This window comes from Pseudomonas sp. Irchel s3b5, assembly GCF_900187435.1.
Lineage (GTDB): Bacteria > Pseudomonadota > Gammaproteobacteria > Pseudomonadales > Pseudomonadaceae > Aquipseudomonas.
Genome location: NZ_FYDY01000005.1, coordinates 1 through 115,343, shown reverse-complemented (window position 1 = coordinate 115,343; position 115,343 = coordinate 1). Strand labels below are relative to the sequence as shown.

Genomic DNA, 115,343 nt, shown 5'->3' with positions numbered 1-115,343 from the left:
GGTTTCAAGCAACCGGTGCGCATGTACAGCGTCGATCCGAAAACCCGGATGGCCCGCGAGGTGCATTTCCGTCCTTCGCTGTTCAACTATGAAAACACCACGGTCGATACCGCGCAGCTCAAGGGTGACTTGGGTTTCTCGGGTTTCAAACTGTTCAAGGCCCCGGAGCTGGACAAGCACGATGTGGTGTCCTTCCTCGGCGCCAGCTATTTCCGTGCGGTGGACGCCACTGGCCAATATGGCCTGTCGGCTCGTGGCCTGGCCATCGACACTTACGCCAAGAAGCGTGAAGAATTCCCCGATTTCACCAAGTTCTGGTTCGAGACGCCGGACAAGAACAGCACCCGCTTCGTGGTCTACGCCCTGCTCGACTCGCCGAGTGCCACCGGCGCTTATCGCTTTGATATCGATTGCCAGGCCGAACGCGTGGTGATGGAGGTCGACGCCCACGTCAATGCGCGTACTGCCATCGATCAACTGGGCATCGCGCCGATGACCAGCATGTTCAGCTGCGGCACCCACGAGCGCCGGATGTGCGACACCATTCACCCGCAAATCCATGACTCGGATCGACTGGCCATGTGGCGCGGCAACGGCGAGTGGATCTGCCGCCCGCTGAACAACCCGGCCACGTTGCAGTTCAACGCTTTCGCCGACAAAGACCCGAAAGGCTTCGGCCTGGTGCAGACCGATCACGAATTCGCCAGCTATCAGGACACGGTCGACTGGTACAGCCGCCGTCCGAGCCTGTGGGTCGAGCCCACCACCGCGTGGGGCGAAGGCTCGATCGACCTGCTGGAAATCCCTACCACCGGCGAAACCATGGACAACATCGTCGCCTTCTGGACACCGAAAAAACCGGTGGCCGCCGGCGATTCGCTGAACTACGGCTACAAGCTCTACTGGAGCGCATTGCCGCCGGTCAGCACGCCACTGGCGCGGGTGCAGGCGACCCGTTCGGGGATGGGCGGTTTCACCGAGGGCTGGGCGCCGGGCGAACACTATCCACCGGTCTGGGCGCGACGCTTTGCCGTGGACTTCAACGGCGGCGGCCTGGACCGCCTGCCGGAAGGGACGGGCATCGAGCCGGTCGTGACCTGCTCGAACGGCGAGGTCAAGGATTTCAGCATTCTGAAACTCGACGACATCAAGGGCTACCGCATCCTGTTTGACTGGTACCCGACCAACGACAGCGTCGAGCCCGTCGAGCTGCGTCTGTTCATCCGTACCAATGACCGCACGTTAAGTGAAACCTGGTTGTACCAGTACTTCCCGCCAGCGCCGGACAAACGCAAATATCCGTGACTGTCACCCCGTAGGAACCGGCTTGCTGCGAGCGGCGTTCCGACGATGGCGACCTCGAGAGCGCTATCGCCAGCAAGCCGGCTCCTACGAAAAGCAATGCATGACACGTCATCATTCGGTTTTCCGAACGCGACCTGCCGGTCGGTTCGGTTAACCGGATCTTTCAATCGGAATATCAGCGCCATAAAAATTTAATTTCCTTATTAATCAATGCTTTGACCATTTCAGACTGGTCTGGCACGAGTCATGCTCTACACTTCTTCGATGAATGACCTTTGCGCACACACTCAATAGCGCTCAGGTAGCTGCAGCACAAAAGGGCCGGTGAACTGGCTCCATAAAAAAAACAATGTCGAGGAAAATTTGATGCGCATCGTTCCCCATATCCTGGGCGCAGCCATTGCTGCCGCTCTGATCAGCACGCCAGTTTTCGCCGCCGAACTCACCGGCACCCTGAAGAAGATCAAAGAGTCCGGCACCATCACCCTGGGCCATCGCGACGCTTCCATTCCGTTTTCCTACATTGCAGACGCTTCCGGCAAACCGGTCGGCTACTCCCACGACATCCAGCTGAAAGTCGTCGAAGCCATCAAAAAAGACCTGGACATGCCCAACCTCCAGGTCAAATACAACCTGGTGACTTCGCAAACCCGTATCCCGCTGGTGCAGAACGGCACCGTGGACCTCGAGTGCGGTTCCACCACCAACAACGTCGAGCGTCAGCAGCAAGTTGACTTCTCCGTCGGCATCTTCGAAATCGGTACCCGTCTGCTGTCCAAGGCAGACTCCAAGTACAAGGATTTCGACGACCTGAAAGGCAAGAACGTCGTGACCACCGCTGGCACCACGTCCGAGCGCATCCTCAAGGCGATGAACGCCGACAAGCAGATGGGCATGAACGTCATCTCCGCCAAAGACCATGGCGAGTCCTTCCAGATGCTGGAAACCGGCCGTGCCGTGGCCTTCATGATGGACGACGCCCTGCTGGCCGGTGAAGCGGCCAAGGCCAAGAAAGCCAGTGACTGGGCCGTGACCGGCACGCCACAGTCGTACGAAATCTACGGCTGCATGGTGCGCAAAGGCGACGAGCCGTTCAAAAAGGCTGTGGATGACGCCATCAAGGCCACCTACGCATCGGGCGAGATCAACAAGATCTACGAAAAATGGTTCATGCAGCCAATCCCGCCAAAAGGCCTGAACCTGAACTTCCCGATGAGCGACGAGCTCAAGGCCCTTATCGCCAATCCGACTGATAAAGCGGCTGACGACAAGAAGTCCTGATTTCTGACTAACCTTATCTCCTGAGAGGGCCTGCGTCCTTTCAGGAGGTTGTCACTCCCTGCTGGCATTTCTGGAAACACTCGGACCGGTGGCTGTCGAGCCGATCGTGTGTGCCTGATCTTCAAGGTTCAGGCGGGAACGGAGCTTCCCCCAAGCGGGCATTTGTATATCGATCGATCTGAGGGGAGACCCTAATGAATTACAACTGGGACTGGGGCGTGTTCTTCAAGTCCACCGGCGTGGGCAGCGAGACCTATCTCGACTGGTACGTGACCGGTCTGGCGTGGACCATCGGCATCGCCATCGCGGCCTGGATCATCGCCCTGACACTGGGTTCGATCCTGGGCGTCATGCGTACCGTGCCGAACCGCATCGTATCGGGCATCGCCACCTGCTACGTCGAACTCTTCCGTAACGTGCCGCTGCTGGTTCAGCTGTTCATCTGGTACTTCCTGGTACCTGACCTGCTGCCGGCCGACTTGCAAGAGTGGTACAAGCAGGATCTGAACCCGACCACCTCGGCCTTCCTCAGCGTCGTCGTGTGCCTGGGCCTGTTCACTACCGCCCGCGTTTGCGAACAGGTGCGCACCGGTATCCAGGCGCTGCCAAAAGGCCAGGAATCCGCGGCCCGCGCCATGGGTTTCAAGCTGCCACAGATCTACTGGAACGTGCTGCTGCCCCAGGCCTACCGGATCATCATTCCGCCACTTACCTCGGAATTCCTGAACGTCTTCAAGAACACCTCCGTGGCCTCGCTGATCGGTTTGATGGAATTGCTCGCGCAAACCAAACAGACCGCCGAGTTCTCCGCCAACCTGTTCGAAGCCTTCACCCTGGCCACGCTGATCTACTTCACCCTGAACATGAGCCTGATGTTGCTGATGCGTCTGGTCGAGAAGAAAGTCGCCGTACCGGGCCTGATTTCCGTAGGGGGTAAATGATGGAATTCGACTTCTCGGGCATCATCCCGTCCCTGCCGGGTCTGTGGAACGGCATGGTCATGACCCTCAAGCTGATGGTCATGGGCGTGATCGGCGGGATCATCCTCGGCACTATCCTGGCGCTGTGCCGTCTGTCGCACAACAAACTGCTGTCGAACCTGGCCGGCGCCTACGTTAACTACTTCCGCTCGATCCCGTTGCTGCTGGTGATCACCTGGTTCTACCTGGCGGTACCCTTCGTGCTGCGCTGGATCACTGGCGAAGACACGCCGATCGGCGCGTTCGCCTCCTGCATCGTGGCGTTCATGATGTTCGAAGCGGCGTACTTCTGCGAAATCGTCCGTGCCGGTGTGCAGTCGATCCCCAAGGGCCAGATGGGCGCTGCCCAGGCGCTGGGCATGACGTACGGCCAGATGATGCGCCTGATCATCCTGCCGCAAGCGTTCCGCAAGATGACACCGCTGTTGCTGCAACAGAGCATCATCCTGTTTCAGGACACCTCGCTGGTCTACGCCGTCGGCCTGGTGGACTTCCTCAATGCTTCGCGCGCCAGTGGCGACATCATTGGCCGCTCCAATGAGTTCCTGATTTTCGCGGGTCTCGTGTACTTCATCATCAGCTTTTCCGCCTCGCTGCTGGTCAAGCGTCTGCAAAAAAGGTTCGCCGTATGATCTCTATCAAAAGCATCAACAAGTGGTATGGGGACTTCCAGGTACTGACTGATTGCAGCACCGAGGTCAAAAAAGGTGAAGTGATCGTGGTATGCGGGCCATCCGGTTCCGGCAAATCGACCCTGATCAAGTGCGTCAACGCGCTGGAACCGTTCCAGAAAGGCGACATCGTGGTCGACGGCACGTCCATCGCCGACCCGAAGACCAACCTGCCGAAACTGCGTTCGCGCGTGGGCATGGTGTTCCAGCATTTCGAGCTGTTCCCGCACCTGACCATCACCGAGAACCTGACCATCGCGCAGATCAAGGTGTTGGGCCGTAGCAAGGAAGAAGCCACCAAGAAAGGCCTGCAACTGCTCGAGCGCGTCGGTCTGTCGGCCCACGCCCACAAGCACCCGGGCCAACTGTCCGGTGGTCAACAACAGCGTGTGGCGATTGCCCGTGCGCTGGCGATGGACCCGATCGTCATGCTGTTCGACGAACCGACCTCGGCGCTCGACCCGGAAATGGTCAACGAAGTGCTGGACGTGATGGTGCAACTGGCCCACGAAGGCATGACCATGATGTGCGTGACCCACGAAATGGGCTTCGCCCGTAAAGTGGCCGACCGCGTGATCTTCATGGACGCCGGCAAGATCATCGAAGACTGCAAGAAAGAGGAGTTCTTCGGCGACATCAGCCACCGCGCCGAGCGTACACAGCACTTCCTCAACAAAATTCTGCAGCACTAAGAAACACACCGCTCCCTGTAGGAGCCAGCTTGCTGGCGATGGCGGTGGTCCAGACGACATCAATGTCCGGGACATCGTCATCGCCAGCAAGCCGGCTCCTACAAGGGTCGGCGGTGGCTTGCAGATTTGTGTGGTGGTTGACCCAAGGCATCTGTGATGAAATGCGACCCCAATCTTTATCGCGCAGCGCCGCCATCACTCGCCGTGAAACCCCGTCTTGTTCGACAGCTGTTCCTGCCGCCGCTGATCATCGCGCTGATGATCGGATTGGGTTACATCGGCTTCTGGGTCAGTGAGCGCTACGGCATCCGCAGCCTCAGCGAAAACGGCCAGCGTCAGCTTGAGCTGCACGCCCGCGCCGTCGAAAGCGAAATCAGCAAATACACCTACCTGCCCAGCCTGCTCGAACTCGAAACCAGTGTTTCGCAGTTGCTGGCCGACCCGACCCCGGAACACCGGCAAACGGTCAACGATTACCTCGAGGGCCTGAACCGGCGCAGCCGCAGTCGGGCCATCTACGTCATGGACACCACCGGTCGCGTCATGGCCACCAGCAACTGGCGCGACTTCGACAGTTATCTGGGTGAAGACCTGTCCTTCCGTGCCTATTTCCAGAGCGCCATACGCGGTCAGCCAGGACGCTTTTACGGCATTGGCAGCACCAACGGCGAGCCCGGTTACTACCTGGCCCATGGCCTGGAAGAACACGGCAAGATCATCGGCGTCGCCGTGGTCAAGGTTCGCCTCGAAGCCATGGAAGAACGCTGGCAGCGAGCGCGCCTGGAAGCCTTCGTCAGTGACGAGAACGGCATCATCATTCTCTCCAGCGATCCGGCCCGCCGCTTGAAGTCCGTGGTGCCGCTGAGCGATGAAACCAAAGAGAAACTGGCCCGTAGCCTGCAGTACTACTGGTTCCCGCTCAACGAACTGCAACCGCTGGCCCGGGAAACCCTGTCCGAGGGCGTGGAGAAACTGACTTTCCCGGCCAACAGCGAACTGGTGTCCGACGATGAGAACATCAGCTATCTGTCGCAAACCCGGCCGTTGAGCGACACGCCGTGGAATTTCACCCTGCTGACGCCGCTGCAGGATTTGCGCCGCGAAGCGATCAACCAAGGGATTCTGGTGGCGGTGGCGTTTGCCCTCCTCGCCTTTCTGTTGATCGCCTGGAATGAGCGGCGCAAGGTGATCGCCACCCGCTTAGCGGCCCGTGAAGCCTTGCAGGAAGCCAACAATCAACTGGAGCGTCGGATTACCGAACGCACCGTCGACCTGCGCGCCAGCAACGAACGGCTCAAGGGTCAGATCCGCGAACGGCGCCACGCCGAAGAGACTTTGCGCCACGCCCAGGATGAACTGGTGCAGGCCGGAAAACTCGCGGCCATCGGCCAGATGTCCACCAGCATCGCCCATGAACTGAACCAGCCGCTGGCGGCGCTGCGTACGCTGTCCGGCAACACCGTGCGCTTCCTCGAGCGCGGGCAACTGGACGTGGCCAGCACCAACCTCAAGACCATCAATGAACTGATCGACCGCATGGGCCGCATCACCGCGAGCCTGCGCTCCTTTGCGCGACGCGGTGACGACAAGGGCCAGGCTTGCCTGGGCAAAGGTGTTGACGCGGCACTGCAATTGCTCGATGGGCGGATGAAACACACCCATCTGCACCGTCATTTCGAAGCGGTGCAGGTCCGGATCGATCAAACTCGTCTTGAGCAGATTCTGGTCAACCTGATCGGCAACGCCCTCGATGCCATGCTGGCCCAGCCACAACCTGAGCTGTGGCTCGAAGGTGAAGAATTCGATGGCAAATACCGCCTGCGTGTTCGCGACAACGGCCACGGCATCGACGCCGAAACGCGCAAGCATCTGTTCGAACCGTTTTTCACCACCAAACCCGGCGAACAAGGCCTGGGCCTTGGCCTGACCCTTTCGGCGAGCCTGGCCGCCGCCACCGGTGGACACCTGGGTGTCGAGCACCCGGCCAGTGGCGGTACCGCATTCGTCCTCAGTTTACCGTTGGTAAGCCCCACTCCCGCGAAGCCAATATGAACAACGACCTTAGTGTATTGATCGTCGAAGACGATCCCCATGTGCTGCTCGGCTGCCAACAGGCGCTGACCCTGGAAGACATTCCCTGCATTGGCGTGGGCAGTGCCGAAGAAGCCCTTGAGCGCGTCGGCGACAACTTTGCCGGCATCGTCATCAGCGACATTCGCTTGCCGGGCATCGATGGCCTGGAACTGCTCGGCCGGCTCAAGGAGCGTGATCGCAGCCTGCCGGTGGTGCTGATTACCGGCCACGGCGACATTTCCATGGCCGTCGGCGCGATGCAGAAAGGCGCCTACGATTTCATGGAGAAACCGTTTTCTCCGGAACGTCTGGTGGACGTGGCCCGTCGTGCCCTGGAACAACGCAGCCTGGCGCGGGAAGTCTCGTCCCTGCGGCGGCAATTGGCCGAGCGCGACTCGCTCGAAGGCCGGATCATCGGCCGTTCACCGGCCATGCAGAAACTGCGCGAGTTGATCGCCAACGTCGCCGACACCTCGGCCAACGTCTTGATCGAAGGCGAAACCGGCACCGGCAAAGAACTGGTCGCCCGCTGCCTGCACGATTTCAGTCGCCGCCACAGCAAACAGTTCGTCGCGTTGAACTGCGGCGGCCTGCCGGAAAACCTGTTCGAAAGCGAAATTTTCGGCCACGAAGCCAACGCCTTCACCGGCGCCGGCAAACGGCGGATCGGCAAGATCGAACACGCCGACGGCGGCACGCTGTTCCTCGACGAAGTGGAAAGCATGCCCCTGCCCTTGCAGATCAAATTGCTGCGGGTGTTGCAGGAGCGCACCCTCGAACGCCTCGGCTCGAACCAGAGCGTAGCGGTGGATTGCCGAGTGATTGCCGCGACCAAGTCAGACCTCGACGAATCGAGCAAGGCCGGCGAGTTCCGCAGCGATCTGTATTACCGCCTCAACGTGGTGACCCTGGAACTGCCGCCGCTGCGCGAGCGTCGCGAAGACATCCTGCAACTGTTCGAGTATTTCTTGCAGCAGTCGTCCCTGCGCTTCGACCGGATCGCACCGGAGCTGGACAACCAGACCGTGTCGAACCTGATGAGCCACGACTGGCCGGGCAACGTGCGCGAACTGCGCAACGTCGCCGAGCGTTTTGCCCTGGGCCTGCCGGCGTTCAAAAAGCCCGGTGCTGGCGGCAGCACTCATGGCCTGGCCTTCGCCGAAGCGGTGGAAGCGTTCGAACGCAATTTGCTCGGCGATGCCTTGCAACGCAGCGGCGGCAACCTCACGCAAGCGAGCCAGGAACTGGGCATGGCCAAGACCACTCTGTTCGACAAGGTAAAGAAGTACGGGTTGAGTCACTGAACGAGCGGATTCTCAACGCACCGTATTCACGCCACAGTGGCCGTCATGAATTGATCCACACCCCATAACTATGTACCGCCAGCACTGAAAGCGTCGCTCTTCTAATGACAGCAACGCCGGGGTTTCCCGGCCTTCCTGTCATTTGGAGCCTCCACATCATGCTTGACTCCGTTCACCCAGCGCCGGTCGACTTCGACCTCCTGCCCTCCCTCGAATCGCCTCCCACCGACCACTGCCTGTTCCTCATCGCCTGCGAACGCCTGGAGGACAGTCGCCGACGCATGCTCGAACTCGTGGCGCAACGCCATACGGACATCGAGCCCCCGCGCATCGACGCGTACTGGCGTGAGCGCGCCCCCGGCACAGCGGTGTCGCGAAAGGATCTGGCTAGCGAATTGTACCGCCAGCATTTCGAAGCAGCCTGTCAGCTGGCTTTTGCCGAGGGACGTCTGAATGTCGAGCAGATGAACGTGCTGCTGGCCATCATCGATCCACCAACCGAAGGCCTGAGGCTTGGCGACCGTACAATCTATGCCGAACAGTTGGCCCTGCAACGGGCTGACAATTCTCGCGCAATATCCGGTGCACTCGTCATCACGGTCGATATGGATCAACCCGTCACCCAGTTTTTGTATTTGCCTGCCCAGCAACCGGCATTAACGGTTTTTGAACAGCGCAGCCAGATGGAAACCTGGCTGCTGCAATATCAGCACCTTGCCGTCGTCTCAACGCAACACGAACAGGTGTTGGTTCACTACACCGCGCTGACTGATTCGCCATTGACGGCGGGGGTCGAACAACTGATTGCGAGCCCGGCGGTGACACTTCTGTCTGGCGCGCCTCCTGCACCACTCGCAGACAGTAAAGAGGTGGAGCCACTCGACGAGACGATCTCACTCTTTGGACTGCTGAACCCGGATATCCCCTTGAGCACCCGCAGACTCAGCCTGGCCCGGCAACGAACGGCGATAGAAGCCCTTTTTCGAGACAGCCTGTGGAATGTCACAGATGACCCCCGCCAGCTGAAATTCAAACAGTCGCTCGATGCGCTGGCAGCAGCCGAACAGGCCAGCCAATCGGCTGCTTCCAGGCTGCTGAATGCCAGGGATGGTCTGCGCATGCTCGAATTGCGGCAAAAACCCAATGAACATTACAGCGCCCTATATCAGGCGCGGTTGGCGGGCCTGCGCGCCGAATCGGACATCCAGTTGTTGTTGAGTCAGATCAGCACCGAGGAGCACGGGATGCTTCAGGCGATTCTCGATCATTCGGATAAAACGCAACGTAGTGCGCCGGTGGTGGTTTTCAGCCTGACCCTCACCTGCCTGAACCACGAGGGAGAAAACACACAACTGCAATCGCGGGAGCTGGAAGGTGTATTGCTCATCGCCCATCCCTCCCTCCTGATTCCCTCCTCTGCACCGCAAAGCCTGCTGCTCTACTGGCCGGGTGAGCTCGGTGGTTTGCAGCGTTTTGCTTCACTGTCGGCGCTGGAGCGCGAGCTGTTCAAGATCACGCCCAATGACAGCGAGCGGGCGCTGCAGCTTTCGGAACAAACGTCAGACCCGTTCGAGCAAAGCCTGCAAAGTCAGCTCTACGCGTGCGAACAATTGGCGGCCAAGGTGATTGCCGACAACCCGGTACCCGCCCGCGCGCAGCACCGTCTGGCGCAAATGGAAAAGTTACGAGAACAAACTCTCACCGACCTGTGCGTTGCGACGCATGCGGCCCGAGACCAGGCCTACAGCCAGATTGTCGAGCAACATCACAGCGGTGTACTGGCGCAAAAACGCCCGCAATGGCTATCCACCCTGACAGACGCGCAGCGCGTTCGACTCAAGGCCATGACCCAGGCTTTCATCGCCGCGATGAAACGGTCTCAGGCGTTACTGGAACGCGAGTTGCCACATCGCAAGGACTTCATCGAAAAGCGCACGGCGGCTCGCCTGCGCCAGGACTTCTCGCTCGAACGTGACTTCGAGATAAAACTGGATCTGCCGGATTCGACCAGTTGGCGCAAAGTAGTCACCGACGGCGCGGCACCAGGCACTCCTCAGGAGCATATTCTGATTCCCAGCAAGAACCGCAGCACCGTATCCATCGCCGAGTTTGTGCTGAACAACATCGACCAATCGACATGGGACAGGTTGGGTTTCATGAAGGTTCTGGTTCAAGCGGACGACCCGATCGAGCGGCACATTCTGCAGACCGGCATCAAACAGCATTACTTGCGCGAAATCGTGCCTGATCTGAACCTGGCGCAAAAGTATGAGGACCTGATCTTCAGTACGTTCATGGGCGCTTCAACGGCCCCGGCGTTCGACAATGCCTATCGCCGCGAATGCCTGATCGAACCCTGGCGCCTGATGCTCAAACTGCAAGGCGAATGCGCCCTCGCACAACGACAGATCAATGCGAAGGGCCGCCAGATACTCGACATCGCCATTGACGCCGACAGTCGCCAAGCCTATGCCATCAATGGCATGAACATTTCACTGCTGCCAGTGAGCCTGACCGTCGGTGGTGCGGATACCCATCAGGAAGGCCCTGCCGGCTTGGCCGGTATCACTTTCATTCATGAACTGAATTCAGGTCTCACCCTGCTTTATCTGCCCGACAGTCCCGACGGCCAACTCCTCAGGCAATACACCAGCCTGGAACATGCCCGGCGCAGCCTGTTCAATCTGTGCCAGCAGACGTCCATGGTCGAATACCTGGCGGGACGCACCTTGCATGGCGACTTTGCGCGTCATGTCAGCCGTATCAACCAGTCAGTGCTGCGGCATTTCGATGCGTTGATCGGGGTCGGCCTGGCTTGGCCAGTGACAACATCGTTGGCAGCCCATCTGCTCAATACGCACATGGGTCGTTTGATCGAGGCCCATCGCTCGACTTCGCGGTCCAACAGGAAGCTGGCGCTGGAACACCATGCGCTGGCGTCCGGTGTGATGCTCAACTATCTGAAAATGGCGCTGGGGATGGTGCCCTTCGTCGGCAGCGCCATCGCTCTTTATGACGCCTGGGACAGCGCCAACCTGAGCGTTGCCGCGTTTTTGCGGGGTGATGTCGGCAACGGACTGGCGCAACTCGAATCGGTGTTGCTGTCACTGATCGACGCCGCAATGGACATACTGCCGGGTGGGAATGCCGCCCCCTCCGCCGCTCGCTCGCTCACCCGGCAGCGGCAACTGTCAGGGCTGGCGAGGAAGGCCGGTACGTTATCCCCCACTACGAAACGAAAGGCCCTGCGCACCGCAGAACGTTTCCAGGGTTACGAATATGAGCACGACCTTTCACTGAGCAATATTCGCCCTGGCAGCAGCGGCCTGTATCGCAACGTGTATCGCCATGAACTCGGCGATTTCATCGTCAGTCAGGGTCGGATCTATCGTGTTGAGCAGAGCGGCAATCCGTCATTTTGGCGCTTGAGCGGCAGCCGCAGCAGAAGCTACAAACAACCCATCGCTCTTGATGAAAACGGTAACTGGAATACGCATTTCGCCGTTTATGGCACGCTGATCGAAGGTGGCGGGCTCGGCGGTGGCGGGGTTCTCGGCCATCATCTGGCCGAGGGCCTCGACCCGCTCTGGCCCGCCGCGATCCGGCGATGGCTGCCGCGTTGGTGGACGGACGCGACATTTCGGCATCGACTGAGGCTGGTCAATTCCGTGGATGCGGACATGCGCCGACTGCAAACGCAAAGAACTGAAATCGAAGCCGAAATCATCGTTTACGAAACAAAAAAACCTGAAGCGCGCCGCGCTCTTCAGCCGGCACTGGAACGCAAATACGTCGACCAGATCGAGCTGGCGGAATCGAACTTCCAGGAATTGAACGAACTATTGCCCCTGACCAGTGGTGAAAATCACACCAAAGTCCAAAAGCTCCGAAGCTTCTGCGCGCAAACCATCTTTGATCGCACGTTAGACCGATTGCAGTTTGCCTTCGCGCGAATTGATTGGCGACTGGAGGAGATTAGTGACCTCCTCAAACTCACGGACGCCACCCCCGCCCACGAAACCCGCCAACATCTGGCCCTGCTGCAAAAACGAAAAGACATCCGCAAGCTCATCATGTTCGAGTTCGAGCAACGAGACCTGTATATCGAACGCCTTAGTGTCTGGAAGGAAAAAATACCCGGCAAGGCGTTGAAAACGGACACGACCAAAGTTGTGCAAGACTTGACCAGCGCTGATCGTGCCGCAACCGTCAGCTACCTTAAAACGGCACATGCCGTGAGAATCATCAACCGGTACGATGTTGTCAGTGATGAGTCCTGGTTCTTTTTTTATGTTCACCACTTGAAGGCACGCGACCACGTCGAACGCGCCCTGCGTACTCAATCCGATCTGCGCAGCGTAGTGAGCAATGTAAACCAGCACAACGCAATCCTTGAAGATTGCCTTGAGGCGTATGCGAAGTTTCGTCGACATCTGATGGCGGCGAATACGGGTTATTCCGAGTATATGGACGCCGGACAGGTCGCGATATTTCTCGGCTATCTTGCAGAGATGGAAGAGTATGCCCGCCGAGCCATCAAAAAACGTCCGGCAATCTCCAACACAAAATCTGCCCGCAAACTGTTCAAGACCGAGGACGACCAGTGGCTGATGGGGAAAGAAGTGGAGGCGTCTGAAACCGCCCCCAAGCATTTCGAGGTTGAAGGTATCGAAGGGCCCGTAGAAAGATGGCTGCCGCATCCCGACGGCAAATACCGTCTCTACCAACCCACCGTTTCTTCACCCGAGACGCCAACCGTGATCAACGTGAAACCCTGGCTGGCAGAAGCCGAAAATCGTCTCGATTCACAGGATGCCTATCGCAGCAAGGTCGAGGAGTATGCCCGACAGAACATGCTGCCGATCAATCTTGAGCACCTGATGACCAGCGAGGCCGAACAGTTGCGTGCACGTGCCGAGCGAATCAAAGCTGTGAAGCCACAAGACCCTGTCATCACGCGATTGACCGACAAGGCCAGAGAGCTGAATGACGCGGGTCGTGCCCTGCGCATCAAACAAACCATGAACAGCCAGACCCCCACGCAACAGTATCTGGACTATCTGGTTGAAATGGGGCTCAAGGACCAGAAGCTCATCGAGATTCGCAAGGTCGGCGACCTGAAAGATTTGGGGCGTGGTACGAATCGTCTTCGCGACTATCTGCAGGAATACGAAGTGCTCGATCTGACGCAGCCTTCGCCCACCCCATTGTGGTACGCCCATTTTCACTACAACTCGGCAAAGTCGACATTCGATGACTTCGTCAAAGCCCATTTGAAGCTGCCGCAGCAACGTAATCTGGGATTGAAGTGGCAACAGGCACAGACTGACAGCGGCGCACAGGTTGAATCCATCTGGCGCGGCGACATTGGCAAGTTACTGGCCAACAAACACTTTGCCGATCTATAAACCGGTACCAGCGGGGCGCGCCCCGCTGACTTGACCGCAAACCATCAGTTGACCGTCCCACCGTTCGCTTCAGCCATGATCTGCCGGATCGCCCTGACGAAACTCTCGACAGGTTGCCCGCCCGTCACCGCGTACTGCCCATTGAACACAACGGTGGGCACCGAACTCACCCCGCGAGACAGCCATAGCTGTTCTTCCTCGCGGGTTTCGTGGGCGAATTCGTCGCACGCCAGTATCGCTTCGGCGCGCTGGTGGTTCAGTCCCACACTGGCGGCAATATTCGCCAATTGCTCAGGATCGGACGGATTGCCGCCATCAGTGAAATACGCTTTGAACAACGCTTCCTTGAGTTGCAATTGCATACCTTCGAGCCCCGCCCAGTACAGCAGGCGATGAGCGTCGAACGTGTTGTAGATTCGGCTGTTGCCGTCGGTGCGAAACGCGAATCCCAATTCAGCGCCACGCTCGCGGATCATTTCGCGGTTCTTTTTCGATTGCTCGGGTGATGAGCCGTACTTTTCGCTGATGTGCTCGGTGATGTTCTGCCCTTCAGGCCCCATCTTCGGGTTCAGTTCGAACGGCTGAAAACGGATCTCGGCGCGGACTTCGTCACGCAAGATGTGCAAGGCTTTGGTCAGCCCATACAAACCCACGACGCACCAGGGGCAGGACACGTCGCTGACGAAATCGATTTTCAATGCAGTACTCATCACCCACCTCGCACGCTGGAAATGCACCGGAAAACCTGCACGATACACCCCGGATTACGAGTACGCAGCAGTTCCCCTGTAGGAGCGAGCTTGCTCGCGATGGCGACACATCAGTCAACATCATCATCGACTGACATACCGCTATCGCGAGCAAGCTAGCTCCTACAGTTGATCTTTGGTGTTAGAGGAGGTTGTGATCGGCCACTGGATCGATCTGTGCCCAGTGTGACGTGTCTTCGCGGTGAGCCCGTAAATACGGCAACACGGCTGCGAGCAATGGCGCCTTGAATGCCTCTTGAAACCTGTGGGCCAACCCCGGAATCAACTTCAGCTCACTGCCACGCAGATGCGCCGCCAGGTGCACGCCATGCATCACCGGCAACAACGGGTCCGCCGTGCCGTGCACCACCAGCGCCGGTACCCGCAACTGGTTGAGCAACGCCACCCGGCTCGGTTCGGCCAGGATCGCCATGATCTGCCGCTTCACGCCTTCGGGATTGAATGCCCGGTCATAGGATTGCGCGGCCTGTTCGAGCAGGGCCTGGCGATCATCGCTGATCGTCGGGCTGCCCAGCGCCGCCAGCAGATCGGCCTGTTGCTCCAGGGCCACTTGCCGGTTCGGCGCACCACGTCGTGCCAGCAATTGCAGCAGCGCCGCACTCGGTGCGGGCAAGCCTTCGGCGCCAGAACTGCTCATGATCAGGGTCAGGCTCTCGACCCGTTGTGGCGCCATGGCAGCCATGTGCTGAGCGATCATGCCGCCCATGCTTGCGCCCAGCACGTGGAATTGCTCGATGTGCAAGGCGTCCATCAGGCCCAGGCCATCGTCGGCCATGTCGGTCAATGAATACGGGGCCGAAACCGGCAATCCGAGTTTGTAGCGCAGGACTTCGAAAGTCAGGTTGGCCTCAGCCGGTGCGTGCCGCCAGGTCGACAGGCCGACATCGCGGTTGTCGTAGCGAATCACCCGAAAACCTTGCTGACACAACGCAACGACCACTTCGTCGGGCCAGTGAATCAACTGCCCGCCGAGGCCCATTACCAGCAGCAGTGCCGGGTCCGATTCACGGCCGATGCTCTGGTACGCCAGGCTCACCTGAGGCAGATCGACCCGCTCGGTCGCCACATTGACGTCACAACGAGCGGCCGCAAAAGTCGGAAGGTTAAACAACAACGCGGCCAGAAAGGCCGCTGTCGATAAAAATCGTGCACACATGACAAAACACCGAAACGCAGAACCCCAGTAGAGCGCGAGTCTGATGATGTTTGTTCAAGCGCGCTGCCACAGTTCCATGACAGTTTGATGAAGAGTGCCGGGCGGTCATTTTTTAAGACCGCGTTATCGCTCATCGCGAGCAGGCTCGCTCCCACAGGGTCTGGCATACGCCGTTAAATTGTAGGAGCAAGCTTGCTCGCGATGGCGTCCTCAAGCCAGTTGACTACGCAACTGCCGCGCCGCCGCCACCATGTTCACCAGCGCCGCTTCCGTTTCCGGCCAGGCGCGGGTTTTCAGGCCGCAGTCGGGGTTGACCCACAAGCGTTCGGCGGGGATACGCTGCACAGCTTTGCTCATCAACTTGACCATCTCGGCCGTGTCCGGCACCCGCGGCGAGTGGATGTCGTAGACGCCGGGGCCGATGTCATTCGGGTAATCGAACGCTTTAAAGGCCTCCAGCAGTTCCATGTCCGAACGCGAGGTTTCGATGGTGATCACGTCGGCGTCCATGTCGGCGATGGCCTTGATCACATCGTTGAATTCGCTGTAGCACATGTGGGTGTGGATCTGGGTTTCGTCACGCACACCGCTGGCGCTCAGGCGGAACGCTTCCACCGCCCAATCCAGATATGCCTGCCATTGCGCCCGGCGTAGCGGAAGGCCTTCGCGAAATGCTGCCTCATCGATTTGCACAACCTTGATCCCCGCGGCTTCCAGATCCACCACTTCGTCACGCAAGGCCAAAGCCAATTGTTGCGCCTGGATTTTGCGCGACACATCTTCACGGGGGAACGACCACATCAGCATGGTCACGGGACCGGTGAGCATGCCTTTCATGACCTTGCCGGTCTGCTGCTGGGCGTAGGTGATCCAGTCGACGGTCATGGCCTTCGGACGGCTCAGATCACCGTAGATGATCGCCGGTTTGACGCAGCGCGAACCGTAGCTCTGCACCCAGCCGAAACGGGTAAACAGATAGCCGTCCAGTTGCTCGGCGAAGTACTCGACCATGTCGTTGCGTTCGGCTTCACCGTGTACCAGCACGTCCAGGCCCAGGCGCTCCTGGATCTGCACGGCGTGGCGAATTTCGTGGCGCATGGCGTCGTTGTAGTCGTTGGCCGACAACCTGCCTTGCTTGAACGCCTGACGGGCGAGACGGATCGAGCCCGTCTGTGGAAACGAGCCAATGGTGGTCGTCGGGAACGCAGGTAATTTCAAGCGCGCACGCTGCTGTTCGATGCGCAGGGCGAAGGGCGATTGACGCTGGCTGTCCCTGGCGCTGATCGCCTTGATCCGCGCCTGCACCTGGGCTTTGTGGATACGCGGCGACTGCGCGCGGCTGGCCTGGATGGCGCGGCTTTCAGACAACGCTTTCTGAACATGGGCGGCTTGCGGATCGTTCAGCGCATCGCGCAACACGGCAATTTCGCCACACTTCTGCACCGCAAACGCCAACCAGCTTTTCAGTTCCGGATCGAGGTGATCTTCACGGCGCAGATCCACCGGGCTGTGCAGCAGCGAACAGGAACTGCTGACCCACAGGTTGTCGCCAAACCGCTCCTGCGCCGGTTGCAGTTGCGCCAGCGCTTGCTCCAGTTCACAACGCCAGACGTTGCGGCCGTTGACCAAACCCACCGAAAGAATCTTGTAGGTCGGCAAACGATCCAGCACCTGGCCGAGTTGATCCGGCGCACGCACCGCGTCGATGTGCAGGCCTTGCACCGGCAGGCTCACGGCCAGGCCGAGGTTGTCTTCCAGGCCACTGAAGTAGGTCGCCACGAGTTTTTTCAGCGGCGAATACTGAAGGATGTGATAAGCGCGTTCGAACGCACTTTTCCACGCTTGCGGCAGGTCGAGGGTCAGGATCGGCTCGTCGATCTGCACCCATTCCACGCCTTGTGCAGCGAGGCGATTGAGGATTTCGTTGTACACCGGCAGCAGGTGTTCGAGCAGGTCGAGTTTGTCGAAATCGTTGCCCTTGGCCTTGCCCAGCCACAGATAGGTCAATGGACCGATGATCACCGGCTTGACGTTATGGCCCAAGGCTTTGGCTTCGTCGACTTCGTCGAACAGTTGTTCCCAGCTCAGTTTGAATTGCTGGTCAGCGCTGAACTCCGGGACCAGGTAGTGGTAGTTGGTGTCGAACCATTTGGTCAGTTCTTGTGCATATTGCGCTGTGCCGTGTTCGCCACCGCAGCAAGTCGATGTGGCGCCACGGGCCATGGCGAACAGGGTGGCGAGGGTCGGACGGCCATCGGCATCTTTAGTGTTGTCGAAACGCTCGGGGATCACGCCGAACGTCAGGGAATGGGTCAGCACTTGGTCGTACCAGGCAAAGTCCCCCACCGGCAGCAGGTCGATGTCGGCACCCTTCTGCAATTGCCAGTGCATGGCGCGCAATTGGCGGCCGACGCGATTCAGGCTGTCCTGATCAATGTCGCCCTTCCAGTAAGCTTCGAGGGCTTTTTTCAGTTCACGGTCGGCGCCGATGCGCGGGAAACCAAGGGTGTGGGCCAAAGCCATGGTGAGATGCTCCCTGTAAAAGATGGCGCTATTGTCGACAGCCAACCCAACATGAGACAAACTCAACCTTTTCGTGTTGATCACAAGTTTTCCTCATGGAGCTTCCCGGTGCTTGAAATCCGTCACCTCAAGACCCTGCACGCCTTGCGCGAAGCCGACAGCCTGGTGGACGCCGCCGACCGCCTGCACCTGACGCAGTCGGCCCTGTCCCACCAGTTCAAGGAACTGGAAGAGCGCATGGGCATGCAGCTGTTTGTGCGCAAGACCAAACCGGTGCGTTTCACCAGCGCCGGTTTGCGTCTGCTGCAACTGGCCGATGCCACCCTGCCGCTGCTGCGAGCGGCCGAGCGCGACATCAGCCGATTGGCTGGCGGCACTGCCGGGCGCCTGCACATGGCCATCGAATGCCACAGTTGCTTCCAATGGCTGATGCCGACCATCGACCAGTTCCGCGATGCCTGGCCGGAAGTCGAACTGGACCTGGCGTCGGGCTTCTCTTTCGCGCCGCTGCCGGCCCTGGCCCGGGGTGATCTGGACCTGGTGGTGACGTCCGACCCGGTGGATCTGGTTGGCATTACCTATGTGCCACTGTTCACCTATGAAGCGATGCTCGCGGTGGCCAACCAACACAAATTAGCGAGCAAGGCCTACATCGTTCCCGAAGATTTGCTCACCGAGACCTTGATCACTTACCCGGTAGAACGGGATCGCCTGGATATCTTCACCCGCTTCCTGGAGCCGGCCGACATCGAACCGGCCCAGGTCCGCACTTCGGAACTGACGGTGATGATGATGCAGTTGGTGGCCAGCGGTCGCGGCGTGTGCGGCATGCCCCATTGGGCGCTGCATGAATACAGTTCACGGGGTTATGTGAAGGCCAAGCGGCTGGGCGAGAAAGGCTTGTTTGCGACGCTGTATGCGGGGATCCGCGCCGACATGCTGGATGCGCCGTACATGCGCGATTTCCTGCTGACGGCCAAGGACACGTCATTCTCGACACTGGATGGTGTCAGCGCCGTTCGTTAAAGCAATACATCCCCCTGTAGGAGCGAGCTTGCTCGCGATAGCGGTCTGACATTCAACCTCTTCACTGACTGACACACCGCCATCGCGAGCAAGCTCGCTCCTACAGGGGATTGTGTCGGGTCAGGCCATGCGTTTTTGCTCAAGCATCAGGCGTACCGCCAGCGCCGACAGCACAAAACCCATGAGGTAACGCTGCATCGCCAGCCAGGTCGGGTTGTTGACGAACCACGAAGCAATGCCCGCGGCAAACACCGCGATCAGCAGATTAACGCTGAAACTGACGCTGATCTGGGTCAGGCCCAGGATGATGCTCTGGCTGAACACCGAACCGTGTTCAGGCGAGATGAACTGTGGAAATATCGAAAGATAGAACACCGCGATTTTCGGGTTCAACGCGCTGGTCAGAAACCCCATGGTGATCAGTTTGCGCGAGGAGTCCGGCGGTAACTGTTGCGCCTCGAACGGCGAACGCGCACCGGGTTTGACGGCCTGCCAGGCCAGCCACAACAGGTACAGCGCGCCAGTCCACTTCAACACTTCATACGCCATCGGCACCGCCAGGAACACCGCCGTCAAACCGGCCGCGGCAGCGAACAGATGTACGAAGAATCCCGCCACCACACCCAGCAACGAAATCACCCCGGCCTTGCGTCCCTGGCAGATCGAACGGGAGATCAGGTAGATCATGTTCGGCCCCGGCGTGAGCACCATCAGCAGTGCGGCAGCAGCGAAGATCAGCAAGTCCTGGAGCGGAATCATGGCGGTTCCTTGGCGTGGATGGTCAGGCGATCGCGGTCAGCGAAGCTCGATAAAACGGCAGAATCAGGTCCCGTGTCAATGGCGCCAGCGTGACACCACCGTCGCTGGCCGGGTCGATCCAGATCACCTCTTCGATTTCCGCCGCCGGGGTGACGCCTGCATCGATGGTCAGTTGAAAGATCTCTGCCTGAACGACAAATCCTGGCTCATTGGCGGCGGGGGCCGAGAACTGTCCGAGGAAAGTAGCCTGCGCCGGATCAATCTCCAGACCCAGCTCTTCTTCCAGCTCCCGGGCCAGTGCGTGAACCGGCAACTCATGGGCTTCGATCTTGCCACCCGGCTGCATGAACGCCTGCGTACCGCGCTTGCGCACCAACAGGGTTCGGCCATCGGGACCGATCAACAGGGCGGCGGCAATGCGGATAAGTCCAGTGGACTGCTCAGGAAACGTCGACATGGAAAAAGGCCTTAGACTCAAAACGGCAAGGATCACATGTCCGCCGCCCGCGAGCAAAGCGAACGGCCTCATCACAGACCTTCACATTGTTTAGGTTTCCTCGGGGCACTAAATCCTGACATAACATTGAAGTGCTTTCCTGCAGGAGCAAGCTTGCTCGCGAAAGCGGTGGTTCAGTAACAATGACGTCGACTGACACTCCCTCACCGCAAGAAAGCTCGCTCCCACAGGTCACTGATAAGTCCGAACCCAAGGAAACCGTATGAGCCTGTCACTCCTGAGCCGCTACGCCTTCTTTGCCGCGTGCGTCATTTTCACCCTCGCCAGCCTGCCCTTTCTTGAACATGACTGGCTCTGGCCGATCACTGCCGTCACCGCTGTTCTCAGCCTCGTCGGCCTGTTCGACCTGCTGCAAAGCCCCCACGCGGTGCGCCGCAACTATCCGATCCTGGGCAATATCCGCTATCTGGTCGAAGGCATCCGCCCGGAGATTCGCCAGTACCTGCTCGAATCCGACAGTGATGCTCTGCCCTTCTCCCGGGCGCAGCGCTCGCTGGTCTATTCCCGAGCCAAAAACGAAACCGCCGACAAACCCTTCGGCACGCTGATTGATGTGTATCAGTCGGGCTTCGAGTTCATCGGCCACTCCATGCGCCCGGCACCGTTGAGCGACCCAAGCAGTTTCCGGGTCACCGTCGGTGGCCCGCAATGCACACAGCCGTACTCGGCGTCGGTGTTCAACATCTCGGCCATGAGTTTCGGCTCGCTCAGCGCCAACGCCATTCGCGCGTTGAACCAGGGCGCCAAGCTCGGCAACTTCGCCCATGACACCGGCGAGGGCAGCATCAGCCCTTATCACCGCGAGCACGGTGGCGACCTGACCTGGGAACTGGGCAGCGGCTACTTCGGCTGTCGCACTGCCGACGGCCGTTTCGATCCGGAACGCTTCGCCGCACAGGCGCAAACGCCTCAGGTGCGGATGATTGAAATCAAGATCAGCCAGGGTGCCAAACCTGGCCACGGCGGCATCCTGCCCAAGCACAAGGTCACCCGGGAAATCGCCGACACCCGCGGCATTCTCATGGGCGAAGACTGCGTGTCACCGTCGCGGCACAGCGCGTTTTCCACGCCTGTCGAAATGATGCATTTCATTCAGCAACTGCGCGAACTGTCCGGCGGCAAACCGGTGGGCTTCAAGTTCTGCCTCGGCCATCCGTGGGAGTTCATGGGCATTGCCAAGGCGATGCTGGAGACGGGCATCCTTCCGGATTTCATCGTCGTCGACGGCAAGGAAGGCGGCACCGGCGCCGCCCCCGTGGAGTTCACCGATCACATCGGCGTGCCGATGCGCGAAGGCCTGCTGTTCGTGCACAACACGCTGGTGGGCCTGAACCTGCGGGACAAGATCAAGCTCGGTGCCAGCGGCAAGATCGTCAGCGCTTTCGACATTGCCAGTGTGCTGGCCATCGGTGCCGACTGGGCCAACTCGGCACGCGGCTTCATGTTCGCCATCGGCTGCATCCAGTCGCAAAGCTGCCACACCAACAAATGCCCGACCGGCGTCGCCACCCAGGACAATCTGCGCCAGCGTGCGCTGGTGGTGCCGGACAAGGCTCAGCGGGTGTTCAGTTTTCACCGCAACACCCTCAAGGCCCTGGCAGAAATGCTCGCCGCCGCCGGCCTCGATCACCCTTCGCAACTGTCGGCCAAGCACTTGGTGCGACGCATGTCGGCGACCGAGATCAAGTTGTTCTCGCAGCTGCACGTGTTCCTCAAACCCGGTGAATTGCTGACCGGGGAAGTGAGCGGCGAGTTCTATTCGCGGATGTGGCAAATGGCGCGGGCGGACAGCTTCGAGCCCAATGACGTGGAAGCGGCATAAGCTGAACGGCCCCGGGTTTCACCAGCGCAATGATTTGATCGGGGCCGGCTCTTTCATCACGATGAAACCGTAATCGCCAATCAGGAAAATCCGGTAGTACTGGTTCTCCACCAACGCCGGATAACCCTGATAGCCAACGCGTGTCGCGTTGCGCCGCTCCTTCTCTGCCACCACGTTGGTGATGCCGACTTTCGGCAGGTTTTCGGCCAGCATGTAAAAGTCGATGTTGAGCAGATAGTGCAACACCGGCAGTTGCTTGTACGAGCCGGCCGCGCCCGTCAGCCAGTGATCGGAATACGTCACCGACAAGTAAATGCGCTTGGCGTCGCGCAATGGCGGGTGGTTGGCGATGTCGCGTTCAAGGTTGAACAAGGCACTGGTCGCGAAGGTTTTCTGCACGGTCAACACACGCCCATAGGCGAACGACAGCGACAGCATCGCCAATAGCGGCACAACCAGCAGCAGCGGCAATCGCTCATGCACGGGCGCCAGCGCCAGATAACTCAGATAGAACAGCAGCACCAGCAACACCGCAAAACCCATCAGGGTCCGGGCGCCTTCGTTGAAGTCGCGAAAGAACAGCGCCACACCCGACACCAACAGCACCACGACCGGCACGGTCAGCAAACACAACAGACCGATCAAAAGCTTGTTCCCGATGCGCTCTTCGCGCTGCGCCACGGTCATGCCGAGGCGGACCGCACCGGCAGTGGCGCACAACACCAGCCCGGCAAATACCCAGGCGAATCCGCCGTCAAACAGCAGCACAACCTTTTCCAGCACCCGGGCGATATTGGTGTGGATTTGCAGCCAGGGATGCACTGCCCAATTCAGTAACAACGTGCGGTTGGAGCCCATGAACAGGTAGGCGCTGACGCAGTAGATCAACCAGCCCAAGGTGATCTGTGCCAGTTTCCAGCCAATCAGACCGGGCCATTGCGACCAGGCCATTTTGTCGTTGGCAGCGCGCAATACATCCAGGCAACACAGACCCAGAAACACATTCAGGCTGACTTGATAAAGCCCAAGCGCCAGCGCGATCAGGAAGGACGGCACCAGCCATTGCACGCTGCGTCTGGGGTGACGAAAAGTAATCGCATAAATCACCGCCACAACACTCAACGCCATGGGTGCGCCGTCGTATTGATAAGACAGGTTTTGCAGGAAGAACGGGTTGTACCAGAGGGGCAACAGCACCAGGCAACAGGCGATGGTCGGCTGGCGAAAGTAATGAAAGGTCAGGCTGGTGAGCGCCGCCGTCATGGCCAGTGAGGCGATCAACAGGGGCAGCGGAAAGATGTTCGGTGCCGCATCGGTGAACGTCAGCACGTTGTAGAACAGCTGGGCGAACAATCGTCCTTGCGCCGCCCAGGCCATGCCCGCAGACAGCGAGCGCCAGTTGTCATCGATGTAGGGATAGTCCGCAAGGATCAACGGCAACACATACACCAGGGTCGCCAACAGAAAAAACAACCCGACCTGGCGCCGCCCCAGTTCACGAACAAAAAAGTCGCTGAACCGGCCCATGTCAGGGCCCGACCCGGTTTTGACCACGGATGATGTCTTTGACCACGTAGCGCGGCCGGTGCTTGGCTTCAATGTAGATGCGGCCGATGTATTCGCCGAGGATGCCGATACCGATCAATTGCACGCCGCCGAGGAACAGGATCGCCGTCATCAGCGACGGGTAACCGGGCACGCTGTTGCCGAAAAAAATCTTGTCCAGCACCATGTACACCGCGTACAGCACGGCGAAAATCGAAACGGCGCCACCGACATACGTCCATAAGCGCAAGGGCACGGTGCTGAACGAGGTCACGCCTTCCAGCGCCAGGTTCCACAGTTTCCAGCCATTGAACTTGCTGCTGCCGGCCACCCGCCCAGCCCGCTCGTATTCCACCACTGCCGTGTTGAACCCGGCCCACGACAACACGCCCTTCATGAACAGTTGATGCTCGGGCAGCGAGCGGATCACGTCCACGACCTTGCGGTCCATGAGTCGGAAATCCCCGACGTTTTCTTCAATGCGTGTGTACGCGATGCGGTTGAGCACGTGGTAGAAAATCGACGCACTGTGGCGCCTGAGGTAACCGTCGGCGGATCGACTGCGGCGCTTGGCGAGCACCACGTCAGCACCGTTCTGCCATTGTTCGATCAACTGCGGGATGACGCTGATCGGATCCTGCAGGTCGACGTCCATCGGGATCACCGCATCGCCGCTGGCGTATTCCAGACCGGCGAACAGCGCAGGCTCCTTGCCAAAGTTGCGCGAGAAGTTGATCAGCATCACCAGATCATCGACCTTCGCCAGCGCCGCAGCTTGCTCGGCGGTTCGGTCGGTGCTGCCGTCGTTGATGAAGACAATTTCGACCTCGATGTCGCCGAGCTGCAACCCGCGCCGAACCGCCTGATAAAACAGGTTGATCGCCTGTTCTTCGTTGAACACCGGGACGATCAGCGAAACCTTCATGCATCACGCTCGCGAAACACCACGTATTTGGAAAACAGGAAGCCGACCACCAGGCTCAGCGCGGAAAACAGCGTCACGGTCAGCAGGCCATGAAAACGCCAGACGTCGCCGGCATGGCCGACGCCCAGGCTCAACGCCCCCATGCCCGTGATAAACAGCACGTAGCCGATCACCGTAGCCTTGGCGTCGAAGGTGTAAAGCGCGTTCATGTAGAAAGAAAACGAGGCGGCCACGCAGAAGGCGGCGAGATTGCTGACAGCCTGACTGAGGCCGGCGGCAACGCTCAGCAGGAAGAAGATCTGCCAGTGGATCAGGGTGTTGGCGACTCCGATCACCGTGTAGCTGGAAAATCCTTTCCACAACCGTCTCATGAAGTGCTCCCGTTTCAGAACGATGCAAACATAAGTATTGGAGACGGTCTACTGTCAGAAATCGCAGGTCGTACAACCTTTCAGACCAGCGGTTGAGCGTTGGGGCGACGGTTGAGACATTCGGTAATATCCCGACTTTGCAATCGCCCGCAAATCAGTCCACCCTGCGCGCCGCCGACGGGCACGCCACCTGTGCACCCGCGGCCAATCCCTTTCATCAGCCGTTCACGAGCCTGCCGACATGACGTCAACGCGCGATCACCGGATCGACTTCTTTCGTGGTCTGGCACTGATCTTCATTTTCTGGGATCACGTGCCCCACAACCCTTTGGGCCAAATCACCCTGCGTAACTTCGGCTTCAGCGATGCCGCCGAAGTCTTCGTGTTCCTGGCCGGTTACGCCGCGGTGCTGGCCTACGGCAAAGTCCTGGCGCGGGAAGGCTTCCTGATCGCCTGCGTGAAAATCCTGCGCCGTGCCTGGGTGCTTTACGTGGTGCACATCTTTTTGCTGGCGATGCTGATGGGTATCGTGTTCTTCGCCAACAGCCACGTGGAAACCCGCGATCTGGTCGAAGAAATGGGCATGCACCATTTCATCAGCAACCCGCAGCAAGCCTTGATCGATGAGCTTTTGTTGCGCTTCAAGCCGAACCTGATGGACCCGCTGCCGCTGTACATTGTGCTGCTGGCGGGTTTGCCGCTGGTGTTGCCGTTGCTGGTACGCAAGGCCTGGGTGGTGGTGGCGATGTCGCTGGCGCTGTACCTGATGGTGCCGTTGGCGGGCTGGAACCTGGCGGCGATCAAGGACGGCGTGTGGTACTTCAACCCCGTGGCCTGGCAACTCTTGTTCGTGCTCGGTGGCGCCGCGGCAATTCATGGGCAACGTCCACGATTGCCCGAGACACGTCCGCTGTTGCGCCAACCGTTGTTTGTGACCGCGGCTGTTTATACCGCATTGGCTGCTGTGCTGACCGTCCTTTGGCGCTGGCCGGAAACTCACGATGCGGTGGTGCCGGACAGCCTGAGAAGTCTGCTGTATCCCATCAGCAAGACCGACCTGTCCCCCGCGCGCCTTTTGCACTTCCTTGCCTTGGCCTACGTCACGGCGAAACTGCTGCCCGACAACGGCTGGACGCAAAACTGGCTGGCGCAGCAAAGCTGCCGCATGGGGCGTTTTTCGTTGGAGATTTTCTGCCTGGGCGTGTTGTTGGCGCCCTTGGCGGACATGATCAACGCCCTGACCGACGATGCCTTTTCCATGCAGATTTTCACCGCACTGGTGGGCGCCGGGTTGATGGCGTTGCTGGGGGCGTGGCTGGAGTTCAACAAGCGTTTGAACCAGCCATTCAAAAGATCGCAGCCTTCGGTAGCGCCTACAGAATCTGATCGTATTCCCCTGTAGGCGCTGCCGCTGGCTGCGATCTTTTGATCTTTAACGCTACCACTTACGAAGCCGAGCGCACCGCACCTTGCGACACATTGGTCGGTTGCAGGACGCCTCGATTGGTTCAGACACACCGCGAACATCTCTTTTACGGCTGCTGCGCAGCCGAACGGGAGCAAGCTCCCTCGCTACAGAAGCACTTCGGCGCTATTGGATTGGTCATCGGGTCGGGAAATTTCACTCAGCAATTGCGGATTCACGTAGGAAAACGAGGCGCTAACGTGTTCAAACAACACTTCAAGGACGCAACGGAATGCCTCCACATCCAAACTCACACCTGCTGCGACGCGGGCGCTACTCGGAATCGGGACGGGGTTATCTGATTACGGCGGTCGTGCATGATCGCCGCCGAATTTTCGGCGACTGGCGGATTGGGCGTCTGTTGGTTGATGAGTTTCGACGGGATCAAGAACAAAAAAAGTCAGCTCAATGGCCTGGGTCATCATGCCGGACCACTTTCACTGGCTGGTACAGCTTGAACAGCGATCGCTGGCGCAACTCATGCAGTCAATCAAATCCCGTAGCACACTCACCATCAACCGCGCCCTGAACCAAAGAGGAGCCTTCTGGCAAACCGGCTACCACGACCGAGCCATCCGCGATGGCGAGGATCTGCTTCCTTTCGCCCGCTACATTGTTGCCAATCCCCTGAGGGCAGGACTGGTTAAAAAAATCGGCGACTACCCGCTCTGGGATGCCTGCTGGCTATGAATCCGATTTGTAGACTTACCCCCTTGTGGCGAGGGAGCTTGCTCCCGCTCGCCTGCGCAGCAGGCGCAAAACCGGCGGGTCCGACCTATCAGACCAATCGCAAAAATCATTGGGGCTGCTTCGCAACCCAGCGGGAGCAAGCTCCCTCGCCACAAAAAACGGCAAAAACCCGTCATTTTCCACCACACAATTTTTTCCCCATCGCCAACCACCGTCTAAGCTTCAGACAAGTCCGATCAATCTGCGTGAATGGATCAGTCGACTATGGGCGCTTTGTGGCAAACCGATTCGAGTAAAACTGTGGTCCCGACTGAACGAGTGGATGAAGCGCCAACACCTGAAAAACCCCGTCGCAGTCGGCACGGATGGGGAGCGTTCTGGCTTTTGCTGTTGATTATCGCGGTTGTCGTGGGGCTGGCTGCCGCGAGGGAGATGCGCACCTCGAAGTTTCAGGCCCGGGAAGTCAGCAAATATGCCGCGTCCCTGAGCTATGAACTCAAGCCTGGCCCCAGCGATGCCATCCGCTATCCGGGTGATGGCCCGTTCGACCGGCGTCTGGGTTACAGCTCGCTGGACGAGTTCCTGCCACGTTTGATCAAGCGCGATTTCATCGTTGAAGCGCAAACCCGTTTCTCCCCCGCCTTGATGGATTACAGCGGCAAAGGCCTGTTCGTACCGTATTCAGAAAAAATCCAGGCCGGCCTGTCGATCACCGATTGCCGGGCGGCGCCGTTGTACCAGTACAACTACCCGCAACAGCTTTATTCGAGCTTTGCTTCGATCCCACCCGTGGTGGTCAGCAGTTTGCTGTTCATCGAGAACCGCTTTCTGCTCGATCCGAAGCAGCCCCTGGCCAACCCGGCAGTGGATTGGCCGCGATTCGGCATGGCGGCATGGTCCCAGGTCGCCAAGATGCTGCACATCCCCGGCCAATCCGCGGGCGGCAGCACCCTGGCCACGCAACTGGAAAAATACCGGCATTCGCCCGATGGCCTGACCGTCAGTGGCGCGGAAAAAATCCGCCAGATGATTTCCGCCAGCGTGCGTGCCTATCAGGCCGGGCCGCAAACCCTCGAAGCCCGGCAGAACGTGGTTCGCGATTACCTCAACAGCGTACCCCTGTCGGCCGTACCGGGGCACGGTGAAGTGCACGGCATGGCTGAAGGGCTGCGTGTCTGGTACGGCGCCGACTTCAATAAAGCCAACGAACGCCTGACCAGCACCGCGACGGATCCAGCCAGCCTGGCGGAAAAAGGCCTGGCCCTGCGCGAGATGCTGTCGCTGATGATCGCCCAGCGTCGCCCCTCCCACTACCTGACCAAGGGTCACGATGAACTGGCCGAACTCACCGACAGCCACATCCGCCTGCTGGCACAAAATGGTGTGATCGACGCTCAATTCGCCGATGCCGCCCTGACCAGCAAAGTGACCTACCGCGACTGGGCGACCCAGCCGACCATTCAACCGATCGAAACCAACAAAGGCATCAGCGTGGCGCGTAGCCGTCTGGCCGGCATGCTCAACCGTCCGCTGTACGACCTCGACCGTCTCGACCTGTCGGCCACCAGCACCCTGCAAGGCGAACTGCAAACCCAGGCCACCGCGTACCTCAAGAAACTCGCGGACCCGGCTTTTGCGACAGAAATCGGCCTGATGGGTGAACGCCTGTTGACCCCCACCAGCACCGCCCAGGTCCGCTACAGTTTTACCTTGTTCGAACTGACCCCGGACGGCTCGCGGGTGCGGGTGCAGACCGACAGCACCGACCAGCCGTTCGACATCAACGAAGGCAGCAAACTGGAACTGGGCTCCACCGCCAAGATGCGGGTGATGACGACCTATCTGCAGATCATTGCCGAGCTGCACGACAAATATGCCGCCATGAGTGTTCCGGATCTGAAGAAAGCCGAAGTACCGGATCAGGACCGCCTGAGCCGCTGGGTCGTCGATTACATGATCGAGAACAAAGACCGCAGCCTGCCGACCCTGCTGGGCGCCGCGCTGGACCGCAAATACTCGGCCAGCCCCGGCGAAGCGTTTTTCACCGGTGGCGGACTTCACGTGTTCCATAACTTCCGCAAGGAAGACAACGGTCGCATACCGACTCTGCGCGATGCCCTGCGCGAGTCGATCAACCTGCCATTCATTCGCCTGATGCGTGATCTGGTGCGTTACACGACCTACTCCGGCCCCAACAACAGCGCCGAACTGCTCAAGGACGATCGCGACCCTCGACGCCAGGAATACCTGGCCTCGTTCGCCGACCGCGAGGGCACTTCATTCCTGCTCAAGTTCTGGAAGAAGTACAAAAACAAGGACACTCAGGACCGGCTCGAAACCTTCCTCGACAGCATGCGCCCGACGCCGATCCGCCTGGCCGCGGTGCATCGTTACCTGCTGCCACAGGCCAAACAGGAAACCTTCAATACCTTTGTGCGCTCGCACCTCAAAGGCTCCAAGCTGACGGAAAAACTCACCGACGAGCGTCTGGCACGCCTTTACCAAGCCTACAGTCCCGGCGCCTACGATTTGCCGGACCAGGGCTTCATCGCCAAGGTCCACCCGCTGGACCTGTGGATGATGAGCTACTTGCTCAACCATCCGGACGCCACGTTCCCGGACATCGTCAAGGCCAGCCACTTTGAACGCCAGGAGGTTTACAGCTGGCTGTTCAAGAGCCGACACAAAGGCGCTCGCGACAGTCGCATCCGCACCATGCTGGAGATCGAAGCGTTCCTCGACATTCATCAGCGTTGGCAGCAAGTCGGCTATCCGTTCGATCATCTGGTGCCGTCGCTGGCGACCGCCATCGGCAGCTCCGGCGACCGCCCCGCTGCGCTGGCCGAACTGATCGGTACGATTCTCAACGACGGTATGCGCATGCCGACCCTGCGCATCGACAGCCTGCATTTCGCCGCCGACACGCCTTACGAAACGACCCTGATCAACGACCCGGATGTCGGCAAACGGGTCATGCCGTCCGAGGTAGCGGCAGCCATGCGCGAAGCACTTTCGCAAGTGGTCGACGCCGGTACCGCCAAGCGCGTGGCCGGCAGTTTCAAACTGCCTGACGGTACGCCGCTGGCCATGGGCGGCAAGACCGGTACCGGTGACAACCGCATCGAGGCCGTCGGTTCGGGCGGACGTATCCTCAGTTCCAAATCGCTCAACCGCACGGCCACGTTCGTGTTCTACATCGGGGATAACCACTTCGGCACATTGACCGCTTTCGTGCCGGGGCGCTCGGCAGAAAACTTCACCTTCACCTCGGCCTTGCCCGTGCAAGTGCTCAAGGGCATGGCACCGATTCTGACGCCGTACCTGCAACCGGGTACGCACACGATGTGCAATCCGGTCACCACAATGGCGAAGCGCTGAACCCAGACCGAAAAACCGCCTGGCATGGCGGTAACTATGTATTTTTCACTCCTGAATTTTGAAAGGTTCGGACCGGTTCAGGCCGTGTTCCGAACCTGTATTTGCGCTTTTTTTGCGCTGGCGGGTTACCTAGGCTGAGCGTTCCAAAGTTGATCAACGGACGATCATGCAATGCCCACTTCTCCCCTGACGATTGTGCAGCCGGATCAGGTTTCACTGGCTGATAAAAGTATTCACTTCGAACACGTCAAAAACGCTCTTCCGAGCTGGTTGGCCAAAGCGACTCCACGGCGAATCGACGAACTGAAGACAGCGCGTCTGAACACGCTCGCCTGGCAAAAAGAAGTACCGGATGCACAGCACCAGCTTTTGAAGAAACTGACGGAACACCACTGGACCGCGCAAAACGCGGTAGACCGGATGCTGAGCGGTTTGCAGGATGTCCAGAGCTTTGCCGAGCCGCTGCTGCGAAAGGCACTGGTTGAGCGCTATGGCATCGACGTCGATGTGAAAGAAACCTGGCTGCTGCTGTACGCACCCGCCAAAACATCCTGGTGGGCTCACGATTTCAAGAGAGGCGTCAAAAGCCTCAAGAAGTCCCTGCTCGATGCAGCGCTGCACAATTTTTCCAGCAGCGAAACCTGGACCGCGGACTCGGACTTCATCAGCCGGCCCGATGCCCGCGGGCATTTCCGGGTTGAATCGCTCAGACAAAAAATCAGCGTCGCACAGTTCATGGCGTTGTGCCGGGAACTGAACATCGGCGCTCAATACCAGAAGCATTTAAATGATTGTTTACTGCCCGCCGATGGGTTGGCTCGCGCCGTCCTGCAACTCAAAGTCATCCGCAGCCAGAAGAGTGCTCTGACGGTTGCAGCCCAAATGGCCTTGGCCAAAAAAGACATCAGCACGCAAGCCTATGACGTCATTCTGGTCATGCTGCATGACCGCGAACACCTGCAATGGAACGGAAAAACCGTCGGCTATCACACGCTCGCGATGATGGATGCGGTACTGACCGGCATCGTCGTGATAGCCGCCGATCCGCAGACCAGCGACAAACCCCAACCCGTCATCGTGTACGTGCCCAATGACCCGGAACATCCGCTCAAGGAATACCCGTCATCGCTTGAGTTCATGGCCGAACTGACCCGGCAGTTGCGTGACACCTCAATCAAGGCGTCTGAAAGCTACCAGCAGTTTTTCAGCCAGTTCGTCGCCCACCAACAACGCGGTCATTTTTTCGCCGGGCTGAATGACCGCTTGAGCACAGTAAAGTGGCAGCCCGCCCCACCGGGTTCGGGTTTGCCGAGCTGGCGCGAAACACCAGTGGATAACCCAAACCTGCAATTTCGCCTGTCGAAGATTGAAGACGATCGCCAGACCCGCTTCACCGGCAATCTCTGGGAATACCTGTACCAGCAAAAACTCAACAAGACTCTCAACGATGCCCGGGAGATCGCCATTTCCACCGAGTACGCCGACCGCATGGCCCGCTGGGCGTGGTGGGACAACCTGGAAAAAATTCTCTCCGACATTATCAACACTGCGTTGCTGGTGGCCATGCCTTTGGTACCCGGCCTGGGCGAATTGATGATGGCGTACATCGCGTATCAATTGACCAGTGAAGTCGTAGAAGGGGTTGTCGACTTGGCCGAGGGCCATTTGGTAGAAGCTGCCGAGCAAGCCATCAGCGTGCTGGAAAGCGTCGCTCAACTGGCTGCATTTGCCGCAGGCGCCACCATTGCCAAGGTTGTACAGGCAAAACTTTCGCCGTTTTTCGAAAGCTTGAAACCGGTGCAAGTAGCCGGTGGTCAGACGCGTTTGTGGAACCCTGACCTGACGCCTTACCAACGCCAGGAGACCGCCCTGCCGAATGGAGCCAAACCCGATGCGTCGGGTATTTACCAGCATCAGGGTCAACGTATCGTACGTCTGGACGATCAGCACTTCCTTCTCGATAACGACCCTGTCACCGGGCAGCATCGCATCAAACATCCACAACGGCCCGACACCTATGCGCCGAAGCTCACGCACAACGGTCATGGTGCCTGGATCAGCGAAACCGACAATCCGCGCCAGTGGGAAGGCCCGACCTTGATGCGGCGCCTGGGGCACACCACCGACGCCTTCGATGACGTGCAACTGGAACAGGTTCGAAAAATCAGCGGCACCGAAGAGGCCGAACTGCGCCGGGTCCACGTGGACAATGCTCCTCCTCCCCCCCTGCTGATCGACACCCTGCAACGTCTCGGAGCAACTGCCGCACAGGCACCGGTCGAAGCCGACCCGCAAACGGCTTTGCTGTTCGCGGAGTGTCCCGAATTGCCGAGCAACATTGTGGAAAAAATAATGGCCGGGGCCACTCGATCAGAGCGCCAGCAAATCGCAGAGCAAAAGCACCTGCCATTGCGCCTGAAAACCCAGGCCCGGGAACTTCAATTCGAGGTGCAATCGGTCCGTGCTGCGCAGGGCCTGTACAACGACGCTTTGGCCAACATCGATACTGAACGCCTGGTCTTGGGCACAGTGCGAACCCACACCAACACGTTTGGCGACCTGCGCATCGAGATCCGTCAGGGCGCGTTCGATGGCGAGTTGCGTTGCAGTGCGGGATCAGAAGACTCACGTGTGCTCAGGATTCTGGTTCGGGACGAAGTCGACAAATACACCGTGCGCGATGCCTCCGGCCAGCGCCTGCATGAAGCCGACGGGCTCCTGGAATCGCTACTCAATACCTTGGGAACCGAGCAGCGCCGTGCACTGGGTTACAAACCCGGCGATGGCGAAATGTTCAAGCAGTGGCTTATCGAAAAAACCGCGCCACCGAGTGAGCGCCGAACACTTCTCTCCCGCCCGCCCGTTCGCCCTATTGCCGAACATGAAACGACGTTGCTGGTACGCGGTGGCTTGCTCAGCAGAGGGGGTAAAACCCTGCACGAGCGCGTTCAAGACCTGCATCCGAATTTCAGTGAAAACGAGGTCAACGCATTTGCCGAGGTATTGATCGAAAAAGGTGAGGCGCTCAACGCCATCGAGCAACTGGAGAATGACCTTGATGAACTGCGAGTGATGTTGAACCGCTGGGAATATCTGCAACCGGACAGCTGGGGACCCGGCAGCCGGTCATTTCAGGACGCCGGGGGCCTTCATATCAGCGAACGCTTGATTGACTGTTTCAGGCGTAAAAACAGAGCACTTGGCAACCGTACCGACCCGGCAATCTATTCACTTGATCTGTCCACGGAACTGCTGCCGATTGATCTGGATCTTTGGTGGTTGAAACACCCTGAGATGACAAAGTTTCTCGAAAAAGTCACGGTATTGAAGCTCGACAACACACTCTTTTCGGCAAGGCCGAACGGCTTGTTGAAAGACTTCCCCCATCTTCGTGAGCTCAGCGCCCACGGCTGTGAACTGACCCAGGTGCCGGAAAGCATCGGCAATTTCCACAGACTCGAACGCTTGCGGTTGAGCAATAACAAGATCGTACTGGACGCACCTGCAGTCGAACGGCTGAGAAACCTGACCTACCTGGAAATACTCAGGCTCGATGACAATCCGTTGGGCAGGCTTGTCGACATCGGCCGCATGCCCCGGTTGAAGGTTCTGGGGCTGAAAGAAACCGGCACTACAACCTGGCCACTTGGCACTTTCAGCAAGACCAGGCCACGGGGTTTTCTGCTGGACCTGCGGTCCAACCCGATTGACCAGATTGCCCAAGTGGTTCCCGGCTCTGCGGATGCCTGGGTTGTGGCACGCACGCGTCTGGATGTCGACAAACTGTCGGACATCAATCAGGTGATTTACCGGCAGGTTCAGCGCTCGACAGGGCTGCGCGAGGAACCCGCCGTCACAGACGCCATGCGTGAGCAGGAAGCGCAGATTGGTTCGGGATACCTTCTCGAAAGGTGGAACGAAGTACCGGGCTGGGGCGTTGAGCGGGGCAATCTGTTGTCAGAGCTGATCGATGAACCTGATGCCCAGTCGTTCATGAAGGCACTCCTGAAAGTTCAGGAATCGGCCGACTTCAAATCCAGGGGTGAGCTGCGCACGCAGCTGCTGCAGCGAATATGGCGCATGCTCGACGCCGTGCGTATTGACACCGATCTGCGCAAAAAACTGTTCACCATGGCGATAGCGCCGGTGAATTGCGCCGATGCCGGCGCGCAATTGTTCAACAACATGGGCATCGAAGTGCTGGCCTCGGAGGCGATTTCTTTTTCCACCGACTCCGAACAGTTGGCAAAGAAACTGGTGACGCTGGCCAAAGGTGCTGCGCGTCTGGAACAGGTCAATGATGTGGCTCGCGCCGATATCGAAGAGCGAATCATCGTGCACCGTCGAAGGTTTGCCGCAGCCCGCGAAGCGCGAAACACCGAAATATCTGAAGAGGACAGCACTGACGATGCTGAAAACGAAATCGCCCAAGAGGACAACCCACAGAACATTCAGGGCAACACCCAACGTAACAACAATGCCAATGCTGAAGATCCCAGTTTCGACGAAGTTGAAATCTACCTGGCTTACCAGACCGGTTTGTCGCAACGCCTGGGCCTGCCCTGGCAATCGGAACGCATGCTGTATCGACCGATTGCCGGTGTCAGTGAGGAGATGATCGATAAAGCGTATGGCACCGTGTTGACGCTGGGCGAAGGCGATGGTCTGGTGAACCGGATGCTCGAACAGGATTTCTGGGAAAAATACCTGAATGAAAAATTTCCGGTCCGGATCGAAGTCAACAAGCGGCGGTTTATGCAACGGTACGAACAGCTTGAAACCTTGCGAACCACCCAACTCGAATGGGTCGAGTCATCGCAGTTCCCCCCGGCGCAACGCACCGCGCTGAGGGATCGACTCGAAGCACTCATGGTGGGTTTCGATGTGTCTGACGCGGCGGTTTTTTCCGAGCAACCGATGAGCGAGGCGCTTTATGAGCAATTGCTCGTGGAAATGGGGTACGAGGAAAAAGCGCTGTATCGACAATTGACCCGCGAGGCTCTAAGGAAGGCCGGGTTGTCGGCATAACGGACTGCTGCAAACGCTGACACCCTGATAGCCCTGGCTTTCAGGGTGTCTGCTTGAATGACCTTTTGTCATGTATCAGGCACCCGGCGCTTTGGCGTTGAACAGCAACACCACATTGCCGGTGTACTCTCCGGCTTTGAAACCGTTCGCCGGTTTCAGCGTTTCGATTTGCAGCAACACACGTTTGCCCGCCGCCGCTTCGGTGGCCGAGACCACTTCGCGGGGGATGACATCCGTGCTGATCGGCACGCCGTTGAACGTTACGCGCAACTGGATGTTTTGAGTCGGCCAGCCGTTCGACAGGTACGGCGTGGTTTCGAGCCGCGCTTCAATGGCGCTGGTGTCATGTCGCACGTCGAAGTATTTCGCCAGCGTGTTGAAATTCCCGGCGAAGTGATTCCACCTCATCTCCTGTGGCAGATGAATCCAGCCTGGCTCGGTCGGCGTGATGTAAAAGGCACGGCTCGGGATGGTCACCGACACATCGAACGTGTGCGATTCGCGCGCCCCCCAGGCAAAAGGCCCCGCCATCAAGGTCGCTGTCATCAGTGCGATGACGGCACAGTGTCTGATCATGTTCGTTACCCACTCCGTTACCCCCCGACTGGCGTGGTTGATCACGTGATGCCCTTTGAGCGGCTGTCCCTGGCCGTCGACCAGCCGGCCGAGCACCGTCAGGGTTTTCATGACGGTCACCTTGCGATATTCAATACCGCCCTTGTTCAGGTGATAGAACTTGTCGTCCGGACCACCGAGGCGCGCCACTTGCAGATTGAGCGCCTGGCTCCAGTTACCCAGACTGGCGCTGGCTTCAAGGCCAAAACGTCCGCCAAGGTCTTGATCCTGACCGCCGTTGAGATTGAGTTGATTGCGCACCATCAGGCCAGTGCTGCCACCCAGGGGCTGGTCATGGAAACGCTTGGCCTCGAGATCACGCTCGGCGTTTTCGCTGAGGATCGATACCAGCGAGTTTTCCAGGTTGTAGTGCACCGCCAGCATCTGATTCGGGCATGAGCCAGCGCAATTGCCCAGCGGTACACCTTGTTTGAGATAACCCGCCCACTTTTCGCGCTCGAGGGCGCCGTAGCGGTTTTCGCTGGTATCGGTAAATTCAAGTAGCGAAATATGGTCGTCTCGGGACAACACCACCATGGCTTCGCCCAGGGGTTGTTGATCGAGTTCCACACGTACCGCCAAAGGCACATCAAAAAAGTGCTCCTCGAAATCGGCCGGCAAACCCTTGGCCTGGGCCAACAGACTCCGCGGTGTCGTTGCAGCGGAATCGGGTGCCGCGAGTGCACTGGCACAAAACAACAGCGCAAGCGCGGCCGCGATGGGTGTCATCGGGAACATGAAAACGTTCTCTGGTTTCGAACTCGGTAAAAACCATCGGGGCAATCCACGCGGCTTGCCCCGACGAATCACATGGGAAAATTAGAGCGAAGTAATTTCTGGTTCAAAGAGCATTTTCACATCACCACTGTAATCACCTGACGCCACCGGCCCAGCGACTTTAGTTGTGATATTCAGCAGGGCACGAAAATTATCGTTTGAATCCGCCTCATTGACAATCTCCTCCGAATTCAAAGTCATTTCTTTATTGTTTACCGTGACTTTCAACAGAACTTGCTTGTTGCTGTTCATGGCGTAGAGCACGGGCGAACTGATCAGCTTTCCAACAATCTTGGCCCCCGTAGCACGCATGTCGAAGTGACCGTTGATATCTTTCAATGCGCCATCTTCCGATTGTGGGCTCATGTCCTGAATCTGGTCGGTCAACCCTGGGCTCGGTCTCACGTAGAAAGAGGTCGTTGGTACTTTGGCGATAATGTTGATGGTCTGGCGGGATTCATCGGCACCGAAGGCCATGGAAGAACCCAGCGCCAGGATTGCCAGTGGCGCGGCGAATGCGATTTTCTTGAACATCATTTAAGTACCTGTCTTTTTAAAAGGATCGATTCATTGAACGTTCAAGATTGGCATCAAGTGTCACGAGCACGTGATGACAACGTTGAACTTTCAATGCCGGCAATGATCCGGCATTCCTTCTTGAAAGTAAGCAGGCAAGTTCCGACAACCACGTAGCCCAAGAACGATCTACTCGGCAGGAAGAATTCTGAAATAACGGAAAAGTCACTGTTTAGCTGTAAGAGAGAGACTACAAACCCAATAACAAACGACGCATCTAAAACACAATGTCACAGCAACTTCTGTAAGACCAATACCACACACCCAACAAACAATAGTGCAAAACTCGCAATTAGAGAGTTAACACTAATTTCTAGTTATTTACTCTAATTAAAAATTGTTCGCTTTCGTAGATTTCAGGGCTCAGCCCTCATCGCGTTGACCTGCTTGACACCCACCGTTGGTCAGAAGCCCTTGCCCTCCAGCTAAGATATATCTTAAGTTGTATCTAAACACGACGAGAGAAGACGAAATGAGAGACCATCATTCCCCCCACCGCGAACACGGCGACGGCCGCGACGGCTTCGAGAAACGCCCCGGCCGCGAGCGCGGTGGCCGCGGTCCACGAGTATTTGCCCCCGGCGATTTGAAGCTGCTGCTGCTGGCCTTGATCGCCGAACAACCGTGCCACGGCTACGACCTGATCCGCCAGATCGAAAGCCTGTTCGACGGCGCCTACAGCCCAAGCCCCGGTGTGATTTACCCGACCCTGACCTTCCTCGAAGAAAGCGAGTTGATCCAGGGCGACGCCGAAGGCGGAAAAAAACGCTACACAATTACCGACGCCGGACGTCTTTCCTTGCAGGACCAAGCCGTTGCGCTGGATGGCGTGCGCATGCGCATCGAGGTGAGCAAACGTTCGTTGCGCGGGCATGATCGACCGCCGGAAATCCATGAGGCGGTGCACAACCTGCGCCACGCATTACAGCTACATCACGGACGCTGGAGCCCGGAAGAAATCCTGCGGGTGCGCGACCTGCTCAACAACACGGCCAAAGCCATTGTCGACGGCCCCGCCGTTCAACCCGTTCAGGAGCAAGCTGAATGACTGAAGTGAGCCAAACCATTCACCGCGTCATGCATGAAATCAAACGCCGTCGCCTGGAAGTGCTGCGGGTGGTTGACCTGACGCCGCGCATGCGTCGCATCACCCTGGGCGGACCAGAGCTTGCGGGCTTCGTCAGCCTGGGCACCGATGATCACGTCAAACTGATGTTCCCGCAGAACGCCGAGCAAGCCGCCGCGCTGGAGACATTGGTGCTGGGGGCAGGCAAGGACAACGGCCCGATGCCGGAAATGCGCGACTACACCCCGCGGCGCTATGACCTGAATACGCTGGAGCTGGACATCGATTTTGTCCTGCACGGCGACGGCCCTGCGTCGACCTGGGCGGAACAGGCGAAACCGGGGCAGTTCCTGTACATCGGCGGGCCTCGGGGTTCGATGATCGTGCCGGATATCTTCGACAGCTATTTGCTGATCGGCGACGAAACCGCCCTCCCCGCCATCGCCCGGCGTCTCGAAGGCCTGGCGGCCAATCGGCGTGCATTGGTAATCATCGAAGTGGAGAACGGCAAGGAACAGCAAGTGCTGCAAAGTGCTGCCGAGGTCAATGTGATCTGGGTGCTGCGCGAAGGTGGGCAAGACCATTTGCTGACCACCGTGCGCCAGATGCAGGTGCCCGCTGGCAGTCTGTATGCCTGGGTGGCGACGGAGAGCAAAGTCTCGCGGCAGATTCGTCGGGTGTTGCTGGATGAGCATGGACTGGACGATCAGTACGTCAAAGCCGTTGGCTACTGGAAGCTGGATAGCAGCGACGCGGAGTAGCAACCTGTAGGAGCGAGCATGCTCGCGAAAAACCTGAGAACGCCGCGGGGTGCCAGGCTCGAAGCGTTATCGTTGACGTCCATCGCGAGCAGGCTCGCTCCTACAAAGAGCGGGCGCGCCAGCGATCCAAGCCGATCACCACCAACCCAATCACCACAAACCCCACCATCAACCCGCCGGCATTCACAAACACCTGTGGATAACCCAACTTATCCACATCGATGAACGGATAGGGATAAACCGCCAGCAAATGCCCGCGCCACATCGAATAGGCGAAGTACACCAGCGGATAAATCAACCACACCGAAATATGCCAGGCACGCAAAGTGCCCTTGGGCACGCAGCACCACCAATAGCCCAGAAACAGCAGCGGCATCACGTCATGCAACAACTCATCGGCCAGCCATTGCCAACCTTCGGGATGCCACAAGTGGCGTAGTAGCACGTTGTAGGTGAGGCTCACCACCGCGATGCTCACCGCAATCGCACTGCTGACCCAGGGTTGCAAAAACCAGCGCCGTGCCGCCGAATCGCGGGACGTGAGTTCACAGGTCAACACCGTCGCCACCAGGGTATTGCTCAGCACCGTGAAGTAGCTGAAGAAGCTGACCAGACCACCGATCAGACTCGCGTCCAGCGTCCAGCGCGAGTGGAAGATCAGGTACATCTGAATGCTCAATCCCACCCAGCCAAGCACGGCCGCCACCGCCACAAAACGACGCCGCACCGACGGATTGACCATGTTCAGAGTGGACGCTTGGTGCGCATCAGCTTCACGTACAGACGCTCGACTTTCTCCCGCGCCCACGGCGTTTTGCGCAGGAACGTCAGGCTCGACTTAATGCTCGGGTCACTCTTGAAGCAGCGAATATCGATGCGCTCGGCAAGCCCCGACCACTCGTAATGTTCAACCAGCGCGTTGAGGATCTGTTCCAGCGTCACGCCATGCAGCGGATCAATGTTGTGTTCGGTCATGCCGGGCCTTCGAGCAGTGTGAGGATTGGGAAGTCGCGCACCTTACGTCAAATGTAGGTGAAACGGAAAAGATCGCAGTCTCGTTTCACTCGACAGCTTCTACATTGGAATGCGTTCACCTGTTGGAGCTGTCGAGCGAAACGAGGCTGCGATCTTTTCCCGCCGACTGTTACCAAATCCGAAACGCTCCATGTCAGCAAAAGCCCTTTCTCTATTTGTAACAGAACATTATCCTTGCGCCCGCCTTAGCTGAAACGCTTCATCCATCAACTGCACTTCCCGATTACTTCCAGAAAAAGATCAAGAATCTCTTCCCTATGCCTTACGTAAAAAGCTTGCGAGACAGCGCTGTCTTACCATCTGTTGCCCATCGAAACGTCATGAATCTGCTCAGTGGGTTCACCGCGCTTGGCGTCGCCACTTGTGCACAAGCGGCGCCGGCCTTCGACAGCGACTCGCCGTGGATGCTCGGCGACTGGAACGGCACTCGCACAGAACTCGCGGAAAAAGGCTACGACTTCAAAGTCGATTACACCGGCGAAATGGGCAGCAACCTGCATGGCGGCTACGACGACGATCGCACTGCGCGCTACAGCGACCAGTTTGCCTTGGGGACCCACCTGGACTTGCAGAAAATCCTCGGCTGGAACGACGCCGAATTTCAGCTGACCATCACCGAACGCAGCGGCAACAACATCAGCAACGACCGCATCAACGATCCGCGTGTCGGCGGCTTCACGTCCGCCCAGGAAGTCTGGGGGCGCGGCCAGACCTGGCGTTTGACACAGATGTGGTATCAGCAGAAGTTCCTCGATCAAACGCTCGACATCAAGGTCGGCCGTTTCGGTGAAGGCGAAGACTTCAACAGCTTCCCTTGCGACTTCCAGAACCTGGCGTTCTGCGGCTCCCAGGTCGGCAACTGGGCGGGCAGCATCTGGTACAACTGGCCGGTCAGCCAGTGGGCGATGCGGGTCAAATATCACCTGACGCCGGAGCTGTACGCGCAAGTCGGCGTGTATGAGCAGAACCCGTCGAACCTTGATCGTGACAACGGGTTCAAGCTCAGCGGCAGCGGCACCCAGGGCGCGATCCTGCCGGTGGAGTTGGTGTGGACGCCGAAGCTCAACGGCCTGCCGGGTGAATACCGCGCCGGTTACTACTACAGCAACGCCGACGCCACCGATGTCTACAAAGACAGCAACGGCCAGCCTGCCGCCCTGAGTGGCGAGGCCTACCGCAGCGCATCGAGCAAGCACGGCATGTGGCTCGGCATCCAGCAGCAAATCACCAGCCTCGCCAGCGACCATTCGCGCGGTCTGAGCGTATTTGCCAACGGCACGATGCACGATAAAAAGACCAACGCCATCGACAACTATGTCCAGGCCGGCGTCGTCTACAAAGGTGTGTTCGACGCACGCGCCAAGGACGACATCGGCTTCGCCATGGCCCGCGTCCACGTCAACCCGGCTTATCGCAAGAACGCTGAGGCGACCAACCAGGCCCGTGCCGTCTACGACTATGACGATCCGTCCTACCTGCCACCCCAGGACACCGAATACAGCGCCGAGCTGTATTACGGTGTGCACGTCACAAACTGGCTGACCGTGCGCCCGAACCTGCAATACATCCGCCATCCCGGTGGCGTGAACGAGGTTGATGACGCGCTGATCGGCGGGATCAAGATCCAGTCATCGTTCTAAAAAACACCAAAAACCCTGTAGGAGCCGGCTTGCCGGCGATGGCGGTGTATCAGTCAACACACATGCCCGCTGACACACCGCCATCGCTGGCAAGCCAGCTCCTACAAGGGATTGCGTCAACCCAATAGGTTTTATCTGAACCATGCCCCAGCAAGATCGTCATCTACAGTGATCTTGCGCGGGACTCTTTGAAACATCACGGAGAATCACACTATGAGCACAGATAGTGCCTTGAGTCGAAGCCGTCTATTGCCGACCCTGCTCGGCATTTTGCTTCTGCTGATGGGCCTGGCCATGCTGGCCGGGGGGATCAAGCTGAGCATGCTCGGCGGCTCGCTGTATTACCTGCTGGCCGGTATCGGCCTGGCACTGACCGGCGCGTTGTTGATCGCCGCTCGCCGCGCAGCGCTGGGCCTGTACGCACTGGTGCTGTTCGCCAGCACCGTGTGGGCATTGTGGGAAGTCGGCCTCGACTGGTGGCAACTGGTGCCGCGTCTGTCGCTGCTGTTTGGACTGGGCATCGTCATGTTGCTGCCGTGGTTCCGCCGTCCGCTGCTGGTCAGCGGCGCTGCACCGATGGGCACGGGCGCACTGAGCGTCGCCGTGGTGCTCGCGGGCGCGACGGCACTGGCCAGCCAGTTCACCAACCCGGGTGAAATCAAAGGCCAACTGGACCGCGACAGCGTGCCGGGCATGACCAACACCGCCCCGGCCATGCCGGACGGTGACTGGAACTCCTACGGCCGCAGCGCCCACGGCGACCGTTACTCGCCGCTGGCGCAGATCACACCGCAGAACGCCCACAAACTGGTCGAAGCCTGGTCTTATCGCACCGGCGACCTGCCAGGGCCGAATGACCCGGGCGAAACCACCGCCGAAAACACCCCGCTGAAAGTCAACGGCATGCTCTACGTGTGCACGCCGCACAGCCAGGTGATTGCACTGGACCCGGACACCGGCAAGGAGATCTGGCGTTTCGATCCGAAGCTCTCCACTCAGAACGCGGCGAACTTCAAGGGTTGGGCGCACATGACCTGCCGTGGCGTGACCTATCACGATGACGCCGTGTATGCCTCCGAGCAGAGCCCGACCGGTTCGGCCAGCCCGGCCCCGGCCAACGCTTGCCCGCGCCGCATCTTCCTGCCGACCGCCGACACCCGTCTGATTGCCCTCAACGCCGACACCGGCAAGATGTGCGAAGACTTCGGCGACAAGGGCCAGGTCGACCTGCGCGCCAACATCGGCGGCTTCACGGCCGGCGGTTACTACTCCACTTCGCCACCCGCAGTCACCAAGGACCTGGTGGTGATCGGCGGTCACGTCACCGACAACGTCTCCACCGACGAGCCAAGCGGCGTGATCCGCGCATTCGACGTGCACACCGGCAAACTGGTGTGGAACTGGGACAGCGGCAACCCGGACGACACCACGCCGATTGCCGAAGGTGAGGTCTACACCCGCAACTCGCCGAACATGTGGTCCATGTTCGCCGTCGATGAAAAACTCGGCATGCTTTACCTGCCGATGGGCAACCAGACCCCGGACCAGTTCGGTGGTGATCGCACCCCTGAATCTGAACTGCACGCAGCCGGCCTGACTGCCCTGGACATCGCCACCGGTCAAGTGCGCTGGCACTTCCAGTTCACTCACCATGACCTGTGGGACATGGACGTCGGCGGCCAGCCAACCCTGATGGACCTGAAAACCGCTGACGGCGTCAAGCAAGCGGTATTGGCATCGACCAAGCAAGGCAGCATCTACGTGCTGGACCGCAGCACGGGCCAGGCCATCGTGCCGATCAATGAAGTGCCGGTGCCGCAAGGCGCGGTGGAAGGCGACCACACGTCGCCAACCCAACCGAAGTCCGACCTCAACCTGATGCCGCCGCCGCTGCAAGAGCGCGACATGTGGGGCGTTACACCGTTCGACCAACTGATCTGCCGGATCGACTTCAAATCCATGCGCTACGACGGCCCGTTCACGCCGCCATCGCTGCAGGGTTCGATTGTGTATCCGGGTAACTTCGGTGTGTTCGACTGGGGCGGTATTTCGGTTGACCCGGTGCGTCAGATCGCATTCGTGAACCCGAGCTACATGGCGTTCAAATCGAAAATGATCCCGGCCGCTGAAATCGCAGCACAAGGCCCGCGCAAAAGCGAAACCGAAGGCGTGCAGCCGAACAAAGGCGCGCCATACGGCGTAGTCCTTGAAGCGTTGCTGTCGCCAATGGGCCTGCCATGCCAGGCGCCAGCGTGGGGTTACGTGGCAGCGGTCGACCTGACCACCCAGCAGATTATCTGGAAGCACAAGAACGGCACCGTGCGCGACAGCTCGCCGGTTCCGATTCCGTTGAGCATGGGTGTGCCAAGCCTGGGCGGCACCTTCACCACCGCCGGTGGCGTCGGTTTCCTCAGCGGCACCCTCGACCAGTACCTGCGTGCCTACGACGTGAAAAATGGCAAGCAGCTGTGGGAAGGCCGCCTGCCGGCCGGCGCGCAAACCACGCCGATGACCTACACCGGCAAGGACGGCAAGCAATACGTGCTCGTCGTCGCCGGCGGCCACGGTTCGCTGGGCACCAAGCAGGGTGACTATGTGATTGCGTACAAACTGTCCGAGTAAGTTTTAGCGGCAATAAAAAGGCGACGCCCTCACAGGCGTCGCCTTTTTTTGATCGTGTGAAAAACACTGTAGGCGATGGCGTGTCAGGCGACATCACCGCAGCTGACACACCTTCGCCAGCAAGCCGGCGCCTACAGATGAATTCATCTGTCACAGTTTCCAGCCAACCTGTCTGTGCGCTGAACACACAGCCAAAACACCTGCTTGCACAAATTGACCGTTGAAACCACCGCCAACCTGCCCCATCTAAGACCCATACCCATTGCGCAGGTGCCCCCATGAGCGACCAGCAAGAATTCCCCGAAGAGCCGAGCGAATACGCCGATCCAGAGAACGCCGAACACCACACCACCGGCAAAGGCCTCGCCCTGCCTGGCCAAAACCTGCCGGACAAGGTCTACATCATCCCGATCCACAATCGCCCGTTCTTCCCGGCCCAGGTGCTGCCGGTCATCGTCAATGAAGATCCGTGGGCCGAGACGCTGGATCTGGTGGCCAACTCCGAACACCACACCCTGGCCCTGTTCTACATGGACACGACCCAGGAAGACCCGCGCCATTTCGACACCTCGGCCCTGCCGCTGTACGGCACGCTGGTCAAGGTGCACCACGCCAGCCGCGAAAACGGCAAACTGCAGTTCGTCGCCCAGGGCCTGACCCGCGTCCGCCTCAAGACCTGGCTCAAACACCATCGCCCGCCGTACCTGGTGGAAGTCGAATACCCGCACCAGCCGAGCGAGCCGACCGACGAGGTCAAGGCCTACGGCATGGCGTTGATCAATGCGATCAAGGAACTGCTGCCGCTCAACCCGCTGTACAGCGAAGAGCTGAAGAACTACCTCAACCGCTTCAGCCCCAACGATCCATCGCCGCTGACCGACTTCGCCGCGGCCCTGACCTCGGCCACCGGCAGCGAGTTGCAGGAAGTGCTCGACTGCGTGCCGATGCTCAAGCGCATGGAGAAAGTCCTGCCGATGCTGCGCAAGGAAGTCGAAGTCGCGCGTCTGCAAAAAGAGATTTCCGCCGAAGTGAACCGCAAGATCGGCGAGCATCAGCGTGAGTTCTTCCTCAAGGAACAGCTCAAGGTCATTCAGCAGGAACTGGGCCTGACCAAGGACGACCGCAGCGCCGACATCGAACAGTTCGAACAGCGGCTGGTCGGCAAAGTCCTGTCACCCCAGGCACAGAAGCGCATCGAAGAGGAAATGAACAAGCTGTCGATCCTCGAGACCGGCTCGCCGGAGTATGCGGTCACGCGCAACTACCTCGACTGGGCGACCTCGGTGCCGTGGGGCGTTTTCGGCGAGGACAAACTCGACCTCAAGCACGCCCGCAAGGTGCTGGACAAACACCATGCCGGCCTCGACGACATCAAGGACCGCATCCTCGAATTCCTCGCGGTCGGTGCCTATAAAGGCGAGATCAGCGGATCCATCGTTTTGCTGGTGGGGCCACCGGGCGTGGGCAAGACCAGCGTCGGCAAATCCATCGCCGAATCCCTCGGTCGGCCGTTCTATCGCTTCAGCCTCGGCGGCATGCGTGACGAAGCCGAGATCAAGGGCCACCGCCGCACCTACATCGGCGCGCAACCGGGCAAACTGGTGCAGGCGCTCAAAGACGTCGAAGTGATGAACCCGGTGATCATGCTCGACGAGATCGACAAGATGGGCCAGAGCTACCAGGGCGACCCGGCCTCGGCCTTGCTGGAAACCCTCGACCCGGAACAGAACGTGGAATTCCTCGACCACTATCTGGATCTGCGGATGGACCTGTCGAAAGTGCTGTTCATCTGCACCGCCAACACCCTGGACTCGATCCCCAGTCCGTTGCTCGACCGGATGGAAGTAATTCGCCTGTCCGGTTACATCACCGAAGAAAAAGTCGCCATCGCCAAGCGTCACCTGTGGCCCAAGCAGCTTGAGAAAGCGGGCGTGTCCAAAGGCAGCCTGAGCATCAGCGACAACGCCCTGAAGGCGTTGGTCGACGGATATGCCCGTGAAGCCGGCGTACGTCAGCTGGAGAAAAACCTCGGCAAACTGGTGCGTAAAGCGGTGATGAAACTGCTCGACGATCCAAAGGCCGTGATCAAGCTCGGCACCAAGGACCTCGAAACGTCCCTCGGCAAGCCGGTGTTCCGTAACGAGCAAGTGCTGTCGGGAGTCGGCGTGATCACCGGTCTGGCCTGGACCAGCATGGGCGGCGCGACTTTGCCGATTGAAGCGACACGTATCCATACGCTCAACCGTGGCTTCAAGCTCACCGGGCAATTGGGCGATGTGATGAAAGAATCGGCGGAAATCGCCTACAGCTACGTCAGCTCGCACCTGAAGATGTTCGGCGGCGATGCGAAGTTCTTCGATGAGGCTTTCGTGCACTTGCATGTGCCGGAAGGTGCGACCCCCAAAGATGGCCCGAGCGCCGGCGTGACCATGGCCAGTGCCCTGCTGTCGCTGGCCCGCAACCAGCCGCCGAAAAAAGGCGTGGCGATGACTGGCGAACTGACGTTGACCGGGCATGTACTTCCGATTGGCGGCGTGCGCGAGAAGGTCATTGCGGCGCGGCGGCAGAAGATTTTTGAACTGATCTTGCCTGAGGCCAACCGCGGGAGCTTCGAAGAGCTGCCGGAGTATTTGAAGGAAGGCATCACCGTGCATTTCGCCAAGCGGTTTGCGGATGTGGCGAAGGTGCTTTTCTGATGTGCCTCTAGCGCCTGCATTACCGCCATCGCGAGCAAGCTTGCTCCTACAGTGATTGGGGGTGCTCACAGATTATGTGTCCACCGCAAAACCCTGTAGGAGCTGGCTTGCCAGCGATGGCGTCGGCACTGACAACGCCGACTTCCCTGGCTGTCACAATTTGTCTCAACTCGGTTATGCTCGCCGTTCGTCGTGAACGCCGGAGCCGCTGATCTTATGTCCCCCACTCGCCTGTTGATCCCCCTCGCCCTCGCCTTGCTGGCCGGATGCGCCACGCAACCTGCACAGAACGTGACCGTGGAAAAACAAAGCGAATGCCCGGTGCAGCTCAGCAACGGGCAAAACCTGATCCTGACCCTGCCGAGCAACCCCACCACGGGTTACCGCTGGGCCATCCAGGATTCAGCCGGTGGCGTATTGCACGCATTAGGTCCAGAGGTTTACCGAAATCCGGAGGATGCCGGCGTCGTGGGCGCGGCAGGCGTGTCGACCTGGCGCTTCCAGGCCTTTGCTCCCGGCAACGGGCGCCTGCGCCTGACCTCGCAACAGCCTTGGGCGCCGGAAGTGTTGCCGGTGGAAACCTTCGACTGCGCGATCTCGGTTAACTGACCGTGGGCTGGCTGATTCTGGCGCTGATGGGCGCGGTGACCTTTCTCTACGGCCTGAGCGTCCATGCGTCTCTGCTGTGCCTGCTGGTCAAGCCGCTGCCGGTGCTGGCCCTTCTCGGCTGGCTACACGACGCGCCACCCAGCGATTACCGGCGCTGGATCAGTCTCGGATTGATTTTCTCCCTGCTCGGCGATGTGCTGCTGGCGTGGCCCGGGGATTTGTTTGTGTTCGGCCTCGGGGCGTTTCTGGTCGCGCATCTGGCTTATCTGAAAGCCTACTTGAGCGACTGTCGGCGTCTGGCGCTGTTGCCGCTGATCATCGCCCTCGGCGTTGGCGCGGTGTTGTTGGGGATTCTGATTTCCCACGGGCTGGGGCCATTGCTGGTGCCGGTGATCGTGTATGGCCTGGCGATCAGCGCCATGCTTTGGCGCGCACTGGCCCGGCTCGGGACCGAGGTGCCCAAACGTTCGGCGCTCTTGGCGGCAGCAGGCGCGGTGGCGTTTGTGTTTTCCGATAGCGTGATTGGCATCAGTCGTTTCGTGGTGCCATTTGATGCCGCGCCTTATGTGATCATCCTCAGCTACTGGCTTGGGCAATGGGGGATCACTGCTTCGGCTTTCAGCCAAAAAACGCACTCAACATAAAAAAGATCGCAGCCTGCGGCAGCTCCTACGGGGATCGGGTTTCCAATGTAGGAGCTGCCGCAGGCTGCGATCTTTTGATTTTGCGCTTTATCAGACAACCCGCGCATCCCTGCGCCAACTTGGCTAAAATGCCGGCCTTTTCACCGATACCGCCGGAACCGCCGTGAGCAAAGAATCCGATCGCCTTTTCGCCCAGCCTTTGACCCAGGTGCCTGACTTCGCCTTCAACGAGGACGTGGTGCGGGTGTTCCCGGACATGATCAAGCGCTCGGTGCCCGGTTATCCGACCATTGTGGAAAACCTCGGCGTGCTCGCCGCGCAATTCGCCCAGCCCAATAGCGTGCTCTACGACCTCGGCTCGTCCCTTGGCGCCGTGACCCAGGCCCTGCGCCGTCATGTGCGCACCGACGGTTGCCGCGTCATCGCTGTGGATAACTCCGCCGCCATGGTCGAGCGCTGCCGCGAATACCTCAACGGTCAGGATTCGATGTTCCAGGAGTTGCTGCCGGTCGAAGTGATCGAAGGCGATATCCTCGCCCTGCAATTCCAGCCAGCCTCGGTGGTGGCGCTGAACTTCACCCTGCAATTCATTGCCCCGGATCAGCGCACGGCGTTGCTGTCGCGTATCCGCCAGTCACTATTGCCCGGCGGTGCATTGATCCTCTCGGAAAAACTGCGCTTCGAAGACGAGCAGGAGCACGCGCTGCTCACCGACCTGCACATCGCCTTCAAACGCGCCAACGGCTACAGCGAACTGGAAATTGCCCAGAAGCGCAGTGCCATCGAAAACGTCATGAAGCCCGACAGCCTCGAAGAACACCGCGAACGCCTGTTGGCCGCCGGGTTCTCGAAAGTCGTGCCGTGGTTCCAGTGTCTTAACTTTGCCTCGTTGATTGCCTTGCCATGATTGATCTGTCCCCCCTCGCCCGCCGTCTGGCCGGCACGCCGCTGGCCGATTGGGCCAACACCCTGCAAGCACAACTCGACAAGAAAATGGAGAAGGGTCACGGCGACCTGGAGCGCTGGCAGAGTGCGCTGGATGCCTTGCCGAAAATCCAGCCGAGCGAAGTCGATTTGCTCAACGGCTTGAAGCTCGACACCGATTGCGACGATGAAACCCGTGCACAAATGCGCACGGCGTTGATGGGCCTGTCGCCTTGGCGCAAGGGGCCGTTCGACCTGTTCGGCGTGCACGTCGACACCGAATGGCGTTCGGACTGGAAGTGGTCGCGGGTCGCTCCGCACCTGGATCTGAAAGGCAAACGCATCCTCGATGTCGGCTGCGGCAACGGCTATTACATGTGGCGCATGCTCGGCGCCGGCGCCGACAGCGTGATCGGCGTCGATCCGAACTGGCTGTTCTTCTGCCAGTTCCAGGCGGTGCAGCGTTACCTGTCAGAGCCGAATGCCTGGCACCTGCCCTTCCCGTTCGAAGACCTGCCGCCGAACCTCGAAGGCTTCGACACGGTGTTTTCCATGGGCGTGTTCTACCACCGCCGTTCGCCCATCGAGCATTTGCTGGCGCTGAAGGATTGCCTGGTCAAGGGTGGTGAACTGGTGCTGGAAACCCTGGTGATCGAAGGCGACCAACAGCAGGTGCTGGTGCCGGAGGACCGATACGCGCAAATGCGCAACGTGTGGTTCTTGCCGTCAGTTCCGGCGCTGGAACTGTGGCTGCGCCGCGCCGGGTTCACCGATGTGAAATGTGTGGACGTCAGCACCACCACAATCGAGGAACAGCGCGGCACGGAGTGGATGAAGTATCAGTCGTTGAGTGACTTCCTTGATCCCGAGGATCACAGCAAGACCGTTGAAGGATTGCCGGCGCCGATGCGGGCGGTGATTGTCGCGAAGAAATGATCCACAAACACCTGTAGGAGCTGGCTTGCCAGCGATATCGGTGGTTCAGTCGACATCGCGGTTGTGTGTGCCGACGCTATCGCTGGCAAGCCAGCTCCTACAGAGGGCGGTGTTTAGTCTGCAGGTTTTGCGCGGCGGGCCTTGAAGAACTCGCTCAACACCGCCCCGCACTCCTCCGCCAACACCCCGCCCTCATACAACACCCGGTGATTCAAAAAGCCCTGGGTGAAAAACTGCCCCTGGCTCTGCACAATCCCCGCTTTCGGCTCCAGCGCGCCGTACACCACCCGCGCAATCCGCGAATGCACGATCAGCCCCGCACACATGCTGCACGGCTCCAGCGTGACGTAGAGCGTGCTGCCCGGCAGACGATAGTTGCTCACGGTCTGAGCCGCATTGCGGATCGCAACCATCTCGGCGTGGGCGCTAGGGTCGTTGCCACTGATCGGGCAGTTGAAGCCGCGACCGATGATCTCACCGTCCTGCACCAGCACCGCGCCCACCGGCACTTCACCGAGAGCGGCGCCTTCAGCGGCCAATGCCAACGCTTCGCGCATGAAATCACGATCACGACTGCGATCAATGATCGCGGCGGGACGAATCTGACGCATCACGCCACCTCGATGGCGGCCATCAGGCCGGTTTCCATGTGATCGATCACATGGCAATGGAACATCCAAACTCCCGGATTATCCGCCACCAGCGCCACTTGAGCGCGCTCGTTCTTGCCCAGCAGATAGGTGTCAGTGAAATACGGAATGACCTTGTGCCGGTTCGAGGCGATCACTTTGAAACTCATGCCGTGCAAGTGAATCGGGTGCTGATACTGAGTCATGTTCTTCAATTCGAAAATGTAGCTCTTGCCCTTTTCGAGCTTGGCAATCGGGCGGTCGGCGCAGGTCTTGTCCGTGATGTCCCAGGCCTTGCCATTGATCTGCCACAGGCTGGGCGGCTTGCCGTTGTCGACGTTGACCGACACCGAGCCGACCCATTCGAAATTGAAGTTGAGTTTCTCGGCGTTGGCCAGGTCCGGCTCGGCGATCGGGTTGGCCGGCAGCGCCGGTGGCCATTCGGTCGGCGCGTCGGTATTGGCCACCGAACGGAAGGTGCCAAGGCGTACCGGACCGTTGCGTAACGACAACTCTTCACCAGCCGGCGGGGCCTTGATTGCCAGGCAAATGCGCATGCCGGGACCCAGCCAGTATTCCTTGCCCAGTGGGCGCGGCTCGATGGGGTTGCCGTCCAGCGCGTAGATCTGCGCTTCGACGCCGGGAATGTTCAGGCGATAGGTCAGCGTGTTATCGAGATTGAGCAAGCGCACGCGGGTGACCTGTCCGGCCGGCAATTCGATCACCGCTTGTGGCACGCCGTTGATCGTCGACAGCCGCCCCGCCGTACCGCCACGGGCGGCTTCACGGGGAATGCTGAACGCGACGAAGTTACCCACATCGTCGACATGCCAGCTCTTGAGACTCAAGGTTTTTTCGTACCTGAAACCGGTCGGCTCGCGCTCTTCGATGATCAGCGGCCCCACCAGCCCCCGGCCAAGTTCTTCGCTGCTGTTCACATGCGGGTGGTACCAATAACTGCCGGCATCCGGCACGCGAAACTTGTAGTCGAAGTATTCACCCGGCAATACCGGCAGCTGCGACACATAAGGCACACCGTCCATCTCCAGCGGCAGGCGGATGCCGTGCCAGTGAATGGTGGTCGCGACCGGCAGATGATTGATGAAGCGCACCCGCAGCCATTCACCCTGGCGCACACGCAATTCGGTGCCCGGTGCCGATGGGCCGAAGGCCCAGGCCGGCGTCTTGTGCCCGGCCACCAGTTCGACGTCCAGCGGTGCCGCGATCAGTTCGTAATCGTGACCCGCCTCGGCGTCAGCCATCTTGCCCAGCCAGTAGCGCGACGCGCCCCCAGCACCGACACCAACGACAACAAGACCAGCCAGGCCACCGAGGATTTGGCGACGGGTAAACGACATGAACTCAACTACCTCACGTATCAGCAACAGGCCCGGAGGGCCGCAAAAGGCAAATACGATACACCTGCAACTGCGAAACAGTAAGGAATCCTGGATGAAAAAACGCAGGCACTTTGCTTGCCCGGCATGGTGAAGCAGCTTGTTACTGTTGCGATGTACAGCAACCTGACAAACAGGAACAGCCTCCCGTAGAATCCCTTCGTGGCTATGGAACACCTTCCTTCTAAATCTCCTATGACCTAGGGGTTCCGCTCTCCACACCGCGCCTGCTTCTTGCAGGCGTTTTTATATCGGCTGTAGACACGATGCTGCAGCTCGTTCACGACGGAGGCCAAGGGAGAAAATCAAGGATGAATCAGGAGCTGTTCCTGCGTCGCCGTACCAAAGTTCACGTCCCGATGGGCACTGGCGGTGCCACGCCCGCTCAGGTCGCGTCGGCTGTCCGGGAAGTCGCTGCATTCCGATGTGTACTATCAGAGCCTCTGATTGAGCAAATCGGCATGTTGTCAGCGACAGAACTCAAGCACTGGCTGCGCGACATTGTCGGAGTGCTTCGGCGGGAGACTGGCGCTCATGTGCACCACCGGCCGTTTTATCCTGACTTTCCGGAGCAAGTTCTGACGGCCTCAGAGGCGCAGTTGTACCTGAACGCCGTCATCCACTGCCTCACGCTTTGGCGTTTACCACCGACTGGACACTCTCGACCTGCATTGCTTGAAGGCAACTTCATTTCCCGCGTTATCGAACCGGGAAGCGTCTTTGAGTTCGAGTCACTGCTCGAGCCGCTGGTTTCATCGCGTACCTCGCTCTCCGAAGAGGAAGCTGCCGATGTCGTCTGGTTTATTCGAGAGTACAAAAGCGATGTGTTCCGTCTGCTGCCTGAGACCATCCCATTTCGGGAGATCCGTGCACGGGTTGGCGGCGCACTGATCCTGCATGTCGCCAGTGACGCACGGGTGGACGCATTCCTGGAGCGAAACGTCGAAACGGCGACTGACGTGCTACGGCTGGCGGTCGCGCTGAATGGAGGAGACGTGTCGCTGACGACAACTTCGACACGTTTCACCGCGATGAAGCGCTCAATGCGCCGTCTGCTGTTGCGCCTGCTCGAGCACATACCCAACGCTGTAGAAGACGTGATGCGCCATGCTGAGCGCTGGAAACGTCTGGCTGAAGTACTGCATCCGGGCGACTACGCCGATAAGTACCCACGAGCGCTAGCCGCCATCACGGCAGCGCGTCGCAACGAAGCGCCAGCCTCATTTGGATCACGTGTCGAAACATTGCTTGCCCAGCGTCACATCGCCACGCTTGTGCCAATACTTCAGAGCCGTCCTGGTGAGTTCGCACGACGGCTGGACGCGACCCTGCGGCGCGCGACGGAACCAGAGTCGGTTCTCGACGCGTTCGAGGCTGTAGCGACACAAGTGTCGTCACCTGTCCTGCTGCAGTTGCTGGCCCAAGTACGCTCTCCGCGCCCCCTGCCCCTGCGGGCCTTCACACCGAAAGGTTCATTCGCCAAAATCTATGGCATCAAGGATCGACGCGAACCGCTCACACCCGACGTGTTGGCTCGTGCAGCCCGAATCTGCGAAGACGCTCTCGTAAAACGTTTTGCGTCGCTGCCGCCACTAGGCCGCTGTTTCATCGATCCAGCATTACGCGAATACCGGGTGCCGCTGGCGCAGCGTGCCTCATCGAAATCGCTACGTACGCTGGTGCGGGGCAGTCGGTTGCCTATACCTGACACACGTTTCATTCGTCTGTTCCTGTGGTGGAAAAATGGCTGTGAACGCACGGACATCGACTTGTCCGCCGCATTTTTCGACGCCAACTTCGTGTTCACACAAACGGTCGCGTACTACAACCTGAAGGGTTTCGGTGGCTACCACAGCGGCGACATCGTCGACGCGCCCGACGGGGCTTCGGAGTTCATCGACCTCGACCTTAATGTCCTCGTCAAGAAAGGTATCCGCTACGTCGTCACGTCTATCAACTCATACACCGAGCAGCCGTACTGCGATCTTCCAGAATGCTTCGCTGGCTGGATGGCCCGCGCCGACGCAGCATCGGGTGAAGTATTCGAGCCGCGCTCCGTGTTCGACCGTATCGATATCGCATCCGACACACAGATCTGCCTGCCATTTGTTTTGGACTTGCAGGAACGACGCGTGATCTGGGCCCATCTGGGGCTGACTTCATCTCCCCGGTGGAACAATGTCGAGAACAACCTCAGTGGGATATCGTTGATGCTGCGGGCTTTGGTGCATACACCACGGCCTGATTTGGAAACTCTGTTCGACTTACATGTTCGAGCACGGGGGGAACGAGTGGCTTCGCCGCAGCAGGCACAGGCGGTGTTTGCGCCTGATCAAGGGATAACGCCGTTCGATACGGATTTGATTCGATCACAGTTTCTCTAAAAACTACGCCAGCCTTTGCCATCCACCGAAAACGACGAATCTTGCTTCGGCGCTTTCCACCCAAAAACAAAAATGCCAGTCAGCATAACTGACTGGCATTGGCTAAAACCCTCCTGCGCCCCTCCGAATCTAACGTTGAACTCTGGAGGGTGCCGGCTTTGTGGGTCGCCTCATCATTCCCACTCAATGGTCGCTGGCGGCTTGCTCGACACGTCGTAAGTAACGCGGGAGATACCTTCGATTTCATTGATGATGCGGCCGCTGACGGTTTCCAGCAGTTCGTAAGGCAGGTGTGCCCAACGCGCGGTCATGAAGTCGATGGTTTCCACGGCACGCAGGGCCACGACCCAGGCGTAACGACGGCCATCGCCGACCACGCCAACCGATTTCACCGGCTGGAACACCACGAAGGCCTGGCTGACCTTGTGGTACCAGTCGGCTTTGCGCAGTTCTTCGATGAAGATGTGGTCGGCGCGACGCAGCAGGTCGGCGTATTCCTTCTTCACTTCACCGAGGATGCGCACGCCCAGGCCCGGGCCCGGGAACGGGTGACGGTAGACCATGTCGTACGGCAGGCCCAGTTCCAGGCCCAGACGACGGACTTCGTCCTTGAACAGTTCGCGCAGTGGCTCGACCAGTTTCAGGTTCATTTCTTCCGGCAGGCCGCCCACGTTGTGGTGCGACTTGATCACGTGAGCCTTGCCGCTTTTCGCGCCAGCCGACTCGATCACGTCCGGGTAGATGGTGCCCTGGGCGAGGTACTTGATGTTGTCCAGTTTATTGGACTGGGCATCGAACACGTCGATGAAAGTACGGCCGATGATCTTGCGCTTCTTCTCCGGGTCGGCTTCGCCGGCCAGGTTGTTCAGGAACTGATCTTCAGCATTGGCGCGGATTACTTTGACGCCCATGTTCTCGGCGAACATGGCCATCACTTGCTCGCCTTCGTGCAGACGCAGCAGGCCGTTGTCGACGAACACGCAGGTTAGTTGGTCGCCGATGGCTTTGTGCAGCAGCGCGGCAACCACGGACGAATCCACGCCGCCGGACAGGCCGAGCAGGACGTTGTCGGTGCCAACCTGGGCGCGAACCTGGGCGATGGCGTCTTCAGCGATCTTCGACGGAGTCCACAGCGCTTCACATTCGCAGATGTCGAGGATGAAGCGCGACAGGATGCGACCGCCCTGCTTGGTGTGGGTCACTTCCGGGTGGAACTGCACGCCGTAGTAGCCGCGAGCATCGTTGAACATGCCGGCAATCGGGCAGCTCGGGGTGCTGGCCAGGATGTGGAAGTCTTCCGGCATGCGGGTAACTTTGTCACCGTGGCTCATCCACACGTCGAGGCCGAACAGGCCATCGGCGTCGATGTGGTCTTCGATGCCGTCGAGCAGGCGGCTCTTGCCGACCACGTCTACGCGGGCGTAACCGAACTCACGCAGCTCGGAACCTTCAACCTTGCCGCCCAGTTGCTCGGCCATGGTCTGCATGCCGTAGCAGATACCGAAGACCGGTACGCCGAGGTCGAAGACTGCTTGCGGACAGCGAGGGCTGTTGGCTTCGTGGACCGACTCTGGGCCGCCAGCGAGGATGACGCCTTTAGGAGCGAATTCGCGGATCGCATCTTCGTCCATGTCGAACGGGTGCAGTTCGCAGTACACGCCGATTTCACGCACGCGGCGGGCGATCAGCTGGGTGTACTGGGAACCGAAGTCGAGGATCAGGATGCGGTGGGCGTGAATGTCGAGGGCCATGATTCAGTCTCGTCTAAAAAATTCGGAAACAGTCGTGATTCAGAAACAACTCGGGGCTGAATAGAACAGCCCCGGTTGCTTAGCTTGTTGCTTGAAGGCTCAACCTACGCGGTAGTTTGGCGCTTCTTTGGTGATCTGCACGTCGTGAACGTGGGACTCGGCCATGCCTGCGCCGGTGATCCGCACGAACTCAGGCTTGGTGCGCATCTCTTCGATGTCGGCACTGCCGGTGTAACCCATCGAGGAACGCAGGCCGCCCATCAGCTGGTGGATGATCGCGCTTAGGGTGCCCTTGTACGGAACACGCCCTTCGATGCCTTCCGGAACCAGCTTCTCGGCGCCTGCCGAAGAGTCCTGGAAGTAACGGTCGGAGGAACCTTGAGCCTGGGACATGGCGCCCAGCGAACCCATGCCGCGATAAGCCTTGTACGAACGACCCTGGAACAGTTCGATCTCGCCCGGCGCTTCTTCAGTACCGGCGAACATCGAGCCCATCATCACGCAGGAAGCACCAGCCACGATGGCCTTGGACAGGTCACCGGAGAAACGGATGCCGCCGTCGGCGATCAACGGAACGCCTGTGCCTTCAAGGGCAGCGGCGACGTTGGCGATGGCACTGATTTGCGGGACGCCGACACCGGCGACGATACGGGTGGTGCAGATCGAGCCTGGGCCGATACCGACCTTGACGGCGTCAGCGCCGGCTTCGGCCAGGGCCTTGGCAGCAGCGCCGGTGGCGATGTTGCCGCCGATGACCTGCACTTCAGGGAAATTCTGTTTGACCCAGCGAACGCGGTCGATCACGCCTTTGGAGTGACCGTGAGCGGTGTCGACCACCACCACGTCAACGCCGGCGTTGACCAGGGCGGCAACGCGGTCGCCGGTGTCTTTACCGGTACCGACAGCAGCGCCCACGCGCAGACGACCTTGATCGTCCTTGCTGGCCAGCGGGTAAGCCTTGGCTTTTTCGATGTCGTTGACGGTCATCATGCCTTTGAGGGCGAACTTGTCGTCGACGATCAGCACGCGCTCGATTCGGTGCTTGTGCAGCAGTTCACGCACATCGTTCTTGTCGGCGCCTTCCTTGACCGTGACCAGGCGCTCTTTAGGCGTCATCACTTCACGGACAGTGGCTTCCAGACGGTTCTCGAAACGCACGTCACGGGAGGTGACAATGCCGACCAGGTCGCCATCGTGCAGCACCGGAACGCCAGAGATGTTGTGCATGCGGGTCAGGTCGAACAGTTCGCGCACGGTAGCGTCGGCGTCGATGGTGATCGGGTCCTTGACCACACCGGCTTCGTAACGCTTGACCTTGCGCACTTCGGCAGCTTGCTGCTCGATGGTCATGTTCTTGTGGATGATACCGATACCACCTTCCTGAGCCATGGCGATTGCCAGACGGGCTTCAGTGACGGTGTCCATGGCGGCGGAGACCAATGGAATATTCAGTTCGATGCCACGGGTAAGGCGGGTCTTGAGACTGACTTCGTTAGGAAGCACCTCGGAATAACCGGGCACTAGGAGAATGTCGTCGAATGTCAGAGCTTCTTGGCTGATACGCAGCATCGCGGGGGCTCCCGAGCGGGAAAATGGAAGCGCGCCATTATAGTCAGACACCCTCTCGGGTTCAATGTAAAACTCTGTCTATTATCGACGCGGTGATCGACGGGAGATTTGAAGAGCATCGCCAGCAAGCCGGCTCCTACGGATTTGGCGTGATCTTGTAGGAGCCGGCTTGCTGGCGATCAACGATAACGCGGTCCATCAGATGCGCTACAACTCGACCTTCACCCAACTGACCGGCTGATCGAGCCAATCGGCAAACTCATCGAGAAAGCTCTGCTTGAAGCCGGCTTCGGCCCAGTTATTGAAGATGAAACCGAGGTTGGAGAAGCCGCATTCCTGCAGGAACAGGAAGCCGTTGATGTCGTCTTCATGCCCGCATTCCGGGCAGGTGAAGTTATCGGTGCGCCCCGGCATCCAGTCTTCCAGGCTTTCAAACAAGGCCTCACCCACTTCCTTGCGACACTCGGCGCAGCCCGCTTCTTCAAGGAAACCCTTGGCTGGCGTATAGATGCAACGCTTGGTGACGATCTCCAGGCCGTTGACCGGTTCGCCGAACGGCAGCGCTTCCGGGTGCAGGACCACCGCGCGGGCACCGTCGGCGATGGCATAGGCCATGCGATTGCCGGTGCGTCCACAAGTGGTCAGTTCTTCCTGGATGATGTTCTTGCGCACCAGCCAACGCACGATCGCCCGGGCCCGGGGCTCGTGCACCGCCAGCGTGGAGATTTTCGGGACGATGATGCTTTGCGAATTCATGGGGTACAGGCCTGGAGCATGGATAAATGTCCTGTAGGAGCGAGCCTGCTCGCGATGGTCGTTAACGAAAACGCGGGGGAATCTGGTTCCCCGCGGTGTTCTTGAGTCCATCGCGAGCAGGCTCGCTCCTACAGGTAGAGCAATGGCGCGATGCCCATAGAAGGTATAGGCCCGCCGGAGAGGTTTTTACAGCTCGACAACAACCGCCTGCGAAGCACGGGTCGCCTTGGCGCGAGCGGCTTCGATCGACTCGTCGCGCGCCAGGGCCACGCCCATGCGGCGCTGGCCGTTGACTTCAGGCTTGCCGAACAGGCGCAGCGCGGTATCCGGCTCGCTCAACGCAGCACCCAGGTTGGCGAATGCGGTCTGGGTCGACTGCCCCTCCACCAGGATCACCGCCGAGGCCGAAGGCCCGAACTGACGAATCAACGGAATCGGCAGGCCGAGAATGGCGCGCGCGTGCAGGGCGAACTGCGACAGGTCCTGAGAAATCAGGGTCACCAGACCCGTATCGTGCGGGCGCGGCGAGACTTCGCTGAACCACACCTGATCGCCCTTGATGAACAACTCAACGCCAAACAGACCACGGCCGCCCAAGGCTTCGGTGACTGCTTTGGCAACGCGCTCGGATTCCGCCAAGGCAACCGGGCTCATGGCTTGCGGCTGCCAGGATTCCTGATAGTCGCCCTTCTCCTGACGGTGGCCGACCGGCGCACAGAACGTAGTGCCGCCGATGTGACGCACGGTCAGCAGGGTGATTTCGTAGTCGAAGTCGATGAAGCCTTCGATGATCACGCGACCCTTGCCGGCGCGTCCGCCTTCCTGAGCGTAATCCCAGGCTTGCTTCACGTCATCGGCGCTGCGCAACAGGCTTTGGCCTTTGCCCGAGGAACTCATGACCGGCTTGACCACGCACGGGAACCCAAGGTCTTCGACAGCCTTGCTGTAGTCCTCGAAGGTGTCGGCGAAGTGGTACGGCGAGGTCGGCAGGTCCAGCTCTTCGGCAGCCAGGCGACGGATACCTTCGCGGTTCATGGTCAACTGCGCGGCGCGGGCAGTCGGGATCACCGTGAAGCCTTCGGCTTCCAGCTCCACCAGGGTCGCCGTGGCGATGGCTTCGATTTCCGGCACGATGAAGTGCGGCTTCTCGGCTTCGATCACCGCACGCAGGGCGGCACCGTCGAGCATGTTGATCACGTGACTGCGATGGGCAACCTGCATGGCCGGCGCATTCGCGTAGCGGTCCACGGCAATCACTTCAACGCCCAGGCGTTGCAGCTCGATCACCACTTCCTTGCCCAACTCGCCACAGCCACACATCAATACGCGGGTCGCGGTCGGCGACAATGGAGTTCCGATACGGGTCATCTGAAGGTCCTCAAGATGCGGATCATCGAGGGTCGCGTCGCCATGCGCGCTTCCCATGGGGAGAAAGCGCGGCATTTTACATGAACTTCAGCTGACGACAGCCTGTTTGCGCAGGCGCCAGGCCATGATCAACCACACGGCCGTGACACCGGCGAACTTTGAACCGAGGGCAGTGAGGATCACACCCGGCGTCAGCGCGTCGATCATGCCGAAGAAGATGAAGGTATCGAGGGGAATGCTCAGGGCCGAACTTATCCACAGGCGGTCGTGCAACGGGCGTTTGGTGATGCTGAACACCAGCCAGTCGATGCACTCGGACACCGCGAACGCCGTGGCGCTGGCCAGGGCGATGGACGGATCGGACGTTGCATAGGACAGCACCAGCGCCGCCAGCATCGCCACAATCGCGCCATGGCCGAAGCGGGTCTGCACCATGTCGCGCAGGATAAACACCAGACCACCCCAGGCCGACCAGATGATGTCGAGATGCGGGGCGGTGGAAAAGGCGTAGTTGATCAGCACAACGCTGCTGATGTAGGCGATCAGGAAGAGCATGGGGGCACCTGTCAATTTGGCGCACAGGATACTGTAGGAGCGAGCATGCTCGCGATGGTCGTGAACGATAACGTGGCAATCCTGACACCCTGCTGCGTTCACGGGCTCATCGCGAGCATGCTCGCTCCTACAGTGAAAGCCGTTCGTCAACTCCCGGGTTTTGCGCCGATCATCCAGACAAGCCCACTGGCCTTCGCCCGCTCATGACACAACCCCAACACCTTGCGGCGTTCGTCGTTGTCCATGCGGCTCCAGCGGGTAATCTCTTCCACGGTACGCTGGCAACCGGTGCAGACGTCATCGTCGTCCAGCGCGCAAATGTTCACGCAGGGCGATGCGACCGGGCGTTCGTTAGTGGTCATTCTTCCTGCTCGGCCAGATCGCGGGCATAGCGCTGGGCGTTGTGCACGTAGTGAGCCGCACCCGCCTCGAGCATTTTCTTCTGCGCCTCGGTCAGTTCACGCACCACCTTGCCGGGCGAACCCATGACCAGCGAACCGTCGGGGATCTCCTTGCCTTCACCGATCAGCGCATTGGCGCCGATGATGCAGTTCTTGCCGATCTTCGCGCCATTAAGCACGACCGCGTTGATGCCGATCAGGCTGTTATCGCCTACGGTGCAGCCGTGGAGCATCGCGTTGTGGCCGATGGTCACGCCGGTGCCGATGGTCAGCGGATAACCCATGTCGGTGTGCATCACCGTGCCGTCCTGGACGTTGCTGTTCTTGCCGATCAGGATCAGCTCGTTGTCGCCACGCAGCACGGCGTTGAACCAGACGCTGGCACCCTCTTCCAGTTTGACCCTGCCCACCAGCACGGCATTGGGTGCCACCCAGCTTTGCGGGTGAGTTTCGACGCGGGCGTCGCCCAGGCGGTATTTCATCTTGTTGTCCTCAAGGCTCAGGCAGCCGCGGTGTCAGCCATTCGAATGATGGCTTCAGGTATTGATGAAGCTTTTGGGAGGCTGGTGCAGACTGATTTTCGCGTCATACAGCAGGTTGATCAACTCGACGATCATGATGGCCGTCAGGCCCCAGATCTTGAACTCGCCATAGCGATAGCTCGGCACGTACCAACTGCGGCCCTGATAGTCGATGCGGTGGGTATGTTCGCGCGGGTCCTTGCGGAAGAATTCCAGGGGCACGCTGAACACTGCAGCGATCTCGGCATCGTTGGCCTGGTATTCGACGAAGTCGGGAATCACCCCGACATAGGGCGTGACCCTGATGCCATGCAGGGAGATCAACGGGCTGAGCGGGCCGATCACTTCGACCAGCCCCGGCGGCAAACCGATTTCTTCCTCGGCTTCGCGCAGGGCGGTGAAAATCAGGTCGGGGTCTCCGGGGTCACGGCGGCCGCCCGGAAAAGCCACTTCGCCACCGTGGGTCGAGAGCCCGCTGGCGCGCAATGTCAGCACCAGTTCCGGCTCGTCACTGCGAGTGATGGGTACCAGCACCGCTGCCTCGGGGAAACGACGGTCAGTCTCCAGCGTACGTGGAATATGATTACTTACCCGATGCAGTAGCTCATCCAGCATGAGTGTTCTCGATCTGTGCCTTACCCTGCATCATGCACCAATCATTGCGGTCGCCCAACCCCCGAAACAGCCCCATGTCGCGAAACGACAACTTGCCGACAGACACCGCCGCACGCCAAGATAGGCGCAGCATTCAGGAACCCAAGCATGAAATTTTGCAGCCAGTGCGGTAACCCGGTGACCCAGCGCATTCCCGAGGGCGATTCGCGCCTGCGTTTTGTCTGCGACAGCTGTCACACGATTCATTACCAGAACCCCAATATCGTCGCTGGCTGCGTGGCGACCTGGGGCACCAAGGTGTTGTTGTGCCGCCGCGCCATCCAGCCACGCCTCGGCTATTGGACCCTGCCCGCCGGTTTCATGGAAAACGGCGAGACCATCGAGCAGGCAGCCATTCGTGAAACCGCCGAAGAAGCCTGCGCCCGCGTGCGCAACCTGAGCATCTATACCCTGATCGACGTGCCGCACATCAGTCAGGTGCATGTGTTCTTCCGCGCCGAACTGACGGACCTGAACTTCGCCCCCGGCCCCGAGAGCCTGGAAGTGCAATTATTCGACGAAGCGGACATCCCTTGGGACGAGCTGGCTTTCCGCACGGTGGGCCGTACCTTAGAATGCTTCTTCGCTGACCGGCGGACCGAGGTCTATCCCGTACGGTCCGAATCGATCCCGCCGCTTGCTCAGCCTGTCATCACTTGATACATACTGGATACTCCTGAAGCCGCCGAAAGATCGCAGCCTTCGGCAGCTCCTACAAAAACACCTATAAATATATGTAGTCGCGACACCTCCTGGGGAATCGTTTCAATGCGCTGGTTGCTTGCCCTATTCTGTTTGTCGTTCGTCTCGGTATCCCAGGCTTCTGCCGTGGAAACCCTGAACGGCAAGGTCATCGAGAAAATTCTGGTTCTCAAGTCTTCCCATCAATTGCAATTGATCAATGACGGCAAGCCGATCAAGACCTATCGCATTTCCCTGGGCAAACGCCCCACGGGTCCGAAGCTGATGGAAGGCGACAAACGCACGCCGGAAGGTTTCTACTGGGTTGACTGGCGCAAGGTCAGCGAACGCTTCAACCTGGCGATGCATGTTTCCTACCCGAACATCAGCGACGCCGCCCGTTCACGGCGCGAAGGGGTTGATCCTGGCGGCATGATCATGATCCACGGGACTCCGGACACCGAAGAAAACCCGGAAAACCTGTTCCACACCCTGGACTGGACCGACGGCTGCATCGCCATGCGCAACATGGACATGCGCGAAGTATGGAACCTGGTGCCGGACGGCACGATGATCGAGATTCGCCCCTGACCTCGTGTTGAGTTGGGGCTTTTGTGGCGAGGGGGCTTGCCCCCTCGCCACAGGGATCACATTCCTACGGGCATTAAAAAACCCGCTGAAATCGCTTTCAGCGGGTTTTTCGTTTCAACGTCGGAAAGATCAGAAATCCTCCAACCGCCACACCTCATAAGCCGGTGTCTCGTAGGGATGGCTCTGTTTAAGCGCCGCCACTACCGAGTGAATCAGCTCATCGGCCACCACCAGCTCAACCTTCCATTCCTCGACCTGTTCGACCTGCCCCGCTTCGCCAATGAACGGCTGACTGCCGTCCAGTGGGCGAAACTGGCCAGTGCCAAGCACCTGCCATGCACAGTGATCATAAGCACCGATCCGCCCGCCACCGGCGGCGAATACGGCACTTTTGACCACGTCGACATGACTGTCGGGAACAAAAAAGCTGAGCTTGTACACGGCTATCAGTTAACCCAGACGCGAGCGTTACGGAACATACGCATCAGCGGAGCATCTTCGCTCCACTCATCCGAACGCCACGAGTTCTGCACGGCACGGAACACACGCTCCGGGTGCGGCATCATGATGGTTACGCGACCGTCGCGACTGGTCAGACCGGTGATCCCGCGCGGCGAGCCGTTCGGGTTGGCCGGGTAGCTTTCGGTGACCTTGCCGTGGTTGTCGACGAAACGCATCGCCACGCAACCGGACAGATCGGCTTGCAGCAGCGCCTCTTCGCTTTCGAACTCGGCATGACCTTCGCCGTGGGCGATGGCGATCGGCATGCGCGAACCGGCCATGCCTTGCAGGAAGATCGAGTTCGACTCCTGGATCTGCACCATCGCAACACGGGCTTCGAACTGCTCGGAACGGTTACGCACGAAGTGCGGCCAGAACTCGCTGCCCGGAATCAGCTCGTGCAGGTTGGACATCATCTGGCAACCGTTGCACACGCCGAGGGTGAAGCTGTCGTTGCGCTCGAAGAAGCCCTGGAACGCATCGCGGGCACGGCTGTTGAACAGCGCGGATTTCGCCCAGCCTTCACCGGCACCCAATACGTCGCCGTAAGAGAAGCCGCCACAAGCGACCATGCCCTTGAACTCGTTCAGGTCGACACGGCCGGCCAGAATGTCGCTCATGTGCACGTCGATCGCGTTGAAACCGGCGCGATCGAACGCAGCCGCCATTTCCACCTGACCGTTGACGCCCTGCTCACGCAGTACGGCAACCTGTGGGCGAATGCCTTTCTTGATGTAAGGCGCGGCGATGTCCTGGTTGACGTCGTAGCTCAGCTTGACGCTCAGGCCCGGGTTGTCTTCTTCCAGCAGCACGTCGAACTCTTGCTCGGCGCAGTCGGCGTTGTCACGCAGACGCTGGATCTGGTAGCTGGTCTCGGCCCACTGGCGTTGCAGCAGACGACGCTGGCCTTCAAATACGGTGTCACCGTTGAAGGTGATGCCGATCTCGCCATTGTTGATTGGCTGACCGATCACCGACACGCAATCACCCAAACCGGCAGCACTGAACTGCGCGAGGATGTCTGGAGTGGAATCCTGGCGAACCTGGATGACCGCGCCCAACTCTTCGTTGAACAGGATGGCCGCGATGTCGGCAGACGTTTCGGCCAGACCGTCGAGGTTCAGGCTCAGGCCGCAGTGACCGGCAAACGCCATTTCCACAACGCTGGTCAGCAGACCACCGTCGGAACGGTCGTGGTAGGCCAGCAGGTGACCGTCGGCGTTGAGGCCCTGGATCACCGCGAAGAAGGCCTTGAGGTCTTCGGCGTCATCGACGTCCGGAGCCTGGCTGCCGAGCTTGCCGTGAACCTGAGCCAGGATCGAGGCGCCCATGCGGTTCTGGCCACGACCCAGATCGATCAGGATCAGGTCGGTGGTGCCCTTGTCCATGCGCAGTTGCGGGGTCAGGGTCTGACGGATGTCAGTCACTGGCGCGAAACCGGTCACGATCAGGGACATCGGCGACGTGACGGACTTGTCCACGCCTTCATCGTTCCAGCGCGTGGCCATGGACATCGAGTCCTTGCCCACCGGAATGGTGATGCCCAGCTCAGGGCACAGCTCCATGCCGACCGCTTTCACGGTGTCGTACAGACGTGCGTCTTCGCCCGGGTGACCGGCCGCCGACATCCAGTTCGCCGACAGTTTGATGTCGGAGATCTTGCCGATACGCGAAGCCGCGATGTTGGTCAGGGTTTCACCGATGGCCATGCGGCCCGACGCCGGAGCGTCCAGCAGTGCCAGCGGAGTACGCTCGCCCATGGCCATGGCTTCACCGGTGTAGACGTCGAAGCTGGTGGCGGTGACGGCAACGTCGGCCACCGGAACCTGCCACGGGCCGACCATCTGGTCACGGGCCACGAGGCCGGTGATGGTGCGGTCGCCGATGGTGATCAGGAAGCTCTTGCTCGCCACGGCCGGGTGATGCAGGACGCGCTCGACGCAGTTGGCGATGTCGAGGGTCGACGGATCGAAATCGTCGCCCAGTTCGTTTTCACGAACCACCGAACGGTGCATGCGTGGAGCCTTGCCCAGCAGCACTTCCAGCGGCATGTCCACCGGGCTGTTGCCGAAGTGGCTGTCGGTCACGGTCAGTTGCGGTTCGGCGGTGGCCTCACCGACGACGGCAAACGGGCAACGCTCACGTTCGCAGATCGCCTTGAAGCGCTCGAAGTCAGCCGGGCCGACTGCCAGAACGTAACGTTCCTGGGATTCGTTGGACCAGATTTCGTGCGGGGCCATGCCCGGCTCGTCGTTTGGAATGTTGCGCAGTTCGAAACGGCCACCACGGTCGCCGTCGTTGACCAGTTCCGGGAAGGCGTTGGACAGGCCGCCCGCACCCACGTCGTGGATGAAGCTGATCGGGTTCTTGTCGCCCAGTTGCCAGCAACGGTCGATGACTTCCTGGCAGCGACGCTCCATCTCAGGGTTTTCACGCTGTACGGAAGCGAAGTCGAGGTCTGCCGAGCTGGTGCCGGTGGCCATGGAGGAAGCCGCGCCGCCGCCCAGGCCGATCAGCATCGCCGGGCCGCCGAGCACGATCAGCTTGGAGCCGACCAGAATCTCGCCTTTCTTGACGTGTTCTTCACGGATGTTGCCCATACCGCCAGCCAGCATAATCGGCTTGTGGTAGCCACGAACTTCATCACCGTGCGGGGTGGTGATCGATTGTTCGAAGGTACGGAAGTAGCCGGTCAGGGCCGGACGGCCGAATTCGTTGTTGAACGCAGCGCCGCCCAATGGGCCTTCGATCATGATGTCCAGCGCGGTAACGATGCGCTCAGGCTTGCCGTATGGCACTTCCCACGGCTGTTCAAAGCCCGGGATCTGCAGGTTCGACACGGTGAAACCGGTCAGGCCAGCCTTCGGCTTGGCGCCACGGCCGGTTGCACCTTCGTCGCGGATCTCGCCGCCGGAACCGGTGGATGCGCCCGGGAACGGGGCAATCGCGGTCGGGTGGTTGTGGGTTTCAACCTTCATCAGGATGTGCACCGGTTCCTGCACCGCGCCGTACTGGCGGGTCTCAGGGTCCGGGAAGAAACGACCGGCCACGGAGCCGACGATTACCGAAGCGTTGTCCTTATAAGCCGACAGAACGCCTTCGCTGTGCATCACGTAGGTGTTCTTGATCATGCCGAACAGGCTTTTTTCCTGGCTCTGGCCGTCGATGTCCCAACTGGCGTTGAAGATCTTGTGACGGCAGTGCTCGGAGTTCGCCTGGGCGAACATCATCAGTTCGATGTCGTGTGGGTTGCGCTTCAAGCCGACGAAGGCGTTGACCAGATAATCGATCTCGTCTTCGGCCAGGGCCAGGCCCAGTTCGGTGTTGGCTTTTTCCAGCGCGGCGCGGCCGCCACCCAACACGTCGATGGCGGTCAGGGGCTTCGGTTCGGCGTGGCTGAACAGACCGGCAGCCTGTTCCAGGTTGCCGAGGACGATCTGGGTCATGCGGTCGTGCAGGCCGTCGGCAATCAGCTGGGCTTCAGCGTCGCTGAACTGGCCGGCCACATAGAACGCGATACCGCGCTCAAGCCGCTGGATTTTCGCCAGGCCGCAGTTGCGAGCGATGTCGCTGGCCTTGCTCGACCACGGCGAGATGGTGCCGAAACGCGGCAACACCAGAAACAGACGACCGGTCGGCTCTTCTACTGGAACGCTAGGGCCGTACTTCAGAAGGCGCGCAAGCACCTGCTGTTCGTCGCCGGTCAGGACGCCGGTGACTTCGGCGAAGTGAGCGAATTCAGCATACAAGCCACTGACAGCCGGAACCTTCTGGCTCAGTTGCTCAAGGAGTTTGCTGTGGCGAAAGGCAGAAAGGGCAGGAGCGCCGCGCAGGATCAACATCTTCGGGACAGCCTCGGGAAGGGGTGTGCTTTGAGGCCGTGCATTCTAGCCTAAACCGCCCGCGACATCACCCGAAACGCTACGCACGGTTGCACTCGAGTGTCGATCTGTGTTTCTGCCTCGAAAGTCAGGTTAATCAGGCGTGACACAACTGCTTATTTTTACTGTAACAAAATGCACGAAAGGCCCATTCCCGTGGGGTTTCGGCCGGTTTTGTGATGTCTAGCAGACAACCCCCTCGCTGTCGAGATATGGCGCCCGTGGTCCTTTGCGTATACTGCGCAGATGTTTTCCCCAACGGCTTTGCGTCCGCGGTACGCCAAATGGCTGATCGCAACCGGACTCTTCCTGGTGCTCGGTGGCTGTGTTGATAAACCCAACACGCTCGAGCGCGTAAAGGAGGATGGTGTGCTGCGCGTGGTTACGCGAAACAGCCCCGCCACCTACTTTCAGGATCGTAACGGCGAAACCGGCTTCGAATACGAGCTGGTGAAGCGCTTTGCCGAGGATCTGGGCGTCGAACTCAAGATCGAGACCGCCGACAACCTCGACGACCTGTTCAATCAGGTCGGCAAGCCCAACGGCCCGGTGCTGGCGGCTGCCGGCCTGGTCGGCAGCGAAGAACGCAAAAAACAGGTGCGGTTTTCCCACTCCTATCTGGAAGTGACTCCTCAGGTCATCTATCGCAACGGCCAATCGCGGCCGACCGATGCGAAGGATCTGGTAGGCAAGAAGATCATGGTGCTCAAGGGCAGCACCCACGCCGAGCAACTGGCGCAGCTGAAACAGAAATTTCCCGGCATCGAATACGAAGAGTCTGACGCGGTTGAGGTCGTTGATCTCCTGCGCATGGTCGACGAAGGTCAGATCGATCTGACCCTGGTCGACTCCAACGAAGTCGCGATGAACCAGGTGTATTTCTCCAGCATCCGTGTCGCCTTTGACCTGGGTGATGCCAGCAACCAGAGCTGGGCCGTCGCGCTGGGCGATGACAACAGCCTGCTCAACGAAATCAACGACTACCTCGACAAGGTCAAGAAGAACGGCACGTTGCAGCGCCTCAAAGACCGCTACTACGGGCACGTCGACGTGCTCGGCTACATGGGTGCCACCACCTTCGCCCAGCACTTGCAGCAGCGTCTGCCCAAGTACGAGCAGCACTTCAAGGCGTATGCCAAAAAAGAGAAAGTCGACTGGCGCCTGCTCGCAGCGATCGGTTACCAGGAATCGTTATGGCAGCCCGCAGTCACGTCCAAGACCGGCGTGCGCGGCCTGATGATGCTGACCCAGAACACCGCGCAGGCCATGGGCGTGTCCAACCGCCTCGACCCCAAGCAAAGCATTATGGGCGGCGCCAAGTACCTGGCTTATATGAAAGAGCAGCTCGACGATTCGATCCAGGAACCTGATCGCACCTGGTTTGCCCTGGCCGCCTACAACGTCGGCAGCGGCCATCTGGATGACGCGCGCAAACTGACGGCCAAGGAAGGGTTGAACCCGGACAAATGGCTGGACGTGAAGAAGATCCTGCCGCGCCTGTCAGAAAAGAAGTGGTACAGCAAAACCCGTTACGGCTACGCCCGTGGCGGCGAACCGGTGCACTTTGTGGCGAACATCCGTCGCTACTACGACATCCTGACCTGGGTCACGCAGCCGCAGCTTGAAGGCGATCAGGTGGCCGAGGGCAAACTGCTGGTTCCGGGGATCGACAAGAGCAAACCGGCTCAAGAGGCTGCGCCGCTCTGACTCCATGGCGCCTTCAAGATCGCCTTCGCTGGCAAGCCAGCTCCTACAGGGTTAGCCCACCATTGCGGATCGACACAGATTTGTAGGAGCCGGCTTGCCAGCGATGGTAGCGCCCCGATGTCAGCCTTTGAGCGCCGCCGCCAGAATCAGCGCCTTCATCTCCGACACCGCCGACTTGAAGCCCACGAACAACGCATGGGCCACCAGCGCATGACCGATGTTCAGCTCGTTGATACCCTTGATCGCCGCCACGGCTTCAACGTTGTGATAGTGCAGGCCATGGCCGGCATTGACGATCAGGCCCTGGGCCAGACCAAACGCCACGCCATCGGCCACACGCTTGAGCTCTTCGGCCACGTCGGTTGGCGTTTCGGCATCGGCATAACGGCCAGTGTGCAGTTCGATGGCTGGAGCACCGACACGGCGCGAGGCTTCGATCTGGCGCTCATCGGCATCGATGAACAACGACACTTCAGAGCCGATCCTCGACAGGCGTTCAACCGCCGCTTTGATGCGCGCTTCCTGCCCCGCGACATCCAGGCCACCTTCGGTGGTCAGCTCCTGACGGGTTTCCGGCACCAGACAGATGTGTGCCGGGCGGATGCGCTCGGCGAACTGCATCATTTCTTCGGTGACGCCCATTTCGAAGTTCATGCGGGTTTGCAGAACATCCTTGAGCACCAGAACATCGCGTTCCTGAATGTGGCGACGGTCTTCACGCAAGTGCACGGTAATGCCGTCGGCGCCTGCCTCTTCCGCGTCCAGCGCCGCCTTGACCGGATCCGGGTAACGAGTACCCCGGGCCTGACGCAGGGTGGCAACGTGGTCGATGTTCACGCCAAGAAGAATGCGGGTGCTGGTGGTCACGGAAAACACTCCAGAAGAAGAGAAAGTTCGGTGCACAGCATACGGTGTGATCAGGGCTTGCGAAACAGCTCGCGACTGACAAGTGGACGTCCGCCCAAATGAACGGCCAACGCCTGGCGCATCAAGCGCTTGGCGGCAGACAGAGCACCAGGGGCGGACCAATCGGCTTCGGCCATGGCCAGCAGTTCGGCGCCATTGAACAGACCGGGTTGCAGCAGATACACCCGCTCCAGCCCCGCATCCACTTGCAAGCGGTAGAGGCCGTCCGGCGCGATGGGGGCGTCATGGATATCGAGAATCAACGAAAAACCGTAACCGAGATCATCGAGCAAGCGCCACTCGAAGGAGCGCAGCAACGGCTCCAGCGGTCGACCTTCGGCCAGCGCCAGCAGGGTCGCGGCGTAGTGATCAAACACCGAGGGAAGCGGGTCTTCGGCGGGCAGCAGGCGAATCAGCAGTTCATTGAGGTAAAGCCCGCTGAACAATGCTTCGCCGTTGAGCCAGGTGGAAACGCCGGCACTTTCCATGCGCCCGACATTCTTCAGCTCTCCCCTGCCCCGAAACTCGACTTCCAGCGGCACGAACGGCCGCGCCAGTGTCCCGGCCTTGCCCCGAGCACTGCGCAACACCGCCCGCAGCCGCCCTTGCGGCGTGAGGAAGTCCACCAACGCACTGTTTTCGCGGTAGGCGCGGGAGTGCAGGACGTAGGCGGGTTGGGCGATGGGCGGAGTTGAGGACATCAAGTCTCACATACTGTAGGAGCGAGCTTGCTCGCGATGGTGGATAACGATAACGCGGGCTTTCTGAATGAACGCGGCGCTCTCAAGTCCATCGCGAGCAAGCTCGCTCCTACAGGGGGGCTTTCGGAGTATTACAGGTCGCCGTAACCCAGCGAACGCAATGCGCGCTCGTCATCGGACCAGCCGCCCTTAACCTTGACCCACAGGTTGAGCATGATCTTGGAGTCAAACAGCAGCTCCATGTCCTTGCGCGCCTCGGTGCCGATGCGCTTGATGCGCTCGCCCTTGTCGCCAATGATGATCTTCTTCTGGCCATCACGCTCGACAAGAATCAAGGCATGGATGTGCAGGGTCTTGCCCTGCTGCTTGAACTCTTCGATTTCGACGGTGATCTGGTAAGGCAGCTCGGCGCCCATCTGGCGCATGATTTTCTCGCGCACCAGTTCGGCGGCGAGGAAACGGCTGCTGCGGTCAGTGATCTGGTCTTCCGGGAAGAAGTGATCGTTTTCCGGCAGGTAACCGGCGATCACGCGCTCCAGCGCTTCGAGGTTGTGCCCGTGCTGCGCGGAAATCGGGATGATCTGCGCGTTCGGCAGCTGCTCCTGCAACCAGCTCAGGTGCGGCATCAGCTCGGCCTTGTCTTCGATGCGGTCGGTCTTGTTCAGCGCGACGATCAGCGGGCCGGTCACGTACTGCACGCGCTCCAGAACCATCTGGTCTTCTTCGGTCCACTTGGTGCGGTCCACCACAAAGATCACCACGTCGACGTCTTTCAACGCCGCCGAAGCGGTCTTGTTCATGTAGCGGTTCAGGGCCTTTTCGCCACCCTTGTGCATGCCGGGGGTGTCGACGTAGATCGCCTGCACATCACCTTCGGTCTTGATACCGAGCATGTTGTGACGGGTGGTTTGCGGCTTGCGCGAGGTGATCGCCAGCTTCTGACCCAGGATGTGGTTCAGCAGCGTGGACTTGCCCACGTTGGGACGGCCGACGATGGCAACATAGCCACAGCGAGTTGCGTTTGAATCAGTCATTGCCATTCTCCACACCCAGGGCAATCAGTGCTGCGGCGGCCGCTACCTGTTCGGCAATACGACGACTCACACCCTGACCTCGGCTTTTTTCATTCAGTAAGATGATTTCGCATTCGACGAAGAACGTCCGGCAATGCGGTTCACCCTGGATATCCACCACTTCGTAACGCGGCAGTTCGCAACCACGGGACTGCAGGAATTCCTGCAGGCGGGTCTTTGGATCTTTGTTGGTGTCGACCAGCGTCAGGCCTTCGAACTCGCCGGCCAGCCAGGCAAGCACACGCTCGCGGGCCATTTCCATGCCGGCATCAAGGTAGATCGCACCGATCAGCGCTTCGAGGGCATCGGCCAGAATCGACTCGCGACGGAAACCGCCGCTTTTCAACTCGCCAGAGCCCAGGCGCAGGTAATCGCCAAGGTCGAAACCACGGGCCAGTACGGCCAGGGTCTCACCTTTCACCAGGCGTGCGCGCAAACGCGACAACTGGCCTTCGCGGGCCAGCGGGAAGCGATCGAACAGCGCCTCGCCAGCAACGAAGTTGAGGATGGCATCACCGAGGAATTCCAGGCGTTCATTGTTACGCCCGGCAAAACTGCGGTGAGTCAGGGCCAGGACCATCAGCTCCTGATCCTTGAAGGTGTAGCCGAGCTGACGCTCGAGACGGCTTAAGGAGACGCTCACGGTTTACCCACGCTGAGTTCGTGGTTGGATTCCACCGCCACCGCCGGGATTCGGCGCAGGCCTGGGACAATTAACGCTGTGTTCAAAAATAACGTCCTGAATATCATTGGCTTCATGCTCCCGGGCACCGATTGTGTCGGTTCCAGAAATGCATTCGGCGCTGTGTTCAACAGCGCCGTGTTTGATTACTTGATCAGGCCAACCCGCGAGAAATTCGGCAGGTGACTGAGTTTGGGTTCCGGCCAGCTCATCCAGACCGCGAAGGCCTTGCCGACGATATTCTTGTCGGGAACCATGCCCAGCAGATCCTTGGGAATGCTCGGATCATCCCAGTAGCGACTGTCGTTCGAGTTATCGCGGTTGTCGCCCATCATGAAGTAGTGCCCGGCAGGCACAGTCCACGAACGGTCAGGCGTGGCGCGGTAGCGGCTCATTTCCTTGCGGATCAGGTGCTCGGCGACACCGAGCTTTTCCTTGTAGAGTTCCGCGCTGCCCAGCGTGCCCGGCTCGGAGCCGAGCAGTTGTTCGGCAACCGATTCACCGTTGACGAACAATCGCTTGTCGGCGGTGTAGCGAATCTTGTCACCCGGCAGGCCCACCACACGCTTGATGTAGTTGACGTTCGGATCGCTTGGATAGCGGAACACCATCACATCACCGCGCTGCGGATCACCGACGTCGATGACTTTCTTGTCGATCACCGGCAGGCGAATCCCGTAGGAAAACTTGCTCACCAGGATGAAGTCGCCGACATCCAGGGTCGGCTTCATCGAACCGGACGGAATCTGGAACGGTTCCACCAGGAACGAACGCAGCACCAGCACGATGAACAACACCGGGAAGAACGACTTGCCGTATTCAACCAGCAGCGGTTCTTTGTTCAGTTTCTCGACCACGACCATGTCCGGCTGGCTGACGCTGCCCTGATAGGAGGTGATGGCGGCACGCCGACGCGGCGCCAGGATCAACAGATCAAGCAACGCCAACAGGCCGCAGACAAACACGGCGATGACCAGCAACAGCGGGAAATTTAGTGACATAGGACCTAACTATCCAACCTGAGCACGGCAAGGAAGGCTTCTTGTGGAATTTCCACGTTACCGACCTGCTTCATGCGTTTTTTACCGGCCTTTTGCTTTTCCAGCAGTTTCTTCTTACGGCTGACGTCACCACCGTAGCATTTGGCCAATACGTTCTTTCTGAGCGCCTTGACGGTTGTACGCGCCACAATCTGCCCGCCAATGGCGGCCTGGATTGCCACGTCGAACATCTGCCGCGGAATCAGTTCTTTCATCTTCTCGGTCAGTTGGCGACCTTTGTAGTGCGAGTTGTCACGGTGCACGATCAGCGCCAGGGCATCGACCTTGTCACCGTTGATCAGCACGTCCAGTTTCACCAGACTAGCCGATTGATAACGATCGAAATGGTAGTCCAGCGAAGCATAGCCGCGGCTGGTGGATTTCAGACGATCGAAGAAGTCCAGGACCACTTCGTTCATCGGCAGGTCGTAGGTCACTTGTACCTGAGTGCCGAGGAACAGCATGTCGACCTGTACACCACGTTTTTCGATGCACAGGGTAATGACGTTACCCAGGTGCTCTTGCGGCACAAGAATGTTGGCGCGCACGATCGGCTCGCGCATGTCTTCGATGGAAGACAGGTCCGGCAGCTTGGACGGGTTATCGACGTAGATCGTCTCGCCGGTCTTGAGCAGCAGCTCGAAGATTACCGTCGGCGCCGTGGTGATCAGGTCCAGGTTGTACTCGCGCTCCAGGCGCTCCTGGATGATTTCCATGTGCAGCATGCCGAGGAAACCGCAACGGAAGCCGAAGCCCAGTGCGTCGGAGCTTTCCGGCGTGTATTGCAGCGACGAGTCGTTCAGGGTGAGCTTTTGCAGCGCTTCACGGAAGTCTTCGAAGTCGTCGGAGCTGACCGGGAACAGACCGGCATACACCTGCGGCTGAATGCGTTTGAAGCCTGGCAGCACGTCCACGTCTGGCGTGGTGTTCAAGGTCAGGGTGTCGCCCACTGGCGCACCGTGAATGTCCTTGATGCTGGCGATGATGAAGCCCACTTCACCGGCCTTGAGGTCAGCGGTAGGGGTGTGCTTCGGGTTGAATACACCGACGCTGTCCACCAGGTGGATCTTGCCGGTGGACTTGACCAGGATCTTGTCGCCCTTCTTCACGCGGCCATGGCGAACGCGCACCAGGGACACAACGCCCAGGTAGTTGTCGAACCAGGAGTCGATGATCAACGCTTGCAGCGGATCTTCGTAGTTGCCGGTCGGTGCTGGAATGGTGGCGACCAGACGCTCGAGCACTTCGTCGACGCCCAGACCGGTCTTGGCAGAGCACGTGACCGCGTCAGTGGCATCGATGCCGATGATTTTTTCGATTTCTTCTTTGACGCGGTCCGGATCGGCCTGTGGCAGGTCGATCTTGTTCAGCACCGGCATCACTTCCAGGCCCTGCTCGATGGCCGTGTAGCAGTTGGCAACCGACTGTGCTTCAACGCCTTGACCGGCGTCGACCACCAGCAGCGCGCCCTCACAGGCAGCCAGCGAACGGCTCACCTCATAGGTGAAGTCAACGTGGCCGGGGGTATCAATGAAGTTCAACTGGTAGTTGATGCCGTCTTTGGCCTTGTAATACAGAGTAACGCTGTGAGCCTTGATGGTGATCCCGCGCTCGCGCTCGAGGTCCATGGAGTCCAGAACCTGGGCTTCCATTTCGCGCTCGGCGAGGCCGCCACACATCTGGATGAAGCGATCGGCCAGCGTCGACTTGCCATGGTCAATGTGGGCGATGATGGAGAAATTGCGGATATGACTCAAATCACTCACGGATCAACACTCAAAAAGGCTGCAGGCATAGCCCGCCGAAAAATAGCCGGGAATTGTACCTGATCCACGGCGCAAGCGTCACGTTCGCAGGTCAGACGGCACGTACAAAAACGCCCCGGCCTTGCGACCGGGGCGTTTCTTTGTCATCAAACGCGGGGTTTTACCCTGCCATCATCCGGCGCGCCGTAGTAACCAGAGCCCCGCCAGGGCACAGACACCGGCCGGCAGCAGTACGGAAAACAGCGGCGGGAACCCGAATACCAGGCTCGAAGGCCCCAACAGATCCTGGACGATGCGGAAGGTGAAGCCCACCAGCACGCCGGTGAAGACCCGCTGACCGAGAGTCACCGAGCGCAAGGGTCCGAAAATGAAGGAAATCGCCATCAGCACGAGCGCGGCGGTGACCAACGGCTGCAACACCTTGACCCAAAATGCCAGCCAGTAACGACCATTGTTCAGCCCCTGATCCGCCAGATAGTGGATGTAACTCCACAGACCACTGATCGACAGCGAATCCGGCGTCATGACCACGGTATTGAGCAATTGCGGGCTCAACGCCACATCCCAACGCTCGACCGGGGTAGACACCACCTCGGTGTTCTTTTCATGGAACAGCGTGGTGCTGACGTCCGACAGCTGCCAGTGATCCGTGTCGAACTCCGCACGCCTGGCGAAGCTCGCCGACAACATGTGCCGCTCGTTATCGAAGCGATAACGGGTCACGCCGTACAGAACACCGTTGGGTTGGACCGAGTTGACATGGATGAACTCGTCACCCTGACGGTGCCACAAGCCGTGTTTGGCGCTTTGTGAGTCGCCACTGCCCTGAGCCAGCGAGCGGTTGGCCTGGGCAATGGATTCAGAGGCCGGGGCGACATACTCGCCGACCAGCACACCCGCCAGCATCAGCACCAGCATCGGCTTCATCACCGCCCAGACGATTCGGCCAATCGACACGCCAGCGGCGCGCATGATGGTCAATTCGCTGTTGCTGGCCAGGCTGCCAAGGCCGATCAGGCAACCGATCAGAGCCGCCATCGGCAGCATGTCGTACAGACGACGTGGTGCGGTCAGCAACACATAGCTCAGCACATCGAGCAGCGTATAGGTGTCGCTGACGTCACTCATTTCATCAATGAACGCAAACAGCGTGGCCAGGCCCAGGATGATCCCGAGCACTGCGAGAATCGCCATGAACACACTGATACCGATGTAGCGATCCAGCTTAACCACGGGCCACCTCCAGCTTGCTGCGGCGACTCGCCATCTTCAAGCGCAAGGGCTCCCAGTAAAGCAGGCCCAGGCCAATGACCAGGAAGATCCCGTGAACCCACCATAAACCCAGCGCTGGTGGAATCTTGCCTTTTTCGAGGGCGCCGCGGGCGGCAATCAGGATGGACAGGTAAGCCATGTAAAGAAGGATCGCCGGCAGCAGCTTGAGGAATCGGCCCTGGCGCGGATTGACCCGCGACAGCGGCACCGCCATCAAGGTCACGATGAACACCAGCAATGGCAGGGACAAACGCCATTGCAGCTCGGTGCGCGAACGAATGTCATCGCTGCCCAGCAAGGTGGCCGTGGTCATGGCATCGCGGTCGGTGACTTCGTCGCTGACATCAGGCTTGGGCAGCAACACACCGTACTCGTCGTACTTGATCGCCCGGTAGTCGGCCTGCCCCGGATTACCGTCATAGCGATAGCCGTTATCGAGGATCAGGTAGCGGTTGCCGTCGGGGCGGATCTCTTGACGACCCTTTTCAGCCACCAATACGGAGATCCCGCGGTCCTTTTTGTCTGAATTGAGGTTTTTCTGGGAAATGAACACTCCGCCCAGATTGACGCGATTATCCGACAGCTGTTCGGTATACGTCACCCGGGTACCGTCGCGCAGGGCCTGGAAACGGCCGGGTTCCAGGGTATCGAACTCGGTCAGTGCATCCTGCTTGTTCAGCAGCAATTGAAATTGATTGGCGCCCTGTGGGGCCAGGCTCAGGCTCAACCAGGCAACGATCAACGCCACCAGTGTCGCCGGGAAAAGGGTCATGCAAAACAGGCGCTGCTGGCTCATGCCAGTGGCCGACAGGACGGTCATTTCGCTCTCAAGATAAAGGCGACCGTAGGAGAGCAGGATCCCCAGAAACAGCCCCAGCGGCAAAATCAGCTGGAGAAAGCCCGGCATGCGAAAACCCATGATCAGGAACAACGAGCCCGGATCGAGTTGACCCGCAGCTGCCTGGGCAAGGTATTTGATGAAGCGGCCGCTCATGATGATGACCAGCAGCACGGCGCTGACGGCGCTCAAGGTCAAGAGGACTTCGCGGGACAGATAACGGAAGACAATCAAACCAGACACTCCAGGGTTGTCAGGCTAAGGCGGCCAAACAAGCAAACGTATCAGACAGCCCGCAAGGCAGGAGCCGCCGAAAAAGATGGCGCATTATCCTGTGATTGGGTGCGCCTGTCACTGCGCAATGCATTGAAGCACCTTGTAGTAGCGAGCTTGCTCGCGATGCTCGTCAACGATAACGCGACAACCCAGAAACCCCACAGCGGTCCGGGGCTCCTCGCGAGCAAGCTCGCTCCTGCTGTGGCCTGCAAACCATGAAGATCGCACAACCGAGGGTTGTCAGGCGCCGGTAGCGAGGTTCAAACTGCGGCCTTTGTCGCCGATCGACCTGGCGTCTTTCTCTTTATAGGCAAGTGGGCGCACATACGGTGTCGGGCACTTGCGAGATCACCATCAATTCAGGGAACCGGACATGGAACTGGTTGTAAAAAGCGTAAACCCGGAAACGTTGAAGACCGCCACGCTGGTGGTTGCCGTCAGCGAAGGCCGCAAGCTCGGCGCCGTGGCCAAACAACTCGATGAATTGAGCGGTGGCGCGATCAGCACCGTACTCAAGCGCGGCGATCTGGCCGGTAAAGTTGGCCAGAGCCTGATGCTGCACAGCCTGCCGAACCTCAAGGCCGACCGCGTGCTGCTGGTGGGCGTGGGCAAGGACGACGAACTGGGTGATCGCCCGTTCCGTAAAATCATCGCCGGCATCCTCAACACCCTCAAAGGCCTGGGCGGCAGCGACGCGGTACTGGCGCTCGACGAAGTCGTGGTCAAAGGTCGCGACAGCTACGGCAAGACCCGCCTGCTGGCTGAAACCCTGGTAGATGGCGAATACACGTTCGATCAGTTCAAAAGCCAGAAAGTCGAACCTCTCGCGCTGAAGAAAATCACCCTGCTGACCATCAAGGCCGCTCAGGCTGAAGTGCAGCGCGCCGTGACTCACGCTACCGCGATCGCTAACGGCATGGCCTTCACCCGCAACCTGGGCAACCTGCCGCCTAACATCTGCCACCCGACCTTCCTCGGCGAGCAGGCGAAAGACCTGGGCAAAGAGTTCAAGGATCTGAAAGTCGAAGTCCTCGACGAGAAGAAGATCAAGGCTCTGGGCATGGGCTCGTTCTACGCGGTCGGCCAGGGCAGCGCTCAACCGCCGCGCCTGATCGTCATGCAGTACAACGGCGGCAAGAAATCCGAGAAGCCGTACGCACTGGTCGGCAAAGGCATCACCTTCGACACCGGCGGCATCAGCCTGAAGCCGGGCGCCGGCATGGATGAAATGAAGTACGACATGGGCGGCGCGGCCAGCGTGTTCGGTACCCTGCGTGCCGTGCTTGAGCTGAATCTGCCGATCAACCTGGTGTGCATTTTGGCCTGTGCCGAAAACATGCCGAGCGGCAACGCTGCACGCCCGGGTGACATCGTCACCACCATGAGCGGCCAGACCGTGGAAATCCTCAACACCGACGCCGAAGGCCGCCTGGTGCTGTGCGACGCCCTGACCTACGCCGAGCGCTTCAAGCCGCAAGCGGTGATCGACATCGCCACCCTGACCGGCGCCTGCATCGTTGCACTGGGCTCGCACACCTCGGGCTTGCTGGGCAACAACGACGAACTGATCGGCCAACTGCTGAGCGCCGGCAAAGCTGCTGACGACCGTGCCTGGCAACTGCCGCTGTTCGATGAGTACCAGGAGCAACTGGACAGCCCGTTCGCCGACATCGCCAACATCGGCGGCCCGAAAGCCGGCACCATCACCGCTGCCTGCTTCCTGTCGCGCTTCACCAAGAACCTGAACTGGGCGCATCTGGACATCGCCGGTACCGCATGGATCAGCGGAGGCAAGGACAAGGGCGCCACTGGCCGTCCGGTTCCCCTGCTGACCCAGTACCTGCTGGACCGCGCCAAAGCCTGAAACCAATGATCCAGGGGGCGTTGCTTTCGGGCAACGCCGCCCCGGCTCAGGAACCGCAATGACCAAAGTCGACTTCTATATCCTGCCCAGCGCCGACCCTTCGGCACGCCTGGATTTCGCCTGCAAGCTCACCGAAAAAGCCTGGCGCATGGGCCACCGCGTTTACCTGCATTGCAGCGATGCGACCCAGCGCGATGACCTCGATGCACGCCTGTGGACCTTCAAGGGCGAAAGCTTCGTGCCCCACGGTCCCGCCGAAAATGAACCGGACGGCTTGATCGTGCTGGGTTTTGGCGATGACTGCGGTCAGCATCAAGACTTGCTGGTCAACCTCGACCTGAAAGTCCCGGCCTTCGCCCCGCGTTTCGCCCGCGTGGCGGAAGTGGTGGTGGAAGACCCGACAATTCGCCAGGCCGCGCGGGAGAGTTTTCGTTTCTACCGCGAACAAGGCTATCCTCTGCAAGATCACCGTTTACAGCGACTCTGAGCATTCCGATGGACACTCCAAAACCGCTGCAACCGTCTCACCTGCTGGACGACCTTGAGTCGATCCGCCAGTTGCTCGGCGACGAAAACCTGCAACCACCACTGCTGACCGAAACGGTCGAGGACGACGACCAGGAACAGATTCCCATGTTGTTCGACGCCGTCAGCGAACCCGCACCGAGCGTCGCACCGCCAGCCCCGGCACCCGTTGCCGAACCGGCACCTGCGCCAGCGGCCAGCAAGAACCCGGACGATTTGCTGCACCTGGACAGCGAACTGCGCGCCGCCGCAGAGCTGATCATGCAAGACGTGATCGACGACTTCGCCCCGCACATCGAAACCGAAATCAAACGACGCCTCAGTGCGCGACTGGAACGGCTGTTGAGTCAGTACAACGACTGACGCCCTGACCCGTCGATCGAACCGCTCTCTTGCGAACCGCAAACTCTGTAGGAGCCCGGCTTGCCGGCGATGAAGCCCTTGAGGACGCTATCGCCGGCAAGCCGGACTTCTACAGAGCGGCGCGAGACATCGCCGTTATCTGTTCAGGTGCTCAAGTAGCGCCCAATCAAGGCAATCCCGCTGGCCAGCACCAACCATGTCACCAAGCGCACGAACGCCTCGCGCGACAGCTTCATGGTCAGCCGTCGGCCGATCCACAGTCCCAGCGCCATGGCCGGCAGCAGGCACACCGCCAGCGCCAGCAACGGCAAATCGGCATACACACCCGCGATAACGAACAGGCTCAATCGCACCACCGTACTGCAGCTGATCAATGCACTCTGGGTCGCTCGCGCCGCCTCCTTGGACAAACGACTGTTCAGATAGATCGCATACAAAAACCCACCACTGCCGAACAACGCGCCAAACATCCCGCCCACGGTACCCATCGGCAGTGCCCATGCTGCGGACAATTGCGTCGGCCGGCTTTTCACCCACAGGCTGTATATCGCATAGGCGCTGATAAACAGCCCCATCAACAACAGCAACAGATCCGACTTGAGGTTCAGCAGAAAAACCACCCCCACGGTGCAGCCCACCGCCATACACGGCAGCAACCGCAGCAACTCCGGCCTGGCCACATCACGCCGCGAAGGCAGCAGATTGCCGAAAGCCGCGACGAAATCCAGCAACACCAGCAGCGGTACGATCTTCGACAGCGGCATAAACAGAATCAGAATCGGCCCCGCCACCAACGCGGTGCCGAAACCGGCGATGCCAAACACGATGTAAGCCAGGGCGATGCCCCCACCAATCACCAGCCAGTCCATGGCGCCAAACGGCCATTGCCCCAGCAACGTCAATACGCTCATTGCAGCGTTCCTCTATTTAAGTTCGCTGACTTTAGCCATTGCCGAGGGTTGCGACTAATATCGTCAAAGCCACCCACCAATCTCAAAAAGGCATGCCTTGTGCTTTCAATCCGGCAACTGCGTTACTTCGTAGAAATCGCTGAGTGCGGCAGTTTTGGGGCCGCAGCCGAGCGCCTGTTCATCGCCCAGTCGGCGCTGAGTCGACAAATCAAGGACATGGAAGCGCACCTGCAAACCCCGCTCTTTGAACGTACTGCACGCAGGCCCCAGCTCACACCTGCGGGGGAAGCTTTTTTACCCCGAGCCAAAAATCTGTTGAGCGAACTGATCAAGGCCAGCGAAATGGCCACCAAGATCGGTAGTGGCCAAACCGGTACCTTACGCCTGAGTCATTCCAGCACGGTGCCCATGAGCGGCCGACTGCTACGCAGTGTCAGCGATTATCTTGAACATCATCCCGGTGTATCCATGGACATCGCCCAGTTGTCTTCCGAAGCGCAGCTGCAAGAATTGGCAGATGGTCGACTGGATGTCGGTCTATTGCGTTTGCCATTGCTCCGCCAGTGCGAAGGGATACAGATAGAGGTGCTTTACGATGAACCTTTGCTGGTGGCAGTTCCGCCCGATCACTGGTTGGCCGGGGACATACCCGGGCAGCCAATCAACCTGGGACAGTTACGTGAAGAAGCGTTTATTTCCATCCCTCACCCCCAACGAGGAGGGCTTAGCTACCTGTCTGCGCAGTTGTGCATGCGCCAGGGTTTCTTTCCCAAAGCAGCTCGGGTGATGTCGCGTAAAACCACGCAACTGCAATTAATCCAGGCGGGATTTGGTATCGCCCTTTTGCCGGAATCGATGCAGGACATTGCGCCACCCGACGTCCATTTTCTGCCATTGGCAGACCCCGACAGCCATAGCAGCGTCGCCTTGGCATACCGCAAACACCCAACGACGCTGGTTCAACAGTTCATCGATCATTTGGTGATATAGGGATCGTGCATTCACTTGGAAAATGCCTTTAAACTGCGCCCCATGATTAAAGATCCCTTTGCAAGACTCGGCCTGGACCGCGAAGTCCTGACCGTCAGCCAGCTCAACGGCCGTGCGCGGGTGTTGCTCGAAGACGTATTCAGCAACATCTGGGTCGAAGGCGAAATCTCCAACCTCGCCCGCCCGGCGTCCGGCCACGTGTATTTCACCCTCAAGGACAGCGGCGCCCAGGTGCGTTGCGCACTGTTTCGGCAAAACGCCGCGCGCGTGCGTCAGGCCTTGAAGGATGGCCTGGCGGTCAAGGTCCGAGGCAAAGTCTCGCTGTTCGAGGGACGCGGCGATTATCAGCTGATCCTCGACACCGTAGAGCCGGCCGGCGATGGCGCCTTGCGCCTGGCCTTCGATGCGCTCAAGGAAAAACTCAGTGCCGAAGGCCTGTTCAGCGCCGAACGCAAGGTGCCGCTGCCGGCGCACCCACAACGCATCGGCATCATCAGTTCGCCTACCGGCGCTGTGATCCGCGACATCATCAGCGTGTTTCGTCGCCGTGCGCCGCAAATACAGCTAACGCTGATCCCCACCGCCGTGCAGGGCCGCGAAGCCACCGCGCAGATTGTCCGCGCCTTGAAACTGGCGGATGCCCGCGGCTTCGATGCGTTGATCCTGGCCCGTGGCGGTGGTTCGCTGGAAGACCTCTGGTGCTTCAACGAAGAAGCGGTTGCCCGCGCCGTTGACGCCTGCGTAACACCGATCGTCAGCGCCGTCGGCCATGAAACCGACGTATCGATCAGTGACTTCGTCGCCGACGTTCGCGCCCCGACACCCTCCGCGGCCGCCGAACTGCTGGCACCGGATTCCAGCGACCTGGTACGCCGGGTCGAAAGCCTGCACCGCCGATTGGTGATGCGCATGCGCGACCGTTTGATGCGCGACCGGCTGCGACTGGAAGGCATCTCTCGACGTCTGCGCCATCCCGGCGAACGTTTGCGCCAGCAAGCGCAACGCCTGGATGACCTGGACATGCGCATGCGCCGCGCGTTCGAGCGCAGCCTCAACACGCGTCGTGAACGTTTGATCCGTCTGGAGACTCGTCTGGCCGGGCAACATCCGGGACGTCAACTGGCGATGCTGCGCCAGCGCCTCGACAGCCTGGCCGAACGCCTCCCCCGCGCCATCCGCGAAGGGCTGAAGAGTCGTCGCCTGCAACTGCACAGCCAGATGCAGACGTTGCATGTGGTCAGCCCGCTGGCGACTCTCGGCCGTGGCTACAGCATTTTGCTGGACGAGCGCGGCAAGGCGATCCGCAGCGCCGGGCAAACCCGCACCGGCCAGCGCCTGACCGCCAAACTGGGTGAAGGCGAACTGCAGGTCCGGGTCGAAGACAATCACCTGACGCCTGTCACCCTTTCTTTACTGGACTGATCCATGCCGCGCTTTTTAGCTCCACTGCTGTTGCTGTGCCTGACCTTCAACGCCCACGCCGACAGCTACATCACCCGCCTGCTGAACAAACCCGTGCCGGGCGGCGTGGCCGTGGTCGACCTGGGCACTTCCGCCCAGGCGCCGAAAGCCAGCTATCAGGGCAAACCGCTGCTGGTGGTCAAGGAACAGAACAACTGGCTGGCCATTGTCGGCGTGCCGCTGACGGTCAAACCGGGCGCACAGTCCATCAGCAGCGGCGGTCGCAATCTGGGTTTCACTGTTGGCAACAAAAAATACCCGGAACAGCGCATCACGCTGAAGAACACGCAACAGGTCAATCCGGACCCGGAGAACCTCAAGCGCATCGAGCGTGAACTGGCTGAGCAGATCACCGCCTACCGCACATTCAGCCCGAACACGCCGAGCAACCTGCTGCTGGACAAACCCGTCGCCGGCCCGCTGTCGAGCAAGTTCGGCGTGCGCCGTTTCTTCAACGGTGAAGAGCGCAATCCTCATTCAGGCCTGGACTTTGCCGTGCCGGCCGGCACACCGATCAAAACCCCGGCTGCCGGTAAGGTGATCCTGATCGGCAATTACTTCTTCAACGGCAACACAGTGTTCGTCGACCACGGCCAGGGCTTCATCAGCATGTTCTGCCATATGTCGAAGATCGATGTGAAGGTCGGCCAGCAACTGGCTCGCGGCGGCGTGGTCGGCAAGGTCGGGGCGACGGGTCGTGCGACCGGCCCGCATATGCATTGGAATGTCAGCCTGAATGATGCACGGGTGGATCCGGCGATTTTTATTGGGGCGTTTCAGCCTTAAGCAAGATCAAAAGATCGCAGGCTGCGATCTTTTCGAGCCCTACTCAGCGTCCAGATCCTCAATCCCATGAACCTCCCGGTCCGCCAGGCAGTGCCTGACCCATTCCTGGGTCTCCTGCGAGAAACCGCTCAACTCCTGCGTCGTAATCAACTCCCGCGCACATAGCCCAAGCAGATGCGAGCGGGCTTCATGGCTTGAAAACCGAAAGACGCCAAACGCCCAATACAACTCTTTCTGCCCGGCCTTCAGCAGCTCTTCGCTCGCGTCGATCCGCTCGTAGGGTGGGATGCTCTTGTCCAGCACGATCTTTTCGACGTCGGTCATGATGCGGGTGCACATTCGCTCATGGGCGACCGGGCGCAATTCGCAATATCGTTTCCAATCGGACTCGTTCATCACCGACTCCTGCTTGCCAACTGAGGCTTTAAGAATAGCCTCGCTACCCGGTCATGGTGCTTGAGGTTTCGATTGCGCATCGCTTAAACCTTTCGCAAACAAGACAAATATTTATGCAAAAAAAAGCAATAAAATCTCGGAAAACACCCGTTCACGAGTATTCCTCTCAATTTTTTTCGACTGCTTGCCATCCTTCCCCCCCAAGGTTAGGGTTGAAGGCATGAAAACCTCTCACACCCTCATTCAGCTTCGCCAGCACCGCAGCCTGTGCCTCGTCAGTGCACGACTGCCGGGCTGAATCGTGGTGCCTCGTCCCAAGCGTTAGTCCAAGAACTTTTGATCCACCGGCAGGCCGCCTTTTTTCGGCCCACACAATAAGGATTTCCCGATGAGCATGCTCAAAGACCCGTCTTCGAAATACCGCGCATTCCCGACCATCGACATTCCGGACCGCACCTGGCCGTCGAAAACCATCACCGCCGCGCCGATCTGGTGCAGTTCCGACCTGCGTGACGGTAACCAGTCGCTGATCGAGCCGATGGACGCTGTCAAGAAGCTGCGCTTCTGGAAAACCCTCGTGCAGGTTGGCGTGAAGGAAATCGAAGCATCGTTCCCGGCCGCTTCGCAAACCGACTTCGACTTCGTCCGTACCCTGATCGAAGACAACCATATCCCGGAAGACACCACCATTCAGGTGCTGACCCAGGGCCGTGAAGACTTGATCGAGCGCACCTTCGAATCCCTGCGCGGCGCGAAGAAAGCCATCGTTCACCTGTACAACGCGACCTCCCCTTCCTTCCGCCGCATTGTCTTCAACCAGGACAAGGACGGGATCAAGGCCATCGCCGTGAACGCCGCCAAGCTGTTCGTCAAATACGCCGCCATGCAACCGGACACCGAGTGGACCTTCGAGTACTCGCCGGAAACCTTCAGCGCCACTGAGCTGGAGTTCGCCAAGGAAGTCTGCGACGCCGTGATCGAGGTCTGGAACCCGACGCCTGAGCACAAGATGATCCTCAACCTGCCGGCCACGGTGGAATGCGCGACCCCGAACATCTATGCCGACCAGATCGAATGGTTCGGCCGTCACATCAACCGTCGTGACAGCGTGATCATCAGCCTGCACACCCACAACGACCGTGGCACTGGTGTTGCCGCCACCGAGTTGGGCCTGATGGCCGGCGCCGACCGTGTCGAAGGCTGCCTGTTCGGCAACGGCGAGCGCACCGGTAACGTCGACCTCGTGACCGTGGCCCTGAACCTTTACACCCAGGGCGTTCACCCTGAGCTCGACTTCTCGGACATCGACGGCGTGCGCAAAGTCGTCGAAGAGTGCAACCAGATCCAGGTGCACCCGCGTCATCCGTACGTTGGCGACCTGGTTCACACCGCGTTCTCCGGCTCGCACCAGGACGCAATCCGCAAAGGCTTCGCCCAGCAGAAACCCGATGCAATGTGGGAAGTGCCTTACCTGCCAATCGACCCGGCCGACATCGGTCGCAGCTACGAGGCGGTGATTCGCGTCAACAGCCAATCGGGCAAAGGCGGCATCGCCTACCTGTTGGAACAGGAATACGGCATCAGCCTGCCACGTCGCATGCAGATCGAGTTCAGCCAGGTTGTACAGCGTGAAACCGATCGCTTGGGCCTGGAAATGACCGCCCAACAAATTCACGCGCTGCTGCACAGCGAGTACTTGCAGGCCAACACCCCGTACGCGCTGGTCAGCCATCGCCTGCAGGAAGAAAACGGCAACAGCGCCGTCGAAGTGGAAGTGGCCAGTAAAGGCCAGGGCGAAACCAACCTGCACTGGCGCGGCAAGGGTAACGGTGCTCTGGAAGCACTGGTAGCCGGCCTGCCGATTCCGGTGGAAATCATGGACTATAACGAGCACGCCATCGGCGCGGGCACCAATGCCAAGGCTGCGGCCTACATTGAACTGCGAGTGAACGGTGAACGTGCGGTGCACGGCGTGGGTATTGATGAAAACATCACCACCGCGAGCTTCAAGGCGCTGTTCAGTGCCCTGAACCGTTCGCTGAGCCAGCCGGAAGCGAAAGCGGCCTAAGCGTCGCTGAAATGCAAAAGGCCCCAAGGTGCGAACCTTGGGGCCTTTTTTCATTCTGCGGTAGGAGCCGGCTTGCTGGCGATGCTGAGTTCTCGATGCATCTGTCAGGACGCAATCGCTGGCAAGCCAGCTCCTACAGAGTTATCAGGTGAACTCGAAGGTATCCGCATCCAGATTCGCCGGAAACCGTTTGCGATACGCCGCCAGCTCAGCCGCATCCAGCGTCACTTTGAACACCCCATCTGCCTCCCCCGCACTGAGCAATGTCTCACCCTGGAAATCCAGCACCTGACTGTCGCCGGTATAGGCAAAGCCCTTGCCATCAGTCCCGATGCGATTCACCGCCGCCACATAACACAGGTTTTCAATCGCCCGCGCCGGCAACAAGCGGTTCCAGTGCTGACGACGTGCACCCGGCCAGTTAGCGGTGTACAACAACAGGTCGGTGTCCTGGGCATCGCGACTCCACACCGGGAAACGCAGGTCGTAGCAAATCAGCGGCCGTATCCGCCAGCCTTTCAACTCGAACTGAACCTGACGCTCGCCAGGGGTGTAATGGTTGTGCTCGCCAGCCATGCGGAACAGGTGGCGCTTGTCGTAGTGCAGCACCTCGCCATCCGGCCGAGCCCACAACAGGCGATTACGATGACTGCCATCAGCGGCCTGAACGATGATGCTACCGGTGATCACCGCATCAAGCTTCGCCGCCTGAACGCGCAACCATTTGCTGGTCGGCCCGTGTTCCGACTCCGCAAGGGTTTCGGACTCCATGGAGAACCCGGTGGTGAACATCTCCGGCAGAATGATCAGATCAGCGTCACGGGCCTGCTCCAGCAGCGGTACGAAATGTTCCAGATTGGCCTGGCGGTCGTGCCAGGCCAGGGACGTCTGGATCAGCGCCACGTTAAGATTGGGCAACGCACTCAGATCACGCATAGTTTTTCCGCTGCTTCACGCAGGGTCTCCTCGCGTTTGGCAAAGCACAGCCGTACCAGGCGCTGGCCGACTGGCGGCGATTGGTAGAACACCGAGATCGGGACGCTGGCCACGCCGTGTTCGCGGGTCATCCACAGCGCCATCTCGACGTCATTGAGGTCCGGGCGGATCTGCGAGTAATCGACCAACTGGAAATAGGTGCCAGTCACCCGTTTGAAGCTGAAGCGCGACGGCGCCAGCAGATCGCAGAACAGGTCGCGCTTGGCCTGATAGAAGCCCGGCAGTTCTTCGACGTGTTCAGGATGCTCGGCCATGTAATCGGCCAAGGCGTATTGCAGCGGGGTTACGCCGCAGAAACTGACGTACTGGTGCACCTTGCGCAGCTCTGCCGTCAGGGCCGGTGGCGCGACGACGTAGCCGGTTTTCCAACCGGTGACGTGATAGGTCTTACCGAAGGAGCTGACCACGAAGGCACGCTGATACAGCTCTTCATGGGCCAGCACGCTGACGTGATGCACGCCGTCGTACACCAGGTGTTCGTAGACTTCGTCGCTGATGACATAAATGTCGCGATCGCGGATCAGTGCCGCCAACTGGTCCAGATCGGCTCTGCTGATCAGCGCGCCGCTGGGGTTGTGCGGGGTGTTGAGGATGATCATCCGCGTGCGCGGGCTCAACGCATCGGCGAGCTTCTGGAAGTCGATGCTGAAGTCGTTCACACCCAACTGCACATGCACGCAACGACCACCGGCCAGTTCTACCGAAGGCTCGTAACTGTCATAAGCCGGGTCAAACACGATGACTTCGTCACCGCTGTGGATAACTGCCTGAATGGCGCAAAAGATCGCCTGGGTCGCGCCGGGGGTGACCGTCACTTCATGGTCGGCATCGACATTCACGCCATAGCTGCGGGCGATCTTCGTCGCAATCTGCTGACGCAACACCGGCAGGCCGGTCATCGGTGAATACTGGTTGTGGCCGCTGGCGATATGCCGACCGACCGCATCGCACAGGGCTCGCGGGGCGTCGAAATCGGGGAAACCCTGGGACAGGTTGATCGCCCCGGTTTGCGCCGCGAGCTGAGACATCTGAGTGAAGATAGTGATGCCGACATTCGGCAGCTTACTGGTGATCATCGGTGATTCCCTGCTCTACACCCGGCTCTACGGCGGCACGGGAGAGCCCGAGGATAGCCCATCCGGCGCCCATAAAAAAAGGGCACTCTGGTGAGTACCCTTTTTACTGCCGAACCCTGTAGGAGCCGGCTTGCTGGCGATCCTATCACTGCGGTACTTCAGATGAACCGCGATGGTGCCATCGCCAGCAAGCCGGCTCCTACGCAAGCGTCAACGCTTGTCGCGGCGCTTCTTGTCGGCCTTCTTGTGGTGCGACATCAAGCGACGCTTCTTGTTGACCTGACGGTCGGTGAGCGAGTTCTTGTTGCCTTCGTACGGGTTCTCGCCACCCTTGAACTCGATGCGGATTGGCGTACCGACCAGCTTCAAGACACGGCGGTAAGTGTTTTCCAGGTAACGCACGTAAGACTTCGGCACCTTCTCGATCTGGTTACCGTGAATCACGATGATCGGCGGGTTCGCACCACCCAAGTGGGCGTAACGCAACTTGATCCGGCGGTTGTTGACCATCGGTGGCGCGTGCTCGCCAACCGCATCTTCCAGAATCTGGGTCAGGCGGTTGGTTGGCCAGCGGGTAACCGCCGACTTGAACGAGTTCTGTACGGACGCGTAGAGGTTGCCCACGCCGGTACCGTGCAGCGCCGAGATGAAGTGGATGTCGGCGTAATCAACGAAGAACAGTCGGCGTTGCAGCTCGACCTTCACGAAGTCGCGCTCGCTCGGCGTCATGCCGTCCCACTTGTTGATCGCGATGACCAACGCACGACCCGACTCAATGGCAAAGCCCAGCAGGTTGAGGTCGTGATCCACTACGCCTTCGCGGGCGTCCATCACGAAGATCACCACGTTGGCGTCTTTGATCGCTTGCAGGGTTTTGACCACGGAGAATTTTTCGACTTCTTCGTGGATCTTGCCGCGCTTGCGCACACCGGCGGTGTCGATCAGCGTGTACTTCTCTTCGTTACGCTCGAACGGGATGTAGATACTGTCGCGAGTGGTGCCGGGCTGGTCGTACACGATAACCCGGTCTTCACCGAGCATACGGTTGACCAGGGTCGACTTGCCGACGTTCGGACGGCCGATGATGGCGATCTTGATCCCGTCTTTTTCGCTCGGGCCAGGAATGCGCTTGGCTTCCTCGCCTTCGGCAACGATCTCTTCTTCGCCGTCTTCCGGCTCTTCTTCGTCTTTCGGGAAATCGCTCAGGGCGATTTCCAGCATCTGAGTGATGCCACGACCATGAGCACCTGCGATCGGGATCGCGTGGCCCATGCCCAACGGGGCGAATTCGGCGCGGGCCATTTCAGGGTCGATGTTGTCGACCTTGTTGGCAACCACGTAGGAACGCTTGTTACGTTTGCGCAAGTGCTCGGCGATCATCTGGTCGGCGGCGGTGAAACCGGCCTTGGCATCTACCAGGAACAGAACAACATCCGCTTCTTCAATGGCCAGCAGCGACTGCTCGGCCATTTTTTCGTCCATACCATGTTCATCACCGGAGATACCGCCGGTGTCGACCAGAATGTAGGAACGCCCTTGCCACTTGGCCTCACCGTATTGGCGATCACGGGTCAGACCGGACAAGTCACCAACGATGGCGTCACGAGTCCTGGTCAGGCGGTTGAACAAGGTGGACTTGCCGACGTTCGGTCGACCCACCAGGGCGATTACGGGAACCATGCGGCTCTCCACTTCGTTATTTCAGAAAATACAAAAGCCGCTGCTAGGCAGCGGCTGGTGCTCGGGGCAACACTGTGCGCTTGTCTGTGGGAGCGAGCCTGCTCGCGAAAAACGCGGGGGCACCGCGTTTATTCGGGACGCAAACGAATTCGTTAACGTCCATCGCGAGCAGGCTCGCTCTCACATTCATACCCACAAGTGAAGCAGCCTGGGGCGGTTAACCCCAAGCATAGTTCTTACTTGATGGTCAGGGCTTCCAGTTTGCCGCTGTTGCCATACACATAAATCGTGTCACCCACCACCAGCGGACGGGCACGCAGGCCGTCGCTGTCGATGCGTTCGCGGCCGACGAAACGGCCGTCCACTTGACTCAGCAAGTGCAGGTAACCTTCCAGGTCACCGACTGCAACATAGCTGGAGAACACTTCCGGAGCCGACAGTTGACGGCGAGCCAGCGAGTCGTTGGTCCACAAGGCTGTGGTGGAACGCTCGTCGACGCCTTCAACGGTGCCCGAAGACAGGCTCACGTAAACAGTGCCAAATCCCTGGGCGACACCGGCATAGCTGGAAGCATCACGCTGCCAGAGCTGGCGACCGCTTTCCAGGTCCAAAGCCGCAACGCGACCCTGGTAGCTGGCGACGTACAGCGTACCGCCGGACAGCAACAAGCCGCCGTCGATATCGACCACACGTTCCAGCTCGGAACGACCTTGCGGGATGGCTACACGCTGCTCCCACACCGGTACGCCGTTGGAGATATCCACAGCGACCACTTTACCGGTCGACAGGCCAGCCACCGCGAGACGGTTGGTCACGATCGGCGCACTGGTACCACGCAGGGTCAGTACCGCAGGGGTGCTGTCATAGATCCAGCGACGGTTACCGGTGGCGGCATCCAGACCGATCAGACGGTCGTCCTGAGTCTGAACCACAACAACGTCACCGTTGTTGGCTGGTGGTGCGAGAACTTCGCTGGACACGCGAGCGCGCCATTTCTCTTCACCGTTGATGGCGTCCAGGGCAACAATTTCACCCTTGATCGTACCGATCGTCAGCAGACCGTAAGCGACGCCAACGGCACCGGAAACAGGCAGCTCAAGATCCTTCTTCCATTTCACGTCGCCGTTGCTGCGGTCCATGGCCATGACCACACCGGTAACGTCGGCGGCATAGATGGTATCGCCATCGATCGCCGGAACCAGCATGTTGTAGGACTCGCCCTGACCGTCACCGATCGAACGACTCCACTGCTTTTGCAAAACCACTTCTTCCTTGAAGTCGACCAGTTCGGCCGGCGGCAGTTCTTTTTTGCTGTTGCTGCTGCAACCCGCGGCCAACAGGGCCAGGGCCAGCAATGCTGCATGTTTCCAACGAATCACGTCACGCATCCCCTTTGGCCAGGTCGTCCAGCTTGATTTGTAGGCCACCGACCGCCGCTTCGTCCGACAGTGCCGCCTTGGCTTTTTGATACGCTGCGTTCGCTTCATCGGTACGACCCAACTGCACCAGCAGGTCGCCCTTGAGTTCTTCGCGAGTGGCCAGGAACGCCTTGTCGGCATCGCCTTCCAGCAGTTTCAATGCTTCATCGGCCTTGTTCTGCGCACCGAGCACCTGAGCCAGGCGCTGGCGGGCGATTTCGCCCAATGCAGGGTTGGCCGGTTTGGCGATAATGGCTTTCAGCTCAGTGGCGGCGTCGTCCAGCTTGCCGCTGTCGACCGCAACCTTGGCCACGAACAGACTGCCGTACTGCGCATAAGCGCTACCGGCGAACTCGGTGTTGAGTTTGCCGGCCAGGTCCGCAACACGGGCTGCATCGGGCTTGCCGTCGGGCGTCAGTGTGGTTTCCAGCAATTGCTGATAGAGAATCGAGGCGCCTTGCGACTGATTGCTCTGATATTTGTGATACGCCTGCCAGCCGAATACGATGACCAGCGCCAACAGGCCGCCAGTAACCAGGGGCTTGCCGTTGCGCGACCACCAATCCTTCAGATCCGCCAAATTTTCGTCTTCGGTACTCGACACCCCAATACTCCTTAATCGCTAATTCGGCTGTTTAAGACAGCTTCAACCCTGCACGACGCAGGTGGCCAGGTGAGCGGCAAGCGCATCCCAGGCAATGCTTTGTTGTTCGCCCTGGCCACGCAGGGGTTTGAAACCTACCACTTGCTGGGCCATTTCGTCGTCACCGAGGATCAGCGCATACAGCGCACCGCTCTTGTCGGCTTTCTTGAATTGGCTTTTGAAACTGCCGGCGCCGGCATTCACTTGCAGACGCAGGTTGGGTAATTGATCACGTACACGTTCAGCCAGGGTCAGACCGGCCAACTCCGCTTCTTCCCCGAAAGCACAGAGATAGACGTCGACCTGACGGGAGATCTCTTGCGGGATCTGCTCCAGGGTTTCCAGCAGTAGCACCAGACGCTCGATGCCCATGGCGAAACCGACGCCAGCCGTAGGCTTGCCGCCCATCTGCTCGACCAGGCCATCGTAACGACCACCGGCACACACGGTGCCTTGGGCACCCAGTTTGTCGGTGACCCATTCGAAAACGGTCTTGCTGTAGTAATCGAGCCCGCGCACCAACTTCGGGTTGATCACGTAAGGAATGCCGGCAGCATCCAGACGAGCCTTGAGTCCTTCGAAGTGCAGACGGGATTCTTCGTCGAGGTAGTCGGCCATTTTCGGCGCGTCGACCAGAATCGCTTGTGTATCGGCGTTCTTGGTGTCCAGGACCCGAAGCGGGTTGGTCTTCAGACGGCGTTGGCTGTCTTCGTCCAGCTTGTCCAGGTGACCGGACAGGAACTCGACGAGCGCTTCACGGTAACGGCCACGGGACTCACTGGTGCCCAGGCTGTTGAGCTCGAGCTTGACCGCGTCACGGATACCCAGCTCGCCCCACAGGCGCCAGGTCAGCACGATCAGCTCAGCATCGATGTCCGGACCGTCGAGGTTGAAGACTTCGACACCGATCTGGTGGAACTGGCGATAACGGCCTTTCTGCGGACGCTCGTGGCGGAACATCGGGCCGATGTACCACAACTTCTGCACCTGGCCACCGCCGGTGATGCCGTGCTCAAGCACCGCACGCACGCATGCCGCTGTGCCTTCAGGGCGCAAGGTCAGGGAGTCGCCGTTACGGTCGTCGAAGGTGTACATCTCTTTTTCGACGATGTCGGTCACTTCACCGATGGAGCGCTTGAACAGCTCGGTGAACTCGACGATCGGCATGCGGATCTGCTTGTAACCGTAGTTATCGAGCAGGCGCGAAACGGTGCCTTCGAAATGACGCCACAGGGGAGTCTGATCGGGCAGGATGTCGTTCATGCCACGAATGGCTTGCAATGACTTGCTCACTTTAAATCCTTAAATTCGTTCGGCTCTTCAGTCAGGATCAGCCGCGCGCAATAACGGCAGCGTCAGCTTCGACCTTTTCGGCCGCTTTCTGGCGGATCAAGCGCTCCAGCTCATCCACCAGATTGTCATTCGTCAGTTTCTGCGACGGCTTGCCGTCGATGTAAATCAGGTTCGGCGTGCCGCCGGTCAAGCCGATATGGGCTTCCTTGGCTTCACCCGGCCCGTTGACCACGCAACCGATGACCGCAACATCCAGCGGTACCAAAAGGTCTTCGAGGCGCCCTTCCAGCTCGTTCATGGTCTTGACCACATCGAAGTTCTGCCGCGAGCAGCTCGGGCAGGCGATGAAGTTGATGCCACGGGAGCGCAGGTGCAGGGACTTGAGAATGTCGTAGCCGACTTTCACTTCCTCGACCGGGTCGGCCGCCAACGAGATGCGGATAGTATCGCCAATCCCCTCGGCGAGCAGCATACCGAGGCCCACGGCAGATTTCACCGTACCAGAACGCAAACCACCGGCTTCAGTGATGCCAAGGTGCAGCGGCTGGACAATTTCTTTGGCCAGCAAGCGGTAGGCTTCGACGGCCATGAACACGTCGGAAGCCTTCACGCTGACCTTGAAGTCCTGGAAATTCAAGCGCTCAAGATGCTCGACATGACGCAGGGCCGACTCGACCAGCGCGGCCGGGGTTGGCTCGCCGTATTTCTTTTGCAGGTCTTTTTCCAGGGAGCCCGCGTTGACGCCGATGCGAATCGGGATCCCGCGATCACGGGCGGCATCAACCACTGCACGCACACGGTCTTCGCGACCGATGTTGCCCGGGTTGATGCGCAGGCAGTCAACGCCCAATTCGGCTACGCGCAATGCGATCCTGTAGTCGAAGTGGATGTCGGCAACCAAGGGCACCTTGACCAGTTGCTTGATCTTGCCGAAGGCTTCGGCGGCGTCCATGTCCGGCACCGAGATCCGCACGATATCGACACCGGCCGCTTCCAGACGATTGATCTGCGCAACGGTGGCCGCGACATCGTTGGTGTCGCTGTTGGTCATGCTCTGCACAGCGATAGGCGCATCGCCGCCAACAGGTACGTTACCGACCCAGATCTTGCGCGATTCGCGACGTTTGATTGGAGATTCGCCGTGCATGACTTATTGACCCAACTTCAGGCGAGCAGTCTCGCCACTGGTGAACGGAGCAACATCAACCGCCTGGCCGTTGTAGCTGATCTGTGCGCCACGGGCATAGCCCAGACGTACAGCAAACGGCGGCTTGCCGCTGACAGAAACGTTATCGCCTTTACGCTTGAGACCACTGAACAGCACTTTGCCGCTGCCGTCGGTCACCTGCGTCCAGCAGTCGGACGTGTACTGAATTTGAACCTGGCCCTGACCGGCAACAGGAGCAGTCGCGACAGGAGCGGGTGCGACCGGTGCAGCTGGGGCCGTCACAACCGGAGCCGGAACGGCAGGAGCCGCCGGGGCCGGGGTCACAGGAACTGGCACGGTGTTGTGTGCAATTGCAGGTGCAGCAGGTGCCGGCGCAGTCGGCGCGGCGGGTGCGGCTGCCGGGGTTTCAGCTGGCGCTTCGTCCGAGGTTTCGGCCTGTGGCAACGCCAAAGCCGTTTCGCCTTCAGCCTGACCTTCCGCGACAGCCTGGTCTTCCGGCTCGTCCAGCGGATGAATCTGCGTGGTGCCGTCGGCGCCTTCGACTTCAACGTGCTCCGGAGCCAGGCCGATCAGGTCCTTGGTGCGCAGCGAGGTTTGATCCTGCCACCAGACAAAACCACCGCCAATCACCGCGATCAGCAACAGCAGGCTGACGATTCGCAGAATGGTATGGGAAACACGGACCGGTTCTTCGATTCGCCCCAGGCTGTGGACGCTGCTGCCCTGGGAATCGGTACCGGTGGATTGGTCGAATTGCTGGACCAGAACGGTCTGGTCCATGCCGAGCAACTTGGCATAGGCGCGAATATAGCCGCGAGCAAAGGTATGCCCAGGCAGCTTGTCGAAGGCGCCGGCTTCCAGATTGCTCAGGGAAGTGGTGGTGAGGTTGAGCTTGAGGGCCACTTCGGCCAGCGACCAGCCATTGCTTTCGCGGGCCTGGCGCAAAGTCTCACCGGGGTTAACGCGATTCGCTGCTACAACTTCGGGATGCGCCGCTTTCATCATTGCTCCGACAGGTATTGCTGATATTCCGGCGTACCGGGATAGAGTCTTTTTAGTTGCAGGCCCTTGCTGGCGGCCTTGTCGCGATCTTCAAACACTTTCGCCAGCCGAATGCCGAGCAATAGACTACGTGCATTTTGCTCGGTGAGTTGGCTAAAACGGTCGTAATAGTCACGCGCGGGCACATAATGCCTGTCTTCGTAAGACAACTCAGCCATTTCCAGCAATGCGCGTGGCTGCTGGCGATTCAAGCGCAGTGCTTTTTCCAGCTGTTGTTGGGCCAAATCACGCTGCCCCAACATCGCCGCCGTCATGCCCAGGTTCTCGAACACCCGCGAGCGTTCAGGATACAGGGTATCGGCAGCAGCTTGTTCAAAGCGCTCGTAGGCGTCCTTGTAACGTTTTTGCTCGAACAGAAAACTGCCGTAATTGTTGAGGATTCGCGCATCGGCGGGACGGGAAGACAGCGCCTTGCGAAAATGCTGGTCAGCCAGCTCCGGCTCCATCTCGGCCTGGAACACCAGACCCAGCGCCGCGTTGGCGTCCGGGTCTGCGTCGTCCAGATCCAGCGCTTTCTTCAAGGGTACTTTCGCGCGCTCGGTCATGCCTTGCTGTAAATAACCGATACCCAGCTGCACGTATGCCTCTCGCGCTTCATCACGGCCCTTGCTGGTCTTCATCGGATTGTAATCACCCGAAAGCACGCAGCCAGCACACAGGCTGGCCAACAGCAAAAGCAGCGCAAAGCGCAGGGACATAGAGATCCTCTCTTGGTTACTTGTTCGCAGCGTCTTGTGCCATATCGTTTTCGGCGTTGAGTTCACGCACGGCGATATAACGTTCGCTGCGACGGGTGCGATCCAGCACCTGCCCTACCAGTTGGCCACACGCCGCGTCGATGTCTTCACCACGGGTGGTGCGGACGGTGACGTTGAAGCCGGCATGATGAAGCTGATCCTGGAACCGGCGGATGGCGTTGTTGCTCGGCCGCTCGTAACCGGAATGCGGGAACGGGTTGAACGGAATCAGGTTGATCTTGCACGGGATGTTCTTGAGCAACTCGATCATTTCAACGGCGTGCTCGACCTTGTCGTTCACGTCCTTGAGCAAGGTGTACTCGATGGTCAGCACGCGCTTCTCGCCCAAGGACGACATGTAGCGCTGGCACGACTCGAGCAGCATCTTAAGCGGATACTTCTTGTTGATCGGCACCAATTGGTTACGCAATGCGTCATTCGGTGCGTGCAGGGACAACGCCAGCGAGACGTCGATGTGCTTGGACAGCTCATCGATCATCGGCACCACGCCGGAGGTCGACAGGGTCACACGGCGCTTGGAAATGCCGTAGCCCAGGTCGTCCATCATCAGATGCATGGCCGCAATGACGTTATCGAAGTTCAGCAGCGGCTCACCCATGCCCATCATCACCACGTTGGTGATGGCACGGTCGACGGTTGCCGGGACGCTGCCAAAGGATTTATTGGCAATCCACACCTGACCGATGACTTCGGCGGCGGTGAGGTTGCTGTTGAAGCCTTGCTTGCCGGTGGAGCAGAAACTGCAATCCAGGGCACAGCCTGCCTGGGACGAAACGCACAAGGTGCCGCGTTTGCCCTGGGGAATGTACACGGTCTCGACGCAGCTGCCGGACGCCACGCGAACCACCCACTTACGGGTGCCGTCGCTGGAGATGTCCTCGCTGACCACTTCCGGACCACGGACCTCAGCAACAGCCTTGAGCTTTTCGCGCAAGGCCTTGCTGACGTTCGTCATGGCATCGAAATCATCGACGCCAAAGTGGTGAATCCATTTCATTACCTGACCGGCACGGAAACGCTTCTCCCCGATTGAGTCGAAGAATTTTTCCATTTCCAGCTGAGTCAGACCCAGCAGGTTAATTTTTACAGTCGATGTAGTCATGGATTCACCTTCACTCTTAAGCCAATGCTTAGCGAGTGGTTACTTCAGTAGCTGCGAAGAAGTACGAGATTTCGCGAGCGGCAGCAGCTTCGGAGTCCGAACCGTGCACAGCGTTGGCGTCGATGGAATCAGCGAAGTCAGCGCGGATGGTGCCGGCAGCAGCTTCTTTAGGGTTGGTAGCGCCCATCAGCTCACGGTTCAGAGCGATAGCGTTTTCGCCTTCCAGAACCTGAACGACAACCGGACCGGAGATCATGAAAGCAACCAGGTCGCCGAAGAAACCACGAGCGCTGTGCTCAGCGTAGAAGCCTTCAGCTTCAGCTTTGGACAGTTGCTTCAGTTTCGAAGCTACAACGCGCAGGCCAGCTTTTTCGAAACGAGTGGTGATCTCGCCGATAACGTTTTTTGCAACAGCGTCAGGCTTGATGATGGAGAAAGTACGTTGAACAGCCATGGTGTAACTCCAGAAACGGTAATTTACGAAAAATTAAACCCGCGAATTATACGCGGGTTCTCGGGTATTGCCTAACCTGCGGCGTGGCTCAGTCGCGTTCTTCGATCCAGTGGGCCTGAATGGCCTCCAGGATCTTTTCGCCACAATGCTCAGGCATATCGTCGAACTCGGGCAGTTCCATCACCCATTTACGCAGATCGACGAAGTTGACCGACATAGGGTCCACGTCGGGCTTGCTTTCAGCCAGCTGGATCGCGATTTCCAGCACATCAGTCCACTTGAGTTTCATGACAATTCCTTGAATCAGTGCGGTGCTTCGGCTGCGTGGTTGAGCGAGTACTTCGGAATCTCGACGGTCAGGTCTTCGGTACCGACCTTGGCCTGGCAACCCAGACGGGACTCACGCTCAAGACCCCAAGCCTTATCAAGGTAGTCTTCTTCCAGCTCGTCGGCCTCTTCCAGCGAGTCGAAACCCTCACGAATAATGCAATGACAAGTGGTGCACGCACAGACGCCGCCACAAGCACTTTCCATCTCGATGTGGTGCTCATGGGCCAGTTCGAGGATGGAAACACCCGTCTCAGCCTCAACAACCATGCCTTCAGGGCAGAACTTCTCGTGGGGCAGAAAAATGACCTGCGGCATCAGATATCCTCGATTTCATTCAGGTTGCGCCCCGACAGAGCGGCTTTCACCGTCAAATCCATGCGGCGGGCAGCAAAAGCGTCGGTCACTTGCGACAGACGCTTGGTCTGCTGCTCGATGGCGTAACCATCGGTACCTTTCATCAGTTCGGCCAGTTCCTGCACCTGCATGTCGATGACCATGCGCTCTTCAGCGTCGAGCAAACGCTCGCCGTCGACCTCCAGTGCAGCCTGCACCGCTTCGATCAGGCGCTGGGCGTCGACCTGCTGCTCACGCAGTACGCGGGCAACCTTGTCGTCATTGGCGTGCTGGAACGAATCCTTGAGCATTTTGGCGATTTCGCCGTCGGTCAGACCGTAGGACGGCTTGACCTGGATGCTGGCCTCAACGCCCGAACCGAGTTCGCGGGCGGAAACGCTGAGCAGACCATCGGCATCGACCTGGAAGGTCACGCGAATCTTCGCCGCGCCAGCCACCATCGCCGGAATACCGCGCAGCTCGAAGCGAGCCAGCGAGCGACAGTCGCTGATCAGCTCACGCTCGCCCTGCAATACGTGGATAGCCATGGCCGACTGGCCGTCTTTGTATGTGGTGAAGTCCTGGGCGCGGGCGACGGGGATGGTGGTGTTGCGCGGAATCACCTTCTCCATCAAGCCACCCATGGTTTCCAGCCCCAGGGACAACGGAATCACGTCGAGCAACAGCAGTTCACCGCCGTCACGCTTGTTGCCGGCCAAGGTATCGGCCTGGATCGCAGCACCAATGGCTACCACTTGATCCGGGTCGATTTCCGTCAGCGGCTGGCGACCGAAGGCTTCGGCGACGGCTTCGCGAACGCGAGGCACGCGAGTCGAACCACCGACCATGACCACGGCATGTACGTCTTCCAGTTCGATACCGGAATCACGCACCGCACGGCGGCAGGCTTTCAGGCTGCGAGCGACCATCGGCTCGATCAGCGCATCGAAGGCTTCGCGGGTCAGCTCGGCTTTCCAGTCGCCGTGGGCCACTTCGACCGACGGGGCATTTGTCAGCGCTTCCTTGGCCGCACAGGCGGCTTGCAGCAGTTGACGCTGCGCGCCCGGATCGAGATCGGCGGACAGGCCCGCGCTCTCAATGATCCAGCCAGCGATCGCGTGATCGAAGTCATCGCCACCCAAGGCGCTGTCGCCACCGGTGGCCAGAACTTCGAAGACACCGCCGGTCAGGCGCAGAATCGAAATATCGAAAGTACCGCCGCCCAGGTCATAAATCGCGACCAGGCCTTCGGCGTGTTGATCCAGACCATAGGCCACAGCGGCGGCGGTCGGCTCATTGAGCAACCGCAGCACGTTCAGACCGGCCAGCTTGGCCGCATCCTTGGTGGCCTGGCGCTGAGCATCGTCGAAATAAGCCGGAACCGTGATGACCGCACCCACAAGTTCGCCACCCAGCGTCGCTTCGGCGCGTTGACGCAGAACCTTGAGGATATCGGCAGAGACTTCGACCGGGCTTTTCGGGCCCTGGATCGTATCGATGAACGGCATGTGCGACTCGCCACCGACAAAACGGTATGGCAGTTGCTCACCCAATTGCTTGACGTCGGACAGACCACGACCCATCAAGCGCTTGACCGACAGCACGGTATTCAAGGGATCGGTAGCGGCAGCCAGCTTGGCGGATTCGCCCACTTCGACGCGATCAGCGTGGTAGCGCACGGCAGACGGCAGGATGACCCGCCCTTCTGCGTCGGCAAGAGGCTCGGAAAGACCACTGCGCAATGCAGCGACCAGCGAATTGGTAGTGCCCAAGTCGATCCCCACAGCCAGACGACGCTGGTGCGGTTGAGGACTTTGGCCGGGTTCGGCGATCTGCAGTAGGGCCATCGTTATCAGGACTTATCTGTATATCAGGCGTGCGACCGGAGCGGCACTGGGTTAATCGTCGAGGCGCTCTTCTAACTGGCGCACTTCGTAGGTGAGCTTGTCGAGGAACTGCATGCGCCGCATCAGGCGTTCGGCCTGTTCGCGTTGCGCGGCATCGTTCCAGCAAGCCGAGAAGCTTTGGTTCAGCCGATCCTGGGCTGCCTTCAGGCGACGCTTGAAGACGGCAACGCCATTCAAGTCTGCGCTGTCCTGCAGGTCTTCGAGCTCTTCGCGCAACTCCATCTGTTGCAGCAGAAACTCCGGATCATGCACCGTGACCTCCAGCGGCAGCTCGCCACCATTCAAGGCGAGCAGGTAACGCGCGCGCTTGGGTGGGTTCTTGAGCGTCTGATAGGCCTCGTTGAGGCTCGCGGATTGCTCCAGCGCCAGCCGCTGCTCACGCTCGGAAGCGTCGGCGAAGCGGTCCGGATGAACACTGCGCGCCAACTCACGGTAGCGCGTAGCCAGCTGATCGAGATCCAGATCGAAACTCGGTTGCAGCTCAAATAAAGCGAAATGACAAGGAGTACCCACGACAAGCCTCAGATGTTGAAGCTTTCGCCGCAGCCACATTCACCGCGCACGTTGGGGTTGTTGAACTTGAAGCCTTCGTTCAACCCTTCCTTGACGAAATCGAGCTCGGTGCCGTCCAGGTAGGCCAGGCTTTTCGGGTCGATAATCACTTTTTCACCGTGACTTTCGAACACCTGATCCTCTGCAACCACCTCGTCGACAAACTCCAGCACGTAGGCAAGGCCGGAACAGCCTGTGGTGCGAACACCCAGACGAATCCCTTCACCTTTGCCGCGCCCGTCGAGGGAGCGCCGCACGTGTCGAGCAGCCGCTTCTGTCATGCTGATAGCCATCGGTGACTCCTTACTCGTCGCCAAAAATCAGATCAAGCCTTTCTTCTGCTTGTAGTCGCGAACGGCCGCTTTGATAGCGTCTTCAGCGAGTACGGAGCAGTGAATTTTCACTGGCGGCAGGGCCAGTTCTTCAGCCAGCTGAGTGTTCTTGATGGTTTCTGCTTCGTCCAGGGTCTTGCCCTTCATCCACTCGGTGGCGAGGGAGCTGGAAGCGATAGCCGAACCGCAGCCGTAGGTCTTGAACTTGGCATCTTCGATGATGCCGGCGTCGTTGACCTTGATCTGCAGACGCATCACATCGCCGCACGCCGGAGCGCCGACCATGCCGGTGCCGACATCAGGATCTTCCGCGTCCATCTTGCCGACGTTACGCGGGTTTTCGTAGTGGTCGATGACCTTTTCGCTGTAAGCCATGATTCTAAATCCTCACTCATCAGGGCCGCTCTTGAGACCCTGTAGTTACGCTGCGTTTACCGCCGCGCTGCTACAGGACCTGTATCCGGCGGCTTCTTTGTTTAGTGTGCCGCCCACTCGATCTTCGAGATGTCGACGCCGTCTTTGTACATGTCCCACAGCGGCGACAGAGCGCGCAGCTTGGTAACGGCCTCGCAGACTTTCTGCGCGGCGTAATCGATTTCTTCTTCGGTGGTGAAGCGGCCGAAGGTGAAGCGGATCGAGCTGTGTGCCAGTTCGTCGTTGCGGCCCAGGGCGCGCAGTACGTACGAAGGCTCCAGGGACGCCGAGGTGCAGGCCGAACCGGACGAAACCGCCAGATCCTTGAGCGCCATGATCAGCGACTCGCCTTCAACGTAGTTGAAGCTCAGGTTCAGGTTGTGCGGAACGCGGGCGGTCAGGCTGCCGTTGACGTACAGCTCTTCCAGGTGCTCGACCTGCTTGTAGAAGCGGTCGCTCAACGCCTTGATGCGCACGTTCTCGCTCGCCATGTCTTCTTTGGCAACACGGAACGCTTCACCCATGCCTACGATCTGGTGAGTGGCCAGGGTGCCGGAACGCATGCCGCGCTCGTGACCGCCGCCGTGCATGGTCGCTTCGATGCGCACACGCGGCTTGCGGCTGACGTACAGCGCGCCGATGCCTTTAGGACCGTAGGTCTTGTGGGCGGAGAACGACATCATGTCGACTTTCAGCTTCTGCAGGTCGATCTCGACCTTGCCGGTGGACTGAGCGGCGTCGACGTGGAACAGAATGCCCTTGGAGCGGAGCAGTTCGCCGATCGCTGCGATGTCGTTGATGGTGCCGATTTCGTTGTTCACGTGCATGACCGAAACCAGGATGGTGTCGTCGCGCAGTTCGGCTTCGATCATCTCAGGGGTCACCAGGCCATCGGTACGAGGCTCGATGTAGGTCACTTCGAAACCTTCACGCTCCAGTTGGCGCATGGTGTCGAGGACAGCCTTGTGCTCAATCTTGGTGGTGATCAGGTGCTTGCCTTTGGTGGCATAGAAATGCGCCGCACCCTTGATTGCCAGGTTGTCGGACTCGGTGGCACCGGAGGTCCAGACGATTTCACGCGGATCGGCGTTGACCAGGTCGGCGACCTGACGACGGGCGTTTTCAACGGACTCTTCAGCTTTCCAGCCGAACACGTGGGAACGGGACGCCGGGTTACCGAAGTTTCCGTCGACCAGCAGGCATTCACTCATTTTTTGCGCAACACGCGGATCAACCGGGGTGGTCGCAGAGTAATCAAGGTAAATCGGCAATTTCATGGACTATCTCCTAAATCAGGCTGGCTGTCGTGCCGCTAGCTCTTCGGCTGTCATTCGACGGCGGACGCTTCAATCTTGTCCAGGCGTGGCGCCTTGCTGTTGCAACGGCGCTGGTCCTGACGCTGGGCTACTTCTTGCACCTCACGGCGAGTCACAAGGTCAGCCAAGCTGATACCGCTCAGAAATTCGTGAATCTGCAAGCTCAGGTCGCACCACAAGTGGTGAGTCAGGCAAGTGTCACCGGAGTGGCAATCACCCTGGCCCTGGCATTTGGTTGCATCGACCGATTCGTTCACCGCATCGATCACCTGGGCGACCTGGATACCCTGCATGTCGCGTGACAGCTGGTAACCGCCGCCTGGACCCCGGACGCTGGACACCAGATTGCTGCGGCGCAATTTGGCGAAAAGCTGCTCGAGGTAGGACAGGGAGATGCCTTGGCGCTCGGAGATATCGGCCAGGGACACGGGCCCGTGCTGCGCGTGCAACGCCAGATCGAGCATGGCGGTCACGGCGTATCGGCCTTTTGTAGTCAGTCGCATGGACAATTACCACGGAGTTCGGAATGGGGCGAGTATGCAATTCCCGAGTATTTAAGTCAACTATAAGACCTAGTACTTTAGTCAGGATTACCCGCAAAAGAGCGGGCGCATCATAGCAGGGTCTGCGGCTTAATGGCACACCGGTCAGCGCTCTGCCATTACCTGATTGCGACCCGCAGGAGCTGCCGCAGGCCGCGATCTTTTGATCTTGCCCTTTTAAGATCAAAAGATCGCAGCCTTCGGCAGCTCCTACAGTGACATCAACCGGCTTTGCTTTCGTCTTTGTCTTTTACGCAGGCGAAGTCTTCTTCGCGCAGCTCAGGCAGATCTTTCGCACAGTAATTACTGCCCAGATCCTTCAACGCCCCGCACATCCCCTCCAGACGCCCATCGACCGCCTGCAGGTGATCGAGCAGCTGACCAATGGCACGCGCCACCGGGTCAGGCATGTCTTCAGTCACGCCGTAGGCATCGAAGCCGATTTTCTCGGCCATGGCTTTGCGCTTGGCGTCCTGCTCTTCGTCGGGCTTGACGATGATCCGCCCCGGAATACCCACCACCGTGGCACCCGGCGGTACTTCCTTGGTCACGACCGCATTGGAACCGACCTTGGCCCCAGCACCGACCGTGAACGGACCGAGCACCTTCGCGCCCGCCCCGACCACTACGCCATCGCCCAGGGTCGGGTGGCGCTTGCCCTTGTTCCAGCTGGTGCCGCCGAGGGTCACACCCTGATAGATAGTCACGTCGTCGCCAATCTCGGCGGTCTCACCGATGACAATACCCATGCCATGGTCAATGAAGAAGCGACGACCGACTTTCGCACCCGGATGAATCTCGATCCCGGTCAACCAGCGACCGAAGTTCGACACCAGCCGCGCCAGCCATTTCAGGTCCGCGCGCCACAGCATTGCCGACAAACGGTGAATCCAGATGGCGTGCATGCCGGGGTAGCAGGTCAGGACTTCAAAAGCGTTACGCGCCGCCGGGTCTCGATGGAATACGCTCTGGATATCTTCACGCAAACGCTCAAACATCATTAATCCTTCCGATTAAGAAGCTCACCACGGGCCGCTTTTTGGGTTTCCGTGAGGATGCCACGCAAAATATTCATTTCCGCCCGGCTGACCGAGCTGCGTCCGTACAACCGGCGCAGGCGCGCCATCAAGTGCCGCGGTTTTTCCGGATCGAGGAATTCGATGGCCACCAGGGTTTGCTCCAGGTGCTCATAGAATCGCTCCAGCTCATCCATGGTCGCCAGCTCAGCGCTTTTGACCGAAGCCACTTCTTCCTTCTCGACCTTGCTTGGCTGACCTTGGGCCGCCAGCCATGACATGCGCACTTCATAACTCAACACCTGCACCGCCGCCCCAAGGTTCAGCGAGCTGAACTCAGGGTCTGATGGGATGTGCACGTGATAATGACATCGCTGCAGCTCTTCGTTGGTCAGGCCGGAATCTTCTCGACCGAACACCAGGGCGATCTCCGCCCCCTGCTCGGCCTCCTCGACCACTTTCGTGCCGCATTCGCGGGGATCGAGCAACGGCCAGGGAATGCGACGGTCGCGGGCACTGGTGCCGAGCACCAGATTGCAGCCGACCAACGCATCTTCCAACGTGGCGACGACTTGCGCGTTTTCAAGGATGTCACCGGCACCGGAGGCACGGGCATCGGCCTCGTGATGCGGGAACAGACGAGGCTCGACCAGCACCAGCCGCGACAGGCCCATGTTCTTCATGGCACGCGCAGCCCCGCCGATATTGCCCGGATGGCTGGTATTGACCAGGACGACACGAATGTTTTGCAGCAAGGGAGGCGCTCTCGAACACAATAATCGGGAGCGGAATCTTACAGCGCTCGCTACCGTTAAGCCATGAAAGCGAACGTCGTCCTTCTCCTGTAGAAACTTTCTGATAGAATGCTCGGCTTTCTTTAACAACCTTAGGTGACACATCCATGCAGCCCATGCTGAATATCGCGCTGCGCGCCGCCCGCAGCGCCAGTGAATTGATCTTCCGCTCCATCGAGCGCCTGGATACCATCAAGGTCGACGAAAAAGACGCCAAGGATTACGTATCCGAGGTGGATCGCGCCGCTGAACAGAAAATCATCGACGCCCTGCGCAAGGCTTACCCGAACCACTCGATCCGCGGTGAAGAGACCGGCCTGCACGCCGGCACCGGCATCGAAGGCGAAGAATACCTGTGGATCATCGATCCACTGGACGGCACCACCAACTTCCTGCGCGGCATTCCTCATTTCGCTGTCAGCATCGCCTGCAAATACCGCGGTCGTCTTGAGCACGCGGTTGTTCTGGACCCGGTTCGCCAGGAAGAATTCACCGCCAGCCGTGGTCGCGGCGCTCAACTGAACGGTCGTCGCCTGCGCGTCAGCGGCCGCACCAGCCTGGACGGCGCCCTGCTGGGTACCGGCTTCCCGTTCCGTGACGACCAGATGGACAACCTCGACAACTACCTGGGCATGTTCCGCGCCCTGGTTGGCCAAACCGCCGGCATCCGCCGCGCTGGCTCGGCGAGCCTGGACCTGGCCTACGTGGCTGCCGGCCGTTTCGACGCGTTCTGGGAGTCGGGCCTGTCCGAGTGGGACATGGCAGCAGGCGCCCTGCTGATTCAAGAAGCCGGCGGCCTGGTGAGCGACTTCACCGGTGGTCACGACTTCCTTGAAAAAGGCCACATCGTTGCCGGTAACACCAAGTGCTTCAAGGCAGTTTTGACGGCCATCCAGCCGCACCTCCCGGCCTCGCTGAAGCGCTAAGCGTCCAGCGACAGAAAAAGCACCCTTCGGGGTGCTTTTTTTATGCCTGGAATTCACGATTCCCTTTGTAGGAGCCGGCTTGCTGGCGATTCCATCTGACATTCACTATTGATGTCGACTGTTACACCTAGATCGCCAGCAAGCCGGCTCCTACAGATCCAGCAATGCCCACCCCCTGTAGGAGCTGGCTTGCCAGCGATAGCGGTGCGTCAGGCAAACGGTGTGGCATCATTCGCCAGCAAGCCGGCTCCTACAGATCAGCAATAAGTTGCGCACACAAAAAAAGCACCCCGCAGGGTGCTTCTTTTTTAACCAGTGCCAGCAGATCAATGAGCCGTCTGATTCTCCGACAAGATCAACTTGCCTTCTTTATCCACCGGAATCTGGTTGCCCGGATCACGATCCATGCGCACTTTGCCTTCCTTGCCTTCCAACGAGTACCGCACGTCGTAACCCACTACCTTGTCACTGATGTCATTCACCGTATTACAACGGGTCTGAGTCGTGGTGTAGGTGTCACGCTCCTGCATGCCCTCCTGAACCTTGTTGCCGGCGTAACCGCCACCGACCGCGCCCGCAACCGTGGCAATTTTCTTGCCGCTGCCGCCGCCGATCTGATTACCCAGCAGACCACCCGCAAGTGCACCTACTACGGTACCGGCGATCTGGTGTTGATCTTTCACCGGCGCTTGCCGGGTGACCGCTACGTCCTTGCACACTTCACGTGGAGTCTTGATTTGTGTCTTGACCGGCTCAACGGCGAGTACTTGTGCGTACTCTGGGCCGCTTTTAACCAGGCTGTAGGTGGCGACAGCACCCCCGGCAGTTACACCGACAGCACCCAGCACAGCACCAACCAGCATCGACTTGTTCACATGAACCTCCTGACCATCACATGCGGAACATGTCCGCGCTTCTCCCTGCCTTGGAGCACAAAAAAAGGCGCGAGTTCAACTCGCGCCTTTTTGGACTACACCGCCAGGAGAACTTTCCTTCAAGGACGGTCGTCGACTTCCTTCTCGGTATTAACCGCAGGAATCAAATCCTCAGTGCTCAGGTTCAGCCAGATCAGCACCACGTTCGCGATGTAGATCGACGAGTAAGTACCCGCCAGAACACCGATGAACAGCGCGATGGAGAAGCCGAACAGGTTGTCGCCACCGAAGAACAACAGGGCCGCGATCGCCAGCAACGTGGAGATCGACGTCGCCATGGTCCGCAGCAGGGTTTGCGTGGTCGAGATGTTGATGTTCTCGATCAGGCTGGCCTTGCGCAGTACACGGAAGTTCTCACGAACCCGGTCGAATACCACGATGGTGTCGTTGAGCGAGTAACCGATGATCGCCAGTACCGCCGCCAGCACCGTCAAGTCGAAGGTGATCTGGAAGAACGACAGGATACCGATGGTCACGATCACGTCGTGAATCAGGGACACGATCGCACCGACCGCAAACTTCCACTGAAAGCGGAAAGCCAGGTAGATCAGGATGCCGCCCAGCGCCATCAGCATGCCGAGGCCGCCCTGGTCGCGCAGCTCTTCACCCACCTGCGGGCCGACGAACTCGACACGCTTGACCGTCGCCGGGTTCTCGCCACCCACCTTCTGCAAGGCCTCGGCCACCTGGTGACCCAGCTGCGGGTCTTCGCCAGGCATACGCACCAGCAGATCGGTGGTTGCACCGAAGTTCTGCACGATGGCGTCGTTATAACCGGCACTCACCAGCTGCTCACGCACCTTGGTGACGTCAGCCGGACGCTCGTAGGTCAGCTCGATGAGCGTACCGCCGGTGAAGTCCAGGCCCCAGTTCATGCCCTTGGTGGCGACGCTGAACAAGGCCAGCACCGTGAGGAACAATGTGACGCCGAACGCAAAGTTGCGAACGCCCATGAAGTTGATTGTACGTAACATGGCAGCCCCTTAAATCCACAACTTCTTGAAGTCACGACCGCCGAAGATCAGGTTGACCATCGCGCGGGTCACCATGATGGCCGTGAACATCGAGGTAAAGATCCCGAGGGACATGGTCACTGCGAAGCCCTTGACCGGGCCGGTGCCCATGGCAAAGAGGATGCCGCCGACCAGCAAGGTGGTCAGGTTGGCGTCGAGAATCGCGGTGAATGCCCGGCCGAAGCCTTCGTTGATTGCACGCTGCACCGACATGCCCGCGGCAATCTCTTCACGAATCCGCGAGAAGATCAGCACGTTGGCGTCGACCGCCATACCCATGGTCAACACGATACCCGCGATACCCGGCAGGGTCAGCGTTGCACCCAGCAGCGACATCAAGGCCAGCAGCAGCACCATGTTCACCGCCAGCGCGACGGTGGCGATGACGCCGAAGAAGCGGTAGATGGCCATGATGAACAGCGAGACGAACAGCATGCCCCACAGCGATGCATCGATGCCTTTGGTGATGTTGTCGGCACCCAGGCTTGGACCAATGGTGCGCTCTTCAGCGAAGTACATTGGCGCCGCCAGACCACCGGCACGCAGCAGCAGTGCCAGTTCAGACGATTCGCCCTGGCCGTTCAGGCCAGTGATGCGGAACTGAGCACCCAGCGGCGACTGAATGGTCGCCAGGCTGATGATCTTTTTCTCTTCCTTGAACGTCTGCACCGGCAAGTCTTTCTCGACGCCGTTGACCATTTGCTTGACGTAAGTGGTGACCGGACGCTGCTCGATGAAGATCACCGCCATGCTGCGACCCACGTTCGAACGGGTCGCACGGTTCATCAGCTCGCCGCCGTGACCGTCCAGACGAATGTTCACTTCCGGCGTACCCTGCTCACCGAAACCGGCCTTCGCGTCAGTGACCTGGTCACCCGTGATGATCAGGCCACGCTCGATCAGAGCCGGAGGACGGTTGCCCTCACGGAACTCGAAAGACTCGGAAGTGGCTTTCGAAGCACCAGGCTCAGCAGCCAGACGGAACTCGAGGTTGGCCGTCTTGCCGAGGATACGCTTGGCTTCGGCGGTGTCCTGCACGCCCGGCAGCTCAACCACGATGCGGTTGGCGCCCTGGCGCTGGACGATCGGTTCGGCAACACCCAGTTCATTGACGCGGTTACGTACCGTGGTCAAGTTCTGCTTGATGGAGTATTCGCGGATTTCCGCCAGCTTGGCCGGGGTCATCGCCAGACGCAGTACCGGTTGGCCATTGAGGTCGGCCGGAACAATGTCGAAATCGTTGAAGCTCTTGCGGATCAGCGTACGGGCCTGTTCGCGGGCTGCTTCATCAGTGAAGCCCAGCTGAATGGCACCATCGAGTTGCGGCAGGCTGCGATAACGCAGTTTCTCTTTGCGCAGCAGGCTCTTGACGTCGCCTTCGTAGACTTTCAGGCGGGCGTCGAGGGCTTTATCCATGTCCACTTCCAGCAGGAAGTGCACACCACCGGACAAGTCCAGACCCAGCTTCATCGGGTGCGCAGCGAGGTTGCGCAGCCATTGCGGGGTGGTTTGCGCCAGGTTCAGCGCGACGACGTAGTCATCACCCAATGCCTTGCGCACGACGTCTTTGGCCGGCAGCTGGTCTTCAGCCTTGGTCAGGCGAATCAGACCGCCCTTGCCGCCCTCTGCCAGGGTGGCAGCCTTGACGTTGATCCCGGATTCCTTGAGCGCAGCGCTCACTCGATCCAGATCAGCCTGATTGACTTGCAGCGCAGTGCTTGCACCGCTGACCTGAATGGCCGGGTCATCAGGATAAAGATTGGGAGCGGAATAAATCAGACCGACCGCCAGCACCGCCAGGATCAGAATGTATTTCCACAGAGGATATTTGTTCAGCATCACGCCGCCCGTTTATGACGCGGGGCGCCTTGCGCGCCCCGTCGATTGAAAATGAAGATGAAACTTAGATCGCTTTCAGCGTGCCTTTTGGCAGCGTGGCAGCGATGGCGCCTTTCTGGAATTTCATTTCGACGGTGTCGGAAACTTCCAGAACAACGAAATCGTCTGCAACTTTAGTGATCTTGCCGGCGATGCCGCCGGTGGTCACAACTTCGTCGCCTTTCTGCAGGCTGCTCAGCAGATTCTTCTGCTCTTTGGCGCGCTTGGCCTGTGGACGCCAGATCATCAGGTAGAAGATGACCAGGAAACCGACCAGGAAAATCCACTCGAAACCGCCGCCCATTGGGCCGGCAGCAGCAGGTGCAGCGGCGTCAGCCATGGCATTAGAGATAAAAAAGCTCATTTAGCACTCCAGTTGCAAATGTTGAATCTTGGGGTCAGTAAACTCAGTCCAAAGGCGGAACAGGTAACCCGCGTTTGGCGTAGAAGGCATCGACAAAGGCGGCCAATGTACCCTGTTGAATAGCCTCGCGCAAACCAGCCATAAGCACTTGATAATGACGCAAGTTATGGATGGTATTGAGCATGCTCCCGAGCATTTCGCCGCACTTGTCCAGGTGATGCAGATAAGCGCGGGAGAAGTTCTGGCAGGTATAGCAATCGCAGGTCGGATCGAGCGGCGAATCATCATGGCGATGGAACGCGTTTCGGATCTTCAGCACGCCGGTATCAATGAACAGATGCCCATTGCGGGCATTACGGGTTGGCATCACGCAATCGAACATGTCCACACCGCGGCGCACACCCTCAACCAGATCTTCCGGTTTGCCAACGCCCATAAGGTAACGAGGTTTGTCAGCCGGCATCATGCCCGGTAGGTAATCCAGCACCTTGATCATTTCGTGCTTCGGTTCGCCCACCGACAGGCCGCCGATGGCCAGACCGTCGAAGCCGATCTGATCGAGGCCTTCCAGGGAGCGCATGCGCAGGTCCTGGTGCATGCCGCCCTGCACGATGCCGAACAGCGCTGCCGTGTTTTCGCCATGGGCTTCTTTCGAACGCTTGGCCCAACGCAGGGACAACTCCATGGAAATACGCGCGACGTCTTCATCAGCCGGGTACGGCGTGCATTCGTCGAAAATCATCACGATGTCGGAGCCCAGGTCACGCTGGACCTGCATCGACTCTTCCGGGCCCATGAACACCTTGGCGCCATCGACCGGGGAAGCGAAGGTCACGCCCTCCTCCTTGATCTTGCGCATGGCGCCCAGGCTGAACACCTGGAAACCGCCGGAGTCGGTCAGGATCGGGCCTTTCCACTGCATGAAATCGTGCAGGTCGCCGTGCTTCTTGATCACTTCCGTACCCGGGCGCAGCCACAGGTGGAAGGTGTTGCCCAGAATGATTTCAGCGCCAGTCGCCTCGATATCCCGTGGCAGCATGCCCTTGACCGTGCCGTAGGTGCCCACCGGCATGAAGGCCGGGGTCTCGACGGTACCGCGCGGGAAGGTCAAACGACCGCGACGAGCCTTGCCATCAGTGGCCAGCAGCTCGAAAGACATACGACAGGTGCGACTCATACAGTTTCCTCTGGGCCCGATTCTTTAGGGGCAGTCGGCGCAGGATTACGCGTGATGAACATCGCATCACCGTAACTGAAAAAGCGGTAACCGTTGTCGACCGCGGCCTTGTAGGCAGCCATGGTCTCGGGATAACCGGCGAACGCCGAAACCAGCATCAACAGCGTGGATTCGGGCAAATGGAAGTTGGTGACCAGGGCATCGACCACATGAAACGGCCGGCCCGGGAAGATGAAAATGTCGGTATCGCCACTGAACGGCTTGAGCACGCCATCGCGGGCGGCGCTTTCCAGGGAACGCACGCTGGTGGTCCCCACGGCCACCACGCGACCACCGCGAGCGCGGCAGGCGGCAACGGCATCCACCACGTCCTGGCCGACTTCCAGCCATTCGCTGTGCATGTGGTGGTCTTCGAGCTTCTCGACGCGCACCGGCTGGAACGTGCCAGCGCCGACGTGCAGGGTCACGAACGCGGTCTCGACGCCCTTGGCGGCAATCGCCTCCATCAGCACCTGATCGAAATGCAGCCCCGCCGTCGGTGCCGCCACCGCACCCAAACGCTCGGCGTAGACGGTCTGGTAACGCTCGCGATCGGCGCCTTCATCCGGGCGGTCTATATAAGGAGGCAGCGGCATGTGCCCGACGCGGTCGAGCAGCGGCAACACCTCTTCAGCAAACCCCAGCTCGAACAACGCATCGTGGCGCGCCAGCATCTCGGCCTCGCCACCGCCGTCGATGAGGATCTTCGACCCAGGCTTGGGCGACTTGCTGGAACGCACATGGGCCAGCACGCGATGACTGTCGAGCACCCGCTCCACCAGGATTTCCAGCTTGCCGCCGGAAGCCTTCTGGCCAAACAGCCGCGCCGGAATCACCCGGGTATTGTTGAACACCATCAAGTCGCCGGGACGCAAATGCTCCAGCAAATCCGTGAATTGACGGTGTGCCAGGGCGCCGCTGACCCCATCCAGGGTCAACAGGCGACTATTGCGACGCTCGGCCAAAGGGTGGCGGGCGATCAGCGAATCAGGGAGCTCAAAAGTAAAGTCAGCAACGCGCATGATGGGGTGTCGTCTAGCAGGGCCGGGAAGTCTAGCGGAAATATCAAAAATTCTCCATGTACCTGATTGACCAGCGGTTATCTCATCTCTATACTCCGCGGCCATTGCCCTGATGGCGGAATTGGTAGACGCGGCGGATTCAAAATCCGTTTTCGAAAGGAGTGGGAGTTCGAGTCTCCCTCGGGGCACCAAAATTAAGAAAGGTCTTGCTTAGCAAGGCCTTTTTTTTCGCCCGCGATAAAGCCCCTGACACCCCACACACCCTGTGGGAGCCAGCCTGCTGGCGATGCTTTTGCCCCTTGCCCTTACACACCACCCGCACCGCCGGAACATTTCACAAGGATTCCCCCCATGGAATTACACCTGGAAACCGTCGCCCTCTTCTCCCTCAAACTGGCTTATGAATCGGAAGATTCAAGCCCGATTTTGCGTGACGATCTGGTCATGGGTGATTACCAGCGGGATGTGTTTGAGTTGCTGGTGCGGCGAGGGGATATTGAGGGGATTCAGGTGAAGGTGGGTGAGTGTGTGGGGTTGGCGCTGGAGGCTATTGGGGGTGTGGATAAGCCGTTGGGGCGGGAGTTGGGGAGGTTGGCGGGGGAATTTGCCGGGGTTCAGACGATGGAGCAGCTTGATAGTCCGCTAATTGCGCTCAAGGATTATCTGAAAGATATTCAATGAATGAAGGCGGGCGACCTAAAAAACGGGACGGGACTGTCAGATATTTTGTGTGCAGGCCGGTACGGCCTGCCGTTAGGCAGGCCATGCTTTTACCAGGTTGGCCTGATAAATCGATCTCCGTACAGAATCGCGAATTGATTCATCGCACTTTTCCAGTCATGGGCCGCTGAGCCCCAGTTTGCTGTGATGTTGCGCAGCCCAAGCCAGATCAGTTTTGTCGCCGCATCGTCGGTTGGGAAGTGACCTCGGGTCTTGATGATCTTGCGCA

Annotated in this window: 96 protein-coding genes, 1 tRNA gene and 3 pseudogenes (1 of these 100 running past the window's edge); 37 read left to right on the top strand and 63 right to left on the bottom strand. The window is 59.4% G+C overall.

Annotated features, from left to right (window positions below; all coding sequences use genetic code 11):
* The 8 genes from CKW15_RS07730 to CKW15_RS07695 all read left to right on the top strand — a co-directional run.
* On the top strand, positions 1–1,305 hold the 3' portion of the coding sequence (locus CKW15_RS07730; protein WP_095151979.1) for a glucan biosynthesis protein D. 321 nt of this gene lie to the left of the window's left edge; 1,305 of the gene's 1,626 nt are visible here — the last part of the coding sequence; the start codon falls outside the window, past its left edge; it ends in the stop codon at positions 1,303–1,305.
* 366 nt (positions 1,306–1,671) lie between these two features.
* Positions 1,672–2,586 carry a glutamate/aspartate ABC transporter substrate-binding protein gene (locus CKW15_RS07725; RefSeq protein WP_095058663.1) on the top strand — a complete coding sequence of 305 codons (915 nt, stop codon included), beginning with the start codon at positions 1,672–1,674 and terminating at the stop codon, positions 2,584–2,586.
* Positions 2,587–2,780: 194 nt separating this feature from the next.
* The gene (locus tag CKW15_RS07720; RefSeq protein WP_053162189.1) at positions 2,781–3,527 is read left to right on the top strand and encodes an amino acid ABC transporter permease; all 747 of its coding nucleotides are present in this window, start codon (positions 2,781–2,783) and stop codon (positions 3,525–3,527) included.
* The gene (locus tag CKW15_RS07715; RefSeq protein ID WP_095058662.1) at positions 3,527–4,198 is read left to right on the top strand and encodes an amino acid ABC transporter permease; all 672 of its coding nucleotides are present in this window, start codon (positions 3,527–3,529) and stop codon (positions 4,196–4,198) included. The genes CKW15_RS07720 and CKW15_RS07715 overlap by 1 nt, the downstream gene beginning before the upstream one ends.
* Positions 4,195–4,929, top strand: coding sequence for an amino acid ABC transporter ATP-binding protein (locus CKW15_RS07710; protein ID WP_007975082.1), 735 nt, complete (start codon positions 4,195–4,197; stop codon positions 4,927–4,929). The genes CKW15_RS07715 and CKW15_RS07710 overlap by 4 nt, the downstream gene beginning before the upstream one ends.
* Before the next feature lie 156 nt (positions 4,930–5,085).
* Positions 5,086–6,981 carry a sensor histidine kinase gene (locus CKW15_RS07705; RefSeq protein WP_095058661.1) on the top strand — a complete coding sequence of 632 codons (1,896 nt, stop codon included), beginning with the start codon at positions 5,086–5,088 and terminating at the stop codon, positions 6,979–6,981.
* Positions 6,978–8,306 carry a sigma-54 dependent transcriptional regulator gene (locus CKW15_RS07700; RefSeq protein ID WP_095058660.1) on the top strand — a complete coding sequence of 443 codons (1,329 nt, stop codon included), beginning with the start codon at positions 6,978–6,980 and terminating at the stop codon, positions 8,304–8,306. Before CKW15_RS07705 ends, CKW15_RS07700 begins: the two co-directional genes overlap by 4 nt.
* Positions 8,307–8,464: 158 nt before the next feature.
* Complete coding sequence (locus tag CKW15_RS07695) at positions 8,465–13,714, top strand: dermonecrotic toxin domain-containing protein (RefSeq protein WP_095151978.1); 5,250 nt, start codon at positions 8,465–8,467, stop codon at positions 13,712–13,714.
* 44 nt (positions 13,715–13,758) lie between these two features.
* Here CKW15_RS07695 and CKW15_RS07690 read toward each other — a convergent pair whose 3' ends face one another.
* From CKW15_RS07690 to metE, 3 genes are all read right to left on the bottom strand, one after another.
* Positions 13,759–14,424 (bottom strand): DsbA family oxidoreductase, encoded by a 666-nt coding sequence (locus CKW15_RS07690; RefSeq protein ID WP_095151977.1) that lies wholly within the window; start codon positions 14,422–14,424, stop codon positions 13,759–13,761.
* 181 nt (positions 14,425–14,605) lie between these two features.
* A complete protein-coding gene (locus tag CKW15_RS07685; protein WP_095151976.1) occupies positions 14,606–15,640 on the bottom strand; it encodes an alpha/beta hydrolase in 1,035 nt (344 codons plus the stop codon).
* 210 nt (positions 15,641–15,850) lie between these two features.
* Entirely contained in the window at positions 15,851–18,163 is a 2,313-nt protein-coding gene (gene metE / locus CKW15_RS07680) for a 5-methyltetrahydropteroyltriglutamate--homocysteine S-methyltransferase (protein ID WP_095151975.1), read from the bottom strand.
* A 108-nt stretch (positions 18,164–18,271) separates the two neighbouring features.
* Here metE and metR point away from each other — a divergent pair, with 108 nt between their 5' ends.
* Positions 18,272–19,189: a transcriptional regulator MetR gene (metR, locus tag CKW15_RS07675; RefSeq protein WP_095058655.1), complete on the top strand. Its 918-nt coding sequence runs from the start codon at positions 18,272–18,274 to the stop codon at positions 19,187–19,189.
* Positions 19,190–19,309: 120 nt separating this feature from the next.
* Here the strand turns inward: metR and CKW15_RS07670 are convergent, their stop codons facing one another.
* Both CKW15_RS07670 and CKW15_RS07665 read right to left on the bottom strand, forming a co-directional pair.
* On the bottom strand, positions 19,310–19,948 hold the full coding sequence (locus tag CKW15_RS07670; protein ID WP_095151974.1) for a LysE family translocator: 639 nt from the start codon (positions 19,946–19,948) through the stop codon (positions 19,310–19,312).
* A gap of 22 nt (positions 19,949–19,970) precedes the next feature.
* Positions 19,971–20,405, bottom strand: coding sequence for an NUDIX domain-containing protein (locus CKW15_RS07665; protein WP_095151973.1), 435 nt, complete (start codon positions 20,403–20,405; stop codon positions 19,971–19,973).
* Between the two features lie 262 nt (positions 20,406–20,667).
* Here CKW15_RS07665 and CKW15_RS07660 point away from each other — a divergent pair, with 262 nt between their 5' ends.
* On the top strand, positions 20,668–22,287 hold the full coding sequence (locus CKW15_RS07660; protein ID WP_095151972.1) for an FMN-binding glutamate synthase family protein: 1,620 nt from the start codon (positions 20,668–20,670) through the stop codon (positions 22,285–22,287).
* A gap of 18 nt (positions 22,288–22,305) precedes the next feature.
* Here the strand turns inward: CKW15_RS07660 and CKW15_RS07655 are convergent, their stop codons facing one another.
* Genes CKW15_RS07655 through CKW15_RS07645 form a run of 3 tightly spaced genes read right to left on the bottom strand, consistent with a single transcriptional unit; the run spans position 22,306 to position 25,128 of the window.
* Complete coding sequence (locus CKW15_RS07655; protein WP_095151971.1) at positions 22,306–23,814, bottom strand: glucosyltransferase domain-containing protein; 1,509 nt, start codon at positions 23,812–23,814, stop codon at positions 22,306–22,308.
* Between the two features lies 1 nt (position 23,815).
* Positions 23,816–24,757 (bottom strand): glycosyltransferase family 2 protein, encoded by a 942-nt coding sequence (locus tag CKW15_RS07650; protein ID WP_095151970.1) that lies wholly within the window; start codon positions 24,755–24,757, stop codon positions 23,816–23,818.
* Positions 24,754–25,128, bottom strand: coding sequence for a GtrA family protein (locus tag CKW15_RS07645; RefSeq protein WP_095151969.1), 375 nt, complete (start codon positions 25,126–25,128; stop codon positions 24,754–24,756). The genes CKW15_RS07650 and CKW15_RS07645 overlap by 4 nt, the downstream gene beginning before the upstream one ends.
* Before the next feature lie 241 nt (positions 25,129–25,369).
* Between CKW15_RS07645 and CKW15_RS07640 the strand changes: the two genes are divergently transcribed.
* From CKW15_RS07640 to CKW15_RS07625, 4 genes and pseudogenes are all read left to right on the top strand, one after another.
* Positions 25,370–26,530: an OpgC family protein gene (locus CKW15_RS07640; RefSeq protein ID WP_095151968.1), complete on the top strand. Its 1,161-nt coding sequence runs from the start codon at positions 25,370–25,372 to the stop codon at positions 26,528–26,530.
* 295 nt (positions 26,531–26,825) lie between these two features.
* A pseudogene (locus CKW15_RS28700) lies at positions 26,826–27,283 on the top strand (transposase).
* A 264-nt stretch (positions 27,284–27,547) separates the two neighbouring features.
* Positions 27,548–30,661: a transglycosylase domain-containing protein gene (locus CKW15_RS07630; RefSeq protein ID WP_095151966.1), complete on the top strand. Its 3,114-nt coding sequence runs from the start codon at positions 27,548–27,550 to the stop codon at positions 30,659–30,661.
* A gap of 171 nt (positions 30,662–30,832) precedes the next feature.
* Positions 30,833–35,689 (top strand): dermonecrotic toxin domain-containing protein, encoded by a 4,857-nt coding sequence (locus tag CKW15_RS07625; RefSeq protein WP_095151965.1) that lies wholly within the window; start codon positions 30,833–30,835, stop codon positions 35,687–35,689.
* A 75-nt stretch (positions 35,690–35,764) separates the two neighbouring features.
* Here CKW15_RS07625 and CKW15_RS28455 read toward each other — a convergent pair whose 3' ends face one another.
* From CKW15_RS28455 to CKW15_RS07615, 3 genes and pseudogenes are all read right to left on the bottom strand, one after another.
* Positions 35,765–36,415, bottom strand: coding sequence for a CS1 type fimbrial major subunit (locus CKW15_RS28455; RefSeq protein WP_371856292.1), 651 nt, complete (start codon positions 36,413–36,415; stop codon positions 35,765–35,767).
* Positions 36,416–37,042: pseudogene (locus CKW15_RS28445) on the bottom strand (pilus assembly protein PapC); the annotation flags it as partial.
* A gap of 81 nt (positions 37,043–37,123) precedes the next feature.
* Complete coding sequence (locus CKW15_RS07615) at positions 37,124–37,615, bottom strand: CS1 type fimbrial major subunit (protein ID WP_159953396.1); 492 nt, start codon at positions 37,613–37,615, stop codon at positions 37,124–37,126.
* A 514-nt stretch (positions 37,616–38,129) separates the two neighbouring features.
* Between CKW15_RS07615 and CKW15_RS07610 the strand changes: the two genes are divergently transcribed.
* Positions 38,130–38,705 (top strand): PadR family transcriptional regulator, encoded by a 576-nt coding sequence (locus CKW15_RS07610; RefSeq protein WP_095058639.1) that lies wholly within the window; start codon positions 38,130–38,132, stop codon positions 38,703–38,705.
* On the top strand, positions 38,702–39,484 hold the full coding sequence (locus tag CKW15_RS07605; RefSeq protein ID WP_095058638.1) for a siderophore-interacting protein: 783 nt from the start codon (positions 38,702–38,704) through the stop codon (positions 39,482–39,484). Before CKW15_RS07610 ends, CKW15_RS07605 begins: the two co-directional genes overlap by 4 nt.
* A gap of 100 nt (positions 39,485–39,584) precedes the next feature.
* Here the strand turns inward: CKW15_RS07605 and CKW15_RS07600 are convergent, their stop codons facing one another.
* Positions 39,585–40,226 (bottom strand): Pr6Pr family membrane protein, encoded by a 642-nt coding sequence (locus CKW15_RS07600; protein ID WP_095151963.1) that lies wholly within the window; start codon positions 40,224–40,226, stop codon positions 39,585–39,587.
* 2 nt (positions 40,227–40,228) lie between these two features.
* Positions 40,229–40,459, bottom strand: a complete 231-nt coding sequence (locus tag CKW15_RS07595) for a VF530 family DNA-binding protein (RefSeq protein ID WP_007975135.1) — start codon at positions 40,457–40,459, stop codon at positions 40,229–40,231.
* Positions 40,460–40,776: 317 nt separating this feature from the next.
* On the opposite strand from CKW15_RS07595, the gene CKW15_RS07590 reads away from it, so the two are divergent.
* The 7 genes from CKW15_RS07590 (at position 40,777) to cmoB (ending at position 50,590) form a co-directional block, all read left to right on the top strand.
* Positions 40,777–42,159 carry a carbohydrate porin gene (locus CKW15_RS07590; RefSeq protein WP_095151962.1) on the top strand — a complete coding sequence of 461 codons (1,383 nt, stop codon included), beginning with the start codon at positions 40,777–40,779 and terminating at the stop codon, positions 42,157–42,159.
* A gap of 213 nt (positions 42,160–42,372) precedes the next feature.
* Positions 42,373–44,781, top strand: coding sequence for a glucose/quinate/shikimate family membrane-bound PQQ-dependent dehydrogenase (locus CKW15_RS07585; protein WP_095151961.1), 2,409 nt, complete (start codon positions 42,373–42,375; stop codon positions 44,779–44,781).
* 278 nt (positions 44,782–45,059) lie between these two features.
* Positions 45,060–47,477, top strand: a complete 2,418-nt coding sequence (lon, locus tag CKW15_RS07580) for an endopeptidase La (protein WP_095058634.1) — start codon at positions 45,060–45,062, stop codon at positions 47,475–47,477.
* Positions 47,478–47,693: 216 nt separating this feature from the next.
* Positions 47,694–48,086 (top strand): protease inhibitor I42 family protein, encoded by a 393-nt coding sequence (locus CKW15_RS07575; protein ID WP_095151960.1) that lies wholly within the window; start codon positions 47,694–47,696, stop codon positions 48,084–48,086.
* A gap of 2 nt (positions 48,087–48,088) precedes the next feature.
* Entirely contained in the window at positions 48,089–48,730 is a 642-nt protein-coding gene (locus CKW15_RS07570) for a lysoplasmalogenase (RefSeq protein WP_095151959.1), read from the top strand.
* Between the two features lie 163 nt (positions 48,731–48,893).
* The gene (gene cmoA, locus CKW15_RS07565) at positions 48,894–49,637 is read left to right on the top strand and encodes a carboxy-S-adenosyl-L-methionine synthase CmoA (protein WP_095058631.1); all 744 of its coding nucleotides are present in this window, start codon (positions 48,894–48,896) and stop codon (positions 49,635–49,637) included.
* Positions 49,634–50,590: a tRNA 5-methoxyuridine(34)/uridine 5-oxyacetic acid(34) synthase CmoB gene (cmoB, locus tag CKW15_RS07560; RefSeq protein ID WP_095151958.1), complete on the top strand. Its 957-nt coding sequence runs from the start codon at positions 49,634–49,636 to the stop codon at positions 50,588–50,590. Before cmoA ends, cmoB begins: the two co-directional genes overlap by 4 nt.
* 113 nt (positions 50,591–50,703) lie before the next feature.
* Here the strand turns inward: cmoB and tadA are convergent, their stop codons facing one another.
* Together tadA and CKW15_RS07550 are read right to left on the bottom strand one after the other, a co-directional pair.
* Positions 50,704–51,201: a tRNA adenosine(34) deaminase TadA gene (gene tadA / locus CKW15_RS07555; RefSeq protein WP_095058629.1), complete on the bottom strand. Its 498-nt coding sequence runs from the start codon at positions 51,199–51,201 to the stop codon at positions 50,704–50,706.
* A complete protein-coding gene (locus CKW15_RS07550; RefSeq protein WP_095058628.1) occupies positions 51,201–52,577 on the bottom strand; it encodes a multicopper oxidase family protein in 1,377 nt (458 codons plus the stop codon). The genes tadA and CKW15_RS07550 overlap by 1 nt, the downstream gene beginning before the upstream one ends.
* Before the next feature lie 350 nt (positions 52,578–52,927).
* On the opposite strand from CKW15_RS07550, the gene CKW15_RS07545 reads away from it, so the two are divergent.
* A complete protein-coding gene (locus CKW15_RS07545) occupies positions 52,928–55,000 on the top strand; it encodes a TerD family protein (protein WP_095151957.1) in 2,073 nt (690 codons plus the stop codon).
* Between the two features lie 173 nt (positions 55,001–55,173).
* Here the strand turns inward: CKW15_RS07545 and guaA are convergent, their stop codons facing one another.
* From guaA to CKW15_RS07505, 8 genes are all read right to left on the bottom strand, one after another.
* Complete coding sequence (guaA, locus tag CKW15_RS07540) at positions 55,174–56,751, bottom strand: glutamine-hydrolyzing GMP synthase (RefSeq protein ID WP_095058626.1); 1,578 nt, start codon at positions 56,749–56,751, stop codon at positions 55,174–55,176.
* 99 nt (positions 56,752–56,850) lie between these two features.
* Positions 56,851–58,320 (bottom strand): IMP dehydrogenase, encoded by a 1,470-nt coding sequence (gene guaB, locus CKW15_RS07535; RefSeq protein ID WP_095058625.1) that lies wholly within the window; start codon positions 58,318–58,320, stop codon positions 56,851–56,853.
* Between the two features lie 207 nt (positions 58,321–58,527).
* Positions 58,528–59,076, bottom strand: coding sequence for a sugar ABC transporter ATPase (locus CKW15_RS07530; protein ID WP_095058624.1), 549 nt, complete (start codon positions 59,074–59,076; stop codon positions 58,528–58,530).
* Positions 59,077–59,262: 186 nt separating this feature from the next.
* Positions 59,263–60,444 (bottom strand): formate-dependent phosphoribosylglycinamide formyltransferase, encoded by a 1,182-nt coding sequence (gene purT / locus CKW15_RS07525; protein ID WP_095151956.1) that lies wholly within the window; start codon positions 60,442–60,444, stop codon positions 59,263–59,265.
* 87 nt (positions 60,445–60,531) lie between these two features.
* A complete protein-coding gene (locus CKW15_RS07520) occupies positions 60,532–60,999 on the bottom strand; it encodes a VUT family protein (RefSeq protein WP_095058622.1) in 468 nt (155 codons plus the stop codon).
* Between the two features lie 146 nt (positions 61,000–61,145).
* Positions 61,146–61,361: a DUF1289 domain-containing protein gene (locus CKW15_RS07515; protein ID WP_095151955.1), complete on the bottom strand. Its 216-nt coding sequence runs from the start codon at positions 61,359–61,361 to the stop codon at positions 61,146–61,148.
* The gene (locus CKW15_RS07510) at positions 61,358–61,882 is read right to left on the bottom strand and encodes a gamma carbonic anhydrase family protein (RefSeq protein ID WP_095058621.1); all 525 of its coding nucleotides are present in this window, start codon (positions 61,880–61,882) and stop codon (positions 61,358–61,360) included. The genes CKW15_RS07515 and CKW15_RS07510 overlap by 4 nt, the downstream gene beginning before the upstream one ends.
* A 54-nt stretch (positions 61,883–61,936) precedes the next feature.
* Positions 61,937–62,536, bottom strand: a complete 600-nt coding sequence (locus CKW15_RS07505) for a CoA pyrophosphatase (RefSeq protein WP_095058620.1) — start codon at positions 62,534–62,536, stop codon at positions 61,937–61,939.
* A 147-nt stretch (positions 62,537–62,683) separates the two neighbouring features.
* Between CKW15_RS07505 and CKW15_RS07500 the strand changes: the two genes are divergently transcribed.
* Complete coding sequence (locus tag CKW15_RS07500; RefSeq protein WP_095151954.1) at positions 62,684–63,235, top strand: NUDIX hydrolase; 552 nt, start codon at positions 62,684–62,686, stop codon at positions 63,233–63,235.
* Positions 63,236–63,343: 108 nt separating this feature from the next.
* On the top strand, positions 63,344–63,847 hold the full coding sequence (locus tag CKW15_RS07495) for a murein L,D-transpeptidase family protein (RefSeq protein ID WP_095058618.1): 504 nt from the start codon (positions 63,344–63,346) through the stop codon (positions 63,845–63,847).
* A 129-nt stretch (positions 63,848–63,976) separates the two neighbouring features.
* Here the strand turns inward: CKW15_RS07495 and CKW15_RS07490 are convergent, their stop codons facing one another.
* Both CKW15_RS07490 and purL read right to left on the bottom strand, forming a co-directional pair.
* A complete protein-coding gene (locus tag CKW15_RS07490; protein ID WP_095151953.1) occupies positions 63,977–64,288 on the bottom strand; it encodes a YqfO family protein in 312 nt (103 codons plus the stop codon).
* A 5-nt stretch (positions 64,289–64,293) separates the two neighbouring features.
* Positions 64,294–68,190, bottom strand: a complete 3,897-nt coding sequence (gene purL, locus CKW15_RS07485; RefSeq protein WP_095151952.1) for a phosphoribosylformylglycinamidine synthase — start codon at positions 68,188–68,190, stop codon at positions 64,294–64,296.
* Between the two features lie 285 nt (positions 68,191–68,475).
* On the opposite strand from purL, the gene mltF reads away from it, so the two are divergent.
* On the top strand, positions 68,476–69,936 hold the full coding sequence (mltF, locus tag CKW15_RS07480; RefSeq protein WP_095151951.1) for a membrane-bound lytic murein transglycosylase MltF: 1,461 nt from the start codon (positions 68,476–68,478) through the stop codon (positions 69,934–69,936).
* A gap of 120 nt (positions 69,937–70,056) precedes the next feature.
* Here the strand turns inward: mltF and pdxJ are convergent, their stop codons facing one another.
* From pdxJ to lptF, 8 genes are all read right to left on the bottom strand, one after another.
* Positions 70,057–70,803: a pyridoxine 5'-phosphate synthase gene (gene pdxJ / locus CKW15_RS07475; RefSeq protein WP_095151950.1), complete on the bottom strand. Its 747-nt coding sequence runs from the start codon at positions 70,801–70,803 to the stop codon at positions 70,057–70,059.
* A 50-nt stretch (positions 70,804–70,853) separates the two neighbouring features.
* Positions 70,854–71,543 carry a DNA repair protein RecO gene (recO, locus tag CKW15_RS07470; protein ID WP_095058613.1) on the bottom strand — a complete coding sequence of 230 codons (690 nt, stop codon included), beginning with the start codon at positions 71,541–71,543 and terminating at the stop codon, positions 70,854–70,856.
* 131 nt (positions 71,544–71,674) lie between these two features.
* Positions 71,675–72,577 carry a GTPase Era gene (gene era, locus CKW15_RS07465; protein WP_095058612.1) on the bottom strand — a complete coding sequence of 301 codons (903 nt, stop codon included), beginning with the start codon at positions 72,575–72,577 and terminating at the stop codon, positions 71,675–71,677.
* Entirely contained in the window at positions 72,570–73,259 is a 690-nt protein-coding gene (rnc, locus tag CKW15_RS07460) for a ribonuclease III (protein ID WP_053162288.1), read from the bottom strand. Before rnc ends, era begins: the two co-directional genes overlap by 8 nt.
* 185 nt (positions 73,260–73,444) lie before the next feature.
* Positions 73,445–74,299: a signal peptidase I gene (gene lepB, locus CKW15_RS07455; protein ID WP_095058611.1), complete on the bottom strand. Its 855-nt coding sequence runs from the start codon at positions 74,297–74,299 to the stop codon at positions 73,445–73,447.
* 5 nt (positions 74,300–74,304) lie between these two features.
* Entirely contained in the window at positions 74,305–76,104 is a 1,800-nt protein-coding gene (lepA, locus tag CKW15_RS07450) for a translation elongation factor 4 (protein WP_095058610.1), read from the bottom strand.
* Between the two features lie 171 nt (positions 76,105–76,275).
* Positions 76,276–77,337: an LPS export ABC transporter permease LptG gene (lptG, locus tag CKW15_RS07445; protein ID WP_095151949.1), complete on the bottom strand. Its 1,062-nt coding sequence runs from the start codon at positions 77,335–77,337 to the stop codon at positions 76,276–76,278.
* Entirely contained in the window at positions 77,330–78,448 is a 1,119-nt protein-coding gene (gene lptF / locus CKW15_RS07440) for an LPS export ABC transporter permease LptF (protein WP_095058608.1), read from the bottom strand. The genes lptG and lptF overlap by 8 nt, the downstream gene beginning before the upstream one ends.
* A gap of 415 nt (positions 78,449–78,863) precedes the next feature.
* On the opposite strand from lptF, the gene CKW15_RS07435 reads away from it, so the two are divergent.
* The 3 genes from CKW15_RS07435 to CKW15_RS07425 are packed head-to-tail and all read left to right on the top strand — an operon-like array spanning position 78,864 to position 81,242.
* The gene (locus CKW15_RS07435; protein WP_095151948.1) at positions 78,864–80,354 is read left to right on the top strand and encodes a leucyl aminopeptidase; all 1,491 of its coding nucleotides are present in this window, start codon (positions 78,864–78,866) and stop codon (positions 80,352–80,354) included.
* A gap of 58 nt (positions 80,355–80,412) precedes the next feature.
* Positions 80,413–80,841, top strand: a complete 429-nt coding sequence (locus CKW15_RS07430) for a DNA polymerase III subunit chi (protein ID WP_095058606.1) — start codon at positions 80,413–80,415, stop codon at positions 80,839–80,841.
* A gap of 8 nt (positions 80,842–80,849) precedes the next feature.
* Complete coding sequence (locus tag CKW15_RS07425; protein ID WP_095151947.1) at positions 80,850–81,242, top strand: DNA polymerase III subunit chi; 393 nt, start codon at positions 80,850–80,852, stop codon at positions 81,240–81,242.
* A 143-nt stretch (positions 81,243–81,385) separates the two neighbouring features.
* Here the strand turns inward: CKW15_RS07425 and CKW15_RS07420 are convergent, their stop codons facing one another.
* Positions 81,386–82,153 carry a sulfite exporter TauE/SafE family protein gene (locus CKW15_RS07420; RefSeq protein WP_095151946.1) on the bottom strand — a complete coding sequence of 256 codons (768 nt, stop codon included), beginning with the start codon at positions 82,151–82,153 and terminating at the stop codon, positions 81,386–81,388.
* Positions 82,154–82,252: 99 nt separating this feature from the next.
* On the opposite strand from CKW15_RS07420, the gene CKW15_RS07415 reads away from it, so the two are divergent.
* The 3 genes from CKW15_RS07415 to CKW15_RS07405 are packed head-to-tail and all read left to right on the top strand — an operon-like array spanning position 82,253 to position 85,390.
* Positions 82,253–83,143 carry a LysR family transcriptional regulator gene (locus tag CKW15_RS07415; RefSeq protein ID WP_095058603.1) on the top strand — a complete coding sequence of 297 codons (891 nt, stop codon included), beginning with the start codon at positions 82,253–82,255 and terminating at the stop codon, positions 83,141–83,143.
* Positions 83,144–83,185: 42 nt separating this feature from the next.
* Positions 83,186–84,565 (top strand): exodeoxyribonuclease VII large subunit, encoded by a 1,380-nt coding sequence (gene xseA, locus CKW15_RS07410; protein WP_095151945.1) that lies wholly within the window; start codon positions 83,186–83,188, stop codon positions 84,563–84,565.
* Between the two features lie 3 nt (positions 84,566–84,568).
* The gene (locus tag CKW15_RS07405) at positions 84,569–85,390 is read left to right on the top strand and encodes a M23 family metallopeptidase (protein ID WP_095151944.1); all 822 of its coding nucleotides are present in this window, start codon (positions 84,569–84,571) and stop codon (positions 85,388–85,390) included.
* A gap of 39 nt (positions 85,391–85,429) precedes the next feature.
* Here CKW15_RS07405 and CKW15_RS07400 read toward each other — a convergent pair whose 3' ends face one another.
* Entirely contained in the window at positions 85,430–85,786 is a 357-nt protein-coding gene (locus CKW15_RS07400; protein ID WP_095151943.1) for a hypothetical protein, read from the bottom strand.
* A 388-nt stretch (positions 85,787–86,174) separates the two neighbouring features.
* Here CKW15_RS07400 and leuA point away from each other — a divergent pair, with 388 nt between their 5' ends.
* On the top strand, positions 86,175–87,854 hold the full coding sequence (gene leuA / locus CKW15_RS07390; protein WP_095058599.1) for a 2-isopropylmalate synthase: 1,680 nt from the start codon (positions 86,175–86,177) through the stop codon (positions 87,852–87,854).
* A 144-nt stretch (positions 87,855–87,998) separates the two neighbouring features.
* Here the strand turns inward: leuA and CKW15_RS07385 are convergent, their stop codons facing one another.
* The 21 genes from CKW15_RS07385 to trmJ form a co-directional block, all read right to left on the bottom strand.
* On the bottom strand, positions 87,999–88,790 hold the full coding sequence (locus tag CKW15_RS07385) for an amidohydrolase (RefSeq protein ID WP_095058598.1): 792 nt from the start codon (positions 88,788–88,790) through the stop codon (positions 87,999–88,001).
* Positions 88,778–89,926, bottom strand: a complete 1,149-nt coding sequence (locus tag CKW15_RS07380; RefSeq protein ID WP_095151942.1) for a pyridoxal phosphate-dependent aminotransferase — start codon at positions 89,924–89,926, stop codon at positions 88,778–88,780. Before CKW15_RS07380 ends, CKW15_RS07385 begins: the two co-directional genes overlap by 13 nt.
* 210 nt (positions 89,927–90,136) lie before the next feature.
* Complete coding sequence (der, locus tag CKW15_RS07375; RefSeq protein WP_095058596.1) at positions 90,137–91,606, bottom strand: ribosome biogenesis GTPase Der; 1,470 nt, start codon at positions 91,604–91,606, stop codon at positions 90,137–90,139.
* Positions 91,607–91,842: 236 nt separating this feature from the next.
* Positions 91,843–92,994, bottom strand: a complete 1,152-nt coding sequence (bamB, locus tag CKW15_RS07370; protein WP_095058595.1) for an outer membrane protein assembly factor BamB — start codon at positions 92,992–92,994, stop codon at positions 91,843–91,845.
* Positions 92,987–93,628, bottom strand: coding sequence for a tetratricopeptide repeat protein (locus tag CKW15_RS07365; RefSeq protein ID WP_095058594.1), 642 nt, complete (start codon positions 93,626–93,628; stop codon positions 92,987–92,989). The genes bamB and CKW15_RS07365 overlap by 8 nt, the downstream gene beginning before the upstream one ends.
* Positions 93,629–93,670: 42 nt before the next feature.
* Positions 93,671–94,960, bottom strand: coding sequence for a histidine--tRNA ligase (hisS, locus tag CKW15_RS07360; protein ID WP_095058593.1), 1,290 nt, complete (start codon positions 94,958–94,960; stop codon positions 93,671–93,673).
* Between the two features lie 37 nt (positions 94,961–94,997).
* A complete protein-coding gene (gene ispG / locus CKW15_RS07355; RefSeq protein ID WP_007944259.1) occupies positions 94,998–96,107 on the bottom strand; it encodes a flavodoxin-dependent (E)-4-hydroxy-3-methylbut-2-enyl-diphosphate synthase in 1,110 nt (369 codons plus the stop codon).
* Positions 96,108–96,110: 3 nt separating this feature from the next.
* Positions 96,111–97,130, bottom strand: coding sequence for a RodZ family helix-turn-helix domain-containing protein (locus CKW15_RS07350; protein ID WP_095058591.1), 1,020 nt, complete (start codon positions 97,128–97,130; stop codon positions 96,111–96,113).
* Positions 97,130–97,888 carry a type IV pilus biogenesis/stability protein PilW gene (pilW, locus tag CKW15_RS07345; protein ID WP_095151941.1) on the bottom strand — a complete coding sequence of 253 codons (759 nt, stop codon included), beginning with the start codon at positions 97,886–97,888 and terminating at the stop codon, positions 97,130–97,132. Before pilW ends, CKW15_RS07350 begins: the two co-directional genes overlap by 1 nt.
* A 16-nt stretch (positions 97,889–97,904) precedes the next feature.
* Complete coding sequence (gene rlmN / locus CKW15_RS07340) at positions 97,905–99,050, bottom strand: 23S rRNA (adenine(2503)-C(2))-methyltransferase RlmN (protein WP_095058589.1); 1,146 nt, start codon at positions 99,048–99,050, stop codon at positions 97,905–97,907.
* 28 nt (positions 99,051–99,078) lie between these two features.
* The gene (gene ndk / locus CKW15_RS07335) at positions 99,079–99,504 is read right to left on the bottom strand and encodes a nucleoside-diphosphate kinase (protein ID WP_007916882.1); all 426 of its coding nucleotides are present in this window, start codon (positions 99,502–99,504) and stop codon (positions 99,079–99,081) included.
* 88 nt (positions 99,505–99,592) lie between these two features.
* Positions 99,593–99,793, bottom strand: a complete 201-nt coding sequence (iscX, locus tag CKW15_RS07330) for a Fe-S cluster assembly protein IscX (protein WP_095151940.1) — start codon at positions 99,791–99,793, stop codon at positions 99,593–99,595.
* 14 nt (positions 99,794–99,807) lie between these two features.
* Positions 99,808–100,149 carry an ISC system 2Fe-2S type ferredoxin gene (gene fdx, locus CKW15_RS07325; protein ID WP_015093626.1) on the bottom strand — a complete coding sequence of 114 codons (342 nt, stop codon included), beginning with the start codon at positions 100,147–100,149 and terminating at the stop codon, positions 99,808–99,810.
* Entirely contained in the window at positions 100,149–102,014 is a 1,866-nt protein-coding gene (gene hscA, locus CKW15_RS07320; protein ID WP_095151939.1) for a Fe-S protein assembly chaperone HscA, read from the bottom strand. Before hscA ends, fdx begins: the two co-directional genes overlap by 1 nt.
* A gap of 51 nt (positions 102,015–102,065) precedes the next feature.
* On the bottom strand, positions 102,066–102,587 hold the full coding sequence (hscB, locus tag CKW15_RS07315) for a co-chaperone HscB (RefSeq protein ID WP_095058586.1): 522 nt from the start codon (positions 102,585–102,587) through the stop codon (positions 102,066–102,068).
* 8 nt (positions 102,588–102,595) lie between these two features.
* A complete protein-coding gene (gene iscA, locus CKW15_RS07310; protein WP_003227904.1) occupies positions 102,596–102,919 on the bottom strand; it encodes an iron-sulfur cluster assembly protein IscA in 324 nt (107 codons plus the stop codon).
* Between the two features lie 27 nt (positions 102,920–102,946).
* On the bottom strand, positions 102,947–103,333 hold the full coding sequence (gene iscU / locus CKW15_RS07305) for a Fe-S cluster assembly scaffold IscU (RefSeq protein ID WP_007974006.1): 387 nt from the start codon (positions 103,331–103,333) through the stop codon (positions 102,947–102,949).
* 101 nt (positions 103,334–103,434) lie between these two features.
* Entirely contained in the window at positions 103,435–104,649 is a 1,215-nt protein-coding gene (locus tag CKW15_RS07300) for an IscS subfamily cysteine desulfurase (RefSeq protein WP_095058585.1), read from the bottom strand.
* A 50-nt stretch (positions 104,650–104,699) separates the two neighbouring features.
* Positions 104,700–105,191, bottom strand: a complete 492-nt coding sequence (gene iscR / locus CKW15_RS07295) for a Fe-S cluster assembly transcriptional regulator IscR (protein ID WP_003227911.1) — start codon at positions 105,189–105,191, stop codon at positions 104,700–104,702.
* 260 nt (positions 105,192–105,451) lie between these two features.
* Entirely contained in the window at positions 105,452–106,228 is a 777-nt protein-coding gene (cysE, locus tag CKW15_RS07290; protein ID WP_095058584.1) for a serine O-acetyltransferase, read from the bottom strand.
* 2 nt (positions 106,229–106,230) lie between these two features.
* Positions 106,231–107,001 (bottom strand): tRNA (cytosine(32)/uridine(32)-2'-O)-methyltransferase TrmJ, encoded by a 771-nt coding sequence (gene trmJ, locus CKW15_RS07285; protein WP_095151938.1) that lies wholly within the window; start codon positions 106,999–107,001, stop codon positions 106,231–106,233.
* A gap of 146 nt (positions 107,002–107,147) precedes the next feature.
* Between trmJ and suhB the strand changes: the two genes are divergently transcribed.
* Entirely contained in the window at positions 107,148–107,966 is an 819-nt protein-coding gene (gene suhB, locus CKW15_RS07280) for an inositol-phosphate phosphatase (protein ID WP_016984379.1), read from the top strand.
* 326 nt (positions 107,967–108,292) lie between these two features.
* Here suhB and CKW15_RS07275 read toward each other — a convergent pair whose 3' ends face one another.
* The 6 genes from CKW15_RS07275 to queA form a co-directional block, all read right to left on the bottom strand.
* Positions 108,293–108,841 (bottom strand): glycine zipper 2TM domain-containing protein, encoded by a 549-nt coding sequence (locus CKW15_RS07275; protein ID WP_095058582.1) that lies wholly within the window; start codon positions 108,839–108,841, stop codon positions 108,293–108,295.
* Positions 108,842–108,960: 119 nt separating this feature from the next.
* Positions 108,961–109,875 (bottom strand): protein translocase subunit SecF, encoded by a 915-nt coding sequence (gene secF / locus CKW15_RS07270; protein ID WP_095058581.1) that lies wholly within the window; start codon positions 109,873–109,875, stop codon positions 108,961–108,963.
* A 9-nt stretch (positions 109,876–109,884) separates the two neighbouring features.
* Positions 109,885–111,753 carry a protein translocase subunit SecD gene (secD, locus tag CKW15_RS07265; RefSeq protein ID WP_095151937.1) on the bottom strand — a complete coding sequence of 623 codons (1,869 nt, stop codon included), beginning with the start codon at positions 111,751–111,753 and terminating at the stop codon, positions 109,885–109,887.
* Positions 111,754–111,817: 64 nt separating this feature from the next.
* A complete protein-coding gene (yajC, locus tag CKW15_RS07260) occupies positions 111,818–112,156 on the bottom strand; it encodes a preprotein translocase subunit YajC (protein ID WP_007916913.1) in 339 nt (112 codons plus the stop codon).
* A 43-nt stretch (positions 112,157–112,199) separates the two neighbouring features.
* Positions 112,200–113,315: a tRNA guanosine(34) transglycosylase Tgt gene (gene tgt / locus CKW15_RS07255; RefSeq protein ID WP_160387208.1), complete on the bottom strand. Its 1,116-nt coding sequence runs from the start codon at positions 113,313–113,315 to the stop codon at positions 112,200–112,202.
* A gap of 14 nt (positions 113,316–113,329) precedes the next feature.
* Positions 113,330–114,394, bottom strand: coding sequence for a tRNA preQ1(34) S-adenosylmethionine ribosyltransferase-isomerase QueA (gene queA / locus CKW15_RS07250; RefSeq protein WP_095151936.1), 1,065 nt, complete (start codon positions 114,392–114,394; stop codon positions 113,330–113,332).
* 106 nt (positions 114,395–114,500) lie between these two features.
* Here queA and CKW15_RS07245 point away from each other — a divergent pair.
* Positions 114,501–114,585: transfer RNA gene (locus CKW15_RS07245), tRNA-Leu, on the top strand.
* 160 nt (positions 114,586–114,745) lie between these two features.
* Complete coding sequence (locus CKW15_RS07240; RefSeq protein WP_095058578.1) at positions 114,746–115,075, top strand: hypothetical protein; 330 nt, start codon at positions 114,746–114,748, stop codon at positions 115,073–115,075.
* An 89-nt stretch (positions 115,076–115,164) separates the two neighbouring features.
* Here the strand turns inward: CKW15_RS07240 and CKW15_RS07235 are convergent.
* A pseudogene (locus tag CKW15_RS07235) lies at positions 115,165–115,343 on the bottom strand (IS256 family transposase); the annotation flags it as partial.

Coding starts and splice junctions, on each gene's coding strand:
- CKW15_RS07725 (WP_095058663.1), top strand. CDS start 1,672: ATGCGCATCGTTCCCCATATCCTGGGCGCAGCCATTGCTGCCGCTCTG.
- CKW15_RS07720 (WP_053162189.1), top strand. CDS start 2,781: ATGAATTACAACTGGGACTGGGGCGTGTTCTTCAAGTCCACCGGCGTG.
- CKW15_RS07715 (WP_095058662.1), top strand. CDS start 3,527: ATGGAATTCGACTTCTCGGGCATCATCCCGTCCCTGCCGGGTCTGTGG.
- CKW15_RS07710 (WP_007975082.1), top strand. CDS start 4,195: ATGATCTCTATCAAAAGCATCAACAAGTGGTATGGGGACTTCCAGGTA.
- CKW15_RS07705 (WP_095058661.1), top strand. CDS start 5,086: ATGAAATGCGACCCCAATCTTTATCGCGCAGCGCCGCCATCACTCGCC.
- CKW15_RS07700 (WP_095058660.1), top strand. CDS start 6,978: ATGAACAACGACCTTAGTGTATTGATCGTCGAAGACGATCCCCATGTG.
- CKW15_RS07695 (WP_095151978.1), top strand. CDS start 8,465: ATGCTTGACTCCGTTCACCCAGCGCCGGTCGACTTCGACCTCCTGCCC.
- CKW15_RS07690 (WP_095151977.1), bottom strand. CDS start 14,424: ATGAGTACTGCATTGAAAATCGATTTCGTCAGCGACGTGTCCTGCCCC.
- CKW15_RS07685 (WP_095151976.1), bottom strand. CDS start 15,640: ATGTGTGCACGATTTTTATCGACAGCGGCCTTTCTGGCCGCGTTGTTG.
- metE (WP_095151975.1), bottom strand. CDS start 18,163: ATGGCTTTGGCCCACACCCTTGGTTTCCCGCGCATCGGCGCCGACCGT.
- CKW15_RS07670 (WP_095151974.1), bottom strand. CDS start 19,948: ATGATTCCGCTCCAGGACTTGCTGATCTTCGCTGCTGCCGCACTGCTG.
- CKW15_RS07665 (WP_095151973.1), bottom strand. CDS start 20,405: ATGTCGACGTTTCCTGAGCAGTCCACTGGACTTATCCGCATTGCCGCC.
- CKW15_RS07660 (WP_095151972.1), top strand. CDS start 20,668: ATGAGCCTGTCACTCCTGAGCCGCTACGCCTTCTTTGCCGCGTGCGTC.
- CKW15_RS07655 (WP_095151971.1), bottom strand. CDS start 23,814: ATGGGCCGGTTCAGCGACTTTTTTGTTCGTGAACTGGGGCGGCGCCAG.
- CKW15_RS07650 (WP_095151970.1), bottom strand. CDS start 24,757: ATGAAGGTTTCGCTGATCGTCCCGGTGTTCAACGAAGAACAGGCGATC.
- CKW15_RS07645 (WP_095151969.1), bottom strand. CDS start 25,128: ATGAGACGGTTGTGGAAAGGATTTTCCAGCTACACGGTGATCGGAGTC.
- CKW15_RS07640 (WP_095151968.1), top strand. CDS start 25,370: ATGACGTCAACGCGCGATCACCGGATCGACTTCTTTCGTGGTCTGGCA.
- CKW15_RS07630 (WP_095151966.1), top strand. CDS start 27,548: ATGGGCGCTTTGTGGCAAACCGATTCGAGTAAAACTGTGGTCCCGACT.
- CKW15_RS07625 (WP_095151965.1), top strand. CDS start 30,833: ATGCCCACTTCTCCCCTGACGATTGTGCAGCCGGATCAGGTTTCACTG.
- CKW15_RS07615 (WP_159953396.1), bottom strand. CDS start 37,615: ATGTTCAAGAAAATCGCATTCGCCGCGCCACTGGCAATCCTGGCGCTG.
- CKW15_RS07610 (WP_095058639.1), top strand. CDS start 38,130: ATGAGAGACCATCATTCCCCCCACCGCGAACACGGCGACGGCCGCGAC.
- CKW15_RS07605 (WP_095058638.1), top strand. CDS start 38,702: ATGACTGAAGTGAGCCAAACCATTCACCGCGTCATGCATGAAATCAAA.
- CKW15_RS07600 (WP_095151963.1), bottom strand. CDS start 40,226: ATGGTCAATCCGTCGGTGCGGCGTCGTTTTGTGGCGGTGGCGGCCGTG.
- CKW15_RS07595 (WP_007975135.1), bottom strand. CDS start 40,459: ATGACCGAACACAACATTGATCCGCTGCATGGCGTGACGCTGGAACAG.
- CKW15_RS07590 (WP_095151962.1), top strand. CDS start 40,777: ATGCCTTACGTAAAAAGCTTGCGAGACAGCGCTGTCTTACCATCTGTT.
- CKW15_RS07585 (WP_095151961.1), top strand. CDS start 42,373: ATGAGCACAGATAGTGCCTTGAGTCGAAGCCGTCTATTGCCGACCCTG.
- lon (WP_095058634.1), top strand. CDS start 45,060: ATGAGCGACCAGCAAGAATTCCCCGAAGAGCCGAGCGAATACGCCGAT.
- CKW15_RS07575 (WP_095151960.1), top strand. CDS start 47,694: ATGTCCCCCACTCGCCTGTTGATCCCCCTCGCCCTCGCCTTGCTGGCC.
- cmoB (WP_095151958.1), top strand. CDS start 49,634: ATGATTGATCTGTCCCCCCTCGCCCGCCGTCTGGCCGGCACGCCGCTG.
- tadA (WP_095058629.1), bottom strand. CDS start 51,201: ATGCGTCAGATTCGTCCCGCCGCGATCATTGATCGCAGTCGTGATCGT.
- CKW15_RS07550 (WP_095058628.1), bottom strand. CDS start 52,577: ATGTCGTTTACCCGTCGCCAAATCCTCGGTGGCCTGGCTGGTCTTGTT.
- CKW15_RS07545 (WP_095151957.1), top strand. CDS start 52,928: ATGAATCAGGAGCTGTTCCTGCGTCGCCGTACCAAAGTTCACGTCCCG.
- guaA (WP_095058626.1), bottom strand. CDS start 56,751: ATGGCCCTCGACATTCACGCCCACCGCATCCTGATCCTCGACTTCGGT.
- guaB (WP_095058625.1), bottom strand. CDS start 58,320: ATGCTGCGTATCAGCCAAGAAGCTCTGACATTCGACGACATTCTCCTA.
- CKW15_RS07530 (WP_095058624.1), bottom strand. CDS start 59,076: ATGAATTCGCAAAGCATCATCGTCCCGAAAATCTCCACGCTGGCGGTG.
- purT (WP_095151956.1), bottom strand. CDS start 60,444: ATGACCCGTATCGGAACTCCATTGTCGCCGACCGCGACCCGCGTATTG.
- CKW15_RS07520 (WP_095058622.1), bottom strand. CDS start 60,999: ATGCTCTTCCTGATCGCCTACATCAGCAGCGTTGTGCTGATCAACTAC.
- CKW15_RS07515 (WP_095151955.1), bottom strand. CDS start 61,361: ATGACCACTAACGAACGCCCGGTCGCATCGCCCTGCGTGAACATTTGC.
- CKW15_RS07510 (WP_095058621.1), bottom strand. CDS start 61,882: ATGAAATACCGCCTGGGCGACGCCCGCGTCGAAACTCACCCGCAAAGC.
- CKW15_RS07505 (WP_095058620.1), bottom strand. CDS start 62,536: ATGCTGGATGAGCTACTGCATCGGGTAAGTAATCATATTCCACGTACG.
- CKW15_RS07500 (WP_095151954.1), top strand. CDS start 62,684: ATGAAATTTTGCAGCCAGTGCGGTAACCCGGTGACCCAGCGCATTCCC.
- CKW15_RS07495 (WP_095058618.1), top strand. CDS start 63,344: ATGCGCTGGTTGCTTGCCCTATTCTGTTTGTCGTTCGTCTCGGTATCC.
- purL (WP_095151952.1), bottom strand. CDS start 68,190: ATGTTGATCCTGCGCGGCGCTCCTGCCCTTTCTGCCTTTCGCCACAGC.
- mltF (WP_095151951.1), top strand. CDS start 68,476: ATGTTTTCCCCAACGGCTTTGCGTCCGCGGTACGCCAAATGGCTGATC.
- recO (WP_095058613.1), bottom strand. CDS start 71,543: ATGTCCTCAACTCCGCCCATCGCCCAACCCGCCTACGTCCTGCACTCC.
- era (WP_095058612.1), bottom strand. CDS start 72,577: ATGACTGATTCAAACGCAACTCGCTGTGGCTATGTTGCCATCGTCGGC.
- lepB (WP_095058611.1), bottom strand. CDS start 74,299: ATGTCACTAAATTTCCCGCTGTTGCTGGTCATCGCCGTGTTTGTCTGC.
- CKW15_RS07435 (WP_095151948.1), top strand. CDS start 78,864: ATGGAACTGGTTGTAAAAAGCGTAAACCCGGAAACGTTGAAGACCGCC.
- CKW15_RS07430 (WP_095058606.1), top strand. CDS start 80,413: ATGACCAAAGTCGACTTCTATATCCTGCCCAGCGCCGACCCTTCGGCA.
- CKW15_RS07425 (WP_095151947.1), top strand. CDS start 80,850: ATGGACACTCCAAAACCGCTGCAACCGTCTCACCTGCTGGACGACCTT.
- CKW15_RS07420 (WP_095151946.1), bottom strand. CDS start 82,153: ATGAGCGTATTGACGTTGCTGGGGCAATGGCCGTTTGGCGCCATGGAC.
- xseA (WP_095151945.1), top strand. CDS start 83,186: ATGATTAAAGATCCCTTTGCAAGACTCGGCCTGGACCGCGAAGTCCTG.
- CKW15_RS07405 (WP_095151944.1), top strand. CDS start 84,569: ATGCCGCGCTTTTTAGCTCCACTGCTGTTGCTGTGCCTGACCTTCAAC.
- CKW15_RS07400 (WP_095151943.1), bottom strand. CDS start 85,786: ATGAACGAGTCCGATTGGAAACGATATTGCGAATTGCGCCCGGTCGCC.
- leuA (WP_095058599.1), top strand. CDS start 86,175: ATGAGCATGCTCAAAGACCCGTCTTCGAAATACCGCGCATTCCCGACC.
- CKW15_RS07385 (WP_095058598.1), bottom strand. CDS start 88,790: ATGCGTGATCTGAGTGCGTTGCCCAATCTTAACGTGGCGCTGATCCAG.
- CKW15_RS07380 (WP_095151942.1), bottom strand. CDS start 89,926: ATGATCACCAGTAAGCTGCCGAATGTCGGCATCACTATCTTCACTCAG.
- der (WP_095058596.1), bottom strand. CDS start 91,606: ATGGTTCCCGTAATCGCCCTGGTGGGTCGACCGAACGTCGGCAAGTCC.
- bamB (WP_095058595.1), bottom strand. CDS start 92,994: ATGCGTGACGTGATTCGTTGGAAACATGCAGCATTGCTGGCCCTGGCC.
- ispG (WP_007944259.1), bottom strand. CDS start 96,107: ATGCACGGCGAATCTCCAATCAAACGTCGCGAATCGCGCAAGATCTGG.
- CKW15_RS07350 (WP_095058591.1), bottom strand. CDS start 97,130: ATGAAAGCGGCGCATCCCGAAGTTGTAGCAGCGAATCGCGTTAACCCC.
- pilW (WP_095151941.1), bottom strand. CDS start 97,888: ATGTCCCTGCGCTTTGCGCTGCTTTTGCTGTTGGCCAGCCTGTGTGCT.
- rlmN (WP_095058589.1), bottom strand. CDS start 99,050: ATGACTACATCGACTGTAAAAATTAACCTGCTGGGTCTGACTCAGCTG.
- ndk (WP_007916882.1), bottom strand. CDS start 99,504: ATGGCTGTTCAACGTACTTTCTCCATCATCAAGCCTGACGCTGTTGCA.
- iscX (WP_095151940.1), bottom strand. CDS start 99,793: ATGAAACTCAAGTGGACTGATGTGCTGGAAATCGCGATCCAGCTGGCT.
- fdx (WP_015093626.1), bottom strand. CDS start 100,149: ATGCCGCAGGTCATTTTTCTGCCCCACGAGAAGTTCTGCCCTGAAGGC.
- hscA (WP_095151939.1), bottom strand. CDS start 102,014: ATGGCCCTACTGCAGATCGCCGAACCCGGCCAAAGTCCTCAACCGCAC.
- iscA (WP_003227904.1), bottom strand. CDS start 102,919: ATGGCTATCAGCATGACAGAAGCGGCTGCTCGACACGTGCGGCGCTCC.
- iscU (WP_007974006.1), bottom strand. CDS start 103,333: ATGGCTTACAGCGAAAAGGTCATCGACCACTACGAAAACCCGCGTAAC.
- CKW15_RS07300 (WP_095058585.1), bottom strand. CDS start 104,649: ATGAAATTGCCGATTTACCTTGATTACTCTGCGACCACCCCGGTTGAT.
- iscR (WP_003227911.1), bottom strand. CDS start 105,191: ATGCGACTGACTACAAAAGGCCGATACGCCGTGACCGCCATGCTCGAT.
- cysE (WP_095058584.1), bottom strand. CDS start 106,228: ATGTTTGAGCGTTTGCGTGAAGATATCCAGAGCGTATTCCATCGAGAC.
- suhB (WP_016984379.1), top strand. CDS start 107,148: ATGCAGCCCATGCTGAATATCGCGCTGCGCGCCGCCCGCAGCGCCAGT.
- secF (WP_095058581.1), bottom strand. CDS start 109,875: ATGTTACGTACAATCAACTTCATGGGCGTTCGCAACTTTGCGTTCGGC.
- secD (WP_095151937.1), bottom strand. CDS start 111,753: ATGCTGAACAAATATCCTCTGTGGAAATACATTCTGATCCTGGCGGTG.
- yajC (WP_007916913.1), bottom strand. CDS start 112,156: ATGAGCTTTTTTATCTCTAATGCCATGGCTGACGCCGCTGCACCTGCT.
- tgt (WP_160387208.1), bottom strand. CDS start 113,315: ATGTCTTTCGAGCTGCTGGCCACTGATGGCAAGGCTCGTCGCGGTCGT.
- queA (WP_095151936.1), bottom strand. CDS start 114,394: ATGCGCGTTGCTGACTTTACTTTTGAGCTCCCTGATTCGCTGATCGCC.
- CKW15_RS07240 (WP_095058578.1), top strand. CDS start 114,746: ATGGAATTACACCTGGAAACCGTCGCCCTCTTCTCCCTCAAACTGGCT.